At 71.8% G+C, this 115,098-nt stretch carries 101 protein-coding genes and 1 riboswitch (1 of these 102 cut by a window edge); of the genes, 44 read left to right on the top strand and 57 right to left on the bottom strand.

Translation table 11 applies throughout. The features are described from left to right. Positions 1-179: 179 nt before the first annotated feature. From JW613_RS07875 to JW613_RS07865, 3 genes are all read right to left on the bottom strand, one after another. On the bottom strand, positions 180-1,778 hold the full coding sequence (locus tag JW613_RS07875) for an ABC-F family ATP-binding cassette domain-containing protein (protein ID WP_209210019.1): 1,599 nt from the start codon (positions 1,776-1,778) through the stop codon (positions 180-182). 221 nt (positions 1,779-1,999) lie between these two features. After that, positions 2,000-3,274 (bottom strand): hypothetical protein, encoded by a 1,275-nt coding sequence (locus JW613_RS07870; protein WP_209210018.1) that lies wholly within the window; start codon positions 3,272-3,274, stop codon positions 2,000-2,002. Positions 3,275-3,551: 277 nt separating this feature from the next. After that, positions 3,552-4,709 carry an alpha/beta hydrolase gene (locus JW613_RS07865; protein ID WP_209209951.1) on the bottom strand — a complete coding sequence of 386 codons (1,158 nt, stop codon included), beginning with the start codon at positions 4,707-4,709 and terminating at the stop codon, positions 3,552-3,554. Positions 4,710-5,019: 310 nt separating this feature from the next. Between JW613_RS07865 and JW613_RS07860 the strand changes: the two genes are divergently transcribed. The 10 genes from JW613_RS07860 to JW613_RS07815 all read left to right on the top strand — a co-directional run bounded on the left by JW613_RS07860 (position 5,020) and on the right by JW613_RS07815 (position 16,798). Next, on the top strand, positions 5,020-6,363 hold the full coding sequence (locus tag JW613_RS07860) for an inorganic phosphate transporter (RefSeq protein ID WP_209209950.1): 1,344 nt from the start codon (positions 5,020-5,022) through the stop codon (positions 6,361-6,363). Positions 6,364-6,380: 17 nt separating this feature from the next. Further along, the gene (locus JW613_RS07855) at positions 6,381-6,593 is read left to right on the top strand and encodes a hypothetical protein (protein WP_099879373.1); all 213 of its coding nucleotides are present in this window, start codon (positions 6,381-6,383) and stop codon (positions 6,591-6,593) included. Between the two features lie 150 nt (positions 6,594-6,743). Next, positions 6,744-6,865, top strand: a riboswitch (cobalamin riboswitch). Between the two features lie 193 nt (positions 6,866-7,058). Beyond that, on the top strand, positions 7,059-8,081 hold the full coding sequence (locus JW613_RS07850; protein WP_209210017.1) for a cobalamin biosynthesis protein: 1,023 nt from the start codon (positions 7,059-7,061) through the stop codon (positions 8,079-8,081). Then, a complete protein-coding gene (locus JW613_RS07845; protein WP_209209949.1) occupies positions 8,078-9,658 on the top strand; it encodes a cobyric acid synthase in 1,581 nt (526 codons plus the stop codon). Before JW613_RS07850 ends, JW613_RS07845 begins: the two co-directional genes overlap by 4 nt. Before the next feature lie 55 nt (positions 9,659-9,713). Beyond that, positions 9,714-11,831 (top strand): putative cobaltochelatase, encoded by a 2,118-nt coding sequence (locus JW613_RS07840; RefSeq protein ID WP_209209948.1) that lies wholly within the window; start codon positions 9,714-9,716, stop codon positions 11,829-11,831. Then, positions 11,831-12,439, top strand: a complete 609-nt coding sequence (gene cobO / locus JW613_RS07835) for a cob(I)yrinic acid a,c-diamide adenosyltransferase (protein WP_185016491.1) — start codon at positions 11,831-11,833, stop codon at positions 12,437-12,439. The genes JW613_RS07840 and cobO overlap by 1 nt, the downstream gene beginning before the upstream one ends. A gap of 37 nt (positions 12,440-12,476) precedes the next feature. Beyond that, positions 12,477-13,871, top strand: a complete 1,395-nt coding sequence (locus JW613_RS07830) for a cobyrinic acid a,c-diamide synthase CobB (protein WP_209209947.1) — start codon at positions 12,477-12,479, stop codon at positions 13,869-13,871. After that, entirely contained in the window at positions 13,868-14,344 is a 477-nt protein-coding gene (locus JW613_RS07825) for a cobalamin biosynthesis protein (protein WP_209209946.1), read from the top strand. Before JW613_RS07830 ends, JW613_RS07825 begins: the two co-directional genes overlap by 4 nt. Further along, the gene (gene cobC / locus JW613_RS07820) at positions 14,341-15,444 is read left to right on the top strand and encodes an Rv2231c family histidinol phosphate aminotransferase CobC (protein WP_209209945.1); all 1,104 of its coding nucleotides are present in this window, start codon (positions 14,341-14,343) and stop codon (positions 15,442-15,444) included. Before JW613_RS07825 ends, cobC begins: the two co-directional genes overlap by 4 nt. A gap of 40 nt (positions 15,445-15,484) precedes the next feature. Beyond that, complete coding sequence (locus JW613_RS07815) at positions 15,485-16,798, top strand: alpha/beta fold hydrolase (RefSeq protein WP_209209944.1); 1,314 nt, start codon at positions 15,485-15,487, stop codon at positions 16,796-16,798. A 3-nt stretch (positions 16,799-16,801) separates the two neighbouring features. On the opposite strand, the gene JW613_RS07810 is transcribed toward JW613_RS07815, so the two are convergent. The 4 genes from JW613_RS07810 to JW613_RS07795 form a co-directional block, all read right to left on the bottom strand. After that, positions 16,802-17,206, bottom strand: coding sequence for a DnaJ family domain-containing protein (locus tag JW613_RS07810; RefSeq protein ID WP_209209943.1), 405 nt, complete (start codon positions 17,204-17,206; stop codon positions 16,802-16,804). Continuing rightward, positions 17,203-17,958: a DsbA family oxidoreductase gene (locus JW613_RS07805; RefSeq protein WP_209209942.1), complete on the bottom strand. Its 756-nt coding sequence runs from the start codon at positions 17,956-17,958 to the stop codon at positions 17,203-17,205. The genes JW613_RS07810 and JW613_RS07805 overlap by 4 nt, the downstream gene beginning before the upstream one ends. A gap of 28 nt (positions 17,959-17,986) precedes the next feature. Beyond that, positions 17,987-19,399 carry a carboxyl transferase domain-containing protein gene (locus JW613_RS07800; protein WP_209209941.1) on the bottom strand — a complete coding sequence of 471 codons (1,413 nt, stop codon included), beginning with the start codon at positions 19,397-19,399 and terminating at the stop codon, positions 17,987-17,989. 135 nt (positions 19,400-19,534) lie between these two features. Then, complete coding sequence (locus JW613_RS07795; RefSeq protein WP_209209940.1) at positions 19,535-20,629, bottom strand: amidohydrolase family protein; 1,095 nt, start codon at positions 20,627-20,629, stop codon at positions 19,535-19,537. Positions 20,630-21,146: 517 nt separating this feature from the next. Between JW613_RS07795 and ectA the strand changes: the two genes are divergently transcribed. The 4 genes from ectA to thpD all read left to right on the top strand — a co-directional run bounded on the left by ectA (position 21,147) and on the right by thpD (position 24,670). Beyond that, positions 21,147-21,662: a diaminobutyrate acetyltransferase gene (ectA, locus tag JW613_RS07790; RefSeq protein ID WP_209209939.1), complete on the top strand. Its 516-nt coding sequence runs from the start codon at positions 21,147-21,149 to the stop codon at positions 21,660-21,662. Between the two features lie 100 nt (positions 21,663-21,762). Further along, a complete protein-coding gene (gene ectB / locus JW613_RS07785) occupies positions 21,763-23,031 on the top strand; it encodes a diaminobutyrate--2-oxoglutarate transaminase (protein WP_209209938.1) in 1,269 nt (422 codons plus the stop codon). A 140-nt stretch (positions 23,032-23,171) separates the two neighbouring features. Next, positions 23,172-23,576 carry an ectoine synthase gene (locus JW613_RS07780; RefSeq protein WP_099879403.1) on the top strand — a complete coding sequence of 135 codons (405 nt, stop codon included), beginning with the start codon at positions 23,172-23,174 and terminating at the stop codon, positions 23,574-23,576. A gap of 194 nt (positions 23,577-23,770) precedes the next feature. Continuing rightward, entirely contained in the window at positions 23,771-24,670 is a 900-nt protein-coding gene (gene thpD / locus JW613_RS07775) for an ectoine hydroxylase (protein WP_209209937.1), read from the top strand. Between the two features lie 64 nt (positions 24,671-24,734). Here the strand turns inward: thpD and JW613_RS07770 are convergent, their stop codons facing one another. Further along, a complete protein-coding gene (locus tag JW613_RS07770) occupies positions 24,735-25,799 on the bottom strand; it encodes an aminotransferase class V-fold PLP-dependent enzyme (protein WP_209209936.1) in 1,065 nt (354 codons plus the stop codon). 130 nt (positions 25,800-25,929) lie between these two features. Beyond that, entirely contained in the window at positions 25,930-27,456 is a 1,527-nt protein-coding gene (locus JW613_RS07765; RefSeq protein WP_307865827.1) for an aldehyde dehydrogenase (NADP(+)), read from the bottom strand. A 156-nt stretch (positions 27,457-27,612) separates the two neighbouring features. Between JW613_RS07765 and JW613_RS07760 the strand changes: the two genes are divergently transcribed. The 5 genes from JW613_RS07760 to JW613_RS07740 all read left to right on the top strand — a co-directional run bounded on the left by JW613_RS07760 (position 27,613) and on the right by JW613_RS07740 (position 33,120). Beyond that, positions 27,613-28,383, top strand: coding sequence for an IclR family transcriptional regulator (locus JW613_RS07760; RefSeq protein ID WP_209209935.1), 771 nt, complete (start codon positions 27,613-27,615; stop codon positions 28,381-28,383). A 159-nt stretch (positions 28,384-28,542) separates the two neighbouring features. Then, positions 28,543-29,526 carry a hypothetical protein gene (locus tag JW613_RS07755; RefSeq protein ID WP_209209934.1) on the top strand — a complete coding sequence of 328 codons (984 nt, stop codon included), beginning with the start codon at positions 28,543-28,545 and terminating at the stop codon, positions 29,524-29,526. A gap of 132 nt (positions 29,527-29,658) precedes the next feature. Beyond that, positions 29,659-30,912: a sensor histidine kinase gene (locus JW613_RS07750; RefSeq protein WP_209210015.1), complete on the top strand. Its 1,254-nt coding sequence runs from the start codon at positions 29,659-29,661 to the stop codon at positions 30,910-30,912. Next, positions 30,909-31,568, top strand: a complete 660-nt coding sequence (locus JW613_RS07745; protein WP_209209933.1) for a response regulator transcription factor — start codon at positions 30,909-30,911, stop codon at positions 31,566-31,568. Before JW613_RS07750 ends, JW613_RS07745 begins: the two co-directional genes overlap by 4 nt. Positions 31,569-31,647: 79 nt before the next feature. Continuing rightward, positions 31,648-33,120 (top strand): penicillin-binding transpeptidase domain-containing protein, encoded by a 1,473-nt coding sequence (locus JW613_RS07740; RefSeq protein ID WP_209209932.1) that lies wholly within the window; start codon positions 31,648-31,650, stop codon positions 33,118-33,120. Between the two features lie 6 nt (positions 33,121-33,126). Here the strand turns inward: JW613_RS07740 and JW613_RS07735 are convergent, their stop codons facing one another. Both JW613_RS07735 and JW613_RS07730 read right to left on the bottom strand, forming a co-directional pair. Beyond that, positions 33,127-34,362 carry a hypothetical protein gene (locus JW613_RS07735; RefSeq protein ID WP_209209931.1) on the bottom strand — a complete coding sequence of 412 codons (1,236 nt, stop codon included), beginning with the start codon at positions 34,360-34,362 and terminating at the stop codon, positions 33,127-33,129. Continuing rightward, positions 34,362-35,393, bottom strand: a complete 1,032-nt coding sequence (locus tag JW613_RS07730) for a 5-dehydro-4-deoxyglucarate dehydratase (RefSeq protein WP_209209930.1) — start codon at positions 35,391-35,393, stop codon at positions 34,362-34,364. The genes JW613_RS07735 and JW613_RS07730 overlap by 1 nt, the downstream gene beginning before the upstream one ends. Positions 35,394-35,684: 291 nt before the next feature. On the opposite strand from JW613_RS07730, the gene JW613_RS07725 reads away from it, so the two are divergent. Both JW613_RS07725 and JW613_RS07720 read left to right on the top strand, forming a co-directional pair. After that, positions 35,685-36,557 (top strand): NAD-dependent epimerase/dehydratase family protein, encoded by an 873-nt coding sequence (locus JW613_RS07725; RefSeq protein ID WP_372447921.1) that lies wholly within the window; start codon positions 35,685-35,687, stop codon positions 36,555-36,557. A 169-nt stretch (positions 36,558-36,726) separates the two neighbouring features. Next, positions 36,727-37,008, top strand: coding sequence for a GlsB/YeaQ/YmgE family stress response membrane protein (locus JW613_RS07720; protein WP_245225218.1), 282 nt, complete (start codon positions 36,727-36,729; stop codon positions 37,006-37,008). 68 nt (positions 37,009-37,076) lie between these two features. Here JW613_RS07720 and JW613_RS07715 read toward each other — a convergent pair whose 3' ends face one another. After that, the gene (locus JW613_RS07715) at positions 37,077-37,535 is read right to left on the bottom strand and encodes an SRPBCC family protein (RefSeq protein ID WP_099886378.1); all 459 of its coding nucleotides are present in this window, start codon (positions 37,533-37,535) and stop codon (positions 37,077-37,079) included. Positions 37,536-37,865: 330 nt separating this feature from the next. Here JW613_RS07715 and JW613_RS37105 point away from each other — a divergent pair, with 330 nt between their 5' ends. Next, positions 37,866-37,943 (top strand): hypothetical protein, encoded by a 78-nt coding sequence (locus JW613_RS37105; protein WP_469818005.1) that lies wholly within the window; start codon positions 37,866-37,868, stop codon positions 37,941-37,943. A 117-nt stretch (positions 37,944-38,060) separates the two neighbouring features. Then, a complete protein-coding gene (locus tag JW613_RS07710; RefSeq protein WP_307865825.1) occupies positions 38,061-38,510 on the top strand; it encodes an SSI family serine proteinase inhibitor in 450 nt (149 codons plus the stop codon). A gap of 45 nt (positions 38,511-38,555) precedes the next feature. Here the strand turns inward: JW613_RS07710 and JW613_RS07705 are convergent, their stop codons facing one another. Together JW613_RS07705 and JW613_RS07700 are read right to left on the bottom strand one after the other, a co-directional pair. Beyond that, a complete protein-coding gene (locus JW613_RS07705) occupies positions 38,556-39,686 on the bottom strand; it encodes a TerD family protein (RefSeq protein WP_245225216.1) in 1,131 nt (376 codons plus the stop codon). Beyond that, positions 39,592-40,824 (bottom strand): DMT family transporter, encoded by a 1,233-nt coding sequence (locus JW613_RS07700; RefSeq protein ID WP_307865824.1) that lies wholly within the window; start codon positions 40,822-40,824, stop codon positions 39,592-39,594. Before JW613_RS07700 ends, JW613_RS07705 begins: the two co-directional genes overlap by 95 nt. Positions 40,825-41,018: 194 nt before the next feature. On the opposite strand from JW613_RS07700, the gene JW613_RS07695 reads away from it, so the two are divergent. Then, positions 41,019-41,717 carry a TetR/AcrR family transcriptional regulator gene (locus JW613_RS07695; protein ID WP_372447920.1) on the top strand — a complete coding sequence of 233 codons (699 nt, stop codon included), beginning with the start codon at positions 41,019-41,021 and terminating at the stop codon, positions 41,715-41,717. Here the strand turns inward: JW613_RS07695 and JW613_RS07690 are convergent. Continuing rightward, complete coding sequence (locus JW613_RS07690) at positions 41,659-42,327, bottom strand: class I SAM-dependent methyltransferase (RefSeq protein WP_209209927.1); 669 nt, start codon at positions 42,325-42,327, stop codon at positions 41,659-41,661. The two genes, JW613_RS07695 and JW613_RS07690, sit on opposite strands and share 59 nt — an antisense overlap. Positions 42,328-42,392: 65 nt before the next feature. Here JW613_RS07690 and JW613_RS07685 point away from each other — a divergent pair, with 65 nt between their 5' ends. Beyond that, entirely contained in the window at positions 42,393-42,608 is a 216-nt protein-coding gene (locus JW613_RS07685) for a hypothetical protein (RefSeq protein ID WP_099879428.1), read from the top strand. A 79-nt stretch (positions 42,609-42,687) separates the two neighbouring features. Further along, entirely contained in the window at positions 42,688-43,293 is a 606-nt protein-coding gene (locus JW613_RS07680) for a DUF1648 domain-containing protein (RefSeq protein ID WP_307865823.1), read from the top strand. Here the strand turns inward: JW613_RS07680 and JW613_RS07675 are convergent. The 3 genes from JW613_RS07675 to JW613_RS07665 form a co-directional block, all read right to left on the bottom strand. Beyond that, positions 43,280-44,824, bottom strand: a complete 1,545-nt coding sequence (locus JW613_RS07675; RefSeq protein WP_209209926.1) for an MFS transporter — start codon at positions 44,822-44,824, stop codon at positions 43,280-43,282. The two genes, JW613_RS07680 and JW613_RS07675, sit on opposite strands and share 14 nt — an antisense overlap. A gap of 184 nt (positions 44,825-45,008) precedes the next feature. Further along, positions 45,009-46,277 carry a YeeE/YedE family protein gene (locus JW613_RS07670; protein WP_209209925.1) on the bottom strand — a complete coding sequence of 423 codons (1,269 nt, stop codon included), beginning with the start codon at positions 46,275-46,277 and terminating at the stop codon, positions 45,009-45,011. A 366-nt stretch (positions 46,278-46,643) separates the two neighbouring features. Further along, positions 46,644-48,305 carry a hypothetical protein gene (locus tag JW613_RS07665; RefSeq protein WP_209209924.1) on the bottom strand — a complete coding sequence of 554 codons (1,662 nt, stop codon included), beginning with the start codon at positions 48,303-48,305 and terminating at the stop codon, positions 46,644-46,646. A gap of 296 nt (positions 48,306-48,601) precedes the next feature. On the opposite strand from JW613_RS07665, the gene JW613_RS07660 reads away from it, so the two are divergent. Beyond that, on the top strand, positions 48,602-50,494 hold the full coding sequence (locus JW613_RS07660) for a DUF8508 domain-containing protein (protein WP_209210010.1): 1,893 nt from the start codon (positions 48,602-48,604) through the stop codon (positions 50,492-50,494). A 118-nt stretch (positions 50,495-50,612) separates the two neighbouring features. On the opposite strand, the gene JW613_RS07655 is transcribed toward JW613_RS07660, so the two are convergent. From JW613_RS07655 to JW613_RS07600, 12 genes are all read right to left on the bottom strand, one after another. Beyond that, positions 50,613-51,491 (bottom strand): EI24 domain-containing protein, encoded by an 879-nt coding sequence (locus JW613_RS07655; protein WP_209209923.1) that lies wholly within the window; start codon positions 51,489-51,491, stop codon positions 50,613-50,615. Positions 51,492-51,559: 68 nt separating this feature from the next. Beyond that, positions 51,560-52,552 (bottom strand): 2,3,4,5-tetrahydropyridine-2,6-dicarboxylate N-succinyltransferase, encoded by a 993-nt coding sequence (gene dapD, locus JW613_RS07650; RefSeq protein ID WP_209209922.1) that lies wholly within the window; start codon positions 52,550-52,552, stop codon positions 51,560-51,562. Positions 52,553-52,606: 54 nt separating this feature from the next. Further along, entirely contained in the window at positions 52,607-53,164 is a 558-nt protein-coding gene (locus JW613_RS07645) for a TetR/AcrR family transcriptional regulator (protein WP_209209921.1), read from the bottom strand. Further along, positions 53,164-53,484, bottom strand: coding sequence for a DMT family transporter (locus JW613_RS07640; protein ID WP_209209920.1), 321 nt, complete (start codon positions 53,482-53,484; stop codon positions 53,164-53,166). Before JW613_RS07640 ends, JW613_RS07645 begins: the two co-directional genes overlap by 1 nt. A gap of 142 nt (positions 53,485-53,626) precedes the next feature. Continuing rightward, a complete protein-coding gene (locus tag JW613_RS07635) occupies positions 53,627-53,956 on the bottom strand; it encodes a metal-sulfur cluster assembly factor (protein ID WP_099879440.1) in 330 nt (109 codons plus the stop codon). Continuing rightward, the gene (gene sufU / locus JW613_RS07630) at positions 53,953-54,450 is read right to left on the bottom strand and encodes a Fe-S cluster assembly sulfur transfer protein SufU (protein WP_209209919.1); all 498 of its coding nucleotides are present in this window, start codon (positions 54,448-54,450) and stop codon (positions 53,953-53,955) included. Before sufU ends, JW613_RS07635 begins: the two co-directional genes overlap by 4 nt. A gap of 9 nt (positions 54,451-54,459) precedes the next feature. Beyond that, positions 54,460-55,716 (bottom strand): cysteine desulfurase, encoded by a 1,257-nt coding sequence (locus tag JW613_RS07625; protein ID WP_209209918.1) that lies wholly within the window; start codon positions 55,714-55,716, stop codon positions 54,460-54,462. After that, a complete protein-coding gene (gene sufC, locus JW613_RS07620; protein ID WP_099879447.1) occupies positions 55,713-56,477 on the bottom strand; it encodes a Fe-S cluster assembly ATPase SufC in 765 nt (254 codons plus the stop codon). Before sufC ends, JW613_RS07625 begins: the two co-directional genes overlap by 4 nt. Before the next feature lie 7 nt (positions 56,478-56,484). Beyond that, positions 56,485-56,823, bottom strand: coding sequence for a non-heme iron oxygenase ferredoxin subunit (locus JW613_RS07615; RefSeq protein ID WP_209209917.1), 339 nt, complete (start codon positions 56,821-56,823; stop codon positions 56,485-56,487). Next, on the bottom strand, positions 56,820-58,001 hold the full coding sequence (sufD, locus tag JW613_RS07610; protein WP_209209916.1) for a Fe-S cluster assembly protein SufD: 1,182 nt from the start codon (positions 57,999-58,001) through the stop codon (positions 56,820-56,822). Before sufD ends, JW613_RS07615 begins: the two co-directional genes overlap by 4 nt. Positions 58,002-58,157: 156 nt before the next feature. Further along, entirely contained in the window at positions 58,158-59,579 is a 1,422-nt protein-coding gene (gene sufB, locus JW613_RS07605) for a Fe-S cluster assembly protein SufB (RefSeq protein WP_209209915.1), read from the bottom strand. Beyond that, on the bottom strand, positions 59,576-60,418 hold the full coding sequence (locus JW613_RS07600) for a helix-turn-helix transcriptional regulator (RefSeq protein WP_209209914.1): 843 nt from the start codon (positions 60,416-60,418) through the stop codon (positions 59,576-59,578). The genes sufB and JW613_RS07600 overlap by 4 nt, the downstream gene beginning before the upstream one ends. A gap of 195 nt (positions 60,419-60,613) precedes the next feature. Here JW613_RS07600 and JW613_RS07595 point away from each other — a divergent pair, with 195 nt between their 5' ends. The 4 genes from JW613_RS07595 to JW613_RS07580 all read left to right on the top strand — a co-directional run bounded on the left by JW613_RS07595 (position 60,614) and on the right by JW613_RS07580 (position 63,847). Continuing rightward, positions 60,614-61,540, top strand: a complete 927-nt coding sequence (locus JW613_RS07595; RefSeq protein WP_209209913.1) for an ABC transporter ATP-binding protein — start codon at positions 60,614-60,616, stop codon at positions 61,538-61,540. A gap of 85 nt (positions 61,541-61,625) precedes the next feature. Next, positions 61,626-62,414 (top strand): ABC transporter permease, encoded by a 789-nt coding sequence (locus tag JW613_RS07590; RefSeq protein ID WP_209209912.1) that lies wholly within the window; start codon positions 61,626-61,628, stop codon positions 62,412-62,414. Between the two features lie 94 nt (positions 62,415-62,508). Beyond that, positions 62,509-63,519, top strand: coding sequence for a COX15/CtaA family protein (locus tag JW613_RS07585; RefSeq protein WP_372447919.1), 1,011 nt, complete (start codon positions 62,509-62,511; stop codon positions 63,517-63,519). 10 nt (positions 63,520-63,529) lie between these two features. Further along, positions 63,530-63,847, top strand: coding sequence for a hypothetical protein (locus JW613_RS07580; protein WP_209209910.1), 318 nt, complete (start codon positions 63,530-63,532; stop codon positions 63,845-63,847). A gap of 173 nt (positions 63,848-64,020) precedes the next feature. Here JW613_RS07580 and JW613_RS07575 read toward each other — a convergent pair whose 3' ends face one another. Next, a complete protein-coding gene (locus JW613_RS07575) occupies positions 64,021-64,959 on the bottom strand; it encodes a heme o synthase (RefSeq protein ID WP_099886383.1) in 939 nt (312 codons plus the stop codon). A 485-nt stretch (positions 64,960-65,444) separates the two neighbouring features. Here JW613_RS07575 and tkt point away from each other — a divergent pair, with 485 nt between their 5' ends. Genes tkt through pgl form a run of 5 tightly spaced genes read left to right on the top strand, consistent with a single transcriptional unit; the run spans position 65,445 to position 72,103 of the window. After that, a complete protein-coding gene (tkt, locus tag JW613_RS07570) occupies positions 65,445-67,520 on the top strand; it encodes a transketolase (protein WP_209209909.1) in 2,076 nt (691 codons plus the stop codon). A gap of 50 nt (positions 67,521-67,570) precedes the next feature. After that, positions 67,571-68,689, top strand: a complete 1,119-nt coding sequence (tal, locus tag JW613_RS07565) for a transaldolase (RefSeq protein WP_209209908.1) — start codon at positions 67,571-67,573, stop codon at positions 68,687-68,689. A 5-nt stretch (positions 68,690-68,694) separates the two neighbouring features. Beyond that, positions 68,695-70,230, top strand: a complete 1,536-nt coding sequence (gene zwf / locus JW613_RS07560) for a glucose-6-phosphate dehydrogenase (protein WP_209209907.1) — start codon at positions 68,695-68,697, stop codon at positions 70,228-70,230. Next, positions 70,227-71,339, top strand: coding sequence for a glucose-6-phosphate dehydrogenase assembly protein OpcA (gene opcA / locus JW613_RS07555; RefSeq protein ID WP_209209906.1), 1,113 nt, complete (start codon positions 70,227-70,229; stop codon positions 71,337-71,339). The genes zwf and opcA overlap by 4 nt, the downstream gene beginning before the upstream one ends. Continuing rightward, positions 71,336-72,103 carry a 6-phosphogluconolactonase gene (gene pgl / locus JW613_RS07550; protein WP_209209905.1) on the top strand — a complete coding sequence of 256 codons (768 nt, stop codon included), beginning with the start codon at positions 71,336-71,338 and terminating at the stop codon, positions 72,101-72,103. The genes opcA and pgl overlap by 4 nt, the downstream gene beginning before the upstream one ends. Before the next feature lie 155 nt (positions 72,104-72,258). On the opposite strand, the gene pgi is transcribed toward pgl, so the two are convergent. The 12 genes from pgi to JW613_RS07490 all read right to left on the bottom strand — a co-directional run bounded on the left by pgi (position 72,259) and on the right by JW613_RS07490 (position 85,306). Further along, positions 72,259-73,914: a glucose-6-phosphate isomerase gene (pgi, locus tag JW613_RS07545; protein WP_209209904.1), complete on the bottom strand. Its 1,656-nt coding sequence runs from the start codon at positions 73,912-73,914 to the stop codon at positions 72,259-72,261. A gap of 168 nt (positions 73,915-74,082) precedes the next feature. Beyond that, on the bottom strand, positions 74,083-74,418 hold the full coding sequence (locus JW613_RS07540; protein ID WP_078873174.1) for an RNA polymerase-binding protein RbpA: 336 nt from the start codon (positions 74,416-74,418) through the stop codon (positions 74,083-74,085). A gap of 234 nt (positions 74,419-74,652) precedes the next feature. Further along, the gene (gene secG / locus JW613_RS07535) at positions 74,653-74,889 is read right to left on the bottom strand and encodes a preprotein translocase subunit SecG (protein WP_209209903.1); all 237 of its coding nucleotides are present in this window, start codon (positions 74,887-74,889) and stop codon (positions 74,653-74,655) included. Between the two features lie 149 nt (positions 74,890-75,038). Continuing rightward, complete coding sequence (gene tpiA, locus JW613_RS07530; RefSeq protein WP_209210009.1) at positions 75,039-75,797, bottom strand: triose-phosphate isomerase; 759 nt, start codon at positions 75,795-75,797, stop codon at positions 75,039-75,041. Positions 75,798-76,007: 210 nt separating this feature from the next. Beyond that, positions 76,008-77,219, bottom strand: coding sequence for a phosphoglycerate kinase (locus JW613_RS07525; protein ID WP_209209902.1), 1,212 nt, complete (start codon positions 77,217-77,219; stop codon positions 76,008-76,010). 126 nt (positions 77,220-77,345) lie between these two features. After that, positions 77,346-78,350, bottom strand: a complete 1,005-nt coding sequence (gene gap / locus JW613_RS07520; protein WP_209209901.1) for a type I glyceraldehyde-3-phosphate dehydrogenase — start codon at positions 78,348-78,350, stop codon at positions 77,346-77,348. A gap of 187 nt (positions 78,351-78,537) precedes the next feature. Continuing rightward, on the bottom strand, positions 78,538-79,515 hold the full coding sequence (gene whiA, locus JW613_RS07515; RefSeq protein WP_016468208.1) for a DNA-binding protein WhiA: 978 nt from the start codon (positions 79,513-79,515) through the stop codon (positions 78,538-78,540). Further along, the gene (locus JW613_RS07510; RefSeq protein ID WP_209209900.1) at positions 79,506-80,555 is read right to left on the bottom strand and encodes a gluconeogenesis factor YvcK family protein; all 1,050 of its coding nucleotides are present in this window, start codon (positions 80,553-80,555) and stop codon (positions 79,506-79,508) included. Before JW613_RS07510 ends, whiA begins: the two co-directional genes overlap by 10 nt. 5 nt (positions 80,556-80,560) lie before the next feature. Further along, on the bottom strand, positions 80,561-81,505 hold the full coding sequence (rapZ, locus tag JW613_RS07505) for an RNase adapter RapZ (RefSeq protein ID WP_209209899.1): 945 nt from the start codon (positions 81,503-81,505) through the stop codon (positions 80,561-80,563). A 69-nt stretch (positions 81,506-81,574) separates the two neighbouring features. Continuing rightward, the gene (uvrC, locus tag JW613_RS07500; RefSeq protein ID WP_209209898.1) at positions 81,575-83,674 is read right to left on the bottom strand and encodes an excinuclease ABC subunit UvrC; all 2,100 of its coding nucleotides are present in this window, start codon (positions 83,672-83,674) and stop codon (positions 81,575-81,577) included. 103 nt (positions 83,675-83,777) lie between these two features. After that, complete coding sequence (locus JW613_RS07495) at positions 83,778-84,434, bottom strand: MBL fold metallo-hydrolase (RefSeq protein ID WP_209209897.1); 657 nt, start codon at positions 84,432-84,434, stop codon at positions 83,778-83,780. Between the two features lie 170 nt (positions 84,435-84,604). Continuing rightward, positions 84,605-85,306, bottom strand: a complete 702-nt coding sequence (locus tag JW613_RS07490; protein ID WP_209209896.1) for a maleylpyruvate isomerase family mycothiol-dependent enzyme — start codon at positions 85,304-85,306, stop codon at positions 84,605-84,607. A gap of 196 nt (positions 85,307-85,502) precedes the next feature. On the opposite strand from JW613_RS07490, the gene uvrA reads away from it, so the two are divergent. The 3 genes from uvrA to JW613_RS07475 all read left to right on the top strand — a co-directional run bounded on the left by uvrA (position 85,503) and on the right by JW613_RS07475 (position 92,625). Next, on the top strand, positions 85,503-88,505 hold the full coding sequence (uvrA, locus tag JW613_RS07485; RefSeq protein ID WP_209209895.1) for an excinuclease ABC subunit UvrA: 3,003 nt from the start codon (positions 85,503-85,505) through the stop codon (positions 88,503-88,505). Between the two features lie 32 nt (positions 88,506-88,537). Continuing rightward, complete coding sequence (locus JW613_RS07480) at positions 88,538-88,996, top strand: Rieske (2Fe-2S) protein (RefSeq protein ID WP_209209894.1); 459 nt, start codon at positions 88,538-88,540, stop codon at positions 88,994-88,996. A 362-nt stretch (positions 88,997-89,358) separates the two neighbouring features. Further along, positions 89,359-92,625 carry a phosphodiester glycosidase family protein gene (locus JW613_RS07475; RefSeq protein WP_245225202.1) on the top strand — a complete coding sequence of 1,089 codons (3,267 nt, stop codon included), beginning with the start codon at positions 89,359-89,361 and terminating at the stop codon, positions 92,623-92,625. A 229-nt stretch (positions 92,626-92,854) separates the two neighbouring features. On the opposite strand, the gene JW613_RS07470 is transcribed toward JW613_RS07475, so the two are convergent. The 4 genes from JW613_RS07470 to uvrB form a co-directional block, all read right to left on the bottom strand. Continuing rightward, on the bottom strand, positions 92,855-93,850 hold the full coding sequence (locus tag JW613_RS07470; RefSeq protein WP_209210008.1) for a TerC family protein: 996 nt from the start codon (positions 93,848-93,850) through the stop codon (positions 92,855-92,857). Between the two features lie 281 nt (positions 93,851-94,131). Then, entirely contained in the window at positions 94,132-96,027 is a 1,896-nt protein-coding gene (locus tag JW613_RS07465) for a TerD family protein (protein WP_209209892.1), read from the bottom strand. Positions 96,028-96,078: 51 nt separating this feature from the next. After that, entirely contained in the window at positions 96,079-96,657 is a 579-nt protein-coding gene (locus JW613_RS07460; RefSeq protein WP_099886387.1) for a TerD family protein, read from the bottom strand. A gap of 145 nt (positions 96,658-96,802) precedes the next feature. Continuing rightward, positions 96,803-98,938 carry an excinuclease ABC subunit UvrB gene (gene uvrB, locus JW613_RS07455; protein ID WP_209209891.1) on the bottom strand — a complete coding sequence of 712 codons (2,136 nt, stop codon included), beginning with the start codon at positions 98,936-98,938 and terminating at the stop codon, positions 96,803-96,805. Positions 98,939-99,143: 205 nt separating this feature from the next. Here uvrB and JW613_RS07450 point away from each other — a divergent pair, with 205 nt between their 5' ends. From JW613_RS07450 to JW613_RS07440, 3 genes are all read left to right on the top strand, one after another. Continuing rightward, complete coding sequence (locus JW613_RS07450; RefSeq protein ID WP_245225154.1) at positions 99,144-100,226, top strand: glycerophosphodiester phosphodiesterase; 1,083 nt, start codon at positions 99,144-99,146, stop codon at positions 100,224-100,226. Between the two features lie 69 nt (positions 100,227-100,295). Next, positions 100,296-100,856, top strand: coding sequence for a methylated-DNA--[protein]-cysteine S-methyltransferase (locus JW613_RS07445; protein WP_209209890.1), 561 nt, complete (start codon positions 100,296-100,298; stop codon positions 100,854-100,856). Positions 100,857-101,137: 281 nt separating this feature from the next. Next, positions 101,138-102,439, top strand: coding sequence for an MFS transporter (locus JW613_RS07440; protein ID WP_307865829.1), 1,302 nt, complete (start codon positions 101,138-101,140; stop codon positions 102,437-102,439). 113 nt (positions 102,440-102,552) lie between these two features. On the opposite strand, the gene JW613_RS07435 is transcribed toward JW613_RS07440, so the two are convergent. The 6 genes from JW613_RS07435 to JW613_RS07410 form a co-directional block, all read right to left on the bottom strand. Further along, a complete protein-coding gene (locus JW613_RS07435) occupies positions 102,553-103,335 on the bottom strand; it encodes a PIG-L deacetylase family protein (protein WP_209209889.1) in 783 nt (260 codons plus the stop codon). A gap of 229 nt (positions 103,336-103,564) precedes the next feature. Continuing rightward, the gene (locus JW613_RS07430; RefSeq protein WP_209209888.1) at positions 103,565-104,038 is read right to left on the bottom strand and encodes a type II toxin-antitoxin system PemK/MazF family toxin; all 474 of its coding nucleotides are present in this window, start codon (positions 104,036-104,038) and stop codon (positions 103,565-103,567) included. Positions 104,039-104,190: 152 nt separating this feature from the next. Further along, complete coding sequence (locus JW613_RS07425) at positions 104,191-104,925, bottom strand: hypothetical protein (protein ID WP_209209887.1); 735 nt, start codon at positions 104,923-104,925, stop codon at positions 104,191-104,193. A 393-nt stretch (positions 104,926-105,318) separates the two neighbouring features. Beyond that, positions 105,319-106,797: an SWIM zinc finger family protein gene (locus JW613_RS07420; protein ID WP_209209886.1), complete on the bottom strand. Its 1,479-nt coding sequence runs from the start codon at positions 106,795-106,797 to the stop codon at positions 105,319-105,321. After that, complete coding sequence (locus tag JW613_RS07415; RefSeq protein WP_209209885.1) at positions 106,794-109,820, bottom strand: SCO1167/SCO6262 family helicase; 3,027 nt, start codon at positions 109,818-109,820, stop codon at positions 106,794-106,796. Before JW613_RS07415 ends, JW613_RS07420 begins: the two co-directional genes overlap by 4 nt. Before the next feature lie 92 nt (positions 109,821-109,912). Then, positions 109,913-110,308: a hypothetical protein gene (locus JW613_RS07410; protein WP_209209884.1), complete on the bottom strand. Its 396-nt coding sequence runs from the start codon at positions 110,306-110,308 to the stop codon at positions 109,913-109,915. A 125-nt stretch (positions 110,309-110,433) separates the two neighbouring features. On the opposite strand from JW613_RS07410, the gene JW613_RS07405 reads away from it, so the two are divergent. Together JW613_RS07405 and JW613_RS07400 are read left to right on the top strand one after the other, a co-directional pair. Beyond that, positions 110,434-111,774 (top strand): amidase, encoded by a 1,341-nt coding sequence (locus JW613_RS07405; protein ID WP_307865821.1) that lies wholly within the window; start codon positions 110,434-110,436, stop codon positions 111,772-111,774. Then, complete coding sequence (locus JW613_RS07400; protein ID WP_209209883.1) at positions 111,774-112,325, top strand: hypothetical protein; 552 nt, start codon at positions 111,774-111,776, stop codon at positions 112,323-112,325. Before JW613_RS07405 ends, JW613_RS07400 begins: the two co-directional genes overlap by 1 nt. Positions 112,326-112,396: 71 nt before the next feature. Here JW613_RS07400 and JW613_RS07395 read toward each other — a convergent pair whose 3' ends face one another. The 4 genes from JW613_RS07395 to rpsA all read right to left on the bottom strand — a co-directional run. Then, on the bottom strand, positions 112,397-112,831 hold the full coding sequence (locus JW613_RS07395; RefSeq protein ID WP_099886391.1) for a tetratricopeptide repeat protein: 435 nt from the start codon (positions 112,829-112,831) through the stop codon (positions 112,397-112,399). A gap of 106 nt (positions 112,832-112,937) precedes the next feature. Next, positions 112,938-113,534, bottom strand: a complete 597-nt coding sequence (gene coaE, locus JW613_RS07390; RefSeq protein ID WP_209209882.1) for a dephospho-CoA kinase — start codon at positions 113,532-113,534, stop codon at positions 112,938-112,940. A 38-nt stretch (positions 113,535-113,572) separates the two neighbouring features. Next, positions 113,573-114,532, bottom strand: coding sequence for a proteasome assembly chaperone family protein (locus JW613_RS07385; protein ID WP_209209881.1), 960 nt, complete (start codon positions 114,530-114,532; stop codon positions 113,573-113,575). A 301-nt stretch (positions 114,533-114,833) separates the two neighbouring features. Next, positions 114,834-115,098: the 3' end of a 30S ribosomal protein S1 gene (rpsA, locus tag JW613_RS07380; RefSeq protein WP_209209880.1), read on the bottom strand. The gene runs 1,268 nt beyond the window's last position; 265 of the gene's 1,533 nt are visible here — the last part of the coding sequence; the start codon falls outside the window, past its right edge — the gene reads right to left on this strand; the stop codon is at positions 114,834-114,836.

Below are 115,098 nucleotides of genomic sequence, written 5' to 3'. Positions count from 1 at the left end.
GATGCGGACCGAATCGACGGGCAAACCGGCAGGTCAGCGCCGCCTACGGGGAAGGGGGACAGCACATGGGCGGCTGCTGCCACGCAGACTCGGCGCGGCCGGGAGGCCGCGCCGAGGTACGAGCCGCTCTCACTCAGATGAAGGATCAACCGTCGGCCGAATGATCCATCCCGGATGGATCAAGCAAGGGCGACGAGGTCCGCGTACTCCTCGCCCCACAGGTCCTCGACACCGTCCGGCAGCATGATGATGCGCTCCGGCTGGAGCGCCTCGACGGCGCCCTCGTCGTGGGTGACCAGCACGACGGCGCCGGTGAAGGTGTGCAGGGCGCCCAGGATCTCCTCGCGGCTGGCCGGGTCCAGGTTGTTGGTCGGCTCGTCCAGCAGCAGCACGTTGGCCGAGGAGACGACCAGCGTGGCCAGGGCCAACCGGGTCTTCTCACCACCGGAGAGCACCCCGGCGGGCTTGTCGACGTCGTCCCCGGAGAAGAGGAAGGAGCCCAGCGTCTTGCGGATGGCCACCAGGTCCATGTCGGGCGCCGCCGAACGCATGTTCTCCAGCACCGTACGGTCCGGGTCCAGCGTCTCGTGCTCCTGCGCGTAGTAGCCGAGCTTGAGGCCGTGACCGGGGACGACCTTGCCGGTGTCGGGCTCCTCGACACCGGCAAGCAGCCGCAGCAGCGTCGTCTTGCCCGCGCCGTTGAGGCCCAGGATGACGACGCGGGAGCCCCGGTCGATGGCCAGATCGACGCCGGTGAAGATCTCCAGCGAGCCGTAGGACTTGGACAGGTCCTCGGCCATCAGCGGAGTCTTGCCGCAGGGCGCCGGGTCGGGGAAGCGCAGCTTGGCGACCTTGTCGTCCTGGCGCTCGCCCTCCAGCCCGGACAGCAGCTTCTCGGCGCGGCGGGCCATGTTCTTGGCGGCGACGGCCTTGGTGGCCTTGGCACGCATCTTGTCGGCCTGCGAGTTGAGGGCGGCCGCCTTCTTCTCGGCGTTGGCCCGCTCCCGGCGGCGCCGCTTCTCATCGTCCTCACGCTGGGTGAGGTACTGCTTCCAGCCCATGTTGTAGATGTCGATGGCCGACCGGTTGGCGTCCAGGTAGAACACCTTGTTGACCGCCGTCTCCATCAGGTCGACGTCGTGGGAGATGACGATCAGACCGCCGCGGTAGGTCTTGAGGAAGTCGCGCAGCCAGACGACGGAGTCGGCGTCCAGGTGGTTGGTCGGCTCGTCGAGCAGCAGGGTGTCGGCGTCGGAGAAGAGGATGCGGGCCAGCTCGACGCGGCGGCGCTGGCCGCCGGAGAGGGTGTGCAGCGGCTGGCCCAGCACCCGGTCGGGCAGGCCCAGGCTGGCGGCGATGGTGGCGGCCTCCGCCTCGGCCGCGTAGCCGCCCTTGGTGAGGAACTCCGTCTCCAGGCGCTCGTACTTCTTCATCGCCTTCTCACGAGTGGCGCCCTTGCCGTTCGCGATGCGCTCCTCGTTCTCCTGCATCTTGCGCAGCACCACGTCCAGGCCCCGCGCGGAGAGGACGCGGTCGCGGGCGAGCACGTCGAGGTCGCCGGTGCGCGGATCCTGCGGGAGATAGCCGACCTCACCGCTGCTGGTGATGGTGCCCGCGGTGGGCGTGCCCTCGCCCGCGAGGCACTTGGTGAGGGTGGTCTTCCCGGCGCCGTTGCGGCCCACCAGGCCGATGCGGTCGCCCTTGGCGACGCGGAAGGTGGCCGACTCGATGAGGACGCGGGCTCCGACGCGCAGCTCAAGACCGGTGGCGGTGATCACTGGGGACTCCAAGGCAGGACTGTGGACGTGCGTACGGAAAGAAGTGCGGAAGCGGCGTACGCACGCCTAATGCACGAGGAGATGAGGCATGAGAACCAGTCTACCGGCGCGACGCAAACGCTTTTTCGGCATGCGGCCGCCGCCGGGCCGCCGAGAACCGCGGATGCCGGGCCGCCGGGGGCCGCCGCACGCCACCGCGTCGCCCCGGCCGCGCCTCGGGGTCACCCTCCTCCGGTGTGCACCTGGAAGGCGGCCCGTCGCACGGCCTTGGCCAGCGCGGGGTCCGGGTGTGCGGCGGCGAGCGCGACGAGGACCTGCACGGTGCGCGGATGACCGGTCGCGCGTACGTCCTCCAGCAGCTTGGGCACCGAACCCTGCACGGCGGTGCCCAGGTGGTCGACCAGGAGCCGCTCCTCGCCGTGGTCGGTGACGGCTGCCGCGGTGTCCACCCAGAGCCAGGTCGCCTCCTGCCGGGTCAGCACGCCGGGCGCACCGCCGGCCAGGTCCTCCGGGTCCGTACCGGCCTGCTCGGCCAGCCACAGCAGCGCGTAGGGCCGCAGGGTGGGCTCGTTCGCGGCCTCCTGCACGGCTTCCTCGGCCGGTGCTCCCACCACCCGCAGGGCCTCGAAGGCCAGCCCCCTGATGAGCGCGTCATCGCCCCGGGCGGCCTCCAGCAGTTCGGTGACGGCCGGTCCGGTGGGGCGCGCGGCGAGCCAGGCGCGGTACTCGTCACGGGCGGGCCCCGGGGTCATCCGGGCGCAGCCGCGCAGCATCTCCTCGGCCGACTGCTCGATGTTGCCGGCCGGGCTCTGCGCCGCGACGCAGATCTGCTCCAGCTTGGTCCACACCGCCCAGTTGCCGAGCGGTGTGAGGACGGCGGAGCCCTGCCGTACGCCGGGCTCCCCGGCGGGTTCCTCGTCGGGGCAGCGGGTCAGCGCCCCCACGGCGCTGAGCCCGTCCAGCGCCCAGTCGAGCAGTCCTGGCAGGGCGACGCCGACCATCGCGCGAGTGGCCCCGTGCTGATTGGTGTCCCGTTCGGCCCGAAGCTCGGCGATGCGCTGGGCGAGCAGGTCGTGCAGCAGGGAGAAGGTGACGGGGCCGCCGGACAGGTGCATCACGGACAGGAACTGGGGCACCGCCTCGACGATCTCGGCGACCAGGCTCTGCTCGTGCGCCAGCGGCGCGGGGTGGGCCAGCGACCAGGCGTCGAACAGCGCGACCCAGCCCCGCAGCACGGCACTGTCGTCGCGGTCCCAGGCACGTAGCCGCCATCCCGCGCGGGCGGTGTCGCCATGGAGTTCGATCAGTCCGGCCAGCTTGGCCCGGTCCCAGTGCGTACGCACCAGCGGGACCGCCATCCGCAGCGCTTCGGCCGCTCGTTCGGCCTCCGGGCCCGGCTGCGGGGAGCAGCCGGTCTCGGCCGCCCAGCGGGCCACGCGGACGGCGTCGGCGAGGCAGGCACGCGCATACCGGGCAAGCTGGTCGCGGGGCAGCACACCGTCCGGGGGCGGTGGCGTCCTGGCGGAGCGCCTGGTCGTCACAGTACGCCGAGCGGCGGCGACGGGCTGTCGGGGAACGAGGCGGAGCCGGTTGTCCCCCGGAGTACGGGACGTCGTCACAGGAGCAGTCTTCACGCTGTGCCGTTGAAACCCAAACCTGGGGTGCCGATTCCGGTCGTTCGGTCTGTGCGGACGGGTGTGCGCGGGCTGCTGAAAGGGGCTCAGCGTGACACTGCTTCATATGACGTGTCACTGCTTCACATGAAGGGCGCGTTCACATGAAAGGGGTGAGGAAGCGGCGCAGCTTCTCCTCGTAGCCGTGCGGGTCCGCGTTCCACATGGCGGCGTGCGGGGCGTGCGGGATCTTGTGCAGGGAGACGAGTTGCCTGCGGTGTGCGGCCAGCGCTCGGGAGCCCTCCCAGGGGGCGATGGTGTCGGCGGGACCGTGCAGCAGGAGCGTGGGTACGGCCAGCTTCGCCGGGTCGACCAGTGCCGCGTCGCGCCCCTCGGGCAGGCCAGCGCGCCCCTGCACGGCGCGCACGACGAGCGGCAGCAGCGCCCTGGGCGTGCCCCGGGAGGCCGCCAGTGCGCGCACGGTACGCCGCCACTCCAGTACGGGAGAGTCCAGCACGAGACCGGCCACGCGCTCCCGCAGCGGCGAGTTCGCGGCCGCGTGCAGGGCCATGGTGGCGCCGCTGGACCAGCCGTGCAGGATCACCCGCCGGGCACCGTGCTGGACGGCGTAGCGGATGGCGGCGTCCAGGTCCCGCCACTCGGAGTTGCCCAGGTGGCCGATGCCGTCGAGCGAGGGGGGCGCTCCCGCGTCGCCCCGGTAGGCGATGTCGAGCACCGGCAGGCTGTGGCTCCGGTAGAACGGGAGCAGCGTGAGGGGGTGTTCGCGGGTGGCGCCGAGGCCGTGCACGGTGATCACCCAGGCGCTGCGGTCGCCGGGTACGAACCACGCGGGCAGCGGGCCGAGCTCCCCGGGGATCTCGACGTCGGTGTACTCCACACCGAGGGCTTCGCCCGGGTTGCCGATGTACACCTGCGGGGTGAGGTGGACGGTGCCGCCGATGCTCAGCCGGCCGCGGTCGACGCGCCGCAGCTCCCGCAGGACGGCGTGCGGCCGGGGCTCCGCCGCCGTGGCCTCCTCCAGCACCGGCCCGACGACGGCGTGGACGCCGCGTCCGGTCAGGCCGTAGACACCGGGCAGCCGGGCGGCGAGGGAGCGGGTGACGGCGATCCGGCCGTCCTCGTGGGAGTGCACGGTCAGCCGGGTGCCCTCGAATCCGGCGGTGGGCCTGCCGCCGCCGTCGCTCCTGGGGCGCGGCGGGCGCAGCGCGGCGTCGGCGGCGTACCGTCCGGCCGCGAGGGTGGCCGCGCCGGTACCGAGCACGGAGGTGGCGGCCAGTGCCGCGGTTCGCAGACGCATCTTTGTCAGTGTTGACGCGATCGGGCGGGCGAAACCAGCGGGGCGGGCCGGGAGGGTGACGCCCGGTCGGCGGAGCCGGTACGGGGCGGCGGCGCGCCACCACGGTGTTCACCGGCTCGGCACCATGGCGTTAACTGGCTCGACGCCGCGTCGTGTTGGTTCCTGAGGCCACCGCCTCTACGGTGTGACCTGTCCCACACAACAGGCGTCAGGGGCCGACACTTCGATGCCCGCCCCAGTTCACCTTCCGTTCACTCGCCGTCTTTACGTTCACGACGTCAATGCCCTTCGAACTGATTGTGCCTGGTGAATGGAACACATCACGCTTCTCATCGGGATCGTGATCGTCACGGCCTTGGTGTTCGACTTCACGAACGGCTTCCACGACACGGCCAACGCCATGGCCACGACCATCTCCACCGGGGCACTGGCTCCTCGGGCGGCGGTGGCCATGTCAGCGGTCCTCAACCTCCTCGGTGCCTTCCTGTCCATCGAGGTGGCCAAGACCATTTCCTCAGGAATCATCGATGAAGGTTCCGGTATACAGCCCGAAGTGATCTTCGCCGGGCTGGTCGGCGCGATCATCTGGAACCTGCTGACCTGGCTCGCCGGGCTGCCCTCCAGCTCCTCGCACGCGCTGATGGGCGGACTGCTGGGGGCCACCGTCGCCGCTGTCGGCACCGGCGCGGTCAACGGTGACGTCGTCGTCATGAAGGTCCTCATCCCCGCGCTCGCCGCGCCGCTGGTCGCCGGTATCGCCTCCGTGTGCGCCACCCGGCTGACCTACCGGGTGGGCCGGCACGCCGACCAGGAGCGGACCGCCAAGGGCTACCGCGCCGGCCAGATCACCTCTGCCGCGCTGGTCTCGCTGGCCCACGGCACCAACGACGCGCAGAAGACCATGGGCGTCATCACGCTGGCGCTGGTCACCGGCGGCGCCCTGGCGCCCGACTCCGACCCGCCGGTGTGGGTCATCGCCTCGGCCGGCCTCGCCATCGCGCTGGGCACCTACCTCGGTGGCTGGCGCATCATCCGCACCATGGGCAAGGGCATCACCGACATCCAGCCCCCGCAGGGCTTCGCCGCGCAGACCAGCGCGGCGGCCACCATCCTGGCCTCCTCGCACATCGGCTTCTCCCTGTCCACCACGCACGTGTGCTCCGGCGCCGTGATGGGCTCCGGCCTCGGCCGCAAGGGCGGGGTCGTGCGGTGGGGGACGGCGGGCCGCATGTTCATCGGCTGGGGTCTGACCCTCCCGGCGGCCGGCGGGATCGCGGCAGCCTCCGCGCTGCTGGCCGAGCAGGGCGACTGGGGCGTCACGACGGTCGCCGTCCTGGCCGTCGCGCTCTGCGGCGCCATCTGGCTGCGCTCCCGGCGCGCTCCGGTGGACCACACCAACGTCAACGAGGTGGAGCCCGCCACGCCCGAGGCCGCCGGGATCCCCGGTCCGGCCGCGGAGCCCACCCCGGAGCCCGGACTCGAACCGGCCCCCGAGCCCGGTCGCGAGCCCGAGCCCGCCGGGGTGGTCACCACCGCCATCCAGGCCGTCTCCCCGCCCCCGCCGCCGGCGGGAGTGGGCCTCGCCTCCACCGAGGAGACGCCGACGGCGGACAACACGGCCGGCCGCCCCGCGTCGGCGAGCAGCCTCAGCTAGGCAGAAGGGACGACCGCATGAACATCGACTGGGCCGCACTCGGCCAGGTCTTCGGCGTCAGCCTGGTGGCGACGGTGGGACTCGTCGGCGTCTTCACCCTCGGCATCGTCGCGGGCTCGCCCCGCACCGCGGGCACGACGCCCTCGCCGCTGGCGCGCACCGGCGCCTACCTCTGCTACGCGCTCTGCCTGGCGGCGGTGGCGTACGGGATCTACCTGATCGCGGCATAGCCGCCCGGGGCAGGCTTCCGCGAGGGGGTACGGGATCATCCCGTACCCCCTCGCGGTGCGTCGGCCCGCACTCCCCCGTCGCAGGTCAGGGGCGAGTTGACGGGGCCACACCGGCGTGGTGGACTTCCCCTGCCAAACGGCGGCATGGAGAGGAAGCCGGTGCGAATCCGGCGCGGTCCCGCCACTGTCACCGGGGAGCGCCTCCCCCAGCGAAGCCACGGCCCACCGGGCTGGAAGGCGGGGGACGGTGTGGATCCGGGAGCCAGGAGACTCTCGCCGCCGGTCGATTCGAGCCAGGGCGAGGACCCTGAGTGAGGACACCGTGATGCGTGGCCCTGCCGCCATACCTTTCGCCGACGTGCCTGCGGACCTGCCCGCAGGCCTCACCGCCGACGCGCCTGTCGCCGCGTTCGCCGACGTCGCGCCCGTCACCACCGTGGATGTGTGCGCCGGACCCGCCGTCTGATGGGGGCCCGTGACGTCCATGTGCGCGGCACGCTGCTGGGGTTCGCCGCCGACGCGCTGCTGGGCGACCCGCGCCGCGGGCATCCGGTCGCTGCCTTCGGCCGGGCCGCCGCGGCGCTGGAGCGCCGGATGTGGCGCGACCACCGGGGCACCGGGGCGCTCTACGTCCTCGTCTGCGCCGGGGGTGCCGCCGCTGCCGCCGGCGCACTGACCACGGCGAGCGCCGCGCGCGACGCCGTAGGCGCCGGCACCCGCACCCGCACCCGCACCCGCACCGGACAGCGTTCCTCCGTCCCCGCGCTCGCACTGACCGCCGCCACCACCTGGGCCGTCCTCGGGGGCACCTCGCTGACCCGCGAAGCCCGTGCCGTGGGCGCCGCGCTGGAGGCGGGGGATCTGGAGCTGGCACGCGAGCGGCTGCCCGCGCTGTGCGGACGCGATCCGCAGCGCCTCGACGCACCGGCGGTGGCCCGCGCCGTGGTCGAGTCCGTCGCGGAGAACACCTCGGACGCCGTGGTGGGCGCACTGGTGTGGGGCGCGCTGGCAGGCGTTCCCGGTCTGGTGGGCTTCCGCGCGGTCAACACGCTCGACGCGATGGTCGGCCACCTCTCCCCGCGCCACCGCCGCTTCGGCTGGGCCGCCGCCCGGCTGGACGATGTGGCGGGCTGGCCGGGGGCCCGGCTGACCGCCGCGCTGGCCGCACTCACCGGGCCCGATCCGCGCGGTGCCGTGCACGCCTGGCGCGCCGACGCGCACCGCCACCCCAGCCCCAACGCGGGCCCGGTGGAAGCCGCGTTCGCGGGCGCACTCGGGGTGCGGCTGGGTGGCACCCTCTCCTACGGCGGACGGGTGGAGCACCGGCCGGTCCTCAACACCCGGGGGCGCGCCGTCCGGTCGACGGACATCGAACGGGCTGTACGGCTCTCGCGCCGGGTAGGAGTGCTGGCGCTGGTGACGAGCTGCCTGGTGGGTACGGCAGCGCGCCGCCCGGGGCGGGGGCGCGGCGAGGGAGGAGCGCGGTGAGCGCGCGCAGGACAGGCGGACTGCTGGTCGCCGGGACGACATCGGACGCCGGCAAGAGCGTGGTCACCGCGGGCATCTGCCGCTGGCTGGCCCGCAAAGGGGTGCGGGTGGCGCCGTTCAAGGCGCAGAACATGTCGCTCAACTCCTTCGTCACGCTCGACGGCGCGGAGATCGGCCGTGCACAGGCCATGCAGGCGGCTGCCGCACGGGTCGAGCCGAGCGCGCTGATGAACCCGGTGCTGCTCAAGCCGGGCAGCGACCGCACCAGTCAGGTCGTACTGCTGGGCAAGGCCGTGGGCGAGATGTCGGCACGCGGGTACTTCGGCCGCCATCCCGGCAGCGGCGACGGCCGGGCGCGGCCCGGACGGCGGGAGGAGTTGCTGGAGACGGTCGCGGGCTGTCTGGAGGAGCTGCGGCGCACCCATGACGCGGTCATCTGCGAGGGTGCGGGCAGCCCCGCCGAGATCAATCTGCGCCGCAGCGACATCGTCAACATGGGGCTGGCGCGCGCCTGCCGGCTGCCGGTGCTGGTCGTCGGCGACATCGACCGGGGCGGCGTGTTCGCCTCGCTGTTCGGCACGACGGCGCTGCTGGCCCCGCAGGACCAGGAGCTGCTGGCGGGCTACCTGGTCAACAAGTTCCGCGGCGACGTCTCGCTGCTGGAGCCGGGCCTGGAGATGCTGCGCGGGATGACCGGGCGGCCCACCCTCGGCGTACTGCCGTACCAGCACGGGCTGGGCATCGACGAGGAGGACGGGCTGAGAGTGTCGCTCCGCGGCACCGTACGGGAGTCCACCGTCGCGCCCCCGCACGGCGCGGATGTGCTGCGGGTCGCCGTGCTGCCGGTGCCGTTGATGTCCAACTTCACCGATGTGGACGCGCTGGCCGCCGAGCCCGGCGTGGTGGTGCGGTTCTGCGACCGCCCGGAGGAGCTGGCCGACGCCGACCTGGTGGTGGTGCCGGGAACCCGGGGCACGGTCAAGGCGCTGGAGTGGATACGCGAGCGGGGGCTGGCCGCGGCGCTGGCGCGGCGTGCGGCCGAGCGACGGCCCGTGCTGGGCATCTGCGGCGGCTACCAGCTGCTGGGCGAACGCATCGAGGACGACGTCGAATCGCGCGCCGGTGTGGTCGACGGACTCGGACTGCTGCCGGTGCGGGTGCGGTTCGCCCAGGACAAGACCCTGGCCCGTCCGCACGGGAGTGCGCTGGGCGAGCCGGTGGAGGGCTACGAGATCCACCACGGCGTCGCGGACGTGCACGGCGGCGAGCCGTTCCTGTGCGACACCGGCGGAGTCCCGCTGGACGGCTGCCGGGTCGGCACCGTGTGGGGCACCCACTGGCACGGCTCGCTGGAGTCGGACGGCTTCCGGCGTGCCTTTCTGCGGCAGGTCGCGGCCGACGCGGGCCGCGCCTTCGAGCCGGCGCCCGACACCCGGTTCGCCGCACTGCGCGAGGAACAGCTCGACCGGCTCGGCGACCTGATCGAGGAGCACGCGGACACGACCGCGCTGCTGCGGCTCATCGAGGACGGGGTGCCGGAGGGGCTGCCGTTCGTACCCCCGGGGGCACCGCCGTGACCGGCCCCGCGATCCGGCATCCCTGACGCACCCAAGCCACTCGAAGGAGTGACGCGTGACCCCCTACCCCTTCACCGCCCTGGTCGGCCAGGCGGACCTCCAGCTGTCCCTGCTGCTCAACGCCGTCTCCCCCGCCATCGGAGGCGTGCTCGTGCGCGGTGAGAAAGGCACGGCCAAGTCGACGGCCGTCAGGGCGCTGACCACGCTGCTGCCCGGCGTGGACGTCGTGCCCGGCTGCCGCTTCTCCTGCGACCCCGCCACGCCCGACCCCGCGTGCCCGGACGGTCCGCACGAAGACGCCGGCGCCGGCGAGTCCCGCCCGGCCCGCATGGTCGAACTGCCGGTCGGTGCCTCCGAGGACCGGCTGGTGGGTGCCCTGGACATCGAACGGGCGCTGTCGGAGGGTGTGAAGGCATTCGAGCCGGGACTGCTGGCCGACGCGCACCGCGGCGTGCTGTACGTGGACGAGGTCAACCTGCTGCACGACCACCTCGTCGACCTGTTGCTGGACGCCGCCGCCATGGGCGCCTCCTACGTGGAGCGCGAGGGCGTCTCCGTCCGGCACGCCTCCCGCTTCCTGCTGGTCGGCACCATGAACCCGGAAGAGGGCGAGCTGCGCCCCCAGTTGCTCGACCGGTTCGGGCTGACGGTCGAGGTGGCCGCCTCGCGCGAGACGGACCAGCGGGTGGAGGTCGTACGGCGGCGGCTGGCGTACGACGACGACCCGGAGGGGTTCGCGGCGCGCTGGGCCGACGACGAACGGGAGCTGTGCGAGCGGATCGCCGCCGCGCGGTCGCTGCTGCCCCGGGTACGGCTCGGTGACGCGGCGCTCCGCCAGATCGCCGCGACCTGCGCGGCGTTCGAGGTGGACGGTATGCGCGCCGACCTGGTGATGGCCCGTACGGCGACGGCGATGGCCGCCTGGGAGGGGCGTACCCGGGTGGAGTCGGCGGATGTGCGGCAGGCGGCACTGCTGGCCCTCCCCCACCGGCGCAGGCGCAATCCGTTCGACGCCCCCGGCCTCGACGAGGACAAGCTGGACCGGACGCTGGAGGAGAACAGCGACCAGGACGAGGACGGCCCTCAGCCGGACGGACCGGACGGCGGGCCGGACGGGCCGGACGGGCCGGACGGGGGCCCCGAGGGCGGTGGCGGGCTGCCGCCGCAGGGGGCACCGCAAGACGGTGCCCAGGCCCCGCGGGACGAGCCGTCCATCCCCGAGCAGACGCAGCCCGAGCGCTCCGAGGAGGCCGCCGCACCGCCCTCCGCCGAGAGCACCGCGGGCGGTGCGCCCGACCCCGGCGCACCCGCGCCCCCTCAGCAGGCCGCAGCGCCCGCCGGCGAGCCGTTCAAGGCGCGCGCCCTCACCGTCCCCGGGCTCGGCGAGGGCGCGGCCGGGCGCCGCTCGCGGGCCCGCACGGCGCATGGCCGCACCACGGGGGCGCGCCGCCCGCAGGGCGCGCTGGGCAAGCTGCATCTGGCGGCCACCGTGCAGGCGGCGGCTCCGTACCAGCACGCGCGTGGCCGCCGCGGCAGCGGGCTGGTGGTGCGGCGGGACGATCTGCGCGAGGCCGTACGGGAGGGCCGCGAGGGCAATCTGGTGCTGTTCGTCGTGGACGCCTCGGGTTCGATGGCGGCGCGGCAGCGGATGAGCGCCGTCAAGGGCGCGGTGCTGTCGCTGCTGCTGGACGCCTATCAGCGGCGGGACAAGGTCGGCATGGTGACCTTCCGGCGCGGCGAGGCGGAAGTGGCGCTGCCGCCCACCTCTTCGGTGGACGCGGCGGCGGCCCGGCTGGAGTCGCTGCCGACCGGCGGGCGCACCCCGCTGGCGGCCGGGCTGCTGCGGGCGCGCGAGGTGCTGCGGGTCGAGCGGCTGCGGGACCCGGCGCGGCGGCCGCTGCTGGTCACCGTCACGGACGGGCGCGCCACGGGCGGCCCGGAGCCGCTGGTGCGCTCCCGGCAGGCGGCGCGGCTGCTGGCGGCGGACGGCACCGCTTCGGTGGTGGTGGACTGCGAGGCGGGGCAGGTGCGGCTGGGACTGGCCCGCGAACTGGCCGCCGAACTGGGCGGCAGCGCCGTCACCCTGGACGAGCTGCGCGCCGACGCGGTGACGGAACTCGTCCGCAGCACGACCGACGCACGTAACGCAGGGCACGCAGGGAGGGCCGCGTAATGCCGAAGGGGCAGCCGAACGTCGTACCGCAGGACGGTCTCACCACCCGTCAGCGGCGCAACAGACCGCTGGTGGCCGTCCATACGGGCGTCGGCAAGGGCAAGTCGACGGCCGCGTTCGGACTGGCGCTGCGCGCCTGGAACCAGGGGTGGCCGATCGGGGTGTTCCAGTTCGTCAAGTCCGCCAAGTGGAAGGTCGGCGAGGAGCGCGCGCTCAAGGTGCTCGGCGACTCCGGCGAGGGCGGCAGCGTGACCTGGCACAAGATGGGTGAGGGCTGGTCGTGGATCCAGCGCAACGTCCAGGACGGCGAGATGAGCAGCGAGGCGGCGGCCCGCGAGGGCTGGGAGCAGGTCAAGCGGGACCTGGCCGCCGAGACGTACCGGCTGCTGGTACTGGACGAGTTCGCCTATCCGATGCACTGGGGCTGGGTGGATGTCGAGGAGGTGGTCGCCGTGCTGCGGGACCGTCCCGGCACCCAGCACGTGGTCATCACCGGGCGCAACGCGCCGCAGCAGTTGATCGACGCGGCCGATCTGGTCACCGAGATGTCCAAGGTCAAGCACCCGATGGACGCGGGCCAGAAGGGGCAGAAGGGCATCGAGTGGTGACAGCCGCCTCCTCCGCGCACCCCCGGGGGGCCGCCGCGTGATCCGGGTACCGCGGCTGGTGGTCGCCGCGCCGTCCTCCGGGAGCGGCAAGACGACGGTGGCGACCGGGCTGATGGCCGCGTTCGCCGGGCGCGGGCTGGCCGTCTCCCCGCACAAGGTCGGCCCCGACTACATCGACCCCGGCTACCACGCGCTGGCGACCGGCCGTCCGGGGCGCAACCTGGACGCGTATCTGTGCGGTCCCGAGCGGATCGCACCGCTGCTGGGGCACGCCGCCGCCGGAGCGGATCTGGCGGTGGTCGAGGGCGTGATGGGGCTGTACGACGGGGCCGCCGGACAGGGCGAGCTGGCGTCGACCGCACATGTCGCCAAGCTGCTGCGCGCCCCGGTGGTGCTGGTGGTCGACGCGTCGTCGCAGTCGCGCTCGGTGGCCGCGCTGGTGCACGGATTCGCCTCCTGGGACCCCGAGGTGCGGGTCGCGGGCGTGGTGCTGAACAAGGTGGGTTCCGACCGGCACGAGGAGCTGTTGCGCGAGGCACTGGACGGCTCGGGAGTGCCGGTGCTCGGCGTGCTGCGCCGTACGAAGGTGGTGCGCGCGCCCTCCCGGCACCTGGGGCTGGTGCCGGTGGCCGAGCGGCGCACGGAGGCCGTGGAGTCGGTGGCGGCACTCGCCGAGCGGGTGCGCGAGGGGTGCGACCTGGAGGCGCTGCTGGCGCTGGCGCGGCAGGCTCCGCCGCTGCCCGACGAGGCGTGGGACCCGGGCGCCGAGGTGGGCGCCGAGCCGGTGTCCCGCGCGCCGCGGGTGGCGGTGGCCGGCGGTGCGGCGTTCACCTTCTCGTACGCCGAGCACACCGAGCTGCTGCGGGCCGCGGGTGCCGAGGTCGTCGGCTTCGACCCGCTGCGGGACGAGGCGCTGCCGCACGGCACGGCAGGGCTCGTGATCGGCGGCGGCTTCCCGGAAGTGTACGCTCCGGAGTTGGCCGAAAATCGCCCCCTGCGCAGGCAGATCGCGGCCTTCGGCGGGCCGGTCGCGGCCGAGTGCGCCGGGCTGCTGTATCTGGCACAGGAGCTGGACGGCAAGCCGATGTGCGGCGTCCTCGACGCGCACGGGCGGATGGCGGAGCGGCTGACCCTGGGCTACCGCGAGGCGGTGGCCGTCGCGGACAGCGCCCTCGCCGAGGCGGGCACCCGTGTGCGGGGCCACGAGTTCCACCGCACCGAACTGCTGCCGGGCGCGGGGCAGGTGCCCGCCTGGGGGCTGGTGCGGCCCGAGCGCCGTACGGACGGTTTCGTCCAGGGCAATGTGCACGCCTCCTATCTGCATGTGCACTGGGCGGCGGCGCCCCGGATGGCGGCGCGGTTCGTGGCAGGCTGCGCCGAGCGGTGGGCGGCGGGGAGCGCGACGGGGCACGAACCGGGGAAGACGGCATGAGTCCGTTCGGCGCGGGAACGGGACCGGGGCCCCGGCTCGTCACCGTCGGGGTGGGCACCTGTGCCGGTGTGACGGCCGAAGAGGTGCTGGGGCTGGTGGACGACGTGCTGCGGGCCGCGAGGCCGGCGGCGGGCGAGGCGGCGGCGCTGGCGACCGTCCAGGCGCGGGCCGAGGAGCCGGGGCTGCTGCTGGCGGCACGCAAGCTGGGCTTGCCGCTGATCGCCTACGACGCCCGCACGCTGGCCCGCGTCCGGGTGCCGCACCCCTCGGACTTCTCCCGTACGGCTGTGGGCACGCCCTCCGTCGCCGAGGCCGCGGCGCTGCTGGCCAGCGGCGGGGGCAGCGGGACGACGGTGCAGGGAGGCGCTCCGGTGCTGCTGGTGCCCAAGACCAGAGCGCGGCCTGCGGCAGGCGCTCCGGTGCGCGCCACCGCCGCTGTGGCCGCCATCGCCGTTCCCGGGAGGGAGTTGTGAACGCGTACGGAAGCCCCGCGGACGACGCGCTGCGGCACCACGGGGACGCGGAAGTACGCGGCGCCGGCAGCGGGTTGACCGACCTCGCCGTCAACGTCCGTAGCGGCACTCCCCCGGCGTGGCTGCGCGAGCGGCTGGCGGCCTCGCTGGCGTCGCTGGCCGCCTACCCGGACAGCGGTCCCGCCCGCCGGGCGGTGGCCGAGCGGCACGGGCTGGCGCCGGACCAGGTGCTGCTGACGGCAGGCGCCGCGGAGGCGTTCGTCCTGCTCGCCCGGGCCCTTCCGGCGCGCCGCCCGGTCGTGGTGCACCCGCAGTTCACCGAACCGGAGGCGGCGCTGCGCGACGCGGGCCACCGGGTGGAGCGGGTGCTGCTGCGGCCCGAGGACGGCTTCGGGCTGGACGCCGGCGCCGTACCGCCCGAGGCGGATCTGGTGGTGGTGGGCAACCCCACCAACCCGACCTCCGTGCTGCACCCCGCCGCGGCCCTGGCCCGGCTCGCCCGCCCGGGCCGCACGCTCGTCGTCGACGAGGCGTTCGTGGACGCCGTACCGGGTGAGCGGGAGTCGCTGGTGCCGCTGCTGGGACAGCTGCCGGGGCGGACGGTCGTACTGCGCAGCCTCACCAAGACCTGGGGCCTGGCCGGACTGCGCGTCGGCTATGTGCTGAGCGACCCGCAGACGGTGCGGACACTGGCGCACCAGCAGCCGCTGTGGCCCGTCTCGGCCCCGGCGCTGGTGGCGGCCCAGGTGTGCAGCACGCCGGACGCGCTGGAGGAAGCACAGGCCGCCGCCCGGCAGTTCGCGGCGGACCGTGACCATCTGCGCAAGCAGCTGGCACAGCTGCACACGGCAGGACTGAGTGAGGCGACACCCACGCCTGAGGGACCGTTCCTGCTGGTGGGACACCCGCATGCGGCGGCACTGCGGGACCGGCTGCGCGCACTGGGCTTCGCCGTACGGCGCGGGGACACCTTCCCGGGGCTGGGCCCGGAGTGGTTCCGGATGGCGGTACGGGACCGGGCCACGACCGACCGGTTCACCGCCGCACTGCACCGAGCGCTGGAGACGCTGGATACGCCGCACGCCCCCAGCGGGCGTTGACCGGTCCCGCGCCGTCACCACCACAGGAGGACCGATCCCTATGCCCACCACGCTGCGGCACCACGGCATCGTGCTGACCGACCACTTCTTCCCCGTACCGCTTGATCACGCACGCCCGGACGGCGAACAGATCGAGGTGTTCGCCCGGGAGGTGGTCGCAGCCGAGCGGGAGGGCGAGCAGCTGCCGTGGCTGCTGTTCCTCCAGGGCGGGCCCGGCAACGGGTCGCCCCGCCCGGTCGGCCCGGACGGCTGGCTCCGCGTCGCGCTGCGGCACCACCGGGTGCTGCTGCTCGACCAGCGCGGCACCGGCCGTTCCACACCCGCCAACCGGCAGTCCCTCGCGGCGCGCGGCACACCGGCCCAACAGGCCGACCATCTGGCGCACTTCCGAGCGGACTCGATCGTGCGTGACGCGGAGCTGATACGCGAACGGCTGCTGGGCGAGGGGACACGGTGGTCGACGCTGGGGCAGAGCTTCGGCGGCTTCTGCACGCTGACCTACCTCTCGCTGGCTCCGGAGGGCATCCAGGAGGCGTTCGTGACAGGCGGCCTGCCGGGACTGCGCACCAGTGCGGAGGACGTCTACCGCGCGTCCTATCCCCGGGTCGCGGCCAAGAACGCGGCGCACTACGCGCGCTACCCGCAGGATGTGGAGACGGTACGGCGGATCGCCGCCCACCTGACCGAGCACGAGGTGCGGCTGCCGGACGGGAGTCCGCTGACGGTGGAGCGGTTCCAGTACCTGGGCTTGCTGCTGGGTCAGGGCTCCGGCTCGCACACGCTGCACCACCTGCTGGAGAGCGCGTGGATCAGCGGCGCCGCCGGGCTGGAGCTCTCGGACACGTTCCTGGAGGGCGTACGGGCGCAGGTCTCGCTGGCGGCCAGTCCGCTGTTCGCCGCGCTGCACGAACCGATCTTCGCGCAGCGCTCGGTCAGCACCGAGGGCACCCGGTGGGCGGCGCAGCGGGTGCGGGAGGAGTTCCCGCAGTTCGACGCGGAGCGTGCGCTGGCGGCCGGCGAACCGGTGCTGCTGACCGGGGAGATGATCTACCCCTGGATGTTCGACCTCGACCCGGCGCTGGTGCCGCTGCGCGAGGCGGCGCAGCTGCTGGCCGAACGGAGCGACTGGCCGGACCTGTACGACACCGAGCGACTGGCCGGCAACGAGGTGCCCGTCTACGCGGCGGTCTACGACGACGACATGTACGTCGACCGCGACCACTCGCTGCAGACCGCACGCGCCGTACCCCGCGTCCGCACCTGGCTGACCGGCGAGTGGGAACACGACGGGCTGCGCGTCAGCGACGGCAAGGTGCTGGAGCACCTGTTCTCGATGGCGCGCGGCGAGCGGTGACTCCTAGCGGCGGGATCGATCCGAACGCCATTCCCGCACGGCGCTCTCCACGTCGAACGGGACCAGCCGGTGCGGCGGGCCCTCCAAGGGGTGGCGGATCGCCTCGTCGATCTTGGCGTTGATCTCCGTCAGGATCGAGCGCACCTCGGCCTCCGAACGCGCCTGGGCGGCCCGCTCTCGGGCCTCCTGCGCCTCCTTGCGGAGGGCGAGCGAGGGCGGCAGGTAGGTCAGATTCTCGTCGCGCATCTTGCGCTCGACCCACCACTGTTCGGTGTACGGCTTGTCGAGACCGGGCAGCGGCTTGCCGGCGCCGGGGAGGTTCGCGAACTCGCCGCGCTCCTCCGCCTCCCGGATCTGCCGGTCGGCCCAGCTCTCGAAGCTGACTCCCGGCGGCTTGCGTTCGGTCACGGCGCGTCCTCCGTACGCTGGGCGGGCACCTCGCACGTCCCATCGTCACATGCCGCCGCGCCCTCCGGTCCGGGTGTGCCGGCAGCCGCCGCCACCCGGACCGGCCCGCCCGCGGCCGCATACGCCTGCTCCAGCGCCTGGGTGAAGACCTCGGCGGGCTGTCCGCCGGAGACACCGAAGCGGCGGTCCAGCACGAAGAACGGCACCCCGGTGGCGCCGAGCGCCGCCGCCTCGCGCTCGTCGGCGCGCACGTCCTCGGCGTAGGCGTCCTCGTCGGCGAGCACCCGGCGCACCTCGGCCTCGTCGAGCCCGGCACCGGTGGCGACCGAGACGACCGTCTCCGGCTCGCCGAGGGGCCGCAGGTCGGCGAAGTTGGCGCGGTAGAAGGCGTCCAGCAGCGCGGCGTGCACCGCGGGGCCCTGCCGCGCGGCGTGGTGCAGCAGGCGGTGCAGCGCGAAGGTGGAGCCGTTCATCAGGCGCCCGGACGCATAGCCCAGGCCCTCCGCGTGCGCGGTCTCGGCGACCCGCGCCTCGGCCGCCCGGGCCTGCTCGGGCGTCAGCCCGTACTTGTCCGCCAGCAGCCGGGTGACCGGCAGCCCGGTCGGCGCGCCCGCGTTCGGGTCGAGCTCGAAGGAACGGTGCACCACCTCCACCTCGTCGCGGTGGGCGAAGGCCGCCAGGCCCTTCTCGAAACGGGCCTTGCCTATGTAGCACCAGGGGCAGGCGATGTCCGACCAGATCTCTACGCGCATGTCCGCTCGAACCACCGCCGCGCGCCCGCTATTCCTCGTCGGGCCGGCGCTCCGGCCGGGGGACGCCGGGTGTCCTCGCCGCGCCGTGTGCCGTTTCCACCACTCCGCGCGCCACACCCAGCTCGACGGCGTCCTGGGGGCGCAGCCGCAGCTCCTCGGCGGTCCGGGGCACCTGGTCGGGGTCCCGTTTGAGGATGGCGGCGGCCGCCTCCGGCGCGATGACGGAGAAGTAGCTGTCCGGGGTGACCCACAGTCGGCCGGGGGCGGCCAGTGCGAGGGCGCCGCCCGAGCCGCCCTCGCCGATGAGCAGCGAGGTGATCGGGACGGTGGCCTCGGCGACGGCGGTGAACACCTCGGCGATGGCGGGGCCCGCGCCCGCCCGCTCGTCCTCGGGCCCGTTGGCGGCACCGGGCGTGTCGATCAGGGTGAGGACGGGGATGCGCAGCCGTCCGGCCATCCGGACGAGGCGGGCGACGGTGCGGTAGCCGGCCGGGCGGGTCGGTGTGCCGCACTGCGCCGCGTAGGCGACCGTACGGCCCTCGTGCAGCCCGAACCCGCACAGCACGCCCGCGTCGGTGCCCGAGCAGCGGTCGCCGCCGATCTCCTCGCGGCCGGTGAGGAAGGCGTCCAGGTAGGCGGCGGCACGGGGGCGGCCCGCCGCACGGGCCCGCGCGACGGCTTCCGGGCCGCTGTCGGGCAGTCGGCCGCAGGCGGTCGGACCGGGCAGCGCGTACGGCACCGGGACGGGCTCGGGCCGCCGGGGCCGGTCGGCGCTGCCGCCCAGCAGGGCGAGCCAGCGGGAGAGTGCCGTGGGCAGCTCGGCTTCCGGCACGATCCGGTCGATGTGGCCGGCGGCGTGCTGGGCCTCGACGGTGTACGCGGCGGGATCGGCGTCGGGGGGCCGTACCCGCGAGCCGGCGAAGGCGGCCTGTGCGCCGGGCAGGCCGAGCACCACGTCGGCCCCCGCGGCGAGGGTGGCCCAGCCGCCGCCCGTCGTCGGGTCGCGGACGACCGCCAGCTGCGGCAGCCCGGCGGCGGCGGTCAGCGCGGTCTGCCGGGCCACCCGCTGGAGCTGGACGAGGGCGCGCATGCCCTCCTGCATCCGGCTGCCGCCGGTGGCCACCAGCGTGACGACGGGCAGCCCCAGCTCGCGCGCCGTGGTGTGGGCCGCCTCGATGAGGTCGCCGGTGCGTTCGCCGAGGGAGCCGCCCAGGTAACCGAACTCGAAGCAGAGCAGTACGGTCTCGGCTTCGCCGATGCGGCCTGTGCCGGACACCACGGATTCGCTCTCACCGGTGCGGGCTTGCGCTTGCGCGCGCATCTCGTCGTATCCGGGCCACCCCAGTGGGCCGTCCGCTTTCGAGGGCCGATCCTTGGGCGGGTCGAACTCCGTGAACCCACTCGCCACCTGGGACAGCAAGGTGCGTGCCGTTGGCCTCATGTCTCCAGGTTGCCGTACGCGTGCCCGGCGTGGGGGCTGCGCCTGCCCACCCTGCGCCCCTGGGGGTACCGCCCGGCCGGAGGCTGGGGGAGCACCCGCAGACCGCGAACTACGCCAAGGGGCACCCCCTCCCCGTCACCGCACGACACGGCCCCGCAACACCACATGGCTCGGAGCCTCGAGCACGCGCACATCCGCCCGTGGGTCGGTCTCGTAAAGAACGAAATCCGCGGGGGCACCCTCGGCCAAACCGGGGCGCCCGAGCCAATCCCGGGCGCCCCACGTCGCGGCGGACAGAGCATCCCGCACCGGTATGCCCGCCTTGACCAGTTCGCCGACCTCCTGGCCGACGAGCCCGTGCGCCAGGGACCCGCCCGCGTCGGTGCCGGTGAAGACGGGGATGCCCGCCTCCCAGGCGGCGCGCACGGTGTCGTAGCGGCGGGCGTGCAGCTCGCGCATGTGGGAGGCCCAGCGGGGGAACTTCCCCTCGCCGCCCGCCGCGAGGGTCGGGAAGGTGGCGATGTTGACCAGGGTGGGCACGATGGCGACGCCGCGCTCGGCGAGCAGCGGGATGGTCTCCTCCGTCAGCCCGGTGGCGTGCTCGATGCAGTCGATGCCGGACTCCACCAGATCCGGCAGCGAGTCCTCGGCGAAGCAGTGCGCGGTCACCCGGGCACCCTCCTCATGGGCCGCCGCGATGGCCTCCTCGACGGCCCAGCGCGGCCAGCAGGAGCTCAGGTCGCCCTTGTCGCGGTCGATCCAGTCGCCGACGAGCTTGACCCAGCCGTCGCCTCGGCGCGCCTCGCGGCGCACGTACGCCGCCAGGTCGCCGGGCTCGATCTCGTGTGCGTAGTTGCGGATGTAGCGGCGCGTACGGGCGATGTGGCGGCCTGCGCGGATGATGCGGGGCAGGTCGTCCCTCTCGTCGATCCAGCGGGTGTCGGAGGGCGACCCGGCGTCGCGCAGCAGCAGCGCGCCCGCCTCCCGGTCGGTGAGCGCCTGCTTCTCGCTGGTCGAGTCGTCCACGGGGCCGTGCGCGTCCAGTCCGACGTGGCAGTGCGCGTCCACCAGGCCCGGCAGCACCCAGCCGGTCAGCTCGGTGGGCTCGCCGCCGCCCCGGACCGGCCGCTCATAGGTGACGCGCCCGTCCACCACCCACAGTTCGTCCCGTACGTCCTCGGGCCCGACCAGCACCCGCCCCTTGATATGCAGACTCGCGCACTCGCTCATGCCCGCACTGTACGAGTGCGTCACAGGGCGGCGTCCAGAGAGCGTTCCCGGCCCGGCGCAGGGCGCGGACGGCCGCCGGGTGAACGCCGGTGGGCACGAAAGCGAAGAAAGAGATCGGCGAAAACGCAGACACGCCGTAAGCTCCGGCTTTACGATGCAATCCAGGGAGCTTTTCGGGTGTAGTCGCCCGTATTCTTCTGCCCGCTTTCCGCCAGCTCAAACGCTAAGATTTCGTTAGCTTCGTCGCAGCTTCGCCGCGCTAATCCCCGGTGGTTCTCAAGGACGTTATCGGACTGTGACGCACTCAACAAGTCGACTGCTATACACGGACATATCCGCTTAAGCAGGGGCCGAGCGCGACGGTCCAGCGCGCCCGCCCGCCCGCGCGCGATAACACAGAGGCCCCCTTCCACGTAACCCCTTTCCCCCGTGCAGTTTCAGATTCTGCTGGGTAAATTGAATTCGCATGACCGCCGCACAAGCAGACCATGCACGTGCCCATAGAGACTTTCTCGAAATGCCGGAGGGACTGAAGCTCGACACACCCCGTGTGGACGACGGAGCCGCGATCTGGCGCATCGCCCGCGACTCGAAGACCCTCGATCTGAACTCCTCGTACAGCTACCTGCTGTGGTGCCGCGACTTCGCCGCGACCTCGGTGGTCGCCCGGGACGGCGCGGGCGAGCCGGTCGGTTTCATCACCGGCTACATCCGTCCGCAGCAGCCGGGCACCCTCCTCGTCTGGCAGGTCGCCGTGGACGAGGCGGCCCGGGGCCGCGGGCTCGCGGCGGCGATGCTGGACGGGCTGACGCTCCGCGTCGCCGAGGAGCACGGCATCGACACCGTCGAGACCACGGTCACCCCGGACAACACCCCCTCCAACCGGCTGTTCACCTCCTACGCGCAGCGCCACTCGGCCGCGGTCGCCAAGGACGTGCTGTTCGACGCCGCCCTCTTCCCCGAGGACGGCCACCTGCCGGAAGTGCTGTACCGGATCGGTCCGGTCGTGTTTCCCGGCGCATCGAAGCGCTGACGTATACGGCCGCACACCCGCGGGTAGGCACCGTCGCCGACCGCCCATCCGCCCATAACCAGACTTTTCTTCCCCACGCGACTCACTCCAGGAGCAAGCTGTGACCATCACCCAGCCGGACCTCAGCGTCTTCGAAACCGTGGAGTCGGAGGTGCGCAGCTACTGCCGTGGCTGGCCGACCATCTTCGACCGGGCGCAGGGCGCGCACATGTACGACGAGGACGGCCACACCTACCTCGACTTCTTCGCCGGAGCGGGCACCCTCAACTACGGCCACAACAACCCGGTGCTCAAACGGGCCCTCCTGGACTACCTGGAGCGCGACGGCGTCGTGCACGGACTCGACATGTCCACCAGCGCCAAGCGCGCGTTCCTGGAGACGTTCCAGGAGCTGGTCCTCAAGCCGCGCGGGATGAACCACAAGGTGATGTTCCCGGGGCCGACCGGCACCAACGCGGTGGAGGCGGCGCTGAAGCTGGCCCGCAAGGTCAAGGGCCGCGAGTCGATCGTCTCGTTCACCAACGCCTTCCACGGCATGTCGCTGGGCTCGCTCGCGGTCACCGGTAACGCCTTCAAGCGCGCCGGCGCCGGCATCCCGCTGGTGCACGGCACCCCGATGCCGTTCGACGACTACCTCAACGGCACCACCGAGGACTTCGTCTGGTTCGAGCGGCTGCTGGAGGACCAGGGCTCCGGGCTCAACAAGCCCGCGGCCGTCATCGTCGAGACGGTGCAGGGCGAGGGCGGCATCAACGTCGCCCGCGCCGAGTGGCTGCGTGCCCTGTCCGACCTGTGCGAGCGGCACGACATGCTGCTGATCGTCGACGACATCCAGATGGGCTGCGGCCGCACCGGCGCCTTCTTCTCCTTCGAGGAGGCGGGCATCAAGCCGGACATCATCACGCTGTCGAAGTCGATCGGCGGCTACGGGATGCCGCTGGCGCTCACCCTGTTCAAGCCGGAGCTGGACATCTGGGAGCCGGGCGAGCACAACGGCACCTTCCGCGGCAACAACCCGGCCTTCGTCACCGCCACCGCGGCCCTGCAGACCTACTGGGCCGACGGCCAGATGGAGAAGCAGACCCTCTCCCGCGGCGAGCAGGTCGAGGCCCAGCTCAAGGCCATCGCCGAGGAGCACTCCGAGGACGTCGCCGACCACCGCGGCCGCGGCCTGGTGTGGGGCCTGGAGTTCCACAACAAGAGCCGTGCCAACGCCGTGGCCAAGCGCGCCTTCGAGCTGGGGCTGCTCATCGAGACCTCCGGTCCGCAGAGCGAGGTCGTCAAACTCCTGCCCTCGCTGACCATCTCCCCCGAGGAGTTGGACGAGGGGCTGCGGATCCTGGCGCGGGCTGTCCGCGAGACCGCCTGACCCACAAGACGTGGCCCGTCCCGGCTGTCTCAGCCGGGACGGGCCACTTCCGTAATGGATACCTGTGGAAGCGGTTTAGTCCGAAATGGACAACAAAAGGCCTCTTCCATAGGTGACACAGAGAAAGGCACCATCAGACCGTGATCGTTCGTTCCTTCAAGGACATCGAGAACACCGACCGACACGTCAAGGCGGCGTCGGGCACCTGGGAGAGCAAGCGCATCGTTCTCGCGAAGGAGAAGGTGGGCTTCTCCCTGCACGAAACGGTTCTCTACGCGGGCACCGAGACGTCGATGTGGTACGCCAACCACATCGAGGCCGTGCTCTGCGTCGAGGGCGAGGCGGAACTGACCAACGACGAGACCGGCGAGAAGCACTGGATCTCCCCCGGCACGATGTACCTGCTCGACGGGCACGAGAAGCACACGATGCGCCCGAAGACCGACTTCCGCTGCGTGTGCGTCTTCAACCCGCCGGTCACCGGCCGGGAGGACCACGACGAGAACGGCGTCTACCCGCTGCTCACCGAGCCTGACGACGACTGACCCGAGGGCTGAGCGGCGACGCGCCGCAGCACCGTCGCGCCGAAGCGTCGACGTGCTGACACGCTGAGGCACAGCCATGCCACGCTGAGGCACAGCCCCGCCGTGATTGGGGGACCGTTCGCCGGTCCACTTCGGCCGTCTCGGCCGTTTCGCCAAGTGAACAGGGCCGTACGAGAGGAGAGGAAGGCACTTCCATGACCACCGCACCCGAGCGCACCGCCGACCTGTACCCGACTCGCGGGACCACCGAGGTGGCCATCCCGCGGATGGACCCCGTCGTGTGGTCCGAACCGGGTACGCCGGGGCCCATCGAGGCCGCGGACCTGGCGGGCTTCGAGCGGGACGGGTTCCTCGCCATCGACCAGCTCATCGGACCCGACGAGGTCGATGTGCTGCGCGCGGAACTGGAACGGCTCACCTCGGATCCGGAGATGCGTGCGGACGAACGCTCGATCGTCGAGCCGAAGTCGCAGGAGATCCGGTCCGTGTTCGAGGTGCACAAGATCAGCGAGGTCTTCGCACAGCTGGTGCGGGACCCGCGCGTCGTGGGCAGGGCACGGCAGATCCTGGGCTCGGACGTCTACGTCCACCAGTCCCGGATCAACGTCAAGCCGGGCTTCGGCGCCACAGGGTTCTACTGGCACTCCGATTTCGAGACCTGGCACGCGGAGGACGGTCTGCCCCGGATGCGGACCGTGTCGGTCTCGATCGCGCTGACGGAGAACTACGACACCAACGGCGGCTTGATGATCATGCCGGGGTCGCACAAGACCTTCCTCGGCTGCGCGGGCGAGACGCCGAAGGACAACTACAAGAAGTCGCTGCAGATGCAGGACGCGGGGACGCCGACCGACGAGTCCCTGACCAAGTTCGCCGAAGCACATGGCATCAAGCTGTTCACCGGCAAGCCCGGCTCGGCGACCTGGTTCGACTGCAACTGCATGCATGGAAGCGGTGACAACATCACTCCGTACCCGCGGAGCAACGTGTTCATCGTCTTCAACAGCGTCGAGAACGAGGCGGTGGAACCCTTCGCCGCGCCGATCCGCCGCCCCGAGTTCATCGGGGCGCGGGACTTCACGCCCGTGAAGTGACCCGGCCGGTGTCCCACTGAGGCGGGGGCGGAGCCGTACGCGGCTCCGCCCCCGTGCCGCGCGCTCAGCCCGCGAGCAGATCGAGCAGCCGGTCCACGTCCGCCTCGGTGTTGTGGACGTGGAAGCCCGCGCGCAGATTGCCGTTGCGCTCCGAGACCGACACCCCGGCGTCGGCGAGCCGGTCCACGGCGTGCCCGAGTCCGGGCACCGCGACGATGGCCGAGTCCCCCGGCACCGGCTCGTGTCCGCCGCCGAGCTGCGCGACTCCCTTGCGGAAGCGGTCGGCCAGCGCCCGGTCGTGCGCCCCGATCGCCTCCGGCCCGCCCAACTCCTCGATCAGCGCGAGCGAGCGCACAGCACCCAGATACGGCAGGAAGGGCACCGACTCCGCGTACGCGCGCGCGTCCGGTGCGAGCCGCGCGATGGGCCCGTAGCAGTCCTCCCAGGGCGAGGCCCCCGCCACCCACCCCGCATGCAGCGGCAGCACCGCCCGCGCCTGTTGGGCCTGGGCGGAGACGACCAGGAACGAGGCGCCGCGCGGACACAGCAGCCACTTGTAGGCGCCGCACACCACGTAGTCGTAGTCGTCGGCGCTGAACGGCAGCCAGCCGGCCGCCTGCGTCACATCCAGCAGTACACGCGCGCCGGCGGCGCGGGCCGCCGACCGGACGGCGGGCAGGTCGGCGATGCGCCCGTCCGCCGACTGCACTGCGCTGAGGGCCACCAGCGTGGTGGAGGGCTCCACCGCCTCCGGGAGGTCGGCGAGGGGCACGGTGCGCAGGGTGATGTCGTCGCGCACCGTGAACGGGTTGACGACGGAGCTGAACTCGTCCCGCGGTGCGAGGACTTCGGCCCCGGACGGGAGGGAAGCGGCGATCATCCCGGTGTGCGTGGACACCGCGCTGCCGGCCGCCACCCGGTCGGGGGTCGTACCGGCGATCCGCGCGAAGGCGGCGCGGGCCTCGTCCACCTTCGTGTAGTAGGCCGCCTGGTCGATGCGGCCCGCGGACATGGCGGCGGCGGCCTCGCTGACCGCCGCTACCGCGCGGGCGGGGAGCAGGCCGTGGGAGGGGGTGTTGAAGTAGGTGATCTCGGGGTCGAACTCGGCGGCAAGCAGGCGTTGGTCCATCCACCCAGTGTCGGGGGGCGGGTCTTCCCGGTCCACCGCATTGTGCGCGTCCCCCGCCCTCCCCGCCCCCGGCGCCGAAGCGGTGAGGGCGGGGGCGGGGGGGGCGGCGGTGTCTTCGCGCCGGGCTCCGTCACTCCCGGGTGCCGTCGACCCTTCGCGGCAGGCCCAGGGGGTTGTCGTCCCGCAGTTCGGGCGGAAGCAGGGCCGCAGGGGTGTCCTGGAAGGCCACCGGCCGCAGCCAGCGCTCGATCGCGGTGGCCCCCACGGAGGTCGAGGTCGAGGTGGTGGCCGGGTACGGCCCCCCGTGGTGCTGGGCCGGAGCGACGGCGACCCCGGTGGGCCAGCCGTTCACCAGCACCCGGCCCGCGAGCGCGGTGAGCCGCTCCACCAACGAGGCGGCGCCCTCCGCACCGGCCGCCTCTGCGGAGCCGAGGTGCACCGTGGCGGTGAGGCTGCCGGGCACCCGCCCCAGCACGGTGTCGATCTCGGCGTCGTCCGCGTAGCGGACGACCACGGTCACCGGACCGAAGCACTCCTCCAGCAGCAGCTCGTGCTCCTCGCCCAGCGCACCGGCGGCGACGGTGAACAGGCCGGGCCGCACGGTCCGCTCGTCGTCGCCGGCCCCGGCGACGACCGGCGCCTCGACCTGCTCGAGTGCCGACCGTTCGGCCACGCCCGCCAAGAACGCCTCCCGCATCCGGTCGTCGAGCAGATGCCCGGGGGCCGTGGCACGCAGGGTGTCGGACAGCTTGTCCAGCATCCGGTCGCCGTCGCCGCCCTCGGGCACGAAGACCAGACCGGGCTTCACACAGAACTGGCCGGTGCCCAGGGTCATGGAGGCGCCGAGGCCCTCCCCGATCTGCTCGGCGCGCTCGGTGACGGCCTCCTGGGTGATCACCACCGGGTTGAGGGAGCCGAGTTCACCGTGGAAGGGGATGGGCCGGGGCCGGGCGGCGGCCGCGTCGAAGAGGGCACGGCCGCCCTTGACCGAGCCGGTGAAGCCCGCGGCCGACACCAGCGGGTGCCGCACCAGTTCGACCCCCGCCTCGAACCCGTGCACGACGGAGACGACGTCTTCGGGCAGCCCCGAGTCGGCGGCAGCGGCCCGCAGCGCCGCCCCGCACAGTGCGGAGGTGGCGGGGTGGTCGGGGTGGGCCTTGACCACGACGGGGCAGCCGGCGGCGAGTGCGCTGGCGGTGTCGCCGCCGGGGACGGAGAAGGCCAGCGGGAAGTTGGAGGCGGCGTAGACGGCGACGACGCCGATCGGCAGCTTGTAGCGGCGCAGATCGGGGCGGGGCGGGGTGAGGTCGGGCGCGGCGTGATCGATGATGACATCGAGGTAGCCGCCCTCCTCGACCTCGTCGGCGAAGGCCCGCAACTGCCCTGTCGTACGCGCGAGTTCGCCGGTCAGCCGGGGCTCGCCCAGGGCGCTCTCGGCGTCCGCCGTCGCGACGATGCGCTCGCCGTCGGCTTCGAGGCGCTTGGCGGCGGCGCGCAGGAAGGCCGCGCGGACCGTGCGGTCGGCGAGCGCGGGGAGCGCCTCGTGCGCGGCCCGTACGGCGGCGTCCACGTCGGCCGCCGTGGCCTCGTCGGCGACCCGTTCCCGCTGCTTTCCGGTTCGGGGGTCGACGCTCCACACTGGTACTGCTGCTGCCACCGGAGTCCTCCTGGTCCTGCGGAACCGATCTCCTACAGGCGTCGCACACAGCCTTCTTGGCCCTGCGAAGCCGTCTTGTTCGGTATGCTGAACAATATCCCTGTAGGTGAATTCCTACGGGACTGTAGGTCTGCGCGAACAGAGGGGTCAAGGTCGATGTCGGGTACCGAGACGGGGGGTTCGCAGGTCAAATCGGCCGTGCGGACGGTGGAACTGCTCGAATTCTTCGCGGGGCGGCCCGGGATGCACACCCTCGCCGCCGTGCAGGAGGCGGTCGGATATCCCAAGTCGAGCCTCTACATGCTGTTGCGCACGCTGGTCGACCTCGGCTGGGTGGAGACGGACGCCACCGGGACCCGGTACGGGATCGGGGTGCGGGCGCTGCTGGTGGGGACCTCGTACATCGACGGCGACGAGGTGGTGGCCGCCGCCAAGCCCACCTTGGACCGGCTCTCGGACGACACCACGGAGACCATCCACCTGGCACGGCTGGACGGCACCAATGTCGTCTACCTCGCGACCCGCCAGTCCCAGCACTATCTGCGCCCCTTCACCCGCGTCGGCCGACGCCTGCCCGCGCACTCGACGTCGCTGGGCAAAGCCCTGCTGGCGACGTACCCGGACGAACAGGTGCGCAAGATGCTGCCGGAGTCCCTGGCACAGCTGACCGAGCACACCCTCACCGACCGGGAGCAGCTGGTCGAGGAGCTGCAGCTGGTGCGCGAGCAGGGCTACGCCGTGGACCGCGAGGAGAACACGCTGGGGCTGCGCTGCTTCGGCGTCGCCATCCCCTACCGGACCCCGGCCCGGGACGCCATCAGCTGCTCGGTGCCGGTGGCCCGGCTGACACCCGCGCACGAGCAGATGATCAAGGACGCGCTGTTCGACGCCAGGGACCGGCTGATGCACGCCACCCGCACGCTCTGACACGTCGCGGCCCCGGGCAGGACGCCCGGCTGCGCGCGTCCGGCCCTGCCCGGCGGCGACGCTTCTCCACCCTGCGGGCGGTCGCGTCCGCCGCGCGGCCGAGGCGGTTCGTCGTACGGCAGGACGTGCCGCTCCGGCCGACCGGGGAGCGTGGTGGCCATGGAGAGAGCCAAGAGCATCATCGCCGCCCTCGCGGTGGCCGCCTGCCTGCCGTATCTGGTCCTGAAGCTCGTCTGGCTGACGGGCGGGCGCCTCGGCATCCCCGAGGGCAGCCGACTCCTCGACAGCGGCGCCACGATGTGGATTCTCAACGCGCTGACCGTCGCCATGGACGGCACCGTCATCGTGCTCGTCCTCGCTCTCACCCGCCCCTGGGGCCGGCGCCTCCCCGCAGCGGTGCTCGCACTGCCCCTGTGGATCGCCTGCGGACTGCTCGGCCCGATCGCGGTGGCCTTCCCCCTGCAGACGCTGTACGGAGCGCTGAGCGGCAGCACCGGCGGCGGTAGCGGCGGGGACGGTGGAGCCGACAAGCTACTGGAAGGCTGGGTGTGGACGCTCGTCTACACCGGTTTCACCGTCCAAGCGCTCACTTTGAGCTCGCTGTTCGTGCTCTACGTACGCAACCGCTGGGGCGCGCTGCTGCGCTCCCCGCTCCACCTGGGCGGGACCGAGCCGGACAGCACGCCCCGGTGGCATCGGTACGGCTTCGCCGCCGCGGTGCTCGTGGCGCTCCCCTGCGTCGCGGGACACGCCGTGCGGATGGCCGACGCCACCACCGACAGCCGCATCACTGATGCGACGTTCCTGCTGTACCTCTTCGCCGCCCTCGCAGCAGTCGCGAAGCTGCTGCGTACGGGCGGAGCCGAGCGCCGCACCAAGGCCCGGCTGTGGCCGACGCTGGCCGCCGCCTGGACCGGCTCCGGTGTGCTGGCGTGCTGGGGCGGCTGGCTGCTGCTCGGGGCGCTGACGGGTGGCGGCCGGACACTGGGCCAGGAGACGACCGGCGCCGCACTGCTGACCTACTCTTGCCAGACGCTCGTCGGACTGCTGCTCGCGACACTGGCCGCGCCGCGGCTGCGCCACCGGGCACAGCTGCCGACGCCCCGCCCGGTCTCCGGTGCGACAGCGCGGCAGCACGCCTGAGAGCACGTTCGAACATCGGGGCGCGTACACACATCGGGGGGGGACGGCGTGACGGTACGGCCGCCGGGGAGGGGCAGGGTGCGGACCCTGGCACTGCGCTGGGTGCATCTGCTGCAGGGCGGTGCGCTGCTGATGCCGTTCTATCTGCTGGTGAGCGTGGGAATCAGCATCGTGCGGCCCGGCGCGGTCCGGCTGCTCGACTCGGGGTTCGGTCCCCAGTTCCTGGCCTTCGCGCTCTGCCTGCCGCTGGTCGCGCTGGCCGGGCTGCTCCCCGTCGTACGGGCGCTGGAGTCCGCGGCGGCGCGCACGCTGTGCGAACTCCCCGGCGGCACGCTCGCACTGGGACCGGCCGGCTCGTGGGCGGCCCGACGCCGCTCGGCGGTCTGGTTCCCGCTCCACATCGGCCTCGGCGGGCTGGTGAGCGGCGCTTCGCTGGCCATCCCGCCGGCGGCCGTCGTCCTGCTGGCCTTCCCGTTCGTACCGGCCCTGCGCAGCAAACAGTGGGCCTGGCCGTGGGACCACGAAGGCGGCGCGCTGTGGACGGCCCCCGTGGCCGGTGTCGCGCTGCTGGTGGCCCTGATCGCGGCCGTGCATGTGTCCGGCACCCTGCTGGCGCGCTGTGCGCCCGTACTGCTGGGGCCGACGCCCGCGGACCGGCTCGCCGCCGCCGAGCGCCGGGCCGCCGATCTGGCGGCCCGCAACCGGCTGGCGCGCGAGCTGCACGACTCGGTCGGGCACGCGCTCAGCGCGGTGTCGCTCCAGGCGGGCGCCGCGCGCCGGGTACTGGCCGACGACCCGCGGTTCGTGCGGGAGGCGCTGGCCGCGATCGAGGAGACCAGCCGGGGCGCCGTGGCGGAACTGGACGCGGTCCTGGGGGTGCTCCGGGCCGGGGAGAGCACACCGGCGGCGGGCCCCGGCCTGGCGGCCGGGCTGGAGACGCTGGTCGCCCACTCACGCGCCACCGGAACCGACATCCGTCTCCGGGTCGACGACGCGCTGGGCCCTCTGGCGCTGCTGGACGCCCAGGTGTCGGCCGAGTCCTACCGCCTGGTGCAGGAGGGGCTCAGCAACGCGCTGCGGCACGCGCCGGGCGCGGCTGTGGACGTCCGGCTGGAGCGGCAGCGCTCCCCTCAGGGCGAGCTGCTGGCGGTCACCGTGGAGAACGCGGCGAGCGGCAGGGGCCGGTCGCGCCCCTCGGGCGGTCGGGGGCTGGCCGGGATCGCCGAACGCGCCGCGCTGCTGGGCGGCACCGCGCGGGCGGGCAACGAGGACGGGGTGTGGCGGCTGACGGCCCGCCTGCCGCTGTCGCCCGCCGACGGCCGGCAGCAGCGCCCGGAAGTGCAAGGTACAGGGCAGGAGAGCATGAGACAGGAGAGCGCTCCATGACGGCGGCACCTTTGCGGGTCCTTCTCGCGGACGACGAGCACATGGTCCGTACGGCGCTACGGGCGATCCTGGCGAGCGAGCCGGGGATCGAACTCGCGGGCGAGGCGGCCGACGGCGACGAGGCGGTCTCCGCGGTGCGCGAGCTGCGCCCGGACGTGGTGCTGATGGACGTCCGTATGCCGCGTGTCGACGGCATCCGTGCCACGGAGCACCTGGTGCGGAGCATGGGTGAGGACGCGCCGCGCATCCTGATCCTGACCACCTTCGAGAACGACAGTTACGTCTACGACGCACTGCGGGCCGGTGCCCACGGCTTTCTGCTCAAGCGTGCGACGGCCGAGGACCTGGTGGCGGGGGTCCGGCTGGTGGCGCGCGGTGAGTCACTGCTGTTCCCCGCCGCCGTGCGCAACCTGGCCGCCCACCACTCCAGGGGCCGCCGCGCCGAGGCGCTCACCGCACGGCTCACCGACCGTGAGGCGGCGGTCCTGCGGCTGATGGCCCAGGGGCTGACCAACGCGGAGATCGCCGCGCAGCTCACCGTCAGCACGGCGACGGCCAAGACGCACGTCGCCGGGGTGCTGGCCAAGCTGGGGGCCCGGGACCGCACCCAGGCGGTCATCCTGGCGTACGAGCACGGTGTGGTCGCCCCGGGCTGACGGCAATGTGAGATGAGAATGTCCTGAGAAGTCCGCTCAGCAGGAACCCGTGCCGCCTTCGACCACGTTCTCCCACGGGATGAACAGGACGATCAGGCGTGCGGGCACCGTGACGCTGCTGCTGGTGATGGCGCTGCTGCTGCGGCTCACCTGGCTGCAGATGATGCACGGTGAAGCCCTCGCGGACAGCGACAAGAACCGACGCAACACCATCGAGCAGTACGCGCAGCCGTTCGGGGACATCTATGTGGGCGGCGAGCCGGTCACCGGCTCGAAGCGGGCCGAGGACGGCGGCGACCTGCGCTACAAGCGCACCTACACCGACGGTCCGCTCTACGCGCCCGTCACCGGCTACGCCTCCCAGGTGCGCGGCGCGACCCAGTTGGAGGGCATCTACCAGGACGTGCTCAACGGCACCGACGACCGCCTGAAGGACCCGCTGCAGATACTGACCGGCGAGCAGGCGGAGCCGGGCAACGTCCTGACCACCATCGACCCGGACGTACAGCGCACCGGGTACCGGGCGCTGGGCGACAAGAAGGGCGCCGCGGTGGCCATCGACCCGGACAGCGGCGAGATCCTCGGCGCCGTCAGCACCCCCTCCTTCGACCCGTCGAGGATCAGCGGCAGCGGCTCGGACGACACGGCGGCCTGGGAGCAGCTGACCGAGCGCAGCGGCAACGGCAAGCACGACGACCGGCCGATGCTCAACCGCGCGCTGCGCCACGCCGTACCGCCGGGCTCGACGTTCAAACTGGTGGTGGCCGCGGCGGCACTGGAGAACGACCTGTACTCCTCCGTGGACGAACCGACCGACAGCCCCGATCCGTACACCCTCAAGGGCACCTCCACGGTGCTGGAGAACGAGAACAGGTCGGCGCCCTGCGAGGACGCCTCGCTGCGGACGGCGCTGCGTTACTCCTGCAACAACGTCTTCGCCAAGCTGGCGACCGATCTGGGAGCCGGGAAGCTGCGCGAGCAGGCCGAGAAGTTCGGCTTCAACGACGAGAAGCAGGACGTACCCGTCCGCGCCGCCAAGAGCAACTTCCCCACCGAGATGGACGAGGCGCAGACCGGACTGTCCGGCATCGGGCAGTTCGAGGTCACCGCGACCCCGCTGCAGATGGCGATGGTCTCGCAGGCCATCGCGCACAACGGCGAGCTGGTCGACCCGCACATGGTCTCCCGGGTGCAGGACGGCAACGGTCACACGCTCCAGTCGTACGAGGACCCGGACTCGCACCGGGTGATGAGCGAGCGCACCGCCCAGCAGCTGCGGTCGGCGATGGGCACGGTGGTGGACAAGGGCACCGGCAGCAACGCGCAGATCGACGGCCTCACGGTGGGCGGCAAGACCGGCACGGCCCAGCACGGTGTCGACAACAGCGGTATGCCGTACGCCTGGTTCACCTCCTGGGCCGAGACCGACTCCGGCGAGAAGGTCGCGGTCGCGGTCGTGGTGGAGGACTCGGACGCGGCCCGTGCCGAGGTCAGCGGCAACGGTCTGGCGGCCCCCATCGCCAAGAAGATGATGACGGCTGCACTCCGGTGAGCGGCGTCACGGCTGCCGTGCGAGCCCGGCGGTGACCGCTGCGAGGTCCTGGTCCGAGGCGAGCCCGGCGTGGTAGAGCCGCAACTCGGTCGCGCCGAGTGCCTGCGCGTGCGCGGCGTCGTCGGCGAGCGTGTGCGGGCTGCCGCCCATGCCGGAGACGACGGTGAGGTTGGCGGCGAGCGTCACGCCGGGCCCGCCGTGCGCGGCGAACGGCCCGAGCGCGTCGCCGCGTGCGCCGCGCCCCTCGGGTCCGCCGGGGCAGGGGACGACGACCCCGTCGGCGTGGCCGAGCACATCGGCGGGGCGGGTGCCCGCGTTGGCGCCCGCCCGGTGCGGGGCCGGGTCGGCGTGCAGCAGTACCCGGAACGGGTCGGGCGCGGCCTGCTGCCGTACCGCCGCGACCGCCTCGTGCTGGAGACGGCCGGCGGCCGCCTCCCGCCACTGCGCCACCAGGGCCGCCGTCCGGGCGCCGAGCAGTTCCTCGACGGCCGCCCACTCCCCCGCCCTGCCGCTCCCACGGTCCGGCGGCGCGGTGCGCTCACCCCGCCACACCGGCTCCAGGGCGCGCACCACCTCGGCCCGCAGCCGCTCCGGGTCGCCACCCAGTGCGGCGTAGCCCTCCTCGCACACGTCGCAGAAGCACAGTGACATCAGCGCGGTCGCGGCGCCGTCCAGCGGCACGCCGCCGATCTTGTCGTGGGCGTGCAGATGGGCGAACCCGTACCAGCCGCAGGACTCCAGTTCGGTACCGCGCGTCCCGGTGCCCGGGCGTACGGCCGCCTCGGCGGCCAGCGCGACAGCGTAGGCCCGCACCTCGGGACGCGCGATGCAGGGCGCCCACGGGTAGCGGTCGCCGTAGGCGTTGCGGACGCTGGTGTGCGGAAACTCCTCGCCCAGCCGGGAGTTGTGGGCGAGCACCACCCAGGAGTGCACCTCCAGCCCCGCCTCGGTCAGCGCGCGTGCCGCCTCGGCGTACGGGCCGCCCGGATCGTCGCTGTCGACCCAGTCCTGCGGGTGGGGGTGCGGGGCGCCGGGTGGCCAGCGAGCGGGGTCGGGCGGGTAGAGGACGGCCGAGTGCCGCGCCGTGACGATGCGGTGGCGGGGGTGGCGCGGGGTGAGGGCGCGCGTCGAGTGGTAGGCGGCCGCCAGGGTGACCTGCTGGATGCCCAGCGCCGCGAGGCGCTCGGGGGCTGCCGGGTCACCGATCACGTCCCAGGGGTAGACGAACGCGCCGGCCCGCATCAGCCCGCCCCTCCCCCGGACTGCGTCCGCGCGGTGCCGCCGGGCATCGAACCGGCCAGCTCCAGGCCCCGCTCCAGCAGCGCGCCCAACTCCTTGACGTGCGCGGGCGGCGGGTCGGACAGCGGGGGGCGCACCCCGCCCACGTCCAGGCCGCGCAACCGCACTCCTGCCTTGACGAGCGAGACGGCGTATCCGCGGCCCTGGTTGCGCAGTTCGACGAACGGCACGTAGAAGCCGTCGAGCAGCGTCCGCACCGCCGCCTCGTCCTCCGCGGCGAGCGCCCGGTGGAAGGCGAGGGCGATCTCGGGCGCGAAGCAGAAGACGGCCGACGAGTAGAGGGCGACACCCAGCCCCCGGTAGGCGAGTCCGGTCAGCTCGGCGGTGGGCAGCCCGTTGAAGTACCGGAAGTCCTCGTCGAGGCCCGCACCGCGAACGGCGGTGATGATGCGCTGCAGCACGTCCGGGTCGCCGAGGCCGTCCTTGAAACCGATGATGCGCGGGTGGCGGGCGAGACGTACAACGGCGTCGGGGGTGAAGAGGGCGTTGTCGCGCTGGTAGACGACGGTGGGCAGCGCGGTGGCGTCCGCCAGCTCGGTGTAGTGCCTCACGAGCCCGTCCTGGTCGGCCACCACGAGATACGGCGGCATCGCCAGCAGCCCGTCGGCACCCGCGGCCTCGGCCCGGCGGGCGAACTCCCGGGCGAGCGCGGGCCCGTAGCCCGCACCGGCCACCACCGGCACCCGGCCGTCGGCCTCCGCCACGGCCGCGGTGACGCACGCACTGAACTCCTCCGGCGCCAGCGCGTGGAACTCGCCCGTGCCGCAGCACACGAAGACTGCCCCCGCCCCGGCCGCCACGCCGCGCCGCACATGTGCGCGGAAGACGTCGAGATCGAGGGAGCCGTCGGGGGCGAAGGCCGTCACGGGGAAGAAGAGCAGCCCGTCGAGCCGCTCGGCGAGCGCAGGCCCCGGCGCCGGGGTACCAGGAGTCGGAGAGGGCGGGGGCGGGGGCGAGGACGGGGACGAGGGCATACGGCGCTCCTTGTGGCCTGGACGGGCGGGCGGGAGAGCCCTCCAGCCGTGCACTCTTCTGATAACTGTCTACATTCCTGAACGACGGTCACGCTAAGGCAACAGCGCGCCACCGGTCAAGGCCGAAATCCCGTATGCCGGCCCCGACTTCGCCGCGTGGAACAGACGGGGACCCGCCACGTACGGCTCTCTTGACGGACGTGTGGGCACTTCATAGCGTCTCCCCATATATGAACCGCGTCCATGAATGAAGACCTCGCGACGAGATCCCGGGGTCCGTGGAGAGACCGGATGGAGACCGCCACCATGCCCGAGAGCCCCACAGCCCGGTCCGCGCCCCGCACCGTCCTGCTCACCGGTGCCGCCGGGGGCCTCGGCACCCTGATGCGCGAACTGCTGCCCTCCTACGGCTACCGGCTGCGGCTGCTGGACATGCGCCCCGTCGAGGGCGAGCCCGACTCGCTCGTACTGGATCTGAGCACCGCGGACAGCGAAGCGCTGCGCGCCGCCGTACGGGGCGTGGACGCGATCATCCATCTGGCGGGGATCTCACTGGAGTCCACGTTCGAGAAGATCCTCGCCGCCAACATCCAGGGCACTTACGCGCTCTACGAGGCGGCACGCGCCGAGGGCGTACGCCGCGTCGTCTTCGCCTCCTCCAACCACGCGGTCGGCTTCACCCCGGTCCCCGGAATCGGCACCGGAGCGGCGGACGGCGGCGGCGCCCTGATCCCCGTGCACACCCCGCGCCGCCCCGACACCTTCTACGGCCTGTCCAAGTCCTTCGGCGAGGACCTCGCACAGCTCTACTGGGATCTGCACGGCATCGAGACCGTCTCCGTGCGCATCGGCTCCTGCTTCCCCGAACCGACCTCCGTACGGATGCTCTCGATCTGGCTGAGCCCTGCCGACGGCGCCCGCCTCCTCCACGCGGCGCTCACCGCCGAGGACGTCGGCCACACCGTCGTCTACGGCTCCTCCGCCAACACCCGGCTGTGGTGGGACCTGACCTCCGCCCGCGCCCTGGGCTACGAGCCGCGCGACGACTCGGAGCCGTTCGCGGCGAAACTCGTCGCCGAGCACGGGGAGTTGGACCCCACCGACCCCGACCAGGCACATCTGGGCGGCCATTTCTGCACCCGTCCGCCCCGATGGCCACACTGAGGGGAAGCTGAAGGGGGTGCTCGCGAAGCGGGACCCGGCAGGCATCATGGGGCCGCAACCGATCAGCCACGGGGAGGCCCCACCCATGCTCGCCACACCGCTCGCCCACCTCGCTCCGCTCACCCTGCTCGCCGACTCGGACGACACGGGCTCCGACCCGCTCTCCGACCTGGCGCGTTCCGGCGTGCTGAGCTGGATCGTCCTCGGCCTGGTCGCGGGCACGGTGGCCAAGATCCTGCTGCCCGGCCGCGACCCGGGCGGCCTCGTGGGCACCGTACTGATCGGCATTGCCGGAGCCTTCATCGGCGGCTGGCTGTCCGCCACCTTCCTGGACCGCCCGATAGCCAACAATGTCGTCGACCCCGCCCTGTGGGTCGCCGCCATCGCCGGCTCCCTCGTCCTGCTGATCGTCTACCGCCTGCTCTTCGGCCACTCCCGCGACCGCCGCTAGGCCGTCCCGTCCGGATCGCGGGTGGGCCTCGGCTGCCGAGTGTCTCTCCCCCTCCGCAGCGCAAGACCTCAGCCGGTTCCGGCGGGCTGGCGCCCGTGCTCACGCACGGCGATGCGGGCCAGCTTCGTCAGCATCATGCCGTTGCGCACCGCGACGAGGTAGTTCACGGGGAGCCCGTGCATCCTCGTTCCGGGGCCCCGAAGCGGGTGCCAGTCGAGGACGAAGAGGGTGTGGTCGCCCCAGGGGATCAGATTCATCGCGATCCGGGCCGCACCGAAGGGGTCGGCCTTCGCCTCCAGCTCCAGGCGGCGCTGGGGTTCACAGATGCGGACGACACAGGTGTCGTCGAGGGTCATGGCGCCCACCCCGACGCGGACCCGCAAGCGGGCACCCTTCGCGGGCCAGTGCGGGTCCGCGGCCAGGACCTGCCGGGTTCCGGTCACCCACTCCCCGTAGCGGTGCCCATCGGACAGCAGTCTCCACACCTCGGACGGTTCGCTCAGGATCAGCCGCCGGTTCCGGGCCACGCCGACCACACTCCTCCCAACAGCACCGTCGGCCCGGTTCCTGTGGGACGGAGCGCCACACCGGGACCGACGCCGCCTCGCTGCTCGGCACACTTCAACGCTAACCGCGCGACCCACAACAGGCACCCGCATCAGCAGCCCCACGTCCCGGGCAGCGGACAGCGCCCCTCGCTCCGACGCAGGGGCTGGTTGCGGGCAGGTGCCGGACCGCGGCGGCGGGCAGTGCGGCACGCGTCAGCGGCCGAGCGGGAGGGGCGGGGGTTCGAGGGCGGGGACAGGTGAGTGGTAGAAACGCGGAGGTATTCATCCCTCGCGTGGAAAGGAGTCGCCATGTCGTCCAAGCGTCGGCGCAAGAAGAAGGCTCGTCGCAACAACGCGGCCAACCACGGCCGTCGGCCGCAGTCCTGAGTGCGGCTCCCCGCGTGCCGCACAGGCGCGCGGGGAGCCCACGGGCTTCCGCCGCCGCGCGCGTCCGCGATGCGGTGCGCCCCGTGTCCTCCCGCTGCCGTGCCTCGTTGAGAGGCCGTGAGCACTCGAATCCCTGCCCGGCACCTCGCCCGCACCGCTGTGGCCGCAGCCGCGCTGGCCGTGCCGCTGCTGATCTTCCAGCCCGCGCCCGTCGCCGGCGCCGCGAGCGCCCCCGCCGACGGCAAGCACGATCCCGGCCGCGACACCCAGGGCGTCTTTTTGACCATCTCCGGCTCGGAGAAGTCCGCGATCCGGGGCGTCCTGCTGCAGTGCGAGCCGAGCCCGCACGGGCGGCACCCGAAGGCCGCCGAGGCGTGCGCCGCGTTCGACAAGACCCGCGGCAACCTCGACGCGCTGCCCGGCAAGCGCGGCCACTGCACCATGCAGCACGCCCCGGTGACCGTCGCCGCCCGCGGCAGCCACCGGGGGGAGGCGGTCAACTGGAAGAAGACCTTCCCCAACACCTGCGCCATGCGTCAGGCCACGGGTCCCGTCTTCGACTTCTGACCCTCGACCCGCGCCCCTGGCAGCGGATGCCGGCGCGCCGTGGTGCTACAGCGCCGCGGCGCCCGGCTTGACCATGCCGCGCACCGTGCGCGAGTCGACGTACTGGCCGAGTGCCGTCATCTCCCACTCACCGGAGAACTGGCGGATGAACTTGGCCATCAGCACGCCGGTCCGCGACTCGGACTGGGTCAGGTCGTAGCGGACCAGCTCCCCGCCACTGGCGTCGAGCAGTCGGCAGTACGCCTTGGCGACGTCCGTGAACTTCTGACCGGAGAAGGAGTTCACGGTGAAGACCAGTCCCATCACCTCGGGCGGCAGGTCGCCGAGGTGGACGGTGATCACCTCGTCGTCCCCGGCGCCCTCGCCGGTGAGGTTGTCGCCGGAGTGCTGGATGACGCCGCCCAGGATGGCCAGCTTGCCGAAGTAACAGGCGTCGATCTTCTTGCGGTTGGCGTCGTAGGCGATCACCGAAGCGTCGAGGTCGATGTCCTTCGCCCGCCTGCCGGCCCGGAAGACCGGCTCCCAGCCGAGCCCCATACGGACCGAGGTGAGCAGCGGGCGGCCTCCCTTGACCAGGGAAACCGTCTGGTTCTTCTGGAGGTTGACCCGGCCCTTGTCCAGGTTGATCTTCCCGGCTCCCGCTGCGGCAGGGGCGGACGGCGCCGCGGGAGCGGACGGCGCCGACGGCGCGGCGGGGGCGGCAGCCGGGGGTGCCGGCGGGGCGGCGGGCGCTGTGGGAGCCGCAGGGGCAGCCGGGGCCGCGGGGGCGGCCGGGGCGGCGGGCTCCTCCACATTCACGCCGAAGTCCGCGGCGATACCGCCCAGCCCGTTGGAGTACCCCTGTCCGACGGCCCGCACCTTCCAGGCGCCGTTCCTGCGGTAGACCTCCACCACCAGCAGCGCCGTCTCGGCACCCAGCTTCGGCGGGGTGAAGGTGGCGAGCACCGCGCCGGTCGCTGCGTCGCGGACCGTGGCGGTGAGCTCGGTGCCCGCGAAGGTGGCGCCGGGAGCGTCGGGGCTCGCGGTGACGACGACCTTGTCGACGTCGGCGGGCACCGCGCCGGTCTCCACGGTGATGCTGTCAGTGGCACCGCTGCTGTGCGTCACGCCCGGAGCGGTGGGCTGGTTGTAGAAGACGAAATCGTCGTCCGAGCGGACCTTGCCCTCCGGGCTCAGCAGCAGAGCCGAGACGTCGAGTTTGCTGGGTGCGGTCACGTCCACCGCCACGCGCTGCGCGGTCAGCGGCAGATTGGAGCCGGGAGTCATTGCGGTCATGCCGGGAGTAACGAGCGGCCGCGCTTTGCGGTTCCTTTGCCGTGACCGGTGTTTCCGCTGTGCACAGGGTCTTCACCGCCGGCGGGGTCGGCTCCGGGCACTTTCGGCTCGCGTACACCGTACGCGTACGTCGCGGACGCGCGCCCCGGGGCCGTACCGTCGCCGCCACCACTCCGGCGACGCACACCACCATGCCCAGCACGGCACCGGCACCCGGCGTCTGGCCGAACATGGCGTACGCCCACAGCAGCGTGGTCGGCGGGGTGAGGTAGATCAGCGCGCTGGTCCCCGTGACGCCGTTGCGGCGCAGGCTCAGCCAGTAGAAGCCGTAACCGCCGACGGTGGAGAGCACCACGACCCAGGCGACGGCGAACCAGAACGCACCGGAGGCGGCCGGGGGCGCCGCGTGACCGAGCCCTGCCGCGACCGCCGTGAAGACCAGCGCGCTCACGCCGCAGTGCAGGGGCACCGCGTCGACGGAGGGCAGCTGGTGCCGGGCGCGGCGCTCCAGGAAGCTGGCGGCGAGCAGTCCGGCCATCCCGGCGAACGGCAGGGCGTACGCCCAGGTCGGTGCCGCTCCGGGGGCCGCCAGGTCCTCGCGTACGACCAGCGCCACGCCGACGAGGCCGACGAGGAGTCCGCCCCACTGGCGCCGGGTGACCTGTTCGCCGAGCAGCGGCCCGGCCAGCGCCCCGGCGGCGAGTGGCTGGAGGGCGGCTATCAGTGCGGAGGTGCCGGAGGGAACGCCCAGGCCGACGGCCCACACGATGGAGCCGAGGTAGACGCCTTGGGAGAGCAGCCCGATCGCCGCCTGCTCGGCGAGGGCGCGCGCCGGCAGTCGGCGGCGGCGCCACAGCAGCCAGGCGCCGCCCAGCAGCGCCGTCGCGACGAGGAACCGCCACATCAGCAGGGTGTCGGCCGGGGCCTGCCGGGTGCCGAGTTCGGCACCGATGAAGCCGGAGCTCCACATGACGACGAGTCCGGCGGAGACGGTGGCGGAGGCCACGGGGGCCGGGAGGGACAGGGGTGGTGCCGGCACGGGAGAGCTCCTCGACGAGGGGTCGGTTGAGGGGTCGGACGGGTGATCAACAGCCCGCACGGCCAGGTAGACCGATCGGTTTACCTGGCCGAGGGGTACAGTGAAGTAGACAGATCTGTTTACCGCAAGCGGTGCTGGTGGGCGGATCGATGAGCCGGAGGTTCCGGCCCGTCGGCCGAAGGGAGCCGGAGGCAGTGGGGACGAAGACGAAGAAGGAGCCGGAGGCGGCGGCAGCGACAGCTACCGGGCCGGGGGCGGCCACGCAGCTGACCCCGGGCGCCCGCAGGATCCTCGACGCGGCGAGCACCCTCTTCTACGAGCGCGGTATCACGGCAGTCGGCGTGGATCTGATCGCCAAGGAGGCGGGCACCACCAAGAAGACGCTCTACGACCGGTTCGGCGGCAAGGACGCGCTGATCACGGCGTATCTGCACGAGCGCGATCTGCGCTGGCGCGCCTGGCTGACCTCATGGGTGGACACGCACGCCGCCGGGGGAGGCCAAAGCGGGGCCGGGGAGCCGCTGCTGGCCACCTTCGACGCGCTCGCGGAGTGGATGCGGCAGCACAACCCGCGCGGCTGCGGTTTCGTCAACGCCGCCGCCGAACTCCCCGATCCCGCACACCCGGCGCGCCGCGTGATCACCGAGCAGAAACGCTGGCTGCGCGGCTATCTGTACGAGCTCTCGGTGGCCGCCGGTGCGCACGACCCCGACGAGTTGGCCGACGGGCTGGCACTGCTGCACGAGGGCGCCGTGGTGCTGCGCGGCCTCTCCGTCGTCGACGATCCGGTCGGCGCCGCCCGCGCGCTGGCCGCGCAGACGCTGGAGCGCGCGCTCACCCCTCCGTGCGCCGCCGGGCCGCCAGTTGCAGACACTCCGCCACATGGCCGTTGAGGGTGGGCGCCGTGCCGGTCCGCTCCTCGGCGACCGCGAAACCGTGGTCGTCCAGCAGCGCCCGCAGCCGGTCCGCCGGCAGATGCCGGAAGAGGCCGCCGTCCTCGGTGGTGAACGTTCCGTACGGGCTGTGCGGCGCGATCTGCTGGTGCTGCTCGTAGCGGGCCACGTTCCGCGCGTCCCGTTGCAGGGGCACCTCGCTGACGTACAGCACTCCGCCGGGACGCAGCACCCGGGCGAGCTCGGCCAGCGTCGCGCCCTGTGCCGCGTCGTCGGGCACACAGGTCAGGACGGCGAACAGCAGCACGGCGTCGTAGGCGCCGTCCCGGTCGGGCAGCGGCAGCTCGCGCTGATGGTGGAGCGCCAGTCGGGGGTTCTCGCGCAACCCGCGCTCGATCATGGTGCGCGAGGGGTCGACGCCCACGACATGGGAGTACCCCAACTCGCCGAGTCGCGCCGTGAGCCGTCCGTACCCGCAGCCGTAGTCCAGGACGCGCGCGGTGGGCGGCACGTGGGCGGCCAGCAGGTCGGGGTCGAGGGAGTGCGTGAACGTCTTCGTCGCGCCGTCGGCCTCCCAGAAGCCGTGCACATCAACACGGACACCAGCCATGGCCGGACCATACCCCCGCCGGGCCCCGAGGTGCATCGGGGCGGTGGCTGACGCAGCCTGGAGACATGAGTGCGCTCGTCGTCGTCCACCCTCCCGCTCCCGGCGGCGGTCGCCGTGTCACCGCGCACGGCGAGACGCTGGGGACGGCCTACGGACTGACCGACCTGATCGAGTACCTTGCCGGCGCAGGCCTGGACATCGCCACCGTCGACCTCTACGACGACGCGGTCATCGAGTGGCAGGGCGGCAACCACCTGGTCTGGGGCCGCGAGGCGGAGTGAGTGCCGGGCCACCGGGAAGAAGGGCGCACAGGCGACGGCGCACAGACGACGGCGCACAGGCGACAAGGGGAGGCGGGCAGTGCGCGGGCACGGGGAGACGGACCGGGGCGCGGGCGGCGAACACAGCAGCGGCAGCCGGGCGGCCGCACGGCCGGCCTTCCCATGGCTGTGGCTGATACCGGGACTGCTGGTGCTGGGGGGACTCCTGCTGTGGGGGATCATGGTCTATCCGCATCTGCCGGAGAAGGTGCCGCAGCACTTCGGCAGCGACGGCGTCGACAGATACGCGGGCAAGTCGGTGGCCAGCGTCTTCGTACCCGTCTTCGTCCACGCGGGAGCGCTGGCGCTGCTGGCCGGCACGGCGTTCGGCACGCTGCGCATCACGCCGCTGTCCGAACTGCCGCCGGGCCGACAGGCTTCGAGCCTGGTCAACCGGCCGAAGACCGCCGAGGGGGCCCGGCGCGTCGCCCGGGCGCAGCTCTTCCTCGGGTTCTGCCTGGGGCTGACGCTGGCCGTCGCCTGCACGGTGATGTGGAGCACCGCGCCCCAGAAACAGGGCCAGCAGCCGACCGGGACGCTCGTCCTCGCCCTGCTGCCGGTCGCCCTCGGTACGCTCGCCGTCGTGGTCACGGCCCTCCGGGACCGGGGCCATGACCCCGGCCGGGCGCGGCCTACCGCCGGCTGACGCCCTGCGCCTCCTGCATGCCCTGCAGGTCGCGGCTGGTGGAGATCAGCTCCTTGGCCTCCTGCTCCGTGCTGACCATGGGCTGCGAGCCGTGCAGCGGGACCCCCGCGGTCTCCGGCATGAAGCGGACGGCGAGCAGACCGATCAGTCCGCTGACGATCAGATAGCAGCCGGGCACCAGGTTGTTGCCCGTCGCGCTGACGAGGCTCTCGGTGACCAGCGGCGTGGTGCCGCCGAAGGCGGCGACGGAGAAGTTGAAGCCGATGCCCATGGCGGCGTAGCGCACGCTGGTGGGGAAGAGCGCGGGCAGCGTGGCAGCCGACGGTGCGGCGAACCCGGCCAGCAGCGTGGCCAGGATGAGCACGCCCAGCGCGGGCAGCAGCCAGCCGTCCGAACGCAGCAGCATGAAGGCGGGAACGGCCAGCACGATCTGGCCGACGGCCGCCCAGCGGTAGACCGGACGCCGGCCGACGTGGTCGCTCAACCGGCCGATGAAGGTGATCAGCAGCACCACCCACACCATGCCGACCAGCACCAGCACATCGGCGGTGGTGCCCTCCCGGCCCAGCACTTCCGTCTGGTACGTCGGCAGATAGCCGGTGACCATGTAGTTGGTCACGTTGTAGAGCAGCACCAGGCCGACGCAGATCAGCAACGGCTCCCAGTGCCGGCGCAGGATGGTGCGGAACTCGTGCCGCTCGGCCTCCCGCTCGGCGACGGCGTGCTCATGCTCGTCCAACTGCTGCTGGAACGCCGGGGACTCCTCCAGCTTGAGCCGCATGTACAGGCCGATCAGCCCCAGCGGCCCGGCGATCAGGAACGGGATGCGCCAGCCCCAGGCGAGCATCTGGCTGTCGGACAGCGCGAGGTTGAGCCCGGTCACCAGGACCGAGCCGAGCGCATATCCGACGAAGGTGCCGAAGTCGAGCCAGCTGCCGAGGAATCCGCGCCTGCGGTCGGGCGAGAACTCCGCGATGAAGGTGGTGGCGCCGCCGTACTCACCGCCGGTGGAGAAGCCCTGCAGCATGCGTGCGAGCAGCAGGAGGATGGGAGCCGCGATGCCGATGGTGGCGTAGCTGGGGATGAAGCCGATCAGGAAGGTGCCGAACGCCATCAGGATCATCGTCGCGGCGAGCACCTTCTGGCGCCCCAGCTTGTCGCCGAGCGGCCCGAAGAAGAGCCCGCCCAGCGGACGGACGACGAAGGCGGCGGCGAAGGTCGCGAACGAGGCCAGCAGTTGCGCCGCGTCGGAGGCGTTCGGGTAGAAGACCTCGCCGATGGTGGCGGCCAGATAGCTGTAGACGCCGAAGTCGAACCACTCCATGCAGTTGCCGAGCGCGGAGGCGCTGACCGCCCGCTTGAGCATGGGCTCCTCGACGACCTGCACGTCCTCCTTGGTGAAGGGGCGGCCTTTGCGGCGCAGCCGGTGCGCCAGTTCGTCGCGGACCTGGCGGGGCAGCTCGGCGACCGCCTGCGGAACGTGCCTGGCCGTCGCCTTGCCCCCCGGCTGGCGCTTGGGGCTCTCTGTCACGTCGGCATTCACACCCTTTGTTCCGTATAGCCAGAAAAGGCCGGATCTGCTCGATCGTACGGAAAGGCCGGAGCGGATCCCGGCAGCGGGTTACCGGACTCGCCGCGTCTCACACGAGTCCGGTCCCGCCACACACGAACCACGCCCCTGGCGGCCTGTCAGGATGCGCGCCGGGGTGCGCGCGTCAGCACACGCCGTCGCCCGGCTTCGGATTGGTCAGCCCGGCGTAGGGGCGCAGCCGCAGCCCGACCCAGGTGCCCGCCAGCGCGGTGGCGCCCCAGATCCAGCCGTGCAGGCTGCCGGAGGCGATACCCGCCAGGTAGGCACCGATGTTGCAGCCGCCCGCCAGCCGGGCGCCGATCCCCATCAGGATCCCGCCGAGCACCGCAGCGCCCGCCGTCCGCCAGGCGACACCCTTGTGCAGCGTCCACACCCCGCCGGCGGCTGCCGCGACGGCCGCGCCGATCATGATGCCGAAGTCGGTGAGGCTGGTCTTGTCGGCCAGCACCGAGCCGGCCAGCGCCTTGGCGTTCTGCGGCTCCTGCCAGTAGGCCCAGCTCTCCGGTGAGCCGCCCAGCGCGCCCGTGAGCTTGCTGCCCCACAGGGTGAACGCACTGGTCACACCCCAGGCACCGCCCGAGACGAGCAGCACGGCGGCGCCCAGCACGGCGAGCACCAGAGCACCGGCCGCCAGCGGCCAGGAGCCCCGTACGACGCGGGCGAGCGTCCCGCGCGCGGTCGGCGGCACCCCCACCGGCGGCGGGTTGCGCCGGGCCTGCACCCGCCGGGTGACCAGGACGACCAGCACGAGCAGCGCCAGCGTGACCGCGAGGGAGCCCGGCCGGCCCACGTGGTCGGAGAAGAGCACCGGGTCGAAGGCGGGCAGATCCCTCCAGAGTCCGTACTGCCACGCGGCGAGCGTGGAGCCGACGACGAAGCCGCCGAGCGTCAGCACGATGGTGCTCTGTCCGGAGCCGACGGCGAACAGCGTGCCCGAGGCGCAGGCGCCCCCGAGTTGCATGCCGACGCCGAAGAGGAAGGCCCCCAGCAGCAGCCCGGCACCCAGCGGTCCCCCGCTGGGCGCGGGAGCCGAACCGAACAGACCGGTGCCGGTCCCGAGGACGAGCGTGAACAAGGTGGCGGTCGTACCGAGCAGCAGTGCGTGCGCCCGCAGCCCGGTGCCGTTGCCGACGGCGATCAACTGCCGCCAGGCGGAGGTGAATCCGAACCGGGAGTGGAAGAGCCCGACACCGAGTCCGATGCCGAGCAGGAGCAGGACACCGGGTTCGGCGCCGTACACCGACCACACATATCCGGTCAGCGCCAGCCCGAGCGCCAGCGCGACAGCGAGCGGCAGCCGTCGTACGGCGGGCGCCTCGGGCGCGGGCGCGGAGGTCGGGACGGGAGCCAGCGGCGTGGCGCGGGGGTTGTCAGGGGGAGCAGCGGTCGTCACAGGTGTCTCCGTGCGAGTACGAGCGGAAAAGGGCACGGCGACGGCGGGCTCTCACAATGCGGACGCGTCCTGGACAGGGCAGGCTGCGCAGGGGGCCGCGCCGTCAGCGGTACGGGCGGCGACAGAGCGCGTCGTCGACGCTCCACGCGGTGGCCGCGAAGAGCGTGAGGGCGAGCGCCAGCAGGCACGCGGGTCCGGACATGCGTGCAACGGTAAACGAAGTGCCGGGTTCCGCACTGCACCGTCCCGCAGACCGAGACGGGCACTGAGACGGACCAGGCCGCCGGTGCGGCTATCGGTGGGGCGGCCCACCTCCCGCAGCGGGGCGCCCCCGGCTCCCGCCGGGGGCGCCACCACCCCTCCGCCTCAGCGGGAGCGGGCTTTGAAAGCGGCTTTGCGGGCGTCCTTGGCGACCCGCTTGTCGGGATGCACCCGCCCCATGGTCTCCAGCACGTCCCCGGTGGCCGGGTGCTCCACCCGCCACGCCTTGTCGAAGAACCCGGCGTGCTGATCGACCAGGTCCCGCACCAGCTCGCGCAGTTCGTCCGGCTCGCCGGCGGTCGCGACCTGCGCGGCGATGGTGTCGATCGTGAGCCAGAACACCATCTCCTCGTCCGGCTGCGGCACATCGGCCGCCCCGCGCTCGGCGAGCCAGACCCGCGCGAGCCCGCCCAGCTGCCGGTCCTCCAGCACCTCCCGCAGTGCGGGCTCGGCCTCCGGCCCGGCGAGCGAGAGTGCCTGCTGACAGGCGAGCCGGCGGACGGGCGCGGCCTCGTCGGTGCCGCGCGCGGCCGCCAACAGCTCACGGGCGGCGGCCGTCGTGCCACCGGCACCGTCCGTCCCCTCGGCGGTCGCGCGGGCCGCGAACCAGCTCTCGATCTCGCTGCGCGCGTTCTCCTCCGTGTAGACCGGCAGGGCGGCGAGCAGCTTGTCGGCCCCGGCGTCGGCGAGGTCGCCGACCGCGGGCACGTCCAGGCCGGCCTCCCGCATCCGCTCACGTACGCCGTACAGGCCGAGCGGGGTGAGCCGCACCATGCCGTAGCGGGTGACGTCCTCCTCGTCGAGGTCGGCGCCGTCGGCACTGCCGGCGCCGTCGGCGCTCAAGCCGTCGGCGCCGGGCACCTCTTCGCCCTCGGCGGCCTCGCGGGTGAGGGCCTCGTCCACCGGCTGGTAGGCGACCAGCCCGGTCGGCTCCAGCATGCGGAACTGCTCGTCCAGCCGCATCATCGCCGTCGAGACCTCTTCCAGCACCTCGTCGGTCGGCTCCTCCATGCCGTCGGGCACGGTCATCGAGGCGGCCAGCACGGGCAGCGGCACCATGGAGCCCGCGGCGACGGCGGGATCGGTCGCGGTGAGCAGATAGAGGTTGCCGAGGGCGCTGTCGAGCGCCTCGGTCTCCTCCTCCGGGTTCCAGTCCATGGCGTCGAGGTCGATGGCGTCCGGGTCGATCTCGCCGTTCTCGCCGATCGCGCCCTCGATACCGCCCAGCAGCTCCTCGAAGCTGGGCGTCGCGGCGTCCGCGAGCACCGTGTCCAGGCCGGTGCGCCACAGTTCGAGGATCTCGTCGGGAGCGGGCACGGAGCCGCCGGGGCCGCCGGTCAGACCGTCGAACTCCTCGTCCGGTGTGGCGACGCCCACCGGTTCGTCGCTGCTGGGGGCGGTCTCCTCGCCGGTTGCCGCACCGCTTGCGCCCGCGCCTGCTTCCCCGCCTGCTTCATCGTCGTCCGCGTCCTCGTCGACGACCAACAGCCCGGTGTCCACGGCGAAGTTCCACGCGTCGGCGGCGAGTGCCGGAGCCTCCTCGTCCTCCGTCAGGCCCAGGTGCGCGGCGGCCTCCTTCAGCTGCTGGGAGAGGAGTTCACCGCCCGCGCCCACCGGGATGCCCGCGCCCGAGGAGCCGGCCGCGCGCGCCCAGCGGGTCAGCTCCACAGCGCGCGCCAGCAGCGGTGCGGCCAGTGCGTCCCGCGCCAGTTCGGCATCGGAGGGCAGCCGTACGGGCGGCAGGGTGGGACGGTCGTCACCGGTCATGTGCGGGTTCATCTCCTACGGGTCCTACGGGTTGCCGGACGGTGCGGGGACCCAGCGTAGACGGGTTCTGTCCCCGGGTGCCCGAATCGTGCACCAGGCACGTAACAGGGCCGCGGCGCACCGGACCCCCAAGCTGTCACGACCTTGACAACTGCCGTTGGCCCGCCATGCTTTACGCGCGTAGAGAATGCCCACGCAAGTGACCCCCGCGCAGAGACGTCCGTGTTCCCCACATACTTCGGAGGCCTTCCGTGCCGTCCCGTTCGCCGTCCTCCTCCGCGTCCTCCTCGGCGCCCCTGTCAGCGTCTCCCTCGCCGTCGCGTCCGGCCAGGAGCGCGGCGCTGACCGTCGCCGCCGTCTGCTCCACGCTGCTCGTACTGCCGGCCTCGACCGGAGCGGCGGCCTCTCCCGGTGCCGCGGATTCCGCGACGGCCCCGCGTATCCATGACATACAGGGCAGAACCCGGCTGTCCCCGCTGGCCGGGCAGAGCGTCGCCGATGTCCCCGGAATCGTCACGGGAGTACGGGACTTCGGTGGATCGCGGGGCTTCTGGCTCCAGGATCCGCACCCCGACCGCGACCGTGCGACCAGCGAGGGGATCTTCGTCTACACCGGGGGCGAGAGCCCCGGCGTCTCGCCGGGAGACGCGCTGCGTGTGAGCGGAAAGGTCAAGGAGTACTACCCGGGCGGCAAGGAGGCGGGCAACCAGTCGGTCACCGAACTGGTCGACGCGTCCTGGCAGCCGGCGGATCGCCTCTCCTCCGGCGCGCCGTCCGGCACGCTCCCGCGCGCCGTGCGGCTCACCCCGCACTCGGTCCCCGAGGCGTACGCGCCCGACGCAGGCGGGGGCAGCATCGAGGACCGTACGCTGCGGCCGAACCGGTACGCGCTGGACCGCTACGAGTCGCTGGAGGGCATGCGGGTGGCCGTCCGTGACGCACGGGTCACCGGGCCCACCTCCGCCTATCACGACCTGTGGGTGACCACCGACCCGAAGCAGAACCCCACCCCGCGCGGCGGCACCCTCTACGGCTCCTACCAGGACCAGAACGGGGCCCGGCTGAAGGTCTCCTCGCTGCTCCCGCTGGACGAGCACCCCTTCCCCGCGGCGAATGTGGGCGACGAGCTGCGCGGCACCACCGAAGGGCCGCTGGACTTCGAGCAGTACGGCGGCTACACCCTGCGCGCCACCACGCTGGGCGAGCACCGGGACAACGGCCTGAAGCGCGAGCGGACCCGCAAGCAGCGCCGGAACGAGCTGGCGGTGGCGACCTACAACGTCGAGAACCTCTCCCCCAAGTCGGCGCCCGCCAAGTTCGAGCGGCTGGCCGAGGGGCTGGTCACCAACCTCTCCTCGCCCGACATCGTCACCGTCGAGGAGGTCCAGGACGACACCGGGCCCACGGATGACGGCACGGTCGGCGCTGAGAAGACCCTCACCATGCTGACCGACGCGATCCGGAAGGCGGGCGGCCCCTCCTACCAGTGGCGCCAGATCGATCCGGCGGACAAGGCCGACGGCGGCCAGCCCGGCGGCAACATCCGCGTCGCGTTCCTCTACAACCCCGAGCGCGTCTCCTTCACCGACCGCCCCGGCGGCGACACGACCACCCCCGTGCAGGTCGTGAAGGAGGGCGGCAAACCCGCGCTCTCCGCCTCACCCGCCAGGATCGCGCCGCAGGACCCCGCGTGGAAGGCCAGCCGCAAGCCGCTGGCCGGCGAGTTCCGCTTCCAGGGCCGTACGGTCTTCGTGATCGCCAACCACTTCAGCTCCAAGGGCGGCGGCGACCTCGACGGTGACCAGCCGCTGGAGGGCCGCTTCCAGCCGCCCGCCCGGCACTCGGAGCCGCAGCGCGTCAAGCAGGCCGAGCTGCTCAACCGCTTCGTACGGGACGTCCGGGCCATCGACCCGAAGGCCGCCGTCGTCGCGGGCGGCGACTTCAACGACTTCCCGTTCTCACCCGCGCTCAAGACGCTGCGCTCGGGCCGCGCGTTGACCAGCCCGATGAACCAGCTGCCCGCCGACGAGCGCTACGGCTACGTCTTCAACGGCAACTCGCAGACCCTGGACCACCTGCTGACCAGCCCGGGCGCCGGCCGGGCCGAGTACGACATCGTCCACATCAACTCCGAGTTCGCCGACCAGACCAGCGACCACGACCCCTCGGTGGTCCGGCTCCGCCGGTGACCCGCGCCCCGAAGGGGCGCGGGGAACTGCATGAGCGACCCGGGGGTACCTCCCGGCCGGAGGCTGGGGGAGCCCCGCAAGCCGCGGGTTCGCCCGGACCCGCAACGGCGAAACGGCGTCAGGCCCGCCCCGTTGGTCCGTACCCGGGCGGCGCCGGGGGCTGCCCGTACGGCGGAGCGGGCTGCCCCGGCATACCGTACGCGGGCTGCGGCCCTCCGTAAGGTGCGGGGCCACCCGGCGCGGCGCCCGGTGCGGGCCGCGCCCCCACAAGGTCCCGCACCAGCAGCGTGGCCCCGGCGACGGCCCCCGGCATCAGGGGGACGGCCAGCAGCGGCACCAGGAAGGCCAGCACCAATGGCACACCGAAGCCGAGCGCGAGCGCCTTGCGCTGCCGCAGCATCGCCAGCCGCTCCCGTACCGGAACGCCCCGGCGCTGCAGCGCGACGGAGGCCAGCTCCAGGGTGAGGAAGAAGCCGGAGACGCAGACGCCGAGCACCGGCACGACGGTCTGGCCGATCAGCGGGACGAAGCCGAGGAAGAACAGCGGGATCGTCAACAGCAGCGTCCGGAACAGGACGAAGACGCTGTCGCACAGTGCGGTCCACAGCTCCCGCCACAGCGGCTGGTCGACCGTGCCCTCGGGCAGCCCGCCCTCGCTCTGCTCCACCCGTTCGGAGAGCTTCTCGTAGAAGGGCTCACCGATCAGCAGTGTGACGGCTGCGAAGGTCACCACGGCCAGCATCAGCACGCCGACCCACAGCATGACGGCGAAGACACCGCGGGTCAGCGCCCGTCCGGTCGAGCCCCAGTCGTCCGCGAAGGGCGTGGCCCAGGCGGCGATGTCGTCGGCGTAGAACCCGAGCGCTGTCAGGGCCGCCGCGTACAGGACGAGGGTGATCAGCGCGGGCAACAGCCCGAACCCGAACCACCGTCCATGGGCGAGCACCCATCGCTGTCCCTGCCCCAAGTACCGCAGTCCGGCCCCAAGATCACGCATGCCCGTAAGCCTATGGCCTACGGGCATGCGTCGGGACGGCCGCTACCGGCACCCTCCCGATCGGTTGCTCAGTTGTGACTGTGCAGCGCCTCGTTCAGTCCGCCCCAGGAGCCGCTGCGCTGCAGGGCCTCGACGGCACCGGTGACCGAGTTGCGGCGGAAGAGCAGGTTGTTGGCGCCGGACAGCTCCAGTGCCTTGACGACCTTCCCGTCCGGCAGCGTGACGCGGGTACCGGCCGTGACGTAGAGACCGGCCTCCACCACGGAGTCGTCGCCGAGCGAGATCCCGATGCCCGCCTCGGCGCCGATCAGGCAGCGCTCCCCGATGGAGATGATCTGCTTGCCGCCGCCGGAGAGGGTGCCCATGATCGAGGCGCCGCCGCCCAGGTCGGTGCCGTCGCCGAGGACGACGCCCGCGCTGATCCGGCCCTCGACCATGGAGGTGCCCAGGGTGCCGGCGTTGAAGTTGCAGAAGCCCTCGTGCATCACCGTGGTGCCCTCGGCCAGGTGCGCGCCGAGGCGGACCCGGTCGGCGTCCCCGATGCGCACGCCCTTGGGCACGACGTAGTCGGTCATCCGCGGGAACTTGTCCACGCTGGTCACGGTCAGCTGCGCACCCGAGGCACGGGCGGCGAGCCGCACCTCTTCGACCTTGTCCACCGGCACGGGGCCCAGGTTGGTCCAGGCGACATTGGCCAGATGGGCGAACTGCCCTTCCAGGCTCAGCCCGTGCGGCTTGACCAGCCGGTGGCTGAGCAGGTGGAGCCGCAGATAGACGTCGTGCGCGTCCAGCGGCTTGTCGTCCAGCGAGGAGATGACCGTCCGGACGGCCACGACCTCGACCCCGCGGCGGGGGTCTTCACCGAGGGCCTGCGGCGCGCTCTCGCCGAGCAGCTGCGCGGCGCGCTCGGGGCTCAGCCGCTCGCTGCCGGCGGGACCGGGCTCGTCGACGAGCTCCGGCCGCGGAAACCAGGTGTCCAGTACGGTGCCCCCGGCGGCGACGGTGGCGAGCCCGACGGCGACGGCGCCGGTGGTGCGGGAAGAGGTGGGTGCTTCGGTCATACCTCGAACGCTATCCGGACTCGGCCTGCGATGACGAACCGGTCCACGGAACGGTCACTCACCGTCGCCGCGGTGTCCGACGACCCGGGACAGCGCGGCCCGCACCTCCGCCCGGTCGAAGGGCCGGTCGGTGAGCAGGAACTGCAGCAGCAGCCCGTCGATGAGCGCCACCAGTGCCCGCGCGGTGGCCACGTCGGAGGTGTGGCGGGCCAGTACCCGCACCATGTCGTCCAGCCACGCGGCGGCCACCGGCTGCAGCAGCGGGCGGCGCAGGGCAGCCAGATACAGCTCGTACTCCAGCCTGATCCGGCCGCGCCCGCCGGAGGCGTACTCCTCCAACACCCTGGTCAGACCGTCGACCAGCGAGGCGTCGTCGTCCAACTCGCCGCTCCAGCTCATGATCGCGGCATGCGGCTCGCAGCTGACCTGTTCCAGCGCGGCGAGCAGCAGATCGTCCAGGCCGGCGAAGTGGTAGGTGGTGGAGCCGAGCGGCACGTCCGCCTCGGCAGCCACTGCGCGGTGGCTGAGGGCGGCTATGCCCTTGAGCTCCACGATGCGGATGGCGGCGTCGATGATGCGCTGCCGCCGCTCGGGGTCGTAGCGCCGGCCCATCAGTGCGCCCCTCCCAGGTTGAGGACGACCACCCCGCAGATCACCAGCAGGAGGCCGAGGATCTTCGCGGCCGTCACCGATTCGCCGATGAACACCACGCCGATCAGCGCGATGGCCGCAGTCCCGGCGCCCGACCAGATGGCGTAGGCCGTCCCCACGGGCATGCTCTTGAGAGCCTGCGCGAGCAGGACGAACGCCACCAGATAGCCGGCCGCCGTGAGCAGCGTGGGCACCAGCTTGGTGAAGCCGTCGCTGTACTTCATCGAGGTCGTACCCAGGATCTCGGCGAGGATCGCCCCTGCCAGCGTCACATAGACCATACGTACGAGCGTACACAACGTTGCGTACAGTCGTACATATACTTCTCCCCGCACGCGGAACGGCCGCGCACCCGAGGGGTGCGCGGCCGTTTCCCGTCCTGCGCGGACGTACGGAGAGCGGACGTACGGAGAGCGAGAACGCTCAGACGTTGAAGCCCAGCGCCCGGAGCTGCTCGCGACCGTCGTCGGTGATCTTGTCCGGACCCCACGGCGGCATCCAGACCCAATTGATCTTGAGCTCGTTGACGATGCCCTCGGTGGCGGACTGGGCCTGGTCCTCGATGACGTCGGTCAGCGGACACGCCGCCGAGGTGAGCGTCATGTCGATGGTCGCGATGTTCGCGTCATCGACGTGGATCCCGTAGATCAGGCCGAGGTTGACGACGTCGATGCCCAGCTCAGGGTCGACGACGTCCATGAGCGCCTCGCGAACCTCTTCCTCGCTCGCGGGCTTGATGGTCATCTCGGTCATGCGGTCTTCTCCTTGGCCGAGTCGGCTTCGGTCCCCTGCGCCGTCGTGCCCGCCTCGCTGAACGCCTTCGATGTCGCGTCCTTCCACGCCATCCAGCTCAGCAGCGCGCACTTCACCCGCGCCGGGTACTTCGAGACCCCGGCGAACGCCACGGCGTCCTCCAGCAGGTCCTCCATGCTGTCGTCCGGCTCCAGCTGGCCCTTGGACTGCATCAGCTCCAGGAAGGTCTCCTGGATCCTGCGGGCCTCGGCCAGTTCCTTGCCGACCAGCAGCTCGTTCAGCACCGAGGCGCTGGCCTGGCTGATGGAACAGCCCTGGCCCTCGTACGACACGTCCTCGATGGTGTCGCCGTCGTACCGCACCCGCAAGGTGATCTCGTCACCGCAGGTGGGGTTGACGTGATGCACCTCGGCGTCGCCGTCGCGCAGCCCGCGCCCGTGCGGATGCTTGTAGTGGTCCAGGATCACTTCCTGGTACATCGAGTCCAGCTTCACCGACAGCCCCTAAGCGAAGAAATTCCGTACGTGCTCCAGCCCGTCCGCCAGGGCGTCCACCTCGGCGGGCGTGGAGTACAGATAGAACGACGCTCGCGTCGTCGCAGGAATTCCGTACCGCAGGCAGACGGGGCGGGCGCAGTGGTGGCCGACCCGCACCGCGATGCCCTGCTCGTCCAGGACCTGGCCCACGTCGTGCGGGTGGATGTCACCCAGCGTGAACGAGATCGTGGCGCCGCGGTCCTCGGCCGTGGCGGGGCCGATGATCCGCAGGTCCGGGATCTCCTGGAGCTTGCGTACGGCGTACTCCGTCAGCGCGTGCTCGTGCTGCTGGATGCGGTCCATACCGATCGCGGTCAGATAGTCCACCGCCGCACCCAGCCCGACCGCCTGGGCGACCGGCGGGGTACCCGCCTCGAACTTGTGCGGTGCCGGAGCGTACGTCGACGAGTGCATCGTGACGGTCTCGATCATCTCCCCGCCACCGAGGAACGGCGGCAGGTCGTTGAGCAGCTCCTGGCGCCCCCACAGCACCCCGATCCCGGTGGGACCGCACATCTTGTGGCCGGTGAAGGCGACGAAGTCGGCCTGCAGCGCCTGCACGTCCAGCGCCATGTGCGGGGCGGCCTGCGAGGCGTCCACCACGACCAGCGCGCCCACCTCCTGAGCCCGCCGCACGATGTCCTCGACGGGGTTGAAGGTGCCCATGATGTTGGAGACGAGCGTGAGCGCGACCACCTTGGTGCGCTCCGTGATCAGCTCCTCGATCCCGGCCATGTCCAGCCGGCCCTCGTCGGTGAGGCCGAACCACTTCAGCTTCGCGCCGGTGCGCTGCGACAGCAGCTGCCACGGCACGATGTTGGAGTGGTGCTCCATCTCCGTGATGACGATCTCGGTGTCCCGCTCGACGCGGTAGGGCTCGTCGGCCCAGCCGAGCATGTTCGCCACCAGATTCAGCGACTCCGAGGCGTTCTTGGTGAAGATCACCTCATCGCGGCTGGGCGCGTTGATGAACGCGGCGACCTTGTCGCGCGCGCCCTCGTACAGCGCCGTGGCCTCCTCGGCCAGCACATGCACGCCCCGGTGGACGTTGGCGTTGTGCTTCTCGTAGTAACCGGCCAGGGCGTCGAGCACCTGGGTCGGCTTCTGCGAGGTGGCGGCGTTGTCCAGGTAGACGAGCTTCTGCCCGTCGTGCACCAGGCGGTCCAGGATCGGAAAGTCCTTACGGATCGCCTCGGTGTCCAGCAGGCCCGGGAGCTGTGTCACGCAGTGGCACCACCCTTCACGTACTCCTCGTAGCCCTCTTCCTCCAGCTTGTCGGCCAGCTCGGCCCCGCCGGACTCGGCGATCCGGCCCTTGGCGAAGACGTGCACGAAGTCGGGCTTGATGTAGCGCAGGATGCGCGTGTAGTGCGTGATCAGCAGGGTGCCGACCTCGCCGGACTCACGGACGCGGTTGACGCCCTCGGAGACGACGCGCAGCGCGTCCACATCGAGGCCGGAGTCGGTCTCGTCCAGGATCGCGATCGCCGGCTTCAGCAGCTCCAGCTGCAGGATCTCGTGGCGCTTCTTCTCACCACCGGAGAAGCCCTCGTTGACGTTGCGCTCGGCGAACGCCGGGTCGATCGAGAGGCGCTCCATGGCCTCCTTGACCTCCTTGACCCAGGTACGCAGCTTGGGGGCCTCGCCGCGGATGGCCGTGGCGGAGGTGCGCAGGAAGTTGGAGACGGAGACACCGGGGACCTCGACCGGGTACTGCATGGCGAGGAAGACACCCGCACGGGCGCGCTCGTCCACGGACATCTCCAGGACGTCCTCGCCGTCGAGCTTCACCGAGCCACCGGTGACGGTGTACTTCGGGTGGCCCGCCAGCGAGTAGGCCAGGGTGGACTTGCCGGAGCCGTTCGGGCCCATGATCGCGTGCGTTTCGCCCTGCTTCACGGTCAGGTCGACGCCGCGCAGGATCTCGGTGGGGCCGCCCTCGGTCTCGACGGAGACGTGCAGGTCATTGATCTCAAGCGTTGCCATGGGGACTTCAGGACTCCTGTGTGACGGAGACGAGCACTGCCGCATCGGGGCCGTCTCCTTCGATCTTTACGGGGTACACGGGGACGGGACGGGTGGCGGGCAGTCCGGAGGGCTTGCCGGTCCGCAGGTCGAAGCGGGAGCCGTGCAGCCAGCACTCGATACTGCACTCCTCCACCTCGCCCTCGGAGAGCGACACGTTGGCGTGCGAGCAGATGTCGTTGATGGCGAACACCTCGCCCTCGGTGCGCACGAGGGAGACCGGGACGCCGCCCAGCTCCACCCGCAGCGGGGTGTCCTCCTCCAGCTCGCTCAGCAAAGCCGCTTTGACGAAGCCTTCCTCACTCATGAGACAGACGCCTCCAGCTCCGCCTCGATCCGGGAGATGAGGCGCTCCTCCACGTCCGGCAGGCCGATCTGCTGGACGAGCTCGGCGAAGAAGCCGCGCACCACCAGGCGGCGTGCCTCGCGCTCCGGGATCCCGCGCGCCATCAGATAGAACAGCTGGTCGTCCTCGAAGCGGCCGGTCGCCGAGGCGTGACCGGCGCCGACGATCTCGCCGGTCTCGATCTCCAGATTGGGAACCGAGTCGACCCGGGAGCCGTCGGTGAGCACCAGGTTGCGGTTGAGCTCATAGGTGTCGGTGCCGGTGGCCTCCGCCCGGATGAGCACGTCACCGATCCACACCGCATGCGCGTCGTCGCCCTGGAGCGCGCCCTTGTAGGCGACGTTGCTGCGGCAGTTGGGGGTGTCGTGGTCGACCAGCAGCCGGTGCTCCTGGTGCTGCCCGGCGTCGGTGAAGTACAGCCCGTACAGCTCGGCCTCGGCACCGGGGCCGCCGTAGCTGACCCGGGGGTTGAGCCGTACCAGGTCGCCCCCGAAGGTGACCACGACCGACTTGAACGTCGCGTCCCGGCCCACCAGGGCGTTGTGCTGCGAGCAGTGCACGGCGGTGTCGTCCCAGTCCTGGACGGAGACGACGGTGACCTTGGCGCCGTCACCGAGGACGAACTCGACGTTGGCCGAGCGCACCGCGTCACCCGTGTGGTCGATGACGATGACGGCCTCGGCGAAGGCGCCGATGTCGAAGACGGTGTGCCCGTAGGTGACGCCGCCCTCGCCGTGCAGATTGACCCGCACCGGCTCGGTCAGCACCGCGTCCTTGGGCACCGTGATGACACTGGCCTTCTCGAACGAGGAGAACGCCTGCGCCGCCACCCGGTCCACCGGCTTGCCGGCCCGGCCGATACGCGCGTCGTCCCGGGACACCTTCTCGACGGTGACACCGTCGGGCGCCGACACCTCGGTCTTGACCGTGCCGGTCGCCTGCGCCGTGCCGTCGTGCAGGCCCTTGAGCCGGTCCAAAGGAGTGAAGCGCCACTCCTCCTCGCGGCCGTGCGGCACCGGGAAGTCCGCCACGTCGAAGGACGGCGGCGCGCTCATCCTCGTGGCGGTGGTGGACTCTGCGGCCACCGCGATGGCTCCGGTGGTGCTGGAACCAGCCGGAATGTTGTGGGCCTCAGCCATGGGATCCGTACTGCTCGCTTCCTAGGTCAGAAATCTTGTTCCGCCGCCGCGGCGCGTCACCACGGCGGCGAGAGGTCTGCGGGGACCTCCCGGCCGGAGGCTGGGGGAGGCATCTGCGACGACAGGAACCACCGCGCTCGGCAGCAGCCATGGCGGCTAGCCGACCGCGCCTTCCATCTGCAGCTCGATCAGCCGGTTGAGCTCCAGCGCGTACTCCATGGGCAGCTCCTTGGCGATCGGCTCGACGAAGCCGCGCACGATCATCGCCATCGCCTCGTCCTCGGACAGCCCGCGGCTCATCAGGTAGAAGAGCTGGTCGTCGCTGACCTTGGAGACGGTCGCCTCGTGGCCCATCGTCACGTCGTCCTCGCGGACATCGACGTAAGGGTAGGTGTCCGAGCGCGAGATGGTGTCGACCAGCAGCGCGTCGCACAGCACGTTGGACTTGGAGCCCTCGGCGCCCTCACCGATCTCGATGAGACCGCGGTAGGAGGTGCGGCCACCACCGCGGGCCACCGACTTGGAGACGATGTTCGAGGAGGTGCGGGGGGCCATGTGGACCATCTTGGCGCCCGCGTCCTGGTGCTGGCCCTCGCCGGCGAAGGCGACGGACAGCGTCTCGCCCTTGGCGTGCTCACCCATGAGGTAGACCGCCGGGTACTTCATCGTCACCTTGGAGCCGAGGTTGCCGTCGACCCACTCCATGGTCGCGCCCTCGTAGGCCACGGCGCGCTTGGTGACCAGGTTGTAGACGTTGTTCGACCAGTTCTGGATCGTCGTGTAGCGGCAGCGGCCGCCCTTCTTGACGATGATCTCGACGACGGCCGAGTGCAGCGAGTCCGAGTTGTAGATCGGCGCCGTGCAGCCCTCGACGTAGTGCACATAGGCGTCCTCGTCGACGATGATCAGCGTCCGCTCGAACTGGCCCATGTTCTCGGTGTTGATCCGGAAGTAGGCCTGGAGCGGGATGTCGACGTGCACGCCCGGCGGCACGTAGATGAAGGAGCCGCCCGACCACACGGCGGTGTTCAGCGCGGCGAACTTGTTGTCACCGGCCGGGATGACCGTGCCGAAGTGCTCCTGGAACAGCTCGGGGTGCTCACGCAGCGCCGTGTCCGTGTCCAGGAACAGCACGCCCTGCTTCTCCAGGTCCTCACGGATCTGGTGGTAGACGACCTCCGACTCGTACTGCGCGGCGACACCGGCGACCAGGCGCTGCTTCTCCGCCTCCGGGATACCGAGCTTGTCGTAGGTGTTCTTGATGTCCTCGGGCAGGTCCTCCCAGGACTGGGCCTGCTTCTCGGTGGACCGGACGAAGTACTTGATGTTGTCGAAGTCGATGCCCGACAGGTCCGAGCCCCAGTTCGGCATCGGCTTCTTCTCGAAGAGCTTGTGGCCCTTGAGCCGCAGCTTGAGCATCCAGTCGGGCTCGTTCTTCTTCCCGGAGATGTCGCGGACGACATCCTCGGACAGGCCGCGCTTGGCGGCTGCGCCCGCGGCATCGGGGTCGGCCCAGCCGTACTCGTACTTGCCCAGCCCGTCGAGCTCGGGGTGAGCAGTCTCCGTAGGAGCGGTCATGCGGGGTTCCTCCCGGCCTCGTTCGCTTCGGTGGCGTTGCTGGCGTTGCTGTTGGTGGTCTTGGGTGGTCGTGCGGGGGCCCTGGCTGCCGGGGGCTTCGCCGCGCTCTTCGGGGGTGCGTGCGTCCTGGGAATGAAGGTCGTACACACTCCGTCGCCGTGCGCGATGGTCGCCAGCCGCTGGACGTGCGTGCCGAGCAGCCGGGAGAAGACCTCCGTCTCCGCCTCGCACAGCTGGGGGAACTGCTCGGCGGTGTGGGCCACCGGGCAGTGGTGCTGGCAGAGCTGCTCGCCGGCTTGGGCGGGCGCGGCACGCGCCGTGGCAGCGTACCCGTCCGCGGACAGCGCGCGCGCCAGCGCCTGCGCCTTGTCCTCGGGCGGGACGCTCTCCAGCGCCGCGTGGTATTTCTCCGCCTGGGCCTCGACGCGGGCACGGGCGAAGGCCGCGACAGCGGCCTCCCCGACCTCCCCGCCACCCGCTGTCCGGGCGATCCACCGCAGGGCGTCGGCGGCGAGCTGGTCGTACGCCTGGTCGAAGGCGTCCCGGCCGCAGTCCGTCAGGGCGAAGACCTTGGCGGGGCGCCCCCTGCCGCGCGAGCCGTAGACCCGCTTGGCGCGGGCCTCCACGACGCCCTCGGCGACGAGTGCGTCCAGGTGACGGCGGACGGCGGCCTGGGTCAGCCCCAGACGCAGCGCCAGCTCGGCCGCGGTGGACGGACCGTGGTCGAGAATGGAGCGCGCGACCTTGTTCCTCGTGCCGTGCTGTTCATCCTGTGCTGTCGAGGGCTGTGCTGCGGGGGGCTTCGACACGGCGGCTGCCCCGGTGGCCCCTTCGGCCATCGGTCGGTCCTCCCGAGCCTGCTCCCTCTTTTTCACAACGTCATTGTTGCTTAATTCGGCTGACCTCGGCAAGCGGTGGCTGTGACCAGCCCCAATGGGGTGCATCACGTAAGGCTGACCTAACCAGGACGGTCCGGCCCGGGTGCGTACAGCCCGCCAGAGGAGTGGCACGGCCCGCTCCTTAGACTGCCCTGCATGCGAAGTTCAGCGGCTGTGGAAGTCGCCGGGCTGGTGAAGCGGTACGGCAGCAGGACCGCCGTCGACGGGCTCGACCTGACCGTCGCACGGGGCACCGTCACCGCGTTCCTCGGCCCCAATGGAGCGGGTAAGACCACCACCATCGAAACCTGCGAGGGCTACCGCCGGCCGGATTCCGGCACCGTGCGAGTGCTCGGTCTCGATCCGGTGACCCAGGGGTCGCAGCTGCGGCCCCGCATCGGGGTGATGCTCCAGAGCGGCGGGATCTACCCCACGGCACGGGTCGAGGAGACGCTGCGCCACATGGCGACGCTGCACGCCCATCCGCTGGACGTGCCCGCGCTGATCGAACGCCTGGGCCTGGGCGGCTGCGGGCGCACCCCGTACCGCAGGCTCTCCGGCGGCCAGCAGCAGCGCCTCGCGCTCGCACTGGCCCTGGTCGGCCGCCCCGAGCTGGTCTTCCTGGACGAGCCGACGGCCGGCCTCGATCCGCAGGCCCGCCACGCCACCTGGGACCTGGTCCGCGACCTGCGGGCGGACGGCGTGACGGTGGTGCTGACCACGCACTACATGGACGAGGCCGAGGAGCTGTCCGACGACGTCGCCATCGTCGACGGCGGCAAGGTCATCGCCCAGGGCGCGCCCGAGGTGCTGTGCAAGGGCGGCGCGGAGAACACCCTGCGCTTCGCCGGCCGCCCGGGACTCGACCTGGCATCCCTGCTCAAGGCCCTCCCCGCGGAGACCGTCGCGGTGGAGCTCACCCCGGGCAGCTACCGCCTCACCGGCACCGTCGACCCGCAGCTGCTGGCCACCGTGACGTCCTGGTGCGCCCAGAACGGTGTCCTCCCGGACCGCATCTCGGTGGAGCGCCGGACCCTGGAGGACGTCTTCTTGGAGCTGACGGGGAAGGAGCTGCGGTCATGAGGCAGGTCGCCCGGACCGGCCGGGGGTCCGGGGGTCGCCCCCCGGAAGACAGCAGCTTGGAGCTGACGGGGAAGGAGCTGCGGTCATGAGCGCGCACTCGGAGACCGGCATCGAGGGGACCTACGCACCACAGCCCGGCGCCGCCCCGCTGCCGCGCATGGTGCGGGCGCAGGCGTGGCTGGAGACACGGACGCAGCTGCGCAACGGTGAGCAGCTGTTGCTCACCGTCATCATTCCCACACTGCTGCTGGTGCTCTTCAGCGCCGTCGACATCGTCGACACCGGGGCGGGCTCACGGGTCGACTTCCTGGCGCCCGGCATCCTGGCGCTGGCGATACTCTCGACCGCCTTCACCGGGCAGGCCATCGCCACCGGCTTCGAGCGCCGCTACGGCGTCCTCAAGCGGCTCGGCGCCTCGCCGCTGCCCCGGTGGGGACTGATGACGGCGAAGACCTGCGCGGTCGTGGTCATCGAGGCGCTGCAGGTGCTGCTGCTGACCGTGGTGGCGCTCGCGCTGGGCTGGTCCCCGCACGGCAACCCGGCGACGGTGCTGCTCCTGCTGCTGCTCGGCACGGCTGCCTTCTCCGGGCTCGGACTGCTGATGGCCGGGACGCTCAAGGCCGAGGCCACGCTGGCGGGAGCCAACCTGGTCTTCATCCTGCTGCTGGTCGGCGGCGGCGTCATCGTTCCGCTGGAGAAGTTCCCGCACGCCGCGCAGAGCGTGCTCCAGCTGCTGCCGATCTCCGCCCTCTCGGACGGCCTGCGCGACGTGCTCCGCCACGGGGCGGGGGTGCCGTGGGACGATCTGGGAGTACTGGCGGTCTGGGCGGTCGTGGGGCTCGGTGCCGCGGCCCGCTTCTTCAAGTGGGAGTGACCCTTCGACCGGGAGCGCCCCTAAGCAGCGGCAGCGGGTGACCGAAGGGCGCCCCTCGTGAATGCGCGCACAAGCGGCGCCCTACCATGGCTCCGTGCCGAATCTGCTCGAAGTCGTACGTAACCCCATCGCGTACATCGCCGCGCGCTGGACGCCCTCGCCCCGCACCGTCGAGCGGGCCGCCTTCACCGCGCTGCTGATGAGCATCGTCATCGTGGTCACCGGTGGGGCCGTGCGGCTCACCGGCTCGGGTCTGGGCTGCGACACCTGGCCCAAGTGCAGCGACGACAGCCTCACGGCCACCTCCGCCATGGGCTTCCACGGCGCCGTCGAGTTCGGCAACCGCATGATGACCTGGGTGGTCTCCGCCGCGGTGGGCTGGACCATCATCGCCGTACGGTCGGCGAAGCCCGCCCGCAAGGGGTTGAGCAGGCTCGCCTGGTCGCAGTTCTGGGTCGTGATGGGCAACGGCGTCGTCGGCGGCATCACGGTGTGGGTGAAGCTGAACCCGTTCGTGGTCGCCGGGCACTTCCTGGCCGCCACGGCGCTGCTGACCGTCACCACCCTCACCTGGCTGCGCGCCAGGGAGGGCGACACATCGCCCCGGCCGCTGGTGGGCAGGCCCGTCAAGAAGCTCACCCATGTGCTGACCTTCTTCACCGCCTGCCTCATCGTCGCCGGCACGGTCGTCACCGGTGCGGGCCCGCACGCGGGTGACAGCAGCGATGTGAAGCGGATGCCCGTCGCCGTGGAGCTGGCGACGCACACCCATGCGGTCTTCGCGTGGATCGTGGTGTCCCTGGCCGTGGTGCTCTACGCGGGCCTGCGCGTGATGGACGCGCCCATGGGCCCCCGGCGCACCGCGCGCAATCTGATCCTCATCCTGCTCGGACAGGGCCTCCTGGGCTATGTGCAGTACTTCACCGATCTGCCGGAGTTGCTGGTCGGCCTGCATCTGCTGGGCTCGACGCTGGTGTGGATCGGAGTGCTGCGGGTGGTGCTCTCCACCCGGGAGCGGGCGCTCCCGACGGAATCGGCGAAGACGGTCACCGGTGCGGAATCCCCTGTGGCCGCCCCTCTCGCCGGTTCGGCTACCCGCGGGTAGCATCTGCCGTATGGCAGCAGAGAGCAGCAAGCGGACAGCCCGCCTCACCAAACAGATCGGTGCCTTCGCACAGCGGCACGGGGGAAGCGCCGAGGCGCAGATCGCCTACGTGGGTCAGGTCGGTTTCCGTATCTCCCTGGTGGGTGCGGACGGCACCTGGGGCGATCTGATGGCACCGTCCAAGGACGTCGCCCAGGACGCCGTGCAGGCTGCGGGCGTCACTGTCAAGGAGAGCTTCGACGGGGAGATGGCCGAGCACATGCGGACCGGCCCCTATGAGTGGGCCCGGATGGCCGGGATGCAGCTGGGCGGCCCCGCGAACCGGTAGCTTCCTCCCCCCCCCGCCGGAAGGACAGCGGCCCCCTCCCGATGCCGGGAGGGGGCCTTGTGCATGCGGCCTCGGCCTGTTCGGCGGGCGGCCGGTGGAGTGCGGACCTCAGCGGGGCGCGGCGCTCAGCGTGTCGCGCTCTCCGCGTGGCGTGCCGCGGCGCGGCGTGGCGCTCAGCGGAGGAAGGGGTCGATGGCGACGGCTGCGAAGACCAGGGAGACGTAGGTGATCGACCAGTGGAAGAGCCGCATCTCCTTGAGCTTGGCGCCCGTGAGCCCGGCGCGGGCGCGAGCCCGCAGCGCGTGCGCCTCCCAGAGCCACAATCCGCCCGACACCACCGCGACCAGCGGGTAGAACCAGCCGACGTAGCCCAGCGGCCACAGCAGCAGGGAGACGAGCACCATCACCCAGCTGTAGACGACGATCTGGTTGGCGACGACGACGTTGCCGGCGACGGCCGGAAGCATGGGCACGCCGACCCGCTTGTAGTCCTCCGTGACCTTCATCGACAGCGGCCAGTAGTGCGGCGGCGTCCAGAAGAACATCACCAGGAAGAGGATGACGGCGGCCCAGCTCAGCTCGTTGGTGACCGCCGACCAGCCGATGAAGACGGGCAGACAGCCAGCGATGCCGCCCCACACGATGTTCTGCGAGGTGCGTCGCTTGAGGAGCATCGTGTAGACGACGACGTAGAAGAGGAGCGCCCCCAAGGACAGCGCCGCGGACAGCCAGTTGACCAGCAGTCCGAACATCAGGGTGGAGACCACCGCCAGGCTGATGCCGAACACCAGGCACTCGCGTGGGCTGACCCTCCCGGTGACCAGAGGGCGCCCCTCGGTGCGGTGCATCAGCGCGTCGATGTCGCGGTCGATGTACATGTTCAGCGCGTTGGCGCCGCCCGCGGACAGATAACCACCGAGACAGGTGATCACCACGAGCCAGAGGTCGGGGACGCCCTGAGCTGCGAGGAACATGACCGGGACGGTGGTCATGAGAAGCAGCTCGATGATCCGCGGCTTCGTCAGCTCGATGAACGCCTTCACGCGGGCACCGAGCGGCAGGTGGCCGCTGGGCTCCAGCGTCCCCGCAGGACGGGATTCGACGGCCGTCACGGACACCCCTGATCGACTCATAAGGAACCAGCGAGCACGCCCGGACGCACCGAAGGAAAGGTGCGGGCCCGGGTCAAGCTCGCGCGTACCACGCCACTTTAGACGTTGGCCATACCTCGCCAGTCATGGGGGGTCACCGTGTTGGCTCCGGGTCCGCGCGGCGCACCGGGGGCCGGTCCGGGGCGTGTCGCGGGGCCGATACGGGGCAACCGGGTCGTGTTCGACGGGCGGATCGGGGGAACAGACGTCAGCCTGGGAGTGATGTCCCGACGCCGTGCGTCGGAAATCGATGGGAATAGCACCTATCTCTTGGCCGTTCACGAGGTGTTCCCGCGATCGTCGGCCGCGGCGAAGGGACGACGACCCGGTGAGGACCACAGAGTGAACTGTCGAAAAGTCGCACGTCCCGGCAGAGGTACGCTCGACACCGCCCGGTGAGCGCACACACCGGCCATCGAACATGTGGAGAGGAGCCCTGACGCAGGGTGAGCACCAAGCCGACCACCACAGACCTTGAGTGGACCGACCTGGACCAGCAGGCCGTGGACACGGTTCGAGTTCTGGCCATGGATTCCGTACAGAAGGTCGGTAACGGCCATCCCGGCACGGCCATGAGCCTGGCGCCCGTCGCGTACCTGCTCTACCAGAAGCTGATGCGCCACGACCCGACCGACCCGGACTGGACCGGCCGCGACCGCTTCGTCCTCTCCGCAGGCCACTCGAGCCTGACCCAGTACATCCAGCTCTTCCTGGCCGGGTACGGCCTGGAGCTGGACGACCTGAAGGCGTTCCGCACCTGGGGCAGCCGCACCCCCGGCCACCCCGAGCACGGGCACACCGCCGGCGTCGAGACGACGACCGGACCGCTGGGACAGGGCGTCGCCAACGCGGTCGGCATGGCGATGGCGGCGCGCTACGAGCGCGGGCTGTTCGACCCGGAGGCGGCCGAGGGCGAGTCCCCGTTCGACCACACCGTCTGGGTCATCGCCAGCGACGGCGACCTGGAGGAGGGCATCTCCGCCGAGGCGTCCTCGCTCGCCGGCCACCAGAGGCTCGGCAACCTGATCGTGCTGTGGGACGACAACCACATCTCGATCGAGGGCGACACGGCGACCGCGTTCTCCGAGGACACCCTCAAGCGCTACGAGGCCTACGGCTGGCATGTGCAGCGCGTCGCCCAGCAGGAGGACGGCGACCTCGACCCGAAGGCGCTGTACAAGGCGCTGAAGGCGGCGCAGGCCGAGACGGAGCGCCCCTCCTTCATCGCGATGCAGTCCATCATCGCCTGGCCGGCCCCGAACGCGCAGAACACCGAGGCGGCCCACGGCTCGGCGCTGGGCGAGGAGGAGGTCGCTGCCACCAAGCGGGTACTGGGCTTCGACCCCGACAAGCACTTCCACGTCTCCGACGAGGTCCTCGCACACGTCCGCAAGGCCAGCGACCGGGGCCGCGCGATGCAGGCCGAGTGGGACAAGCGGATGGCCGCCTGGCGCTCCGCCAACCCGCAGCGCGCCGCCGAGTTCGACCGGATCCGCGAGGGCCGGTTGCCCGAGGGCTGGGAGAAGGCGCTGCCCGTCTTCCCCGCGGGCGAGTCGGTGGCCACCCGCAAGGCGTCCGGCAGCGTGCTCAAGGCGCTGGGTCCGGTCATCCCCGAGCTGTGGGGCGGCTCCGCCGACCTCGCCGGCTCGAACAACACCACGTTCGCGAAGACCTCGTTCCTGCCGGAGGGCAACCCGCTGCCGGGCGCCGACCGGTACGGGCGTACGGTGCACTGGGGCATCCGCGAGCACGCGATGGGTTCGACGATGAACGGCATCGCGCTGCACGGCAACACGCGGATCTACGGCGGCACGTTCCTGGTCTTCTCGGACTACATGCGCCCGGCCGTCCGGCTCGCCGCGCTGATGAAGGCGCCCGTCACCTATGTGTGGACGCACGACTCCATCGGCCTCGGCGAGGACGGCCCGACGCATCAGCCGATCGAACACCTCTCCGCGCTGCGCGCGATCCCGGGTCTCAACATGGTCCGTCCCGCGGACGCCAACGAGACCTCTGAGGTGTGGGCGGAGATCATGCGCCGGCACAGCAGCAAGCCGGCGCCGCACGGCATCGCGCTGACCCGGCAGGGTGTGCCGACCTACGAGGCCAACCCGGCCGCAGCCAAGGGCGGTTACGTGCTGTTCGAGGCCGAGGGCGGCCACCCGCAGGTGATCCTGATCGGTACCGGCTCGGAGGTGCAGCTCGCCGTCGAGGCGCGCGAGCGGCTGCAGGAGCAGGGCGTGCCCACCCGGGTCGTCTCGATGCCGTGCCTGGAGTGGTTCGAGGAGCAGGAGCAGTCCTACCGCGACAGCGTGCTGCCGCCGGACATCAAGGCGCGCGTCGCAGTCGAGGCGGGCGTGGGCCTGACCTGGCACCGGTACGTGGGCGAGGCCGGCCGGATCGTGTCGCTGGAGCACTTCGGTGCCTCGGCGGACGGCAAGGTCCTCTTCCGCGAGTTCGGCCTCACCGCCGAGGCCGTGCACCTGGCGGCGAAGGAGTCGCTGCAGGCGGCCGCCCGCTGACAGCCGCCCGACCCAACAAGAAGCCAACAAGCACAGGAGATGCGAATCCCATGACAGACGCACTGAAGCGCCTCTCCGACGAAGGCGTCGCGATCTGGCTGGACGACCTGTCGCGCAAGCGCATCACGTCGGGCAACCTCGGCGAGCTGATGGACGAGCAGCACGTGGTCGGTGTGACCACCAACCCGACCATCTTCCAGAAAGCGATCTCGGCGGGCGACGGCTACCAGCAGCAGGTCTCCGACCTGGCGGCCCGCCGGGTCTCGGTCGAAGAGGCCGTCCGCATGATCACCACGGCCGACGTCCGCGACGCCGCCGACATCCTCCGTCCGGTCCACGACGCGACCGGCGGCAAAGACGGCCGGGTCTCCATCGAGGTCGACCCGCGACTGGCGCACAACACCCAGGCCACCGTCGCCGAGGCCCGGCAGCTGGCCTGGCTGGTGGACCGGCCGAACACCTTCATCAAGATCCCGGCGACCGAGGCCGGGCTCCCCGCGATCACCGAGACGATCGGCAAGGGCATCAGCGTCAACGTCACGCTGATCTTCTCGCTGGAGCGCTACCGCGCGGTCATGGACGCCTACATGGCCGGGCTGGAGAAGGCCAAGAGCCTGGGCATGGATCTGTCCCAGATCCACTCCGTGGCCTCGTTCTTCGTCTCCCGCGTGGACACCGAGTTCGACAAGCGGCTCACGGCGCTGGGCACGGACGAGGCCAAGGCGCTCAAGAGCAAGGCGGCCCTCGCCAACGCCCGGCTGGCCTACCAGGCCTACGAGGAGGTCATCGCCTCCGACCGCTGGCAGGCGCTGGAGAAGGCCGGTGCCAACCAGCAGCGTCCGCTGTGGGCGTCGACCGGTGTGAAGGACCCGGAGCTGCCCGACACGCTGTACGTCACCGAACTGGTCGCGCCCAACACGGTCAACACCATGCCGGAGGCCACCCTGCAGGCCGTGGGCGACCACGGTGAGATCAAGGGTGACGCGGTCCGCGGCACCTACGAGGAGGCCCAGGGCGTCCTCGACAGCATCGCCGAACTCGGCATCTCCTACGACGACGTCGTCAAGGTGCTCGAGGACGAGGGTGTGCAGAAGTTCGAGGACTCCTGGAACGACCTGCTCAAGTCCACCGAGGCAGAGCTCCAGCGCCTGGCCCCGAAGGAGGCGTAACCGAATTGAGCAGCGCGAGCGGCACAGCCAACCCGCTGCGTGACGCTCAGGACCGACGGCTCCCGCGTATCGCGGGGCCGTCGGGCCTGGTCATCTTTGGCGTCACGGGCGATTTGTCACGGAAAAAGCTGATGCCTGCGGTGTACGACCTCGCCAACCGCGGGCTCCTGCCCCCGGGTTTCTCCCTCGTCGGCTTCGCGCGACGCGACTGGGAGGACGAGGACTTCGCCCAGGTCGTGCACGACGCGGTCAAGGAGCATTCCCGCACCACCTTCCGCGAGGAGGTCTGGCAGCAGCTCGCCCAGGGCATGCGCTTCGTCTCCGGCGAGTTCCACGACGACCAGGCGTTCGAGACGCTGCGGACCACCATCGACGAGCTGGACAAGTCGCGGGGCACCGGCGGCAACTTCGCCTTCTACCTCTCCGTACCGCCCAAGTTCTTCCCCACCGTCGTCTCCCAGCTGAAGAAGCACGGCCTGTCCGACGCCGAACCCGGCTCCTGGCGCCGCGCGGTCATCGAGAAGCCGTTCGGCCACGATCTGAAGTCGGCACAGGAGCTGAACGCCGTCATCCATGAGGTGTTCCGGGCCAGCGAGGTCTTCCGGATCGACCACTACCTCGGCAAGGAGACGGTCCAGAACATCCTCGCCCTCCGGTTCGCCAACACGATGTTCGAACCGCTGTGGAACCGCAGCTACGTCGACCATGTGCAGATCACCATGGCCGAGGACATCGGCATCGGCGGCCGGGCCGGCTACTACGACGGCATCGGCTCGGCCCGCGACGTCATCCAGAACCACATCCTCCAACTGCTCGCCCTGACCGCCATGGAGGAACCCACCTCCTTCGACGCCAAGGCGCTGCTGACCGAGAAGCTCAAGGTCCTCAACTCCGTACGGCTGCCGAAGGACCTGGGCAAGTACACCGTGCGGGGGCAGTACGCGGAAGGCTGGCAGGGCGGCGAGAAGGTGCCCGGCTATCTCGACGAGGAGGGCATCGACCCCAACTCGAAGACCGACACCTACGCCGCGATCAAGCTGGGGATCGACAACCGGCGCTGGGCCGGGGTCCCCTTCTATCTGCGCACCGGCAAGCGGCTGGGCCGCCGGGTGACCGAGATCGCGGTGATGTTCCAGCGCGCGCCCCACTCCCCCTTCGACGCCACCGACACCCAGGAACTGGGGCAGAACGCGCTCGTCATCCGCGTCCAGCCGGACGAGGGCGTGACGATCCGCTTCGGCTCGAAGGTGCCCGGCACCCAGATGGAGATCCGGGACGTGACCATGGACTTCGCCTACGGCGAGTCCTTCACCGAGTCCAGCCCCGAGGCGTACGAACGCCTCATCCTCGACGTCCTGCTGGGGGATGCGAACCTCTTCCCCCGGCACCAGGAGGTCGAACGCTCCTGGGAGATCCTCGACCCGATCGAGGAGTACTGGGACAAGCACGGCAAGCCCGAGCAGTACCCCGCCGGCACCTGGGGACCCCAGGCCGCCGACGAGATGCTCGCACGCGACGGACGGATTTGGCGGCGGCCATGAACATCGACCTGACGGACACCACGTCCAGCCGCATCAACGCCGAACTGGTCAAGGCGCGCCGCTCCCTCGGCTCGCCCGCCATGGGCATGGTGCTGACCCTCGTCATCGTCACCGACGAGGGCAACCACTACGACGCGCTCAAGGCCGCCAGCGGCGCCTCCAAGGAGCACCCCTCGCGGATCCTCGTCGTCGTCCGCCGCCCCGGCCGCTCCCCCCGCGACCGGGCGCAGCACCGGCTCGACGCCGAGGTCCGGGTCGGCAGCGACGTGGGCGAGGCGGGCTCCGGCGAAACGATCATCCTGCGGCTGCACGGTGAACTCGCCTCCCACGCCCACAGTGTCGTCCTGCCCCTGCTGCTGCCGGACGCCCCGGTGGTCGTGTGGTGGCCCGAGGACGCGCCCGAGAATCCTGCCGAGGACCCGCTGGGGAAGCTGGCCCAACGGCGCATCACCGACGCGGCGGCGACGGAGGACCCCGTCGGCGCCCTCAGTCTGCGTGCCACCACCTACGCGCCCGGCGACACCGATCTGGCCTGGACCCGCATCACCCCCTGGCGCAGCATGCTCGCCGCCTCGGTGGACCAGAAGCAGACCACCATCAACTCGGCCGTCGTCGAAGGCGAGGAGTACAACCCCTCCAGCGAACTGCTCGCCCTCTGGCTCGCCGAGCGGCTGCGGGTCCCCGTCGAGCGCCGGATCTCCGAAGGCCCCGGCATCACCGGGGTACGGATGGAGACCGTCGAAGGCCAGATCTGCCTCGACCGCGCCAACGGCTCGCTGGCCGAACTCGCCGTCCCCGGCCAGCCCGACCGGCACGTCGCCCTCCAGCGGCGCAGTACGGCCGAACTGCTCGCCGAGGAGCTGCGACGGCTCGACCCGGACGAGGCGTACGCCGAGGCCGTCAGCTTCGGCATCAACAAGATCTCGGGGCCCGACCCGGCACATCCGACCCCGGCCGCACCGGCACCCGCCCCGGCCGAGGCCTCCGGTCAGACCGAGGCCTCCGGTCAGACGGAGGAGCCCTCCACCGCGGAGCCGGCGGCCGAGCCCGCCCCGGCCAAGCCCAAGGGGCGCTCGAACCGGTCGAACACGAAGAAGGCCACGAAGTGAGCGCGGCCCGCGAGGTGGTCACACACCCCGACAAGGACGCGCTCGCCCTGGCCACCGCGGAGCGGCTGGTCACCCGGCTGGCCGACGCACAGGCCGCGCGCGGCACGGCGTCGGTCGTGCTGACCGGAGGCCGCAACGGCAACGCGCTGCTGGCCGCGCTCGCCGACTCGCCGCGGGCACAGGAGCGGATCGACTGGCCCCGGCTGGACGTGTGGTGGGGCGACGAGCGGTTCCTCCCCGAGGGCGACCCGGAACGCAACCACACCCAGGCCCGTGAGGCCCTGCTGGACGCGGTCGAGCTGGATCCCGCGCGGGTGCATGTGATGCCGCCCTCCGACGGCCGGTACGCGGGCGACGCCGAGGCCGCCGCCGAGGCGTACGCGACGGAACTGGCCGCCGCGGCGGAGGGCGACCCGACGGTGCGGGTCCCCGCCTTCGACGTGCTGCTGCTGGGTGTCGGCCCCGACACCCACGTCGCCTCCCTCTTCCCGGAGCACCCGGCGCTGCGGGAGACCGAGCGCACCGTCGTCGGTGTCCACGGAGCGCCGAAGCCGCCGCCCACCCGGCTGTCGCTGACGCTGCCCGCGATCCGCGCCGCCGAGGAGGTGTGGCTGCTCGCAGCAGGCGAGGACAAGGCCGACGCGGTCGCCCTCGCCCTCTCGGGCCCCGGCGAACTGCAGGCCCCGGCCGCCGCCGTGCACGGGCGCTCCCGCACCCTGTGGCTCTTGGACGAGGCGGCGGCCTCCCGCCTGCCGGCACGCTGATGGGAGCTTGACCCCGTCTTGCGTCCCCCGCAATGGGGAGCTGCGCCCCGTCAGGGGCGCGGGGAACTGCGCGAGGAACCACAACGGCGCCGCAGTCCGCAATCGACAGACAGGGGCAGCCCCTCCCCGTACCAAGGGAGGGACTGCCCCGACATCTATGCCGTACGGCCGCGCAGGGAGCGGTAGCGGTCGACCAGTGCCCTGGTGGAGGCGTCAAGTCCGGGAACCGGCGCTCCCTCGGTGAGCGCCGGTTCCAGGCGCTTGGCGAGGACCTTGCCGAGCTCGACGCCCCACTGGTCGAAGGAGTCGATGTCCCAGATGGCGCCCTGGACGAACACCTTGTGCTCGTAGAGGGCCACGAGCTGGCCGAGCACGGAGGGGGTGAGTGCGGAGGCCAGGATGGTGGTCGTGGGGCGGTTGCCGGGGAACGTGCGGTGCGGGACCTGGGCCTCGGGGACGCCCTCGGCGCGCACCTCCTCCGCCGTCTTGCCGAAGGCGAGGGCCTGCCCCTGGGCGAAGAGGTTCGCCATCAGCAGGTCGTGCTGGTCGCGCAGCTCGCCGAGCTCGGAGACGGGGTCGGCGAAGCCGATCAGGTCGGCGGGGATCATCTTGGTGCCCTGGTGCAGCAGCTGGTAGTAGGCGTGCTGTCCATTGGTGCCTGGAGTGCCCCAGACGACGGGCCCGGTCTGCCACTCGACGGGGCCGCCCTCGCGGGTGGTCGACTTGCCGTTGGACTCCATGTCCAACTGCTGCAGATAGGCGGTGAACTGGGACAGGTAGTGGCTGTAGGGCAGTACCGCGTGCGACTGCGCGTCGTGGAAGTTGCCGTACCAGATGCCCAACAGGCCCAGCAGCAGCGGCGCGTTGGCCTCGAAGGGCGCGGAGCGGAAGTGCTCGTCCACCAGATGGAAGCCGGCGAGCATGTCACCGAAGCACTCGGGGCCGATGGCCACCATGAGGGAGAGGCCGATGGCCGAGTCGTAGGAGTAGCGACCGCCGACCCAGTCCCAGAACTCGAACATGTTGTCGGTGTTGATGCCGAACTCCGCGACCTTCTCCGCATTGGTGGAGACGGCCACGAAGTGCTTGGCGACGGCCGACGAGTCACCACCCAGCCCGGCCAGCAGCCAGGCGCGCGCGGCCTTGGCGTTGGTGAGGGTCTCGACGGTGGTGAAGGTCTTGGAGGCGACGATGAACAGCGTCTCGGCCGGGTCCAGGTCCCGGACGGCCTCGTGCAGATCCGCGCCGTCCACGTTGGAGACGAAACGGAAGGTCATGTCCCGCCGGGTGTACGGGCGCAGCGCCTCGTAGGCCATCTTCGGGCCGAGATCGGAGCCGCCGATACCGATGTTGACGATGTTCTTGATGCGCTCTCCGGTGTGGCCCCGCCAGTGGCCCTCGCGGATCCTGCCGGCGAAGGTGCCCATCCTGATGAGGACTTGGTGCACCTTGCGCATCACGTTCTCGCCGTCCACCCGGACGGTCGCCGACTCAGGAGTGCGCAGCGCCGTGTGCAGAACGGCGCGGTCCTCGGTGACGTTGATCTTCTCGCCCTCGAACATCGCGTCCCGCAGCCGGGCCACGCCCGCCGCCTCGGCGAGTTGCCGCAACAGGCGCAGCGTCTCGTCGGTGACCAGGTTCTTGGAGTAATCGATGTGGAGATCGCCGACCCGAACGGTGTAGCGCTCGGCGCGCTGCGGATCGTCCTCGAACAGTCGCCGCAGGTGCGTGAGGCCGAACTCGTCGCGGTGCTTGGACAGCGCGTGCCACTCGGGCAGCTGGTCGAGTCGGGTGCGGCCTTCAGCGTTCATCAGCGAAACCAGCCCATTCCTCTCGTAACGAACCCCGCCGTCCTCCAACCTAGACGATGAACGGCTCGGCCGCGCACCGCCCCTCGGTGCGCGGCCGAGCCGTCCGTCGTTCGGTGTCATGAGTGGTGCAGGTGCCCTGACGGCGCCGGCGCGTCGGCCCGGATCGCCTCAGATCTCACCCCTGAGCTTGGCGAGCGCCTCGGCGAGAATCGCCTCGCCGTCCGCGTCGCTGCGCCGCTCCCGCACATAGGCCAGGTGGGTCTTGTACGGCTCGGTACGCGGGGGGTCCGGGGGGTTGTCCCGGTCCGTTCCTGCGGGGAAGCCACAGCGCGGACAGTCCCAGGTCTCCGGGATCTGCGCGTCGCTGGCGAAGCTCGGCTGGGTCTCGTGCCCGTTGGAGCACCAGAAGGAGATGCGGAGGCGGGGTGCGGACTCGCCTCGCTCGGCCTCCCCCATCGGCCCCGCTCCGACCCGGCTGCCCCGGATCGCGTTGCCACTTGCCACGGTCGTAACTCCCTGCCTCACGGTGCCACGGAGCGTCGGCACTGCGCGCTCCGCTGCGGGCGCCCTAGTGTACGTAGGGCCCAACGCGCGCCCGGTGACCGGAGTTACTGCGTCGGTACCGGACGCGGACCCTCATGATAGGCAGGGGGTGCAACGCCCTGTCAGCCGTTGTGCAGGCGCCAACTGTGAATCGCCGAAGCCCGCATACCGGATCAGAACCGTACGATCCGACGATCAGCTGTCGAACTTCATCAGCAGACCGAGCACGACGATGATGGCGAACCACACCAGGCCGACGACGACCGTGATCCGGTCGAGGTTGCGCTCGGCCACCGACGAGCCGCCGACGGAGGACTGCATACCGCCACCGAACATGTCGGAGAGGCCGCCGCCCTTGCCCTTGTGCATCAGCACCAGCAGCAACAGCAGCGCACTGAAGACGATGAGGGCGATTGAGAACCCCATGACCACGGCTGGACCAACTCTCTCGGATCGTGGCTGGACACTTAACGTTACGAACGCTTACGGGGGCCGGACCGCGGGTCCGGCCCCCGCAAGACTACGACGGGCGACGGCCCGCCGTCACACGCTGCTGTCCCACCGGTGGTGGAAGGGGACGCTCACTGGTCCCGGAAGCGGATGATCTTGACGAATTCCTCCGCGTCCAGCGAGGCGCCGCCGACGAGCGCGCCGTCGATGTCGGGCTGCGCCATGATCTTGGCGACGTTGCCGGCCTTGACGGAGCCGCCGTACTGGATGCGGACCTGCTGCGCGGTCGCCCCGTCGTCGTACAGCTCGGTCAGCCGCCCGCGGATCGCACCGCAGACCTCCTGGGCATCCTCTTCGCCGCAGACCTTCCCGGTGCCGATGGCCCAGACCGGCTCGTAGGCGATGACCAGCCCGGCAGCGTCCTCGGCGGAGACGTCCTTGAGACCGCCCTCGACCTGGGCGAGGGTGTGGCTGACGTGGTTGCCCGCCTCGCGGACGGCCAGCTCCTCGCCGACGCACAGGATCGGGGTCAGGCCGTGCTTGAGGGCGGCCTTGACCTTGGCGTTGACGAGCGGCTCGTCCTCGCCGTGGTACTGGCGGCGCTCGGAGTGGCCGACAGTGACGAAGCTGCAGTTGAACTTCGCCAGCATCGAAGCCGAGATCTCCCCGGTGTAGGCACCCGATTCGTGTGCCGACAGATCCTGCGCGCCGTACTTGATCCGCAGCTTGTCGCCGTCGACCAGCGTCTGCACCGAGCGCAGATCGGTGAAGGGCGGCAGCACCGCGACCTCCACGGCCTCGTAGTCCTTGTCCGTCAGCGCGAAGGCGAGCTTCTGGACATGGGCGATGGCCTCGAGGTGGTTGAGGTTCATCTTCCAGTTGCCCGCCATCAGCGGGGTACGGGTAGGCGGTGTACTCACGCCTCTCCTTCCATGCTCGCTTCTCCGCCCACACGGCGCAGTGCGAGTCTCGTAGTTGCCCGCGGCCCGGCAGCCGCGCGTGCGACGCTCACGGCCCTTCCATGTTCGCTTCTCCGCCCACACGGCGCAGTGCGAGTCCCGTAGTTGCCCGCGGCCCGGCAGCCGCGCGTGCGACGCTGGTCAGTCCTCCAGTGCGGCCAGGCCCGGAAGCGTCTTGCCCTCGAGGTATTCGAGGCTGGCGCCACCGCCGGTCGAGATGTGCCCGAACGCGTTTTCGTCGAAGCCCAGCTGACGGACGGCGGCGGCGCTGTCGCCGCCGCCGACGACCGTGAAGGCGGGAGAGTCGAGCAGACCCTGCGCGACGGCCTTGGTGCCCTCGGCGAAGTCCGGGTGCTCGAAGACACCCATCGGGCCGTTCCAGAAGACGGTGGCCGCGTCGGCGAGCTTCGCGGCGTAGAGCTTACGGCTCTCCGGGCCGATGTCCAGGCCCTCCAGCTCCGCGGGGATGGCATCCGCCGCCACGACCGTGGGGTCGGCCGGTGCCTTGGTCTTCAGATCGGGGAACTCGGGCGCCGCCAGCACGTCCACCGGCAGTACGAACTCCACGCCCAGCTCCTCGGCGCGCTCCAGATAGCCCTTGACCGCCGGGAGCTGGTCCTCCTGGAGCAGCGACTTGCCGACCTCGTACCCCTTGGCCTTGAGGAAGGTGTAGGCCATGCCGCCGCCGATCAGCAGCCGGTCGGCCTTGTCGAGCAGATGGTCGATGACGCCGAGCTTGTCGGAGACCTTGGCGCCGCCCAGGACCACCGCGTAGGGCCGCTCAACGTCCTCGGTGAGCTTCTTGAGGACGCCGACCTCGGTGGCGATGAGGGAGCCGGCGGCGTGCGGAAGGCGCGCGGGCAGGTCGTAGACGGACGCGTGCTTGCGGTGCACGGCGCCGAAGCCGTCGCTCACGTACGCGTCGGCGAGTGCGGCCAGCTCGTCGGCGAAGGCGCCCCGCTCGGCGTCGTCCTTGCTCGTCTCACCGGCGTTGAAGCGGAGGTTCTCCAGCAGCGTGACCCCGCCGTCGGTGATCCCACCGACGGTGGCCTTCGCGCTGTCCCCCACGGTGTCGGTCGCGAACGCGACCTGGCTGCCGAGGAGTTCGCCGAGCCGCCGGGCGACGGGCGCCAGCGAGAACTGCGGGTCCGGGGCGCCCTTGGGGCGGCCCAAGTGAGAGGCCACGACCACGCGCGCGCCGCTTTCGGCCAGCTTCTTGATCGTGGGGACGGCGGCCCGGATCCGGCCGTCGTCGGTGATGGTGTCGCCGTCGAGCGGGACGTTGAGATCGGCACGGACGAAGACCCGCTTGCCGGACACGCCCTCGCCGACGAGTTCGTCGATCGTCTTCATGGATGGCTCCTGTGATGGGCCCGGGGCGGCACCCCGGTGGTTACGCGGCACACATGGCGGACGCGGCATGCGACAGGGCTCGTGCGCGGCGCACGAGCCCTGTCGTTCACCTCGGTCTGCGCGGGTTCAGAGCTGCGAGCCGACGTAGCTGGTGAGGTCGACCAGCCGGTTGGAGTAGCCCCACTCGTTGTCGTACCAACCGATGATCTTGGCCTGGTTGCCGTCGACCATGGTGAGGGAGGCGTCGAAGGTGCAGGACGGCGGCTGGTTGACGATGTCCGAGGAGACGATCTGGTCCTCGGTGTACTCGATGATGCCCTGCAGCTGCCCCTCGGCGGCCTTCTTGAAGGCGGCGTTGACCTCGTCCTTGGTGGTCTCGCGCTTGAGCTCGAGCACCAGGTCGGTGACGGAGCCGGTGGGGACCGGGACGCGCATGGCGATGCCGTCCAGACGGCCCTTGAGCTGCGGCAGGACCAGCGCGGTGGCCTTGGCGGCACCGGTGGTGGTCGGGATGATGTTCTCGGCCGCGGCCCGGGCGCGCCGCAGGTCCTTGTGCGGGAAGTCCAGGATGCGCTGGTCGTTGGTGTAGGCGTGCACCGTGGTCATCAGACCGCGCTCGATGCCGAAGTTCTCGTCCATGACCTTCGCCATCGGCGCCACACAGTTGGTGGTGCACGAGGCGTTGGAGATCACGTGGTGGTCGGCGGCGTCGTACTTGTCCTGGTTGACGCCCATCACCACGGTGATGTCCTCCTGCTTAGCCGGAGCCGAGATCAGGACCTTCTTGGCGCCGGCCGCGAGGTGCTTGGCAGCGTCCTCGCGCTTGGTGAAGATGCCGGTGGACTCGACCACGATGTCGGCGCCCAGCTCGCCCCAGGGGAGCTGGGCCGGGTCCTTCTCCGCCATCGTCTTGAAGGTCTGCTTGCCGACCGTGATGGTGTCCTCGGTGTGGCTGACCTCGTACGGGAGGCGCCCGAGGACGCTGTCGTACTTGAGCAGGTGCACCAGGGTGGCGTTGTCGGTCAGGTCGTTGACACCGACGATCTCGATGTCCGCACCCTGGTTCAGCAGCGCGCGGAAGTAGTTACGACCGATACGGCCAAAGCCGTTGATGCCTACGCGGATCGTCACGAACCGATCTCCTCGCTAGGTACGCCGGTAAGGACACCGGCGAGGGCTGTTTGGGATGTCCCCGACCGACTCCGACCCTACCTCTCCGATGCGGCGGGGCTCACATCGGCCGGGCGGGCAAATCCGGACGGCTCAGGCGAGCACGGGGCGGCTCAACTGGCCGTCCCGCGGGGCCTTCCTTGTCGGATCAGCCGACCATTTCCTCGGTCAGATTCGACTCGGTTCCAGGGATGCCGAGGTCCTGTGCGCGCTTGTCGGCCATGGCCAGCAGCCGCCGGATCCGGCCGGCCACCGCGTCCTTGGTCAGCGGCGGGTCGGCGAGCGCGCCGAGCTCCTCCAGCGAAGCCTGCTTGTGCTCCATCCGCAGCCGTCCGGCGGCGGCCAGGTGCTCGGGCACCTCGTCACCGAGGATCTCCAGCGCACGCTGCACCCGGGCACCGGCGGCGACGGCGGCGCGGGCCGAGCGGCGCAGATTGGCGTCGTCGAAGTTGGCGAGCCGGTTGGCGGTGGCCCGCACCTCGCGGCGCATCCGCCGCTCCTCCCACGCCAGTACGGACTCATGGGCGCCGAGCCGGGTCAACAGCGCGCCGATGGCGTCACCGTCCCGGACGACGACGCGGTCCACCCCGCGCACCTCGCGGGCCTTGGCGGCGATCTGGAGTCTGCGCGCCGCGCCGACGAGGGCCAGCGCCGCCTCCGGTCCTGGGCAGGTGACCTCCAGGGAGGAGCTGCGCCCCGGCTCGGTCAGCGAACCGTGCGCCAGGAACGCGCCGCGCCAGGCGGCCTCCGCGTCACAGGTGGCCCCCGAGACCACCTGCGGGGGCAGCCCCCTGATGGGGCGGCCGCGGCCGTCGACGAGGCCGGTCTGCCGGGCGAGCTGGTCACCGCCCGCAACCACCCGTACGACGTACCGGCTGTTGCGGCGCAGTCCGCTGGGGGCCATCACCACCAGGTCGGAGGAGTGTCCGAAGATCTCCAGGATGTCCTTGCGCAGCCGCCGGGCCGCGATACCCGTGTCCAGCTCCGCCTCGATCACGATCCGCCCGCTCACCAGGTGCAGCCCACCGGCGAAGCGCAGGATCGACGAGACCTCTGACTTCCGGCAGCAGGTCCGGGTGACGGGGAGCCGGGAGATCTCGTCCTTCACCGCAGGCGTCATCGCCATGGGCCGATCCTTCCATGCATCCGAAAAATACGGTCGTACGCGGCGGCCAGCAGCTCCGGGTCGTGCCGGGCAACTCCTTCCCCGGACTCCTCCCGGGAGGTGCCCCCGGCTGCCGCTACGGGCGCCAGCTCGACCTTCCCGCCGAGCTGGTCGGCGGCCTCGCTCAGGGAGTCCTGGTCGGGCACGGCGTCCTGGTCGGCCAGCACCACGTCGAAGGTGAGTTTAGGGGCGTGTCGGGCCAAAACCTCCAAATGACGCTGCGGGGAAAAACCGTCCGTTTCTCCCGGCTGCGGAGCAAGGTTGAGAGAGAGGACCTTTCGGGCCTTCGTCTCGATCAGCGCCTCCAGCAACTGCGGTACCAGCAGATGCGGGATGACGGAGGAGAACCAGGAGCCCGGGCCCAGCACCACCCAGTCGGCGTCCAGCACGGCGCGTACCGCCTCGGGCACGGCCGGTGGATCGTTGGGGACCAGGTGCACCTCCTGCACCTCACCCCGGGTGAGCGCGACGGTGGCCTGGCCCCGGACGGTGGACAGCTCGTCGGGGCGCGCGGGGTCGTGACCGCGCACGCTGGCGCGCAGCTCCAGCGGCACGGCCGACATCGGCAGCACCCGGCCGTGCGCGCCCAGCAGCTTGCCGACCAGATCCAGCGCCTGCACATGATCGCCCAGCTGTTCCCACAGCGCGACGATCAGCAGATTGCCGACCGCGTGTTCGTGCAGCTCGCCCCTGCTCTCGAAGCGGTGCTGAATGACCTGCGCCCAGGTGCGGCCCCACTCGTCGTCCCCGCACAGCGCCGCCAGCGCCTTGCGCAGGTCCCCGGGGGGCAGCACGCCCAGTTCGTCGCGGAGCCGCCCGCTGGAGCCGCCGTCGTCGGCGACGGTGACCACCGCTGTCAGATCTCCGGTGATACGGCGCAGCGCCGTCAGCGACGCCGACAGCCCCATGCCACCGCCGAGCGCCACCACTTTGGGCTGCTTGGAGGTCAGGCCGCGCAGCGTCGAGCGCCTCCCCAGATGCCGCAGGCTCCTACGGGCCATGGGCGTCACTCACGCCCCATGTCACGGTGGACGACCACCGTCTCCACGCCCCCGTCGGAGAGCCGGCGGGCGAGCTTCTCCGACATGGCGACGCTTCGGTGCTTCCCGCCGGTGCAGCCGACGGCGACGGTGACGTACCGCTTGCCCTCCCTGCGGTAGCCGGCGGCGATCAGCTGGAGCAACTCGGTGTAGCGGTCCAGGAACTCCTTGGCGCCGGGCTGGTTGAAGACGTAGTTGGAGACCTCCTCGCTGGTGCCCGTGTAGGGGCGCAGCTCGGGGACCCAGTGCGGGTTGGGCAGGAAGCGGCAGTCGACCACCAGGTCGGCGTCCACCGGCAGACCGTACTTGTAGCCGAACGACATGACGGTGGCGCGCAGTTCGGGCTCTTCGTCGCCGGCGAACTGGGCGTCCAGCTTGGCACGGAGCTCGTGCACGTTGAGGCTGGAGGTGTCGATCACCAGGTCGGCGTCGCCGCGCAGCTCACGCAGCAGATCCCGCTCGGCGGCGATGCCGTCCACGATGCGCCCGTCGCCCTGCAGCGGGTGGGGGCGGCGCACGGACTCGAAGCGGCGCACCAGGGCCTCGTCGGACGCCTCCAGGAAGACGATCCGGCGGGCGACGTTGAAGGCCGCGAGATCGGCGAGGGAGCCTTTGAGGTTGTCGAAGAAGTTACGGCCGCGTACATCGACCACGACGGCGATCCTCGCCACGTTCCCCTGCGACCTGGCGCCGAGCTCGACCATGGTCGGGATCAGCTCCGGCGGCAGGTTGTCGACGACGAACCAGCCCAGGTCCTCCAGACACTTGGCGGCGGTGCTGCGACCGGCGCCCGACATCCCGGAAATGATCACCAGCTCCGGGATCGTCGTGCCCGCCGCCTCCTCCGGCTGCGCCGGGTTGAGGGTACTCACCACTGCTCCGTCTCCGCGCTGCTCGCGTTCCGCGCTCATGCTGTCATCCCCCGACTGTCGATCTCGGTGCCGGACGTGCCGGTCTTCGTGTCACCGCTTCGCTCTCGTTCACTCTTCTTCAACGATCTCACCGGTCGCGGTATTCACCGCCGGACGCGAGGGCGCCGCCTGGGACAGCGCCGCGGCGACCGTCTCGGCGGTCTTCCGGCCCACACCCGGCACCTGGGAGATCTCCTCCACGGAGGCCGCACGCAGCTTCTTGATCGAGCCGAAGTGCTTGAGCAGGGCCTTCTTGCGGGTCTCGCCCAGTCCGGGCACGGTGTCCAGCGGGCTGCCGCGCAACCGCTTGCCGCGCTTGCCCCGCTGGTAGCGGATCGCGAAGCGGTGCGCCTCGTCCCGGACGCGCTGGAGCAGATAGAGCCCCTCGCTGCTGCGCGGCAGCACCACCGGATCGCTCTCGCCGGGCAGCCAGACCTCTTCCAGCCGCTTGGCCAGGCCGCAGACGGCCACATCGTCGATGCCCAGCTCGTCCAGTGCGGCCTGCGCGGCAGCCACCTGCGGCTGACCGCCGTCGACGACCACCAGCTGCGGAGGGTAGGCGAACTTCTTGGGGCGGCCCTCCTCGTCCCGACCCGCGCCCCGGGCGGGCTGCTGCGGGGCCGACGGCTCCGTCACCGGCTGCTCGGGGCCCGGCCGAGGTGCGGGCCGCGGCCCGAGGGGCCCGTCGGCCGGGCCGGACTCCAGCTCGCCGCCCAGCTCCTCCTCCGGCCACTCCCCGGTCTTCTGCTTCTCCACCAGGTAGCGCCGGAAGCGGCGGCTGATCACCTCGTGCATGGACCGGACGTCGTCCTGTCCCTCGAAGGACTTGATCTGGAAGCGGCGGTACTCGCTCTTGCGGGCCAGACCGTCCTCGAAGACGACCATGGAGGCCACCACGTCGTCGCCCTGCAGATGCGAGATGTCGAAGCACTCGATACGCAGCGGAGCCGAGTCGAGATCGAGGGCTTCGGCGACCTCCTCCAGAGCTCGGGAGCGGGTCGTCAGGTCGGAGGCGCGCTTGGTCTTGTGCAGCACCAGGGCGTGCTCGGCGTTGCGGTTGACCGTCTCCATCAGGGCGCGCTTGTCGCCCCGCTGCGGGATGCGCAGGCTCACCTGGGCGCCCCGCCGCTCGGTCAGCCACTGCGTTATCGGCTCCGTCGGCTCCGGCAGCGCGGGGACCAGCACCTCCTTGGGCACGCCCCCGCTGCCGCCGCCGGTGGACGCGTCGCCCTGCTCGGCGCCGTAGAGCTGCTGGAGGGCGTGCTCGACCAGCTCGGCCGTGCCGACGGCCTCCACCTTGTCGGTGACCCAGCCGCGCTGACCGCGCACCCGCCCGCCGCGTACGTGGAAGATCTGGACGGCCGCCTCCAGCTCGTCCTCGGCCACCGCGATCAGATCGGCGTCGGTGGCGTCGGTCAGCACCACCGCGTTCTTCTCCATCGCCCGCTTGAGCGCGTCGATGTCGTCCCGCAGCCGGGCGGCCCGCTCGTACTCCAGCTCCTCGGCCGCCTGCTGCATCTCGCGCTCCAGACGGCGCAGATACGAACCGGTGTGCCCGGCCATGAAGTCGCAGAACTCCTCGGCCAGTTCACGGTGGTCCTCGGGGCTGATCCGGCCGACGCAGGGAGCCGAACACTTGCCGATGTAGCCGAGCAGACAGGGGCGGCCGATCTGCGCCGAGCGCTTGAAGACCCCGGCGGAGCAGGTGCGCACGGGGAAGACCCGCAGCAGCAGGTCGACCGTCTCGCGGATGGCCCACGCCTGCCCGTACGGCCCGAAGTAGCGCACGCCCTTCTTCTTGGGGCCGCGCATCACCTGTACACGGGGGAACTGTTCGTTCATCGTCACCGCGAGCGACGGGTAGCTCTTGTCGTCGCGGTACTTGACGTTGAACCGCGGGTCGAACTCCTGGATCCAGCTGTACTCCAGCTGGAGCGCCTCGACCTCGGTGTTGACGACGGTCCACTCGACGGAGGCGGCCGTGGTCACCATCGTGCGGGTGCGCGGGTGCAGTCCGGCGAGGTCCTGGAAGTAGTTGTTGAGCCGCTGGCGGAGGCTCTTCGCCTTGCCGACGTAGATCACCCTGCGGTGCTCGTCGCGGAAGCGGTAGACCCCGGGCGAGTCGGGGATCTCTCCCGGTTTGGGACGGTAGGTGGAGGGGTCTGCCATGTGGCCCACCCTACTGGCGCGCACCGACAGCGATCAGCGCGAGGCGGCGCCGGGAGGGCGCGCGGCCTGCGTACCCGCGCCCTCCCGGAGCCGCCCCGGCCTGCTACCAGCCGCGCTCGCGCCACTCCCCCAGGTGCGGGCGCTCGGCACCCAGCGTGGTGTCGGCGCCGTGGCCCGGATAGACCCAGGTCTCGTCGGGGAGTTGGCCGAAGAGTTTCTGCTCCACGTCGTCGATGAGGCGGGCGAAGTTCTCCGCGCTGCCGAAGGTGTTGCCCACCCCGCCCGGGAAGAGGCAGTCACCGGTGAACAGGTGCGGGTGGCCGCTCGGGTCGTCGTAGACGAGGGCGATCGAGCCGGGGGTGTGCCCCACCAGGTGCCGGGCTGTCAGTCCGACCTCGCCGACCCGCAGCGTGTCACCGTCGTCCAGCAGCACGTCGGTGGGGACGGGGATGCCCTCGGCGTCGTGGCGCCCGGCGTACGTACGGGCGCCGGTGGCCCGCACCACCTCCTGGAGCGCCTGCCAGTGGTCGCCGTGCCGGTGGGTGGTGACGACGGAGGCGATGCCGTCGTCACCGATGAGCTCCAGCAAGGTGCCCGCGTCGTTCGCGGCGTCGATCAGCAGCTGCTCGCCGGTGGCCCGGCAGCGCAGCAGATACGCGTTGTTGTTCATGGGTCCGACGGCGACCTTGGAGATCATCAGGTCCCGCAGCTCATGCACGTCCGCGGGGCCGCCGACCTGAACCGTTCCGCTGTATGGCATGCGGCCAGCCTATGGGGTGCCGCCTCCATTTCGGGTGCCCGGCACGGGGGGCTGCGCCCGAGGGTGCCCCGTTTCTGTGCGTGGCGGACTGCGGGATGCTTCGGGCTTGTGGGGGCACCTCCCGGCCGGAGGCTGGGGGAGCAGTTCCCCGCGCCCCTGACAGGCGCTCTCTACAGCGCAGGAAGCGCCGGAAGAGGGCCCCGCGCCGAGAGGCCGCTCCCGTTCGTGCGGCCGGTCAGCCAGCCGACGAGGGCGACAGGGCTGCCGGCTACCACGAAGGGCCCCTCCGGGCCGGCCTCCGCGGCGCCGGTGCGCCAGCTGCGGCCGTCCTCGGCGCGCAGTTCGATGGCGACGGGCACCTCAGGGTGCTCCGCGAAGCGGCCGGCCATGTTGGTCAGCTCGCGGTCGACGAAGGTGCCCGGCAGATCCTCCAGGGTGTAGCCGATGCCGAGGTCCACATGGTGCAGCTCCACCTCGATCCAGCGGCGGAACGGGACGGAGGAGGCGAGATCCGTCACACCGTTGCGCAGGGTGACGGTGCGGTTCCAGTCGTCGTCCCCCAGGGCCGCGAAGGCGCTCTCCAGCCGGGAGGCGCTGGCGCGTACGTCCTCGACCAGGGCGTCGAGCGGGCGGTCGGCGCCCTTCTCGATGTCGGAGTCGCGGGCCTCGGCACTGGCGTACATCGGTTCGCCCGCGAGCACGTTGACGAGGGCGTCGGCGTTGCGGGCGAGGTGGGTGAGCACATGGGCACGGGTCCAGCCCGGGAGCTGGGAGGGCTCGGCCGCCTCGGGGGCCTCCAGCTTGACGGTGTCGCTCAGCAGGTGACCGGTCGCGGTCCGTACGAGTTCGGCGTCGTGCGCAGGCGTGGTCATGATCCAAAGCTACTGGTGTCCCTCGTTCGTGGGGAAGATGGCAAGGCCCGCCGCAATTCGAAAGAACGTGCTATATGGTCGAGCCCGGCTCCCGAACCGGAAGCGAACGACACTCCGGGCGGCGCCGTCCTACTCTTGGTCGGGGACTCCCGCTCGCCGCGGGCTCCCGCTTCTCACACGAAAGGTGCCAACAGGCGTGGCCGACCGTCTTCTCGTCCGTGGCGCTCGCGAGCACAATCTGCAGAACGTCTCGATAGACCTCCCTCGCGACTCGCTCATCGTCTTCACGGGGCTCTCCGGCTCCGGGAAGTCCTCGCTCGCCTTCGACACGATCTTCGCCGAGGGCCAGCGGCGCTACGTCGAGTCGCTGTCCGCCTACGCACGGCAGTTCCTCGGGCAGATGGACAAGCCCGATGTCGACTTCATCGAGGGCCTCTCGCCCGCGGTCTCCATCGACCAGAAGTCGACCTCGCGCAATCCCCGCTCGACCGTCGGCACCATCACCGAGGTCTACGACTACCTGCGGCTGCTCTACGCCCGCATCGGCAAGCCGCACTGCCCGGTCTGCGGCCGCCCGATCGCCCGCCAGTCCCCGCAGGCCATCGTGGACAAGGTGCTCGGCCTGGAGGAGGGCAGCCGCTTCCAGGTGCTCTCGCCGCTGGTGCGCCAGCGCAAGGGCGAGTTCGTGGACCTGTTCAACGAACTGCAGACCAAGGGCTACAGCCGCGCCCGTGTCGACGGACAGACCATCCAGCTGTCCGAGCCGCCGCAGCTGAAGAAGCAGGAGAAGCACACGATCGAGGTGGTCGTCGACCGCCTGACCGTCAAGCCCAGCGCCAAGCGGCGCCTCACCGACTCGGTGGAAACCGCGCTCGGCCTCTCCGGCGGCATGGTGATCCTCGACTTCGTCGACCTGGAGCCGGACGACCCGCAGCGCGAGCGGATGTACTCCGAGCACCTGTACTGCCCCTACGACGACCTCTCGTTCGAGGAGCTGGAGCCGCGCTCCTTCTCCTTCAACTCGCCCTTCGGCGCCTGCCAGGAGTGCACCGGCATCGGCACCCGGATGGAGGTCGACCCGGAGCTGATCGTCCCCGACGAGGACAAGTCGCTGGACGAGGGCGCGCTGCACCCGTGGTCGCACGGGCACACCAGGGAGTACTTCGGCCGCCTGATCGGCGCACTGGCCGACGCGCTCGGCTTCCGCACGGACATCCCCTGGGCGGGGCTGCCCGCGCGCGCCAAGAAGGCACTGCTGTACGGCCACAAGACGCAGGTCGAGGTCCGCTACCGCAACCGGTACGGCCGCGAGCGCGCCTACACCACCGCGTTCGAGGGCGTCGTCCCGTTCGTGAAGCGGCGGCACTCGGAGGCGGAGACCGACAGCAGCCGGGAGCGCTTCGAGGGCTATATGCGCGAGGTGAACTGCCCCGCCTGCGAGGGCACCCGGCTCAAGCCGCTGGTGCTGGCCGTGACCGTGCAGGGCAGGTCCATCGCGGAGGTCTCCGCGATGTCGATCACCGAGTGCGCCGAGTTCCTGCGTGAGCTGAAGCTGAGCGGGCGCGACCAGCAGATCGCCGAGCGCGTCCTGAAGGAGGTCAACGAGCGGCTGCGCTTCCTGGTCGACGTCGGCCTGGACTATCTGACCCTCAACCGCGCCGCGGGCACCCTCTCCGGCGGCGAGGCCCAGCGCATCCGGCTGGCCACCCAGATCGGCTCCGGCCTGGTCGGCGTGTTGTACGTACTGGACGAGCCCTCCATCGGGCTGCACCAGCGCGACAACCACCGGCTGATCGAGACCCTGGTGCGGCTGCGCGACCTGGGCAACACTCTGATCGTCGTCGAGCACGACGAGGACACCATCAAGGCCTCCGACTGGGTGGTGGACATCGGCCCCGGCGCCGGTGAGCACGGCGGCAAGGTCGTGCACAGCGGTCCGTTGAAGGAACTGCTGGCCAACGAGGACTCCGTCACCGGCGACTATCTGTCCGGCAAGCGGGAGATCCCCACCCCGCAGCTGCGCCGCCCGGTCGACCCGGAGCGGCAGTTGACCGTACGGGGCGCGCGGGAGAACAACCTGCGCAACATCGACGTCTCCTTCCCGCTGGGGGTCCTCACCGCCGTCACGGGCGTGTCGGGGTCCGGCAAGTCGACGCTGGTCAACGACATCCTCTACACCCACCTGGCACGCGAGCTGCAGGGCGCCAGGACGGTGCCCGGCAGGCACACCCGCGTCGAGGGGGACGACCTGGTCGACAAGGTGGTGCACGTCGACCAGTCGCCCATCGGCCGTACGCCGCGCTCCAACCCGGCGACGTACACCGGTGTCTTCGACCATGTGCGCAAGCTGTTCGCCGAGACGACCGAGGCGAAGGTCCGCGGCTACCAGCAGGGCCGCTTCTCCTTCAACGTCAAGGGCGGCCGCTGCGAGAACTGCGCGGGCGACGGCACCATCAAGATCGAGATGAACTTCCTGCCGGACGTGTACGTCCCCTGCGAGGTCTGCCACGGTGCGCGCTACAACCGGGAGACCCTGGAGGTGCACTACAAGGGCAAGAACATCGCCGAGGTCCTGGACATGCCGATCGAGCAGGCCCTGGACTTCTTCGAGGCGGTGCCCGCCATCGCCCGGCATCTGCGGACGCTCAACGACGTCGGCCTGGGCTATGTGCGGCTCGGACAGTCGGCACCGACTCTCTCGGGCGGTGAGGCGCAGCGGGTGAAGCTCGCCAGCGAGCTGCAGAAGCGGTCGACGGGACGCACCGTCTACGTCCTGGACGAGCCCACCACCGGCCTCCACTTCGAGGACATCAGGAAGCTGATCGGCGTTCTGGAGGGCCTGGTCGACAAGGGCAACTCGGTGCTGGTCATCGAGCACAACCTGGACGTCATCAAGACCGCCGACTGGGTCGTGGACCTCGGTCCCGAGGGCGGCAACGGCGGCGGCCTGGTGGTCGCCGAGGGCACCCCGGAGCAGGTTGCGGCAGTGCCCGCCAGCCACACCGGGAAGTTCCTGCGCGATGTGCTGGGCGACCGCGTCAGCGACGCGTCCGCGGCGGCTCCGGTGCGGCCCACCGCGAAGAAGGCTTCCGCCGGGAAGACCGCCGCCGGGAAGACCCCCGCCAAGAAGACCGCCGCCAAGAAGGCACCGGCCGCGAAGACTGCCGCCGCCGGGAAGTCGGCGGCCCGTAAGCGCTGACCAGGTGCACCGAACGGTGCCGTGGACGTAGAGTGCGGCGCGTGACGACGAGCGAGGAAACGCCGGCCACGCGCCGCACCGTGCTGTGCGGTGCCGCCTTGGCCGCGCTGGGACTGACCGCCACGGCGTGCGGCGGAGGCGGTGACTCCGGCTCCTCTTCCGAGACCGGCTCCGCCGGTGAATCGCAGGGCACCACCGACAAGCCCGTCGAGCTCGGCGACGCCGAAGCCGTGCCGGTGGGCGGCGCGAAGCTGTACGCCGAGCAGAAGCTGCTGGTCTCGCAGCCGAAGAAGGGCGACTTCAAGGGCTTCAGCGCCGTGTGCACCCATCAGGGGAGCACCCTCAACGAGATCGACGGCGAGGTCGCGGTCTGCCCGCTGCACGGGAGCCGCTTCCAGGTGGACTCGGGGAAGGTCGCCGAGGGTCCCGCCACCAAAGCGCTGCCGTCGGTTCCGGTGAAGGTGGAGAACGGGAAGCTGCTCGCGGGCTAGCGGACGCTCCCCCGCCCCCAAGACGGGGCCAACCGGTGGAAGATGCGCAGTGTTTCCTTCGACTTCGCTCCGGCCCTCTGGTGTAGACCGGTCCCCCTTGGGACCCTGTGCGGCACTGTGCGCAAAAAGTGCCGAGATCACTGGTCTTTGTGGGGGACGTTGTGAGACAGGTCCACGCTCGCGCAAGACTCACCCGTTCGAGACTCACCAGATCGCTGCTTCCGGTGACGGCCGTCTCCGCGCTGCTGACCGGCCTGCTGCCGGCCGGCGCGGCCCTGGCCACCACCGAGAGGCCCACCGCCCGTCCGACGGTGACGGCCGCGCCCGCACCGCAGCCCAGGTCGATCGCCGACGGCGACGGCATGGAGCTCTCCCGCACCACCCGTCCCCTCGCCCCCGGAGCCGAACTCACCTCCTTCGAGCGTCTGGAGTCGGACAAGTGGCTGCGTGCCGACGCGCTGACCCTCGAACTGGGTGACGCCCGCACCGGGGCCACGGCCGACTATCTCTCGTCCGGCAAGGTCACCGAGCGTCGGACGGTCAGGGAGCTGGCCGAGGCGCACGACCCCGGCAAGGGGCGCCGCACCATCGCCGCGCTCAACGCCGACTTCTTCGACATCAACGAGACGGGCGCCCCGCTCGGCCCCGGCATCCGCGACGGGAGGCCCACCCACTCACCGGCACCCGGCGTCTCCGAGGCGGTCGGGATCGGCCCGGGCGCGGCGGGCCGCATCCTGGACCTGTACTTCGAGGGCACCGTCACCCTCCCGGACGGCACCGCGCCGCTCGACGGCCGCAACGCGGCGAACGTGCCGCAGAACGGCATCGGGCTGTACGACGCGACCTGGGGCGAGGCCGACCGTGCGCTGACGGTCGATCAGGAGTCACGGGTCACCGAGGTGACCGTCGAGGACGGCAAGGTCACCGCCGTCGGCGAGAAGCCCGGAAAGGGTGACATCCCCGAAGGGGTGAGCGTCCTGATCGGCCGCGGGGACGGCGCGAGGCGGCTGGCGGCGCTGCGCACCGGCGACCCGGTCGACTTCGAGTACCGGATGCGGACCGACGACGACTCGCCCCTGCCCCGGACGGCGGTCGGCGGGCGCGGGGTGCTGGTCGAGGACGGCAAGCCGCAGAACTGGGAGGGGCGGCCGAACAACACGGCGGCGCCGCGCACCGCGGTCGGGTTCTCCAAGGACGGCGGCACCATGCATGTGCTGACGGTGGACGGCAGGCAGGCGGCCTCGGGCGGGGTGACGCTGACCGAACTGGCCCTGATGATGAAGAAGCTGGGCGCCTACAACGCCCTCAACCTGGACGGCGGCGGCTCCTCCACCCTGCTGGCCCGCGAGCCGGGCGGCACAGCCCTGCAATTGGAGAACTCGCCCTCCGACGGCGAGGAACGCGAGGTCCCCGACGGGCTGGCGCTGACGGCGCCGGAGGGCTCTGGGCGGCTGTCCGGCTTCTGGGTGGAGACGGCCATCGCCCCGGACCGGGCCCCGACCGCCGACAACATGCCGGGTGGCCACCCCGACCGCGTCTTCCCCGGTCTGACGCGCAAACTGACGGCCGCCGGATACGACGAGACCTACGGCCCCGCCGACGGCGCGCCTCGGCCGCGGTGGCGCACGACGCGGCCGGACGTGGGCCGGGTCGACGCGCAGGGCGTCTTCCGTGCGCGCCGCTCCGGCACCACCGAGGCCACGGCGCGGGTGGGCTCGGCGCACGGCGGCACCGAGCTGCGGGTCCTCGGGAAGCTGGACCGTATCCGCCCCACGACGGACCGGGTGGGACTGGCGGACGGCGCCGCGAGCGCGTCGTTCGGGCTGGTCGGCTACGACGCGGACGGCAACAGCGCGCCTGTCGAACCGGCCGACGCACAGCTGTCCTACGACCGTTCGCTCTTCTCGATCGTCCCGGACAAGGACGCGTCGGGCGGCGCGTTCACCGTCACCACCCGCGCCGGGCAGGAGTCCGCCTCGGGAACGGTGACCGTCACGGCAGGGGGGCTGACGACGCGGCTGGCCGTCACGGTCGGGCTGCAGGAGCAGCAGGTGGCCGACTTCGACGACGCGTCCGACTGGACGTTCAGCGCTGCCCGCGCCGAAGGCTCGGTGACGCCCGAACCGGAGGGCAAGGAGGGCGGCGGGCTCGAGCTCAGCTACGACTTCACCCGGTCGACGGCCACCCGCGCCGCCTACGTCAACCCGCCCGCCGAACGGGAGATCCCCGGCCAGCCGCGCAGCTTCACCCTGTGGATCAAGGGAGACGGGGCGGGCGCCTGGCCCTCGCTCCATCTCAAGGACGCGGCAGGCACCGACCAGGTGCTGCGCGGCCCGCTGGTGGAGTGGGAAGGCTGGCGGCAGGTCACCTTCGAGGTCCCGGAGGGGGTGGCCTATCCACTGAAGTTGCGCCGCTTCTACCTCGCCGAGACCCGGCCCACCGCGCAGTACCACGGCGAGGTGGTGCTGGACGAACTGCTCGCGCGGACCCCGCCGGATGTCGAGCTGCCTGCCGCCGGGCGCCCGCACGACCCGCTCATCAGCACGGCGGCCGACACGGCCGGCCGCGACTGGCGGTTCGCGGTGATGTCGGACGCGCAGTTCGTGGCACGCGCCCCGGACAGCGAAGGCGTCCAGCAGGCGCGCCGGACCCTGCGTGAGATCCGCGCGGCACGGCCGGACTTCGTGCTCGTCAACGGCGACCTGGTGGACGAGGGCTCACCTGAGGATCTCGCGTTCGCGCGGAAGATACTGCGCCAGGAGCTGGGGGATGCGGTCGACTGGTACTACGTGCCGGGCAACCACGAGGTGATGGGCGGCTCGATCGCCAACTTCGTCAAGGAGTTCGGGCCCGCGCAGCGCACCTTCGACCACCGCGGGACACGGTTCATCACACTGGACACCTCCTCGCTGACGGTACGCGGCGGCGGGTACGCACAGTTCCAGGAGCTGCGGCGGCAGCTGGACGACGCGGCGCGGGACCGCCGCATCGGTTCGGTCGCCGTCATCCAGCACGTACCGCCACGCGACCCGACGCCCCAGCGAGCCAGCCAACTCACGGACCGGATGGAGGCCGATCTGCTAGAGCGGTGGCTGGCCGACTTCCGTGCCCGCTCGGGCAAGGGCGCGGCGCTGGTGGCGGGACATGTCGGCGTCTTCGACGCCTCCCGGGTGGACGGTGTGCCGTATCTGGTGAACGGGAACTCGGCCAAGACCCCTGCCGCGCCGCCGGGTGAGGGCGGCTTCACCGGCTGGTCGCTGCTGGGCGTGGACCAGGGCCGGCCGGCTCGGGACGGTGACTGGATCTCGGTGCAGACCCGTGCCCATGTGGACGCGCTGCTGCTGGAGGCGCCCGAACGGCTCACGGTGGGCGGCAGGGCCACGGCGTCGGCGACGGTGGAGCAGGGCAGCGGACCGACCGCGCGCCGGGTCCCGGTCGGCTGGCCGGTGAGCGCGGACTGGCCGGGCTCACCCGGACTGTGTGTGAAGGGCACCGTGCCGCGCGGGCGCTGTGTCGCCTCCTACGATCCGGCGAACGGCACCCTCACCGGGCGCCGGCCCGGCACGGTCACCCTCGCGGTCGTCGTCAACGGGGAACGCGCCGAGCAGAAGGTGACCGTCGGTCGATGACCCTGCCGACCGCGGGAGGCGAGCACCTGCGGGAGGCGGGCCTGCGGAAGGCGGGCCTGCGGAAGGCGGCCATCCGCGGGGGAACCTGCGGGGGAGCTGCGGGAGGGCGGGCAGCTGAGCCGGATCCCGGCCCCGCCCCCTACCGGAAGGAGTGGTGGGGCGGGGCCGGGAGACCGGACCGGGCCGACGTCGAGGTCGGCCCGGGAGGCGGACGAGTCGCGGCCGGGGCTCAGGAGTCGGCGTGGGCCCGCTTGTCCTCGTCGGCGTTCTCGGCAGCCCGTGCCTGCTTCCGGGAGGCCATCAGCGAGGTGATCGTGGTGACGATCAGCACGGCGCAGATGACACCCAGCGAGACCGGGATGCTGATTTCCGGCACATGCACCCCGGTCTCGTGCAGGGCGTGCAGCACCAGCTTGACGCCGATGAAACCGAGGATGACCGAGAGCCCGTAGGACAGGTGCACCAGCTTCTGCAGCAGCCCGCCGATCAGGAAGTACAGCTGCCGCAGGCCCATCAGGGCGAAGGCGTTCGCGGTGAAGACGATGTACGGGTCCTGGGTGAGGCCGAAGATCGCGGGGATGGAGTCCAGCGCGAAGAGCACATCGGTGGTGCCGATCGCGAGCATCACGATCAGCATCGGCGTCATCAGCCGCTTGCCGTTCTCGACCACGAACAGCTTGGTGCCGTGGTACTTGTCCGTCGAGGGGAAGCGGCGCTCGACCGCCTTGAGCAGCCGGTTCTCCTCGAACTCCTCCTCCTCGTCACCGGAGCGGGCCTCCTGGATGAGCTTCCACGCCGTCCAGATGAGGAAGGCGCCGAAGATGAAGAAGACCCAGGAGAAGGTCGAGATGATCGCAGCGCCCGCCGCGATGAAGATGCCGCGCAGCACCAGTGCGACCAGCACACCCACCATCAGCACCCGCTGCTGGTAGATGGACGGCACCGCGAACTTCGCCATGATCAGGACGAAGACGAAGAGGTTGTCGACGCTGAGCGACTTCTCGGTGATGAAGCCCGCGAAGAACTCACCGGACGCCTGACCGCCCCCGAACAGGAAGAGGCCGATTCCGAAGAGCACGGCGAGGACGACCCAGACGGTCGTCCAGATGCCCGCCTCCTTGAGGGAGACGTCGTGCGGCTTGCGGCCGCCGATGAAGAAGTCCACCGCGATGAGGGCGCACAGACCGACGATGGTCAGTGCCCAGGTGGTCATGGAAACGTCCACGAGCATGTCCTCCGGCTTGCATTCGAGCATGGGCCGGAGGTCTCTTCCACCCGGGAACGCCGCCCACAGCGGACCGGGCCGGCGCCCCGGGACCGTCCTGTCCGATCCGTACTGACGGGGCCGCCGCGTGGCTGGGAATACTCCCCTCCGTTGATGAGAGAGTAAAGTAATCCCATGAAAAGGTAAAGTGCGGGATCTGGAAGGCCCCAGGTGCTGGGTCGCACGGAACCGCACACACGGCCTTCGGGGCGGCACGGGCCCCGGGCGAGTGCCGGGCGGAGTCAGCCCCCGGACGAGTGCCGGGCGGCCACGACGCGCCGCAGTACCTGCGGTACGACCTGGCTGCCGCTGGGCGCCAGCGGCGGCTCGTACGTCCAGGCGTGGCCCACCCACGGGTCGGCGAGGTGGTCGTCGGGCACCGGCGTCAGCCGCAGCAGCGAGCGCCACAGCGGGTCCAGAACCGGCCCGTAGCCGCGCGCCTCCTCCCGGTCGGCGACCATCAGCAGACCGACCCCGACCGAGGGACCCTCGTCCGCGAGGTAGCGCAACTGGTTGACGGCGCGGTCGTCGAAGCCGTGCGGAAAGTCGTGGACGATCAGCAGCTGGTCGGCCAGATCGAGGTCGGGCGGGAGCGCGTCCGTGGCCTGGTTGCGTACCGCCATCTGTACGAGATCGACCCGTCGGGTCAGCCGCTCCAGGGTGCGCGCCACCCCCGAGGCGCCCGCGGCGGGCGCCTCGGGCAGCACGCCGGACTCCACCAGCGGCAGCAGCGCCCCGGCGGCCGAGCCCGCCGGGTCGATGACCTGGAGGGTCAGCTCGTCGGCGGGGTGCACGGCGACGATTCGCGCAGCCAGCGCCGTCGCGGTCAGCTGCGCGAGACGGCGCAGCTCGTCCCCGTCCACCGGACCGGCCTCGCCGCCCCGGAGCCGTCCGCTGTCGATCCACAGCCCCCGCTCCAGCGGCAGCCGCACCAGCATGGGGATACGCAGCCCGGCACGCTCCGGGATGCTCAGATCGCCCACCCGGAGGGCCATGGGGGGCTCGGCCGGCGGCTCGTACGCCTGCCAGACGGGGTTGTCCCAGCGGGCCAGCGCGGGCGGCAGCGCCGGCTCGACCACCTCCGACTCGGCTTCGAGCTGGGCCATGTCCCGCTCCAGCACCGCACGGGCCTGCTCCACGAGGGCGCTGTGCCTGGCCTGGGCCTCGGCGCGGGCGGTCTCCACCGCGGAACCGACCCGGGCCCGCGGGTCGTCGAGCACGCTGTCGAGTTCGCGCTCCATCCGGGAGTCGGCGAAGTCGACGGCCGACCGGTAGGCCGCGACACTGCGGGCCAGGTCCTCGAACATGCCCCACACCTGGTTGTACAGCCGCTCCTCCATCGACCAGCCGGGGGCGTCCCCGGCCACGGGCGCGGCCGCCGGCCGGGAGCCGTCCGCCGCCCCGCCCTGCGGCGGCACCGTGCCGGGCCGCGCGGCGGTCGACGGGGCCGCCGGCGGGGTGGACGCGGCGCGGCGCGGGTGGCGGTAGTCGATCGGGCCGCCACCCGGGGTGGGCCGCTCCGCCTCCGGGCGGTTGCCCGGCGCATGCCGGGTCGGCCGGTCGGGTGCCGGCGCGACCGAGCGGGCCATCCCGGCGGCCACCGTCTCGTTGATGGTGTCGGCGAGCGTGTGCGCCTCGGCCAGTCCCTGGTCCGCGAGCATGGCGGCGAGCCCGCCCGCGTACCCCTGCCCGACGGCCCGCACCTTCCAGGTGCCCTGCCGCAGATACAGCTCCAGGGCGACCACGGCGGACTCGGCGCTCAGCCCCGTGACCGTATAGCTGGCGATCTGCTCCCCGTCCAGGCCGGTGACGGCGAGGAAGGGCGCGGCGAGCCCGGCGAAGTCGGCCGGGGCGCCCGGTCCGGTCGGCAGGGCCAGCAGGACGTTCACCCGGTGGACGTCCTCCCGGAGTGCGTCCAGATCGACGGCGAGGTGGTGCACGGCCGCCGCCTGGCGGGAGACCTCCACCCCCGGCAGTTGCGGTGCGGCCGGATGGGCTATCCACCCCGCGTCGCGCATCCGCCCCTGTGCGTCGTTGAGCGTCGCCCCCGCGACCACCGGGGTGCCTGCCGAGACCCGGATCTCCACCCGGGCCCCGGGCAGCGGGTGGTTCTGCCCCCGGACCAGCTCGGCCGTCATCGTCGTGCCTCTCCCCTGTGGCTCGTCACACCTGCGGCAGAACCCGGTCCCTCACAGCTTGGGCAGGATCGTGGGCATCAGGTCCTGGAAGGTACGGCCGTTGGCGGGTTCGCCGAGGGCAGTCATCTGCCAGCCGCTGCCCTGCCGGTGGACCTTGGCCATGATCTGCGCGGTGTACTGGCCGCCGCCGGTGAGGGTGTAGCGGGCCATCTCCTGGCCGTTCGTCTCGTCGACGAGGCGGCAGAAGGCGTTCTCCACCTCGGCGAAGGTCTGGCCGGTGAACGAGTTGACCGTGAAGACGATCTGGTCGATGTGGACGGGGACGCGCTGCAGATCCACCAGGATCGCCTCGTCGTCACCGCCCTGCCCGGCGCCGCCCACCAGGTTGTCACCGGTGTGCTTGACCGAGCCGTCGTCGCTCACCAGGTGGCGGAAGAAGACCACGTCGACCGGCTGCTTGTCGGCGAAGAGCACTGCCGACGCGTCGAGGTCGATCTCCTTGGTGCGCTTGCCGAAGAGCCCCCGACGCTGAGCGGCCTGCCAGCCCAGACCCATGCGCACCGCCGTGAGCGTGGCCCCGTCGCTCTTCTGCAGGCTGATTCCCTGGCCCTTGGACAAGTTGACCGACACGTGCGTCCCCTCTCTGAACCGGGGCCGCCACCGGCCGACGGCCACCAGGCACAGCACCCTACGCAAGGGCACCGACAGCCTGGGCCGCCGCCCGTGACTTGTGTCGGTCTTGCAACACTCCACCCGGCGGACGCGCCGCAGAGCGCTATTTGAGCCCCGCCTCCTTCATCTGCCGCAGCTCCTTCTTCAGCTCGCCCACCTCGTCGCGCAGCCGTGCGGCCACCTCGAACTGGAGCTCGGCCGCGGCTGCCCGCATCCGTTCGGTCAGATCCTCGATGGTCTGGGCGAGCTCGGCGGCGGGCCGGTCGGTCAGCTCGCCGGCTCCGGCGCCCTTGGCGGTCCGGCTCTTCGCGGGGGTGGGCGCCTTGCCCTTGGCCGCCGCCTTGCCACCCTTGCCGCTCTCGTCCCGCTGGCGGTAGCCCGTCTCCAGCAGCGCCTCGGTGTCGATCTGCTCGCGTGCGATGTCCGCGACGATGTCGCCGATCTTCTTCCGCAGCGGCTCGGGGTCGATGCCGTGTTCCTCGTTGTAGGCGATCTGCTTCTCGCGGCGCCGGTTGGTCTCCTCGATCGCCCGCTGCATACCGGGGGTGACCTGGTCCGCGTACATGTGCACCTGACCGGAGACGTTGCGTGCCGCGCGGCCGATCGTCTGGATCAAGGAGGTGCCCGAGCGCAGGAAGCCCTCCTTGTCGGCGTCCAGAATGGCCACCAGGGAGACCTCGGGCAGGTCCAGACCCTCACGCAGCAGGTTGATGCCCACCAGCACGTCGTACTCGCCCGAGCGCAGCTCGCGCAGCAGTTCGATCCGGCGCAGGGTGTCCACGTCGCTGTGCAGATAGCGGACCCGGATGCCCAGCTCGAGGAAGTAGTCCGTCAGGTCCTCGGCCATCTTCTTGGTGAGCGTGGTGACCAGCACCCGCTCGTCCCGCTCCTCGCGCAGCCGGATCTCGTGCACCAGGTCGTCGATCTGACCGTCGGTGGGCTTGACGACCACCTCCGGGTCGATCAGCCCGGTGGGGCGGATGACCTGCTCCACATAGCCGTCGGAACGGGCCAGCTCGTACGGGCCCGGCGTCGCCGACAGATAGACCGTCTGGTCGATGCGCTCCAGGAACTCCTCCCACTTCAGGGGGCGGTTGTCCAGCGCGGAGGGCAGCCGGAAGCCGTGGTCGATCAGTGTGCGCTTGCGGGCCGCGTCGCCCTCGTACATCGCACCGATCTGCGGGACCGTCTGGTGCGACTCGTCGATGACCAGCAGGAAGTCGTCCGGGAAGTAGTCCAGCAGGGTGTGCGGCGCCGAGCCGGGGTCACGGCCGTCGATGTGCCGCGAGTAGTTCTCGATGCCGGAGCAGGTGCCGATCTGGCGCATCATCTCGATGTCGTACGTGGTGCGCATCCGCAGCCGCTGTGCCTCCAGCAGCTTGCCCTGCTTCTCCATCGTGGCCAGCGTCTCGGCCAGCTCCGCCTCGATGGCACCGATGGCCCGCTCCATGCGCTCGGGCCCGGCCACATAGTGGGAGGCGGGGAAGACGTACAGCTCCTGGTCGTCCGAGATCACCTCGCCGGTGAGCGGATGGAGGGTGGAGAGGGCCTCGATCTCGTCACCGAACATCTCGATGCGGACGGCCAGCTCCTCGTAGACCGGGAAGATCTCGATGGTGTCGCCGCGGACCCGGAAGGTGCCACGGGTGAACGCCATGTCGTTGCGGGTGTACTGCACATCCACGAAGCGGCGCAGCAGCTCGTCCCTGTCGACCTCCTGGCCGACCTTCAGCTTCACCATGCGGTCCACGTACTCCTGCGGGGTGCCCAGGCCGTAGATGCAGGAGACGGAGGCGACCACGACCACGTCACGCCGGGTGAGCAGCGAGTTCGTCGCACTGTGGCGCAGACGTTCGACCTCCTCGTTGATCGAGGAGTCCTTCTCGATGTAGGTGTCCGTCTGCGGGACGTAGGCCTCCGGCTGGTAGTAGTCGTAGTAGGAGACGAAGTACTCGACCGCGTTGTTCGGCAGCAGCTCGCGGAACTCGTTGGCCAGCTGGGCCGCCAGGGTCTTGTTCGGCGCCATCACCAGCGTCGGACGCTGGAGCTTCTCGATCATCCACGCCGTGGTGGCCGACTTGCCGGTGCCCGTGGCACCCAGCAGCACGACATCCTTCTCACCTGCGGTGACCCGCTGTGCGAGCTCCGCGATGGCGGTTGGCTGGTCACCGCTGGGCTGATAGGGGCTGACGACCTCGAAGGGCGCCACCTTGCGTTCGATCTCGGTGTTGGGCCGCATGTCCACCACGGTACGACTCACCACTGACAGCGGGCTCCGGTGCGCAAACTACCCCCCACTGGCAGATAGCTGCCAATTTCTTCCGGCGCAGGTCAGCGGCTTGGCTACCCCTCATTCAGCTCTACGCCACTTTGTCCCCGCTTGTTTGTATTGCGCATCGGGAACTGTTTCGGCAGTCCGTGCAGGCACAAGCGAGGAGTCCCGCATGTCGATACGCCCGCTGACCGCTACCGCCGCAGGTGCGCTGCTGGGTATAAGCGCGCTCTTCCTCACCGCCGCGCCGACCGCTGCAGCCTCGGAACGCCCGGCGAGACAGACGCCGGAGCCGGTCGTAGACTTCTCCGGCTTTCCCTCCGGCCTCTTCGACGAGGACCCCGACCCCGAGTCGCAGTCGCAGCCGCGGCCCCAGTCGAAACCAGAGCCGAACCCGCAGTCGAAACCACAGACCCAGTCGCCGTCCGCGTCGCAGTCCCCGTCCGACGTGAGAAAACCACACAAGGCGCCCCTCACCGTGGCGCACCGGGGAGCGTCCGGTTACGCGCCGGAGAACACGCTGGCCGCGGTGGACAAGGCGCACGAGCTGGGCATCGAGTGGGTCGAGAACGATGTGCAGCGCACCAAGGACGGCAAGCTGATCGTCATCCACGACACCACGCTCTCCCGCACCACGGACGTCGAGGAGCACTTCCCGGACCGCAGCCCGTGGAAGGTCTCCGACTTCACCCTCAAGGAGATCAGGACCCTGGACGCGGGCAGCTGGTTCGGCAGCCAGTACAAGGGCGAGAAGATCCCCACCCTGGACGAGTTCCTCGGCCGGCTCGACCGGTACGGGCAGGAACTCCTGCTGGAGCTGAAGTCGCCCGGCCTCTACCCCGGCATCGAGCGCGACACCCTCGACGAGCTGAGGCAGCAGGGCTGGCTGGACCGTCGGCACACCCGCAGCAAGCTCATCATCCAAAGCTTCGACAAGGCGTCGATCGAGCAGGTGCACCAGCAGTCGCCCGAGGTGAAGACGGGCTTCCTGGGGACCCCCAAGACCGGCGACCTGAAGGAATACGCCAAGTTCACCGACCAGATCAACCCCACCTACACGGACGCCACCAAGGAGTACGTGGACGCCGTCCACGCGCTCAAGGGCCCGCACAACAAGCCGTTGGAGGTCTTCACCTGGACGGTGAACGACGCCGACACCGCCCGTAAGGTCGCCGACGCGGGTGTGGACGGCATCATCTCCAACAAGCCCGACGTGGTCAGCGACGCCGTGCAGCAGACGGCACCCACGCGCTGAGCCCTCCCCCGGGGAGGCGCCGGACGGCTGCCACCGGGGATTGTCGGTGGGAGCCTCTAGGGTTCCGGTATGACTGACACCCCGGTGCGGCCGACGGCCTGGACCCTGCGGGAGACGCCCATCGGGCCGCTGCTGCTCGCGGCCACCGAGAAGGGCCTGGTCAACGTCGTCTTCCACGCGAGAGGACGCACGCTGGACCGGGCCCTCTCCCAGCTCTCCGCACGCCTGGGCAGCGAGCCGCTGCCCGCCGAGCACCCTGACGCACCCTCCGGGCACCTCGAGGCGGCCGGTGCGGCGCTCGACCGCTATTTCGCGGGCTCCCCCGTCTCGGTCGACGTCCCGCTGGACTGGTCGCTGACGGGCGGCTTCAACGAGCGCGTGCTGCGCGAGCTGGCGACCCATGTGCCCTACGGGACGACCGTCGGCTATCAGGACCTCGCGCTGCGCGTGGGCGACCCGGGCGCCGCACGCGCGGTCGGTGTGGCGATGGGCGCCAACCCGCTGCCCGTCGTGGTGCCCTGTCACCGCGTGCTGGAGAGCTCCGGCGCGATAGGCGGCTTCGGCGGCGGCCTCGAAACCAAGCGCGCCCTTCTCGCCCTGGAGGGCCTACTGCCGCAGCCCCTGTTCTGACCCGCCCCGATGCCGCCACAAGTCCGTGGTGGCGAAGAGCGCGCGGTGTCAGACTGCGCGGCGTGACTGACATTCGTGACACGGCCGACGGTGGTGACACACCGGGGGACATAGCCGGGGACCCGGCGGGGGACGCGGGGCGCGCAGCGGGGGAGGCAGCAACGGAAACAGGGGCGGATGCAGCGGCGGAAGCAGCCCGGAGCACGGCGAGGCGAACGGCCGGGAAGGCGGTCGGCGGACTGCCCCTCGGCGCACCCGGCGGGCCACCGGAACAGCTCCCGGTGCTCGGCGGGACGGATCTGCGGGCCGTGCGGCGGCGCGTGCGGCTGGCCCTGGTCCTCAGCCAGATCCTCGGCGGCTTGGGGGTCTCCACCGCGGTCGCGCTCGCGGCCGTGCTGGCCGAGGAGATCGGGGGCTCGGAGGCCGTGGCCGGTCTGGCGTCCACATCCTCCGTCGTCGGGACGGCACTGCTGTCGCTGCCGTTCGCGGCCCTGATGGCACGGCGCGGCCGGCGCGTCGGACTGACCTCCGCGTACGCGGTGGCCGCCGTCGGCGGGCTCGTGGTGGTGGCGGGAGCCGCGATGCGGAACTTCCCCCTGCTGCTGGTGGGCATGGCCGCCTTCGGCGCCAGCAACACCGCCAACCTCCAGGCGCGCTTCGCCGCCGCCGACCTCGCCGAGCCGCTGCACCGGGCACGGGCCATCTCCACGGTCGTATGGGCGACCACCATCGGCGCCGTGCTGGGCCCGAACATCGCGGCGCCGGCCGGGCAGAGCGTGGCCGGCCTCGGTCTGCCCGAAGCAGCGGGCCCCTTTCTGTGGGGCACCGGAGTGTTCCTGGCGGCCGGGGTGCTGCTGCACCTGCTGCTGCGGCCCGACCCGCTGCTGACGGCCCGCGCCCTGGCCCGGGCCGAAGAAAACGGCACCGCGGACGCCGCCGCGGACAACACCACGGACGACGCCCCGGAAGCGCGCACCCGGGAGGCGGAGGACGGCGACGGGCGGTCGCTGCGGGCCGGGCTGGCCGCGGTGGCGGCCTCGGCGCACGCCAGGGTCGCCCTCGCCGCGATAGCTGGCTCCCACACGGTGATGGTCTCCGTGATGGTGATGACCCCCGTCGACCTGGGCGGACACGGTGCCGGGGTGGAGCTGATCGGACTCGTCATCAGCGGTCACATCGCCGGCATGTACGCGTTCTCGCCCGTGGTGGGCTGGCTCGCGGACCGGATCGGCCGGTTCAGCGTGATCCTGAGCGGCGTGGCCCTGCTGGGATGCGCCACCGCACTGGCCGGGACGGCGAACGGGAACCACGCGCAGTCCGCCGCCGGACTGTTCCTGCTGGGCCTGGGATGGTCGGCGGGGCTGGTCGCCGGCTCCGCGCTGCTGACCGACTCCATCCCGCAGCACGCCCGCGCCGCCGTGCAGGGCTTCTCGGACATGATCATGAACTCTGCCGCCGGTGTCGGTGCCGCGCTCTCCGGTCTCGTCGTCGCCCAGGCGGGCTACGGCTGGCTCAACCTGCTGGCTGCCGCGCTGCTCGTTCCGGTGGCCGTGCTGACGGTGGCCGTCGCGGCACGGCGCTGACCGGGCGGCGGGGAAGGCCGGCCCCGCCACCCCGTCCGCGAACGCCCCTCTCCGCGCCGGCACGGCGGAGAGGGGCCCGGTACCGTCGCCTGCCGCCCACGCAGCGGAGCGGATCAGCGGGCGTGGAGTTCGAAGGCGACCGAGCGGCGGCCACCGTTTTGACGGCCGTACATGTCGAGACCCCCGTAGACGATCGAACGCGCGTACTCCTCGGGGTCCTCGTCGGTCAGCGCCTCGATGTAGGAGCGGTGCTCCAACAGCGAGGCGAGCCCCTTGCGGGCCGCCTCCTCCCCCACCGGCACCGCGTGGGTGACGGCCGGCGAGGCGGCGACGGCCACCCACCGCACCCCGCCCCAAGGCAGGACGCCGTCCTTCTCCATCTGGTCGCTGAAGATCCATCGGTTGCCCGCGTCCCCTACGGCGTCGAGGACGGAACGGCCCAGCGCGCGGTGGTCGGGGGTGTTCCAGGGGCTGCCGGGACCGGCACCCCAGGTGTCGTGGTGGTTGATGGTGAGAACCAGTTCGGGCCGGTGCCTGCGGATCACCGCCGCGATGTCCCTGCGCAGGGCCGGGCCCTCCTCCAGCACACCGTCACGATGATCGAGGAACTCCACCTCGGACACCCCTACGACCGCCGCACTGGCGCGCTGTTCGGCCTCGCGTACGCGTGCAGCCTCGGCGGGCTCCATGGTGTCGATGCCCGCCTCGCCCCGGGTGGCCAGCAGATAGGTGACGTCCTTGCCCTGCGCCGTCCACTCGGCGACCGCGGCGGCAGCGCCGTACTCCAGGTCGTCCGGGTGTGCGACAACTGCCAGCGCCCGGGTCCAGTCCTCGGGCATCGCCGCCAACTGCGAAGCCGCGCCGTGCTCCTCCGTGCTCTGCGCTGTGGCCGACATTCCGTTCCGCCTTTCGTCGCGTGCGCCCCCGTTGGCGCTGAACAACGGTGCAACACCCGCGCCGCGGCCAGCTGTTCCCCTGCTCCCCGCAGCCCGGGACTTGCGGCCTTTCAGCTTTTCAGCTTTGCGGCATCTTCGCCCGCAGGCTCCGCGGCACGTCGGCCTGTCGTTGGTGGGGCTGTTGCTTGGTGGGGCCTGCCCTTGGTGGGGCCTGTCCTCGGCGGCCGGCTCAGCGCCAGCCGTGCACCTGCTGGAGGCGGTGCACCACGGCGTTGAAGCGTGCCCGGTCCAGGGCGCACGCTTCGCGCCGCATACCGTCGGGGTGCACCCGCAACACCCGATCGAGCCCCACCCACGACTCCCGCCCCTCCCGGTCCCAGGGGCCGGAACCCAGCGGCATCCACTCCTGGCCGCCGTCCCTGGCCCTGGAGGTCAGCTGTACGGCCAGGACGGGCGACCCGTCACGGTGGCCCTCCTGCGCGACGACCAGCACCGGCCGGTCCTTGCCCCGGCCGTCGGCCTCCTCGTAGGGCACCCACGTCCATACGATCTCTCCGGGGTCCGGGTCGCCGTCCGGATCGGGCGCGTACGTCATGCGCACCGTCCCGACCGCACGCGGATCCACCTCGACCGTCGCGGTCGCCCCCTCCCTGCCGGGAAACCGCTCGTACTCCTCGCCCCGCTGATCGACCGGCTGACTCATGACCCCAAAGCTATCGGCCGCCGACCGGCGTTGATCCTGGGGGCCACGCAGGGCGTCGTCACGACAGCGTCGCGGACACACCGACGGCGCCGCGTCGGAAGAACGCGGCGCCGTTCGAAGGGGTCAGCCGGTCGGCGAGCAGTCGGCGAGCATCACCCGTACGGGTTGCTGCGGGGGTCGGCGGGGGCACCGCCCTGCTGCTGGCCCGGAGCGCCGTAGTACTGGCCGGGCTGCGGCTGGTACTGCTGGGGCGGGGCCGCCGGGGCACCGGGAGCCTGCGGGGCGTTGTACTGCTGGCCGGGCTGGGGCTGCTGGGGTTGCTGCTGCTGGTAGCCGCCGGGGGCCTGGGGCTGGGCATAGGGCTGGCCCTGCGGCTGGCCCTGCGGGGGCTGAGGCGCGTAGCCCTGCTGGGGCTGGGCCGGGGGAGCGTACCCCTGCTGCGGCGCGTACCCCTGCGGAGCGCCCTGCTGGCCCGGTGCGCCGCCGACGACGGCGAGCAGTTCCTCCAACTCGTTGCGCCACATGCGGTGGACGTTGATGCGCACCGGCTTGGCCTCGCCCGGCAGCGCCATGTGGTAGAAGCTCCACAGCGGGTTGAGCTGGATCTCGCCGAAGAGGGAGCGGGCCTGGTCGCGCGGGATGGCGTGCACGATCTCCTTCGGCCGCTGCGAGAAACGGGACATCCGCTGCACCAGGAGGGCCTGTTCGGTGACCGTGATGAAGTAGTACTTGATCAGGAATTGGCCGATCAGACCGAGGAAACCGACGCTCAGCCACGGGGTCGGACCCGCGACGGCTCCGACCGAGACCAGCGGCCGGTCCCCGGGCGCCTGTTGGGCAATGGCCTCGGCCACCTGCTTCTTCATCGTCGCCTTACGAAAGGCCATCGGACCGCTCCTCGCTCCTCGCCGCGTTGTACGGCGCTGTCTGTGCGTTCGGCGCAGAGTACTCGCCACAGATGACAGAACGCCCGACCGGGGGCCATGGGCCGGGGCCACCAGGGCGGGCGTGGGCCCGGGGGACCGGGCAGGGCGGGACGACGAACGACCCTCGACGGTCGGAACCCGCTCAGTGACCCCGACTCATCTCCCGGTCGGCGCACGGATATTGACCCCATCCGGCGCTCGCCGGCGAGCCACGCTCGACCGCAAGCCACAGCTGCCCGCACGGGCGGGCCGTGATGACGGTCACGGCGACGACCGGCGGCCCCGGCAGGTGCGGGACGAGGAAGAGCCCGAAGGGCGGACGCTACGCGGCCGACTGGGGCGGGCCCTGAGCGGTCAATGCTCCCGGAGCCCGGTGAGAGCCTGCACCGGATCGGCTGCGGAGGGGCCTTCCGGCCACCAGTCGGGGGCGTCCGGTTGCCCGGCCTCCTCGGGGCCCGCCCGGTAGGGATACCAGCGGCCGTCCCGCCCGTACCGGAGTTGGACGGGGCGGGCGGCGTGGGTGAGGTGGTTGCGGTGAATGGTCATCACGATGCCCAGGGACGCCAGGGCGCTGCGCCCGCGGTCGAAATCGCCCGCGGGCGGATCCCAGTCGGCTTCCAGCACCACGAGCCCCGCCGGACCGCCCTGGCGCCAGGCCGCGGCGGCCCGGGCCAGCTCCAGCGCGTCCCGGCCCGCCGACCGCGCCAGACCGGCGAAGAGCGAGGAGAGGGTACGGCGCCCGGTCAGCTGCGGATGGGTGGCCGCGAGGCGGATGGTGTCGTGCCAGAGCGAGAGCTCGGAGAGCGGGTCGACGCCTCCCTCACCGCCGCTTCCCTCGCCGCCGCCGGGCTCGCCTCCGTTCCCCTCCTCGCCGTCGCCCTGTGCCGCCGGGACCGCCGCGAGGGCGAGCCGAGCCCGAGTGGCCGCGTCGGTCGCCAGGAACATGAGAGCGTCGGCACTGGGCGCGCCCGGCAGGTCGGGGTAGACGACCGACTCGGCCGCAACGTCCGGCAGCGGCAGCGGCTCGGGCAGAGGCGGCCGTACGGAGGTGGCGAACACCTTTGCCGCGGGCACGGTGCTGGGCGGCTGCTGCCGCTCGGGCAGCAGGGCGGCCACCTTCTCGCCACTCCGGCCGTGCGGGGGCGCAGAGCCGACGGCCGGCTCGGGGCGCCCCTCTTCGGGGGCGTCAGGGACCCCGGACGAGCCGGCCGGCGCCGCCGGAACGGCGCCCGCCTGCCCCGCGCTCCTGCGGGCCACTTCCTCCCGTACGGCATCCGCTCCCCGGCCGCGCACCAGCAACAGTGCCCATGGGTCGGCCTCCAGCAGCCGGCCGGTCTCGTAGCCGAGCGCCGCCGCGTGCTTGCACGGGTGCCCCTGGTCCGGGCAGCTGCAGGCGGGGACGAGCTCTCCCGCGTCGGGGAGGAGCCGCACACCCACCGACCGCGCCACGGCCACCACGCCGGGCGGTATCTCCCCGTCCAGCAGCGCCGCCGCAGCCACCGGGCGGGCCGCGACCGCCGCCAGGAAGGTGTCCCACTCCTGGGCCGAGAGCACGGGCAACCGCCATTCCGCGCGGTAGGGGCGGGGGCGGCTGCCGTGCACATACGCCGTGACGCGCCCCGGCCCGCATCGCACCGCGGACACTCCCCCGCGCCCGGCACCGGCCCCGGAGCTTCCCCAGCCGGCGCGCGCGTAGGCACGCCCTCGCTCCAGCCGGGCCGTATCCCGTGCCGCTCCCTCCATCGCGCGCAGCCAGGCGCTGCCCACACTCTCGGCACCGCTCGCCTGCGGCCGGCCCGTTGCCCCCTCCAGGGCCGGTACGCCGCCGCTCACGACTGCCTCCGCAGCGACACCAGGTCGGCCAGCTGCGCGTCGGTGAGTTCGGTCAGCGCGGCCTGGCCGCCGCTGAGCACCGCATCGGCCAGCTGCTGCTTGGCCTGGAGCAGTTGGGCGATACGGTCCTCCACCGTGCCCCGCGTCAGCAGCCGGTGTACCTGAACGGGCCGGGTCTGGCCGATGCGGTAGGCGCGGTCGGTGGCCTGCTCCTCCACAGCCGGATTCCACCAGCGGTCGTAGTGGATGACATGCCCGGCGCGGGTCAGATTGAGGCCGGTGCCCGCCGCCTTGAGCGACAGCAGGAAGACGGGGACCTCCCCGGCCTGGAAGGCGTCCACCATCTCCTCCCGCCGCCCCACCGGGGTGCCTCCGTGCAGGAGCTGCGCCGCGACGTGCCGCTCGGCCAGATGTGCCTGCAGCAGCCGCGCCATCTCCACGTACTGCGTGAACACCAGCACCGAGCCGCCCTCGGCCAGTATCGTGCCCAGCAGTTCGTCCAGCAGTGCGAGCTTGCCGGAGCGGCCGGGCAGCCGCCCGCCCCGCCCCTCCCGCAGATACTGCGCCGGATGGTTGCAGATCTGCTTGAGCGCGGTCAGCAGCTTCATCACCAGGCCGCGCCGCTCGATCCCCTCGGCCGCCTCGATCCGCGCCAGCGTCTCGCGCACCACCGCCTCGTACAGCGACGCCTGCTCCCTGCTGAGTTCGACCGTGTGGTCGGTCTCCGTCTTCGGCGGCAGCTCGGGGACGATGCCCGGGTCGGACTTCTTGCGGCGCAGCAGGAAGGGGCGGACCAGCCGGGCGAGCCGCTCGGTCGCCTCCGGGTCCTCACCGCCCTCCACGGCGCGGGCGTGACGGGCGCGGAACGCCTTGAGCGGGCCGAGGAGCCCCGGCGTCGTCCAGTCGAGCAGCGCCCACAGCTCCGACAGGTTGTTCTCGACGGGGGTTCCGGTGAGGGCCACCCGGGCGGCGGCCGGGACCGTGCGCAAGGCACGCGCCGTGGCGGAGTACGCGTTCTTCACGTGCTGGGCCTCGTCCGCGACGACCAGCCCCCACTGGCGCACGGCGAGCTGTTCGGCGCTGCTGCGCAGCGTGCCGTACGTCGTCAGCACGAACCCCGCGTCGGCGCCGTCCTCCCCGTTCCCGCCCGGGCTGCCGCCGCCCAGTCCCTCCAGGGTTCGTCCGGTGCCGTGGAAGCGGCGTACGGGCACATCGGGCGCGAACCTGGCCAGCTCACGCTGCCAGTTGCCCAGCAGCGACGCCGGACAGACCACCAGCGTCGGTGCCGTCTCACCCCGCTCGGCGCGGCGCAGATGGAGGGCGATGAGAGTGACGGTCTTGCCCAGCCCCATGTCGTCGGCCAGACAGCCGCCCAGTCCGAGCGAGGTCATCAACTCCAGCCAGGCGAGGCCCTGGCGCTGGTAGCCGCGCAGCCGGGCCCGCAACCGGGCGGGCGGGGCCACGTCCTGGGCGGTCGGATCGGCCGCGCCGGTGCCGCTGAGGCGGTCCCGGAGCGCCGCCAGGGCACCCTCCGGCACCGCCTCGACCCGCTCACCGTCCACCTCGGCCTCGCCCGAGAGGGCCGCGGCCAGCGCGTCACCGGGCGAGAGCAGCCCCAGATGCCGCTTGCGTGCTTTGCGCACCAGCTCCGGGTCGACCAGCACCCACTGGTCACGCAGCCGCACCAGCGGGCGGTGCGCCTCGGCCAGCTCGTCCATCTCGCCCTCGGTGAGCGGGTCGCCGTCGAGCGCGAGCTGCCAGCGGAATTCGAGCAGTTGCTGTTCCTTGAAGAAGCCGAACCCGTCGGCGGCCGAACCCGGCGCCTGCGGGCTCGGCCGCACCACGGCCGTCGCGCTCAGCAGCTCGCGGGCGAGCGCCCGCGGCCAGTGCACGGCCACATCCGCGGCGGCCAGCTCACGCGCCGTACGCCCCAGCAGGTCCCCCAGCTCTTCCTCGGTGAGCGGGAGGACGTCGGGCGTGGGCCGCTCCAGCAGCCGACCGAGCGGCGGCCAGACGCGCGCGGCGCGCCGCACCGCGAGCACCGTGTCCACCCGGGCGCGCGCTCCCAGGTGCTCCGCCTCGCCCTGCCACAGCGCCGCCACGTCCGCGACCAGCGTCGGGTCCGCGATGCTGGTCGCCTGGACGACCGCCGCCGCGACGTACGGCTCGGCCGGTGCGGAGCCGTACGGGCTCTGCTCCTGACCCGGCTCCGGCTCCAGCCCCGGACTCGGGGCCGGGCCCGGGCCGCCGTCGAAGAGGCGGTCGGCCGACAGGTCGAGCCGAAGGGAGATCCGGATTCCCGCCTCCGTGCCCGCCGCCACCTCGGCCGCCCACTCCCGCAGCCGCGGATACCGCTCGGACAGCCGCTGCGGCTCCCGTGCAGCGAACGCCGATCCGGTGGCAGCGGGACCGGCGGGCGTACGAGGCAGCACATCGGCGACCGCGTCCACGAACGCCCTCACCAGTCCTTCCGGCTCGGGAACCCGAACCGGCCCGTCGACCGGCTGCCGTCCGAGCTCGGCCCGGACCGACCCTCCCGCCCGGGTGCCGCTGTCCCCCGATCGGTGCGCCCCCGGCCGCACGGGCACCGCATGGGCCTCCGGTGGCATGGCGGCGGCCACCGCGCCCAGGTGGGCCACGTCCGCCGCATCCAGCGGGCCGGCCCGCCACACATCGGTGTCCCCCTCGCCCAGCCCCGGCACCAGGCGCCCCCGCGCGACCAGGCGCAGCCCGTGCAGCGCCGCGGCGCCCCAGCAGGCCGCGGCCGGGTGCGCCCCACCGTCCGTCCGCGCCCGCATCAGGACGGGCAGCGCCTCCCGCACCGGCAGCCGGCGCGCCGCCACCACCCGCTGCCGTACGCCCTTTCCGTGCGGCCGCACCACCGTGAGCTCGCCCGGCTCCCCGACCTCGGGCAGCTCACCCTCGTCCTCCCGCCAGAACGCCACCCGCCCCTGCCGGGGCACCTCCCCCGGCAGGAAAACCGCGGCACACCGCAGGAGGTCCGCACCACTCCCCGACCCCATACGCGCCACCGCTTCCACACCTGACTTCGACCTCGCAGGCGAGTCTAGGAGCGGCCACTGACAATCATGCTGACGATCAAGGGAGCCGCTGGTCAGCCCAGGTTGATACCGCCGTTGATGTCACGGGCCTGGACGACGGTGCCGTTGATGTGCGCGGAGCCCGACACGGTGTTGTGGACCTCGGAGTGTTCGGCTCGCAGCACCGGGGCGTGCCGTTCGGCCCATCCGCACAGCAGCGCCGCGAACTCCTCATCGGCCCGTGCCTGCTCGCCGAGCCAGCCGGTCAGGGCCCGCACCTGCTCGCCGTCGGCCGGATCGACGGCCGTCAGCCGGCCGTCCTGGAGCTCGCCGTCGGCCCGCCTGCCGCCCACCCGTCGGACGAGCGACAGCAGGGACTCCCAGGCGGACTGGCCGGCCGCGCTTGCGGCACCGCCGGTGGCGGCTGCGGCAGCGGTACCGGCGAGAGTGAGTGCGGCGGCAACGTCCATACGGCACACGGTAGATCGCCCGGTGCGACCCCGCCAGACCGCACCGGGTTGTACCGTTTCCCCCTGCCCCCGGGGCGGGCATGGACGGGATGCTGCGGGCGGACGGGAGGGCGGGGGTGGACGGGGTGAACACGCACAGCGTGGCCGCGCAGACCGCGTCGGAGTCCGGTGGGACCGGCAGCGCCGCGTACGGCGGTATGTCCGCCGCACAGATCGCCGCCGAGGTCGGCGCGGGCAGGCTGACCGCCCGCGAGGTGGTGCGGACGGCGCTGGCACGGATCGCCGAAGTGGACGAGCCGATACGGGCGTTCACCCAGGTGTGGACCGTACAGGCGCTGGAGCAGGCTGCGGCCGTCGACCGATCCGTCCGGGCGGGCGACCGGCTGCCGCTCGCCGGGGTGCCGCTCGCGGTCAAGGGCACCCGTTCCCTCTCGTCGCGGCATGTGAGCCGACTGATGGCGGCAGGCTGCGTACCGGTGGGCGCCACCGCGACACCCGGTGCGGGCACCCGGTGGCAGACCTGGGGCGCCACCGACCGCGGCCCCACCCGCAATCCCCATGACCCCGACCGGAGTCCCGGCGGCTCGTCCGCCGGGTCGGCAGCGGCTGTCGCGGCGGGGATGGTGCCGCTCGCCACCGGAAGCGACGGTGCGGGATCCGTGCGGATTCCGGCCGCCTGGTGCGCCGTGGTGGGCTTGAAACCGACCGGCGGGTTGCTGCCCCTGCCGGGGCGCCCCGCCTACCGCGCCCGGCGGAGCGTGCCAGGACCGCTGGCGCGTACGGCGGCCGACGCGGCCGCCTACCTCTGCGCACTCACCGGAACCGCCGCCCTGCCGCCACCGGGGGCACCGGCGGCACCCGCAGCACCGGCACCACCCGTACCGCCGGCACGGCCGCTGCGAACGGTGTGGTCCGCGACGCTGGGTTTCGCGGACACACAGCCGTCCGTCGCCGCCGCAGCGCGTGCGTTCCTGACCGGCCTGGCCCGGGCCGGGATCGTCGCCCCGCACTCCGCGACCGTCCGGTTGCCGGATCCGGGCGACTGCTGGCAGGCCCTTCGCGCCGACCTCCACGGCGCGGTACACCACCGGCCGGTCGCCACCACCGTCGCGGCCCTCACTGCGGGAGTGGACCGTCTCTTCGCCGAGGCGGAGCTGCTCGCCACCCCCACCACCCCCAACCCGCCGCACGGTCACGACGGACCGGGAGAGCTCATGAGCGTGGCCCTCACCTGGGCGTTCAATATCACCGGGCACCCGGCGATCAGCATCCCCGCCGGGCGGACGGCCGCCGGTCAGCCGGTCGGTCTGCAACTCGTGGCACCGCCCGGCCGGGAGGCCGACCTCCTGGCCGTCGCGGCAGCAGCCGAGACGACAGCGGCAGTCGAAGCGAAAGCGACAGCTGAATCGACAGGCGCAGCTGAAACGACACGCGCAGCCGGAACGACAGGGGCGGGGGCGTACTGATGACCGAGGAGACGCGACGGCCGCTGCTCATGCTGGACGTCGACGGTCCGCTCAACCCGTTCGCGGCGCGTTGGCCACGCCGCCCACGCGGCTACCGCACGCACCGGATGCTGCCACCCAGCTATGCGGCACGACGGGAGGCGGCGGGACGGGATGTACGGCCACTGCGCGTGCGGCTGAACGCCGCGCACGGGAAGCGGCTGCTGGGGCTGGGCTATGACCTCGTCTGGGCGACGACCTGGGCCGCCGAGGCCAACGAGTACATCGGACCGCTGCTGGGGCTGCCGCGGCTGCCGGTGGTCGAGTGGCCCGAGAAGATCGTGCCGGAGCTGGACGGACTGCTGTTCAAGACCCGGCACGTGGTGGAGTGGGCGGCCGGGCGGCCCTTCGCGTGGGTGGACGACGCGCTGACGGCGAGGGAGCGCCGGTTCGTCGGCGCCCATCACCCCGGGCCGGCCCTCCTCCACCATGTGGATCCCCGGTTCGGGCTGCGCGAGGACGACTTCGCCACGCTCGCCCGCTGGGCTCGGGAGCAGGCCCAGCCGCGGTGACGAGGCGCACGCGGCCCCGCCGGGCGGTGCGAGGCAGGCCTCCGCTGCCCGACTGCCGGGTGGCCCGTCGCTCAGTTGCCGAGATCCGTCGTACCGGACTGCGGCGGCTCGAAGCTGTCGAACCCCGCGGCCTCCACGAAGTCCGGCCGCGGGTTGAGCGCGGCGGCGAGCTTGAAGTGGGCCCGCGCCTCGTCGTCCCGGGCGGCCCGCTGCAGTGTGCGGGCCAGCGCGAAGTGGGCGTACGCGTTGTCGGGCTCGCGCTCCAACACCCACTCGAACTCCTGCTCGGCCGAGTGGAGGCGGGCTTGGAGAAAGTACGCGCGGGCGCGCAGCAGACGAGCGCCCCGGTGCTCGGGGTGCTCTTCGATCACATTGTCCAGAAGGTCGACCGCTCCGCGCGGGTCGCGCGCTGCCAGCAGCTGCTCCGCCGCTCGGAACTGGATGAGGTTCGTCTCGGGGCTCGTCACAACACTGCCCTTCCTTCGGCTCTCGCCCCGGCACAACATCGAGCTGCCCATGACCATTCCCTGGGCGTCCCCGGCCGGAGGCTGGGGAGCATATGCCCCGCGCACGGGCGGGGCGAACGGATTCCGCCGCCGGAACTGCCGCCCGTCAGCCGTGCAGCTCTTCCCAGACCCGGCGCACCCGGGGAGCCAGTTCCGCCAGCGGCCCGTCGTTGTCGATCACATGGTCCGCGACCGCCAGCCGCTGGGCGCGGCTCGCCTGCGCCGCCATCCGGGCACGTGCGTCCTGGTGCGTCATACCGCGCAGCCGCACCAACCGGTCGAGCTGGGTCTCGGGCGCGGCGTCCACGACGACGACCTTGTCGTACAGCGGAGCGAGTCCGTTCTCCACCAGCAGCGGCACATCGTGGATGACGACCGCGGCCTCGTCGGCCTGCCGTGCCGCCCGCTCCAACTCGGCGGAGCGCTCCCCCACCAGCGGGTGGACGATCGCGTTCAGGGCGGCCAGCCGGTCGGGGTCGGCGAAGACGAGGGAGCCCAGACGCGGCCGGTCCAGGCTGCCGTCCGGCGCCAGTACCTCCTCGCCGAACTCGGCGACGACCGCCGCCAGACCCGGGGTCCCCGGTTCCACGACCTCCCGTGCGATCCGGTCGGCGTCGACGATGACCGCTCCGCACTCGGCGAACAGCCGCGACACCTCGCTCTTGCCCGCGCCGATCCCGCCCGTCAGACCCACCTTCACCATGCGGCACACGGTATACGGTGCCCGCGCGGGCCCCGCGTTCAGTCCTGTTGCCCGCGGTCGCCGTCGGGGCCGGGGCCCTGCTGGCTCTCCCGGTCGGCGAGGAACTGTTCGAAGACGGCGCCCAGCTCCTCGGCGGAGGGCAGCTCGGCCGGCTCGGCCACCAGGTTGCCGCGCGTCTCGGCGCCCGCCACCGCGTCGTACTGCTGTTCAAGGCCGCGGACGACCGACACCAGTTCCTCGTCCCCCTCCGCCAGCTGCCGCTCGATCTCGTTCTGCGTCCGCAGCGCCTCCGTACGCAGCCCGTGCGCCACCTCAGGGAGGACCAGGCCGGTCGCGGACGTGATCGCCTCGGTGACGACCAGTGCGGCGTCCGGATAGGTGGAGCGTGCGATGTAGTGCGGCACATGGGCGACGACGCCGAGTACGTCGTGACCACTCTCCGCCAGCCGCAGCTCGGTCAGCGCCGCCGCGCTCCCGGGGACCTGCGCCTCGTCGAAGACGGACCCCTGGCCCGGCACCAGATCGGTGCGGTTGCCGTGCGGGGTGAGACCCACGGGGCGCGTGTGGGGGACACCCATGGGGATGCCGTGGAACGTGACCGACAGCCGGGCACGCACCCGGTCCACGATCTCGCAGACCGCCGCCGTGAAGCCCTCCCACTCGTTGTCCGGCTCCGGGCCGGACAGCAGCAGGAACGGCGCGTCCGTCGCGTCCCGCAACAGCCGCAGCTCCAGCCGGGGTGTCTCATAGGCCACCCAGCGGTCCCGGCGGAACGTCATCATCGGGCGGCGCGCGCGGTAGTCGAGCAGGCGGTCGACATCGAAGCGGGCCACGGTGATGTACGGCTGGCTGTCCAGCAGCCGCTCCACGATCTGGTCACCGGTGTCACCGGCGTCCATGAAGCCCTCGAAGTGGTACAGCATCACGAGCCCGGCACTGTCCGGCTCCCCGACGATCGCGTCCACTGCGTCGAGTCCGGCCTGATCCCACGCGTACATAGCTTCCCGCTTGTGTGCCATACCTCTCCCAACGCCACTGCCCCATACGGCATTCCCTCCCGGTACGCCAGCGCCACGCGGAAGGAAGGTGAGGCCCGCAGGAGAGGGAGGGAGGGAGGGAGGGAGAAGGGCTGGGGCCGGAAGAGGGCGGCGCAGGAGGCGAGGGCGAGCCGCGGCAGGGAAAGGCACGCGGCGCGGGGAAAGGCACGCACCCGGCGCGGGGCAGCAGCCTCCGGAAAAGGGGCGAGGCCCGCACCCCTGAGGGATGCGGGCCTCGTTCCGGCTTGCGCCGTGCGAGCTGTCAGCTCTGGCCACCGGCCAGCTTCTCGCGGAGCGCGGCGAGCGCCTCGTCGGAGGCCAGGGCCCCCGAGTCCTCTTCCGAACCCTCGGACGAGTAGGAGCCGCCGCCACCGCCCTGGCCGCCGCCACCACCGCCGCCGCCCTGCGAGGCGCCGGCGCTGCCGCCGGTCGCACCCTCGGCCGCGGCCTGCTCGTCGGCCTCGCGGGACTTGATGACCTGCGCCTGGTGCTGCTCGAAGCGCGCCTGCGCCTCGGCGTACTGGCGC

This window comes from Streptomyces smyrnaeus (genome assembly GCF_017676345.1).
GTDB lineage: Bacteria > Actinomycetota > Actinomycetes > Streptomycetales > Streptomycetaceae > Streptomyces > Streptomyces smyrnaeus.
This window is presented reverse-complemented; position numbering and strand designations above follow the sequence as displayed.

Bases quoted from the DNA above. Each gene is read 5' to 3' on its own strand.
- JW613_RS07865 (WP_209209951.1), bottom strand. From the start codon at position 4,709: ATGCGTCTGCGAACCGCGGCACTGGCCGCCACCTCCGTGCTCGGTACC.
- JW613_RS07860 (WP_209209950.1), top strand. From the start codon at position 5,020: ATGGAACACATCACGCTTCTCATCGGGATCGTGATCGTCACGGCCTTG.
- JW613_RS07855 (WP_099879373.1), top strand. From the start codon at position 6,381: ATGAACATCGACTGGGCCGCACTCGGCCAGGTCTTCGGCGTCAGCCTG.
- JW613_RS07850 (WP_209210017.1), top strand. From the start codon at position 7,059: ATGGGGGCCCGTGACGTCCATGTGCGCGGCACGCTGCTGGGGTTCGCC.
- cobO (WP_185016491.1), top strand. From the start codon at position 11,831: ATGCCGAAGGGGCAGCCGAACGTCGTACCGCAGGACGGTCTCACCACC.
- JW613_RS07825 (WP_209209946.1), top strand. From the start codon at position 13,868: ATGAGTCCGTTCGGCGCGGGAACGGGACCGGGGCCCCGGCTCGTCACC.
- JW613_RS07815 (WP_209209944.1), top strand. From the start codon at position 15,485: ATGCCCACCACGCTGCGGCACCACGGCATCGTGCTGACCGACCACTTC.
- JW613_RS07805 (WP_209209942.1), bottom strand. From the start codon at position 17,958: ATGCGCGTAGAGATCTGGTCGGACATCGCCTGCCCCTGGTGCTACATA.
- JW613_RS07800 (WP_209209941.1), bottom strand. From the start codon at position 19,399: ATGAGGCCAACGGCACGCACCTTGCTGTCCCAGGTGGCGAGTGGGTTC.
- JW613_RS07795 (WP_209209940.1), bottom strand. From the start codon at position 20,629: ATGAGCGAGTGCGCGAGTCTGCATATCAAGGGGCGGGTGCTGGTCGGG.
- ectA (WP_209209939.1), top strand. From the start codon at position 21,147: ATGCCGGAGGGACTGAAGCTCGACACACCCCGTGTGGACGACGGAGCC.
- thpD (WP_209209937.1), top strand. From the start codon at position 23,771: ATGACCACCGCACCCGAGCGCACCGCCGACCTGTACCCGACTCGCGGG.
- JW613_RS07770 (WP_209209936.1), bottom strand. From the start codon at position 25,799: ATGGACCAACGCCTGCTTGCCGCCGAGTTCGACCCCGAGATCACCTAC.
- JW613_RS07760 (WP_209209935.1), top strand. From the start codon at position 27,613: ATGTCGGGTACCGAGACGGGGGGTTCGCAGGTCAAATCGGCCGTGCGG.
- JW613_RS07755 (WP_209209934.1), top strand. From the start codon at position 28,543: ATGGAGAGAGCCAAGAGCATCATCGCCGCCCTCGCGGTGGCCGCCTGC.
- JW613_RS07750 (WP_209210015.1), top strand. From the start codon at position 29,659: ATGCCGTTCTATCTGCTGGTGAGCGTGGGAATCAGCATCGTGCGGCCC.
- JW613_RS07745 (WP_209209933.1), top strand. From the start codon at position 30,909: ATGACGGCGGCACCTTTGCGGGTCCTTCTCGCGGACGACGAGCACATG.
- JW613_RS07740 (WP_209209932.1), top strand. From the start codon at position 31,648: ATGAACAGGACGATCAGGCGTGCGGGCACCGTGACGCTGCTGCTGGTG.
- JW613_RS07735 (WP_209209931.1), bottom strand. From the start codon at position 34,362: ATGCGGGCCGGCGCGTTCGTCTACCCCTGGGACGTGATCGGTGACCCG.
- JW613_RS07730 (WP_209209930.1), bottom strand. From the start codon at position 35,393: ATGCCCTCGTCCCCGTCCTCGCCCCCGCCCCCGCCCTCTCCGACTCCT.
- JW613_RS07725 (WP_372447921.1), top strand. From the start codon at position 35,685: ATGGAGACCGCCACCATGCCCGAGAGCCCCACAGCCCGGTCCGCGCCC.
- JW613_RS37105 (WP_469818005.1), top strand. From the start codon at position 37,866: ATGTCGTCCAAGCGTCGGCGCAAGAAGAAGGCTCGTCGCAACAACGCG.
- JW613_RS07690 (WP_209209927.1), bottom strand. From the start codon at position 42,327: ATGGCTGGTGTCCGTGTTGATGTGCACGGCTTCTGGGAGGCCGACGGC.
- JW613_RS07685 (WP_099879428.1), top strand. From the start codon at position 42,393: ATGAGTGCGCTCGTCGTCGTCCACCCTCCCGCTCCCGGCGGCGGTCGC.
- JW613_RS07665 (WP_209209924.1), bottom strand. From the start codon at position 48,305: ATGACCGGTGACGACCGTCCCACCCTGCCGCCCGTACGGCTGCCCTCC.
- JW613_RS07655 (WP_209209923.1), bottom strand. From the start codon at position 51,491: ATGCGTGATCTTGGGGCCGGACTGCGGTACTTGGGGCAGGGACAGCGA.
- dapD (WP_209209922.1), bottom strand. From the start codon at position 52,552: ATGACCGAAGCACCCACCTCTTCCCGCACCACCGGCGCCGTCGCCGTC.
- JW613_RS07645 (WP_209209921.1), bottom strand. From the start codon at position 53,164: ATGGGCCGGCGCTACGACCCCGAGCGGCGGCAGCGCATCATCGACGCC.
- JW613_RS07640 (WP_209209920.1), bottom strand. From the start codon at position 53,484: ATGGTCTATGTGACGCTGGCAGGGGCGATCCTCGCCGAGATCCTGGGT.
- JW613_RS07635 (WP_099879440.1), bottom strand. From the start codon at position 53,956: ATGACCGAGATGACCATCAAGCCCGCGAGCGAGGAAGAGGTTCGCGAG.
- sufC (WP_099879447.1), bottom strand. From the start codon at position 56,477: ATGGCAACGCTTGAGATCAATGACCTGCACGTCTCCGTCGAGACCGAG.
- JW613_RS07615 (WP_209209917.1), bottom strand. From the start codon at position 56,823: ATGAGTGAGGAAGGCTTCGTCAAAGCGGCTTTGCTGAGCGAGCTGGAG.
- sufD (WP_209209916.1), bottom strand. From the start codon at position 58,001: ATGGCTGAGGCCCACAACATTCCGGCTGGTTCCAGCACCACCGGAGCC.
- sufB (WP_209209915.1), bottom strand. From the start codon at position 59,579: ATGACCGCTCCTACGGAGACTGCTCACCCCGAGCTCGACGGGCTGGGC.
- JW613_RS07600 (WP_209209914.1), bottom strand. From the start codon at position 60,418: ATGGCCGAAGGGGCCACCGGGGCAGCCGCCGTGTCGAAGCCCCCCGCA.
- JW613_RS07595 (WP_209209913.1), top strand. From the start codon at position 60,614: ATGCGAAGTTCAGCGGCTGTGGAAGTCGCCGGGCTGGTGAAGCGGTAC.
- JW613_RS07590 (WP_209209912.1), top strand. From the start codon at position 61,626: ATGAGCGCGCACTCGGAGACCGGCATCGAGGGGACCTACGCACCACAG.
- JW613_RS07580 (WP_209209910.1), top strand. From the start codon at position 63,530: ATGGCAGCAGAGAGCAGCAAGCGGACAGCCCGCCTCACCAAACAGATC.
- tal (WP_209209908.1), top strand. From the start codon at position 67,571: ATGACAGACGCACTGAAGCGCCTCTCCGACGAAGGCGTCGCGATCTGG.
- opcA (WP_209209906.1), top strand. From the start codon at position 70,227: ATGAACATCGACCTGACGGACACCACGTCCAGCCGCATCAACGCCGAA.
- pgi (WP_209209904.1), bottom strand. From the start codon at position 73,914: ATGAACGCTGAAGGCCGCACCCGACTCGACCAGCTGCCCGAGTGGCAC.
- tpiA (WP_209210009.1), bottom strand. From the start codon at position 75,797: ATGGCGGGCAACTGGAAGATGAACCTCAACCACCTCGAGGCCATCGCC.
- JW613_RS07525 (WP_209209902.1), bottom strand. From the start codon at position 77,219: ATGAAGACGATCGACGAACTCGTCGGCGAGGGCGTGTCCGGCAAGCGG.
- whiA (WP_016468208.1), bottom strand. From the start codon at position 79,515: ATGGCGATGACGCCTGCGGTGAAGGACGAGATCTCCCGGCTCCCCGTC.
- JW613_RS07510 (WP_209209900.1), bottom strand. From the start codon at position 80,555: ATGGCCCGTAGGAGCCTGCGGCATCTGGGGAGGCGCTCGACGCTGCGC.
- rapZ (WP_209209899.1), bottom strand. From the start codon at position 81,505: ATGAGCGCGGAACGCGAGCAGCGCGGAGACGGAGCAGTGGTGAGTACC.
- uvrC (WP_209209898.1), bottom strand. From the start codon at position 83,674: ATGGCAGACCCCTCCACCTACCGTCCCAAACCGGGAGAGATCCCCGAC.
- JW613_RS07495 (WP_209209897.1), bottom strand. From the start codon at position 84,434: ATGCCATACAGCGGAACGGTTCAGGTCGGCGGCCCCGCGGACGTGCAT.
- JW613_RS07490 (WP_209209896.1), bottom strand. From the start codon at position 85,306: ATGACCACGCCTGCGCACGACGCCGAACTCGTACGGACCGCGACCGGT.
- JW613_RS07475 (WP_245225202.1), top strand. From the start codon at position 89,359: ATGGAGCTCTCCCGCACCACCCGTCCCCTCGCCCCCGGAGCCGAACTC.
- JW613_RS07465 (WP_209209892.1), bottom strand. From the start codon at position 96,027: ATGACGGCCGAGCTGGTCCGGGGGCAGAACCACCCGCTGCCCGGGGCC.
- uvrB (WP_209209891.1), bottom strand. From the start codon at position 98,938: ATGCGGCCCAACACCGAGATCGAACGCAAGGTGGCGCCCTTCGAGGTC.
- JW613_RS07450 (WP_245225154.1), top strand. From the start codon at position 99,144: ATGTCGATACGCCCGCTGACCGCTACCGCCGCAGGTGCGCTGCTGGGT.
- JW613_RS07445 (WP_209209890.1), top strand. From the start codon at position 100,296: ATGACTGACACCCCGGTGCGGCCGACGGCCTGGACCCTGCGGGAGACG.
- JW613_RS07435 (WP_209209889.1), bottom strand. From the start codon at position 103,335: ATGTCGGCCACAGCGCAGAGCACGGAGGAGCACGGCGCGGCTTCGCAG.
- JW613_RS07430 (WP_209209888.1), bottom strand. From the start codon at position 104,038: ATGAGTCAGCCGGTCGATCAGCGGGGCGAGGAGTACGAGCGGTTTCCC.
- JW613_RS07425 (WP_209209887.1), bottom strand. From the start codon at position 104,925: ATGGCCTTTCGTAAGGCGACGATGAAGAAGCAGGTGGCCGAGGCCATT.
- JW613_RS07415 (WP_209209885.1), bottom strand. From the start codon at position 109,820: ATGGGGTCGGGGAGTGGTGCGGACCTCCTGCGGTGTGCCGCGGTTTTC.
- JW613_RS07410 (WP_209209884.1), bottom strand. From the start codon at position 110,308: ATGGACGTTGCCGCCGCACTCACTCTCGCCGGTACCGCTGCCGCAGCC.
- JW613_RS07400 (WP_209209883.1), top strand. From the start codon at position 111,774: ATGACCGAGGAGACGCGACGGCCGCTGCTCATGCTGGACGTCGACGGT.
- JW613_RS07395 (WP_099886391.1), bottom strand. From the start codon at position 112,831: ATGTTGTGCCGGGGCGAGAGCCGAAGGAAGGGCAGTGTTGTGACGAGC.
- coaE (WP_209209882.1), bottom strand. From the start codon at position 113,534: ATGGTGAAGGTGGGTCTGACGGGCGGGATCGGCGCGGGCAAGAGCGAG.
- JW613_RS07385 (WP_209209881.1), bottom strand. From the start codon at position 114,532: ATGTACGCGTGGGATCAGGCCGGACTCGACGCAGTGGACGCGATCGTC.